This is a genomic window from Enhydrobacter sp. (assembly GCA_025808875.1).
In the GTDB taxonomy this organism is placed as follows: domain Bacteria; phylum Pseudomonadota; class Alphaproteobacteria; order Reyranellales; family Reyranellaceae; genus Reyranella.
Genome location: CP075528.1, coordinates 1011142 through 1122427, shown reverse-complemented (window position 1 = coordinate 1122427; position 111286 = coordinate 1011142). Strand labels below are relative to the sequence as shown.

Here is a 111286-nt window from a genome sequence, read left to right as displayed (position 1 = left end):
GCCGGGCTGATAGCCGCTGCCGGGGGTCAGGAAGCGGCGGCGCTGCTCGCGACCCTGCTCGGCAGCCGCCGCGCGTTCCGCTTCGGTCAGTGCCTGAGCCCGGCCGTTCGCAGCGACGACAGCCGTGAGATCGGCGAGCTGCTGGGCCTGGAGCGCGAGGAGCTGATTGCCGGCCTGCGCCGCCTGCAAGGCGCCGGTAGCGCCCTGACTCTGACCAATGAGCGCCGACATCTCGGCGCGGTTGGTGTCGATGTTGCCGACGACACCGGCCTGCACGCGCATGGCGTCCTGCAAGCCGCCGACGGTGTTCTGCCAGCGCTCGCGCGCCTGCGAGACGAGCTGCTGGTCGGAGGCAGACATCGACGCATTGCCGTAGGTGGAAGTAAAGGCCTGGTCGATCTGCTGGACGTCGTAGGCGATGCGCTGCGCCTGGCCGAGAAGCTGCTGCGTCCGCTGCACGGACTGCTGCAACCGCTGAAGCGAGGAGTAAGGCAGGCTTGCGAGATTGCGCGCCTGGTTGATCAGCATCGTCGCTTCGTTTTGAAGCGAGGTGATCTGATTGTTGATCTGCTCCAGGGCGCGGGCGGCGGAGAGAACATTCTGCACGTAGTTCGTTGGGTCGTAGACGACCCATTGCGCGGATGCCGGCTGGACCATCACGGGCGACATCGCCACGGGAATGGAAAGGATCGACGCGGCAAGAAGCGCCGCGCGTGAGCGACGGAAGATCATGGCTGTGTCTCCAGGTTGTTAAGGTTGGGGATGAGGTCGGCGGCCCAGGCGACGCCACGCAGCCGCAGCCAGGCCGGCAGAAAGCCCTCGCGTCCATGTTCGGCGATGACGCGTTCGATGGCGGCTTGATCGGTCTTCGAGGAAGCGGCGCACAGCGCCAGCGCCACCTCGGACAGACCGAGCTCGAACAGCCGGTTGCCGCGGCGGGACTGGCAGTAATAGTCGCGCTTGGGCATCGCGCGGGCGAGGATCTCGATCTGGCGGTCGTTGAGGCCGAAGCGCCGGTAGATCGCGGTGATCTGCGGTTCGATCGCGCGCTCGTTCGGCAATAGGAGCCTGGTCTGGCAGCTCTCGATGATGGCGGGCGCAATCGCCGAACTGTCGATGTCGGAAAGCGACTGGGTGGCGAAGACGACGGAGGCGTTCTTCTTGCGCAGCGTCTTCAGCCATTCGCGGAGCTGACCAGCGAAATCCTCGTCGTCGAGCGCCAGCCAGCCTTCGTCGACGATGAGCAGCGTGGGGCTGCCATCCAGGCGATCCTCGATGCGATGGAACAGGTAGGCGAGCACGGCCGGCGCCGCGCCCGTGCCGATCAGGCCCTCGGTCTCGAACGCCTGCACAGAGGCTTCGCCAAGATGCTCGTTCTCGGCGTCGAGCAGGCGACCATAGGCGCCTCCGACGCAATAGGGTCGTAGCGCCTGTTTGAGGTCGTTCGATTGAAGGAGGACTGCAAGCCCGGTGATGGTGCGTTCGCTAACAGGCGCGCTCGCGAGCGAGGTCAGCGCCGTCCAGATATATTCCTTCACCTCCGGCGCGATCGTCACGCCCTCGCGCTGCAGGATCGCGACGATCCAATCCGCCGCCCACGCGCGTTCCGGCACGTGGTGGATGCCGGCGAGCGGTTGCAGCGACACGCTGTCGGCCGCGCCCTCGGTCAGCCCGCCGCCGAGATCGTGCCAATCGCCGCCCATGGCGAGCGCCGCGGCGCGGATCGAGCCGCCGAAATCGAAGGCGAAGACCTGCGAGCCCGAATAGCGCCGGAACTGCAGCGCCATCAGCGCCAGCAGCACTGATTTGCCGGCGCCGGTCGGCCCAACGACGAGCGTGTGACCGACATCGCCGACATGAAGGGAAAACCGGAACGGGGTCGAGCCTTCGGTCCTGCCATAAAGCAAGGGGGGTTGCCCGAAATGCTCGTCCCGTTCCGGCCCCGCCCACACCGCCGACAGCGGAATCATGTGGGCGAGATTGAGCGTCGAGATCGGCGGTTGCCGGACGTTGGCGTAGACATGGCCGGGCAGCGAGCCAAGCCAGGCGTCGACGGCGTTGATCGTCTCAGCCATCGCGGTGAAGTCGCGGCCCTGAACGATCTTCTCCACCAGGCGCAGCTTCTCGGCGGCGATGCGTGGATCGGCGTCCCAGACGGCGACCGTCGCGGTGACATAGGCCTGACCGGCATAGTCCGCGCCGAGTTCCTGAAGCGCGAGATCGGCATCGGCCGCCTTGTTCGCCGCATCGGTGTCGACGAGGACCGACGCCTCGTTGGTCATCACCTCCTTCAGGATCGCCATGATGCTCTTGCGCTTGGCGAACCATTGCCGGCGGATCTTGGTGAGCAGCTTGGTGGCGTCGGTCTTGTCGAGAAGGACGGCGCGCGTCGACCAGCGATACGGGAAGGCGAGCCGGTTGAGGTCATCGAGCAGCCCGGGCGTGGTCGCGGTCGGAAAGCCGACGATGGTCAGGATGCGGAGATGCTTGTCGCCGAGGCGCGGCTCCAATCCGCCCGTGAGCGGCTGATCGGCCAGCAGCGCATCGAGATACATGGGCGTCTCGGGCACGCGCACACGATGGCGTTTGGTCGAGACGGTCGAATGAAGATAAGTCAGCGTCTCGCCGTCATCGAGCCATGCACATTCCGGCATGAAGTTCTCGACGAGCTGGAGCACGCGATCGGTGCGATCAGCGAAGCCGCGTAACGCCTCATGTGGGTCAAGACCGTTGTCGGCCTTGCCTTCATAGAGCCAGCTCTCGGCGCGGGCGGCGTCCTCGGCCGGTGGCAGGTAGACGAAGGTCAGGAAGTAGCTGGACTCAAAGTGCGAGGCGTCTTCCTCGAAATCGGCTTTGCGTTCGGCGTCGACCAGGGCGGACGCGGCCTCGGGAAAGCGGCTCGCCGGATAGGCGCCGGCGCCATGCCGCTGCGCCTCGACGAAGATCGCCCATCCCGAGCCAAGCCGGCGGAAGGCGTTGTTGAGGCGGCCGGCGACGGCGACAAGTTCGGCCGGCACCGCGGAATCGAGGTCGGGACCGCGAAAGCGAGCGGTGCGTTGGAAGCTGCCGTCCTTGTTGAGGACGATGCCCTCGCCCGCGAGCGCGGCCCAGGGCAGGAAATCCGCGAGGCGGGTTGAGGTCCGGCGATATTCGGCAAGGTTCATCATCGGGGCCTCACGCGCTCAGGTGGCCGGGGATGCGCAGGTGACGGCGCACCACGTCGACGAATTGCGGATCGCGTTTGGCCGCCCACACCGCCGCGAAATGCCCGATCGCCCAGAGCCCGAGACCGACCAGCCAGAGGCGCAGGCCGAGGCCGAGCGCCGCCGCGAGCGTGCCGTTGAGGATGGCGATCGAGCGCGGCGCGCCGCCGAGCAGGATATGCTCGGTGAGCGCCCGATGGACCGGGACGGCGTAGCCCGGCACGTCGCCGGTGCTATCGATCAAGCTCGCCATCAAACGAGCGCTCCGCCGCCGAAAGAGAAGAACGACAGGAAGAAGCTCGACGCGGCGAAGGCGATCGAGAGGCCGAACACGATCTGGATCAGCTTCCGCGCACCGCCTGATGTGTCGCCGAAGGCGAGCGTCAGACCCGTGATGATGATGATCATCACGGCGATGATCTTGGCCACAGGTCCCTCGATGGATTCGAGGATGGACTGCAGCGGCGCTTCCCACGGCATCGATGAGCCGGAAGCATAAGCCGCCGGCGCCAGCATCATGCTGACGACGGTGACGGACACGGCTGTCGCGATGTGACGGCGCGCGAGCAAGGCATGACGGATCATTCGGGGTCTCCTGAGACGGGCTGGGTTGCGGGGATGACGCGGTAGTCGCCGTCCGGCTGAAGGCCTTTGACGCGGGCGAGTGCGGCGAGGCGACGGGTCGAGCCGCGGCCGCTGAGCACGGCGACGAGATCGATGGTCTCGGCGATCAGCGCGCGCGGGACGGTGATGACGGCTTCCTGAATGAGCTGCTCGAGGCGGCGCAGCGCGCCGATCGCGGTGCCGGCGTGGATCGTGCCGATGCCGCCCGGGTGGCCCGTCCCCCATGCCTTGAGCAAATCCAACGCCTCGGCGCCGCGCACCTCTCCGATCGGAATGCGATCGGGGCGCAAGCGAAGCGAGGAGCGGACGAGATCGGAGAGCGATGCGACGCCATCCTTCGTCCGCATGGCGACCAGGTTGGGCGCGGCGCATTGCAGCTCGCGCGTGTCCTCGATCAGAACGACGCGGTCGGAGGTCTTCGACACCTCGGCGAGCAGCGCGTTGGTGAGCGTCGTCTTGCCGGTCGAGGTGCCGCCGGCGACGAGGATGTTGCGGCGGTCCGCGACGGCGTGGCGGAGCACCTCCGCCTGTTCGACCGACATGATGTCGGCGGCGACGTAGTCATCGAGCGTGAAGACAGCGACGGCGGGTTTGCGGATCGCGAACGCCGGCGCCGCCACGACAGGAGGCAAGAGGCCTTCGAACCGCTCCCCCGTTTCGGGAAGCTCCGCCGAAACGCGTGGTGAACCGGAATGAACCTCTGCGCCGACATGATGCGCGACGAGGCGGACGATGCGCTCGCCGTCCGCGGGCGACAGACGCTCTCCGGTGTCGGAGAGCCCCTCGGACAGGCGGTCGATCCAGAGCCGCCCGTCGGGATTGAGCATCACCTCGACGATCGACGGGTCTTCCAGGAATCCGGCGATGGCGGGGCCGAGGGCTGTGCGCAACATGCGCGCGCCTCGCAGGGTCGCCTCTGATTGCTGGTGAGAAACCGCCATGTCGTCCCCGTTCTGTGCGGGACCGCGAACACGCGGCCCTGGATCGGGGATCAGTAGAAGAGGCAGAAATCAGGGCATGACAACAAGCAGAACGGGGTCGTAGTGCTCTGGCGTACAAAGACAGGGACAGGGCGGAACTGCCGGACGCTTGCGACACGTTACGCGATGGTTATTCCGCGCCCGCGATGCCCGTGACGTCTTCGGAAATCTCCTCACGCACCTTCGGTCCCTTCGCGAGTCGCCGGCCGAGCGCGGCGACGAAGGCGTCGTACCGCTCGCCCGCCTGTGCGCGTGCGGCCGCCTGGGCTGGCTCCGGCAACGGCGGGTTGGTGGTGAGCCAGTGGCGGACGAACACCGCGAGCATTTCCACGGAAATGCCGAGGTCGCGTTCCATGCGTGTCATGCGCCGGTCGAGCTGGTCCAATCGCTTGGTGGTCGCGGCTTCCTGGCGCTCGGCGGTGTCGGGTGACAGGAAGGATGCGATCGCCGCTTCCGCGACCAGGGATCGCGATTGATCGCGACGCGCGGCATAAGCGGTGAGCGCCTTCATGATGTCCGGATCGAGATAGACCGAGAGGCGCTGCTTCTTCGGAATCTTCATGATCGCCACGCTCAGAGGTCCATCCCATCGTTGGGATCGAGCGAGACCTGCCGCGCGATGCCCTGCATCACCTGGTTCAGCCGGCGTGCGCGCGCGGCGTCGTCATCGGCGTCGTCGGGACCATCGAGGTCGAACTCGTTGTTGATCGGCGCCTTCTTCTCGACGGTCCCGGCCTTGTTCAGCTCGGGCTGGTGGCGGCGTTCCGAGCCGGTCGGATCCTCGTCGTCGCCCTGGCCATCCTTTGCGGCGGCGCCCTCGATCTCCGGCCGCGGCGGCAGCGGCATCTTGCTCCAGTCGTCCGACTTTGCCGCCGCTGTCTTTGCCAGCGCCGGCGGTGGCAGGATGCGTTCCTGAAACCGACGATCCTCGAAGTAGCGCGCCTTCTTCGCGCGGATCGGCGGCGTTCCGGAAACCATGACGATCTCGTCGGCGGGTGGGAGCTGCATCACCTCGCCCGGCGTCAGCAGCGGGCGCGCGGTCTCCGATCGCGACACCATCAGATGGCCGAGCCATGGGCTCAGCCTGTGCCCGGCATAGTTCCGCATCGCGCGCATCTCGGTCGCGGTGCCCAGCGCATCCGACACGCGCTTGGCCGTCCGCTCGTCATTGGTCGCGAAGCTGACGCGGACATGGCAGTTGTCGAGGATCGAGTTGTTCGGGCCATAGGCTTTCTCGATCTGGTTCAACGACTGCGCGATCAGGAAGCTCTTCAGGCCATAGCCGGCCATAAAGGCCAACGCGGACTCGAAGAAGTCGAGGCGCCCGAGCGCTGGAAACTCGTCGAGCATGAGGAGCAGACGGTGTCGGCCTCCCTTTGCCCGCAGGTCCTCGGTCAGGCGGCGTCCGATCTGGTTGAGGAGAAGCCGGATCAGCGGCTTGGTGCGCGCGATGTCGGACGGCGGCACCACGAGGTAGAGCGTCGATGGCCGCGTCCCGCCGACGATGTCGGTGATGCGCCAATCACAGCGGCGAGTCACTTCGGCCACTACCGGATCGCGGTAAAGCCCGAGGAACGACATGGCGGTGGACAGCACGCCGGACCGCTCATTGTCTGATTTGTTCAGCAGCTCACGCGCCGCCGACGCGATGACCGGGTGCGGTCCAGCTTCGCCGAGATGCGCCGTCTTCATCATGGCGGCGAGCGTCGACTCGATCGGCCGCTTGGGGTCGGACAGGAAGGCGGCGACGCCGGCGAGCGTCTTGTCGGTCTCGGCGTATAGAACGTGCAGAATGGCGCCGACCAGCAGCGCGTGGGACGTCTTCTCCCAATGATTGCGGCGTTCCAAACTCCCTTCGGGATCGACGAGAATGTCGGCGATGTTCTGGACGTCGCGAACCTCCCATTCGCCGTGGCGGACCTCGAGCAGCGGGTTGTAGGCGGACGACTTCGCGTTGGTCGGGTCGAACAGCAGCACCCGGCCGTGTCGGGCGCGGAAGCCGGCGGTGAGCTGCCAGTTCTCGCCCTTGATGTCGTGAACAATGGCGGAGCCTGGCCAGGTCAGCAGCGACGGCACAACAAGGCCGACGCCCTTGCCGGAGCGGGTCGGGGCGAAGCACAGCACATGCTCAGGTCCGTCATGACGAAGATAGGCGCCGTCGAACCTGCCGAGCACCACACCATCGGGTCCAAGCAGGCCGGCCGCCCGGACTTCATCGGCTCGCGCCCAGCGCGCCGAGCCGTAGGTCTCGACATTCTTGGCCTCGCGCGCGCGCCAGACCGACATACCGATGGCGACCGCGATGGCGATGAAGCCGCCGGATGCCGCGATATAGGCGCCCTCGACGAAAACGTGCGGTGCATAGGCATCGTAGAAGTACCACCACCAGAAGAAGGCCGGCGGATAGTAGATCGGCCAGCCGAAGAGTTCGAACCATGGCCGGCCGAGCTGCGGCTGGAAGCCGAGCTGCCATGCCGTCCACTGCGTCGCGGCCCAGGTGGTCGCGAGCACAATCAGGGAGACGACAAGGATCTGGCCCCAGAGGATTTTGGTGGCCGACATAGTGGAGTCCTTTCTTGATGAGGCGCGCTGTTCACAGGCCCAGCCTCCGCTTGCGGCCGAAGCTCCAGTCGATGCCGCCATCGCTGCGCGCGAGACCGGAGACATGCCGGCCGAGTTTCTTTTCGAGTGAGGGCGACCAGGGCACGAGCTGGAAGCCGAGGCCGTCATCGATCATCGCGAAGCGGCCGGAGGCGAGCGCGATGCGCCGCTGGTAGGCGCCAGCGACGTATTCCCCCGCCGCGGCCTTATTGAATGGGCGGCCGCTCTCTGCCGCGATCTTGGCGCCCACGGCGTCCAACTCGCGCCGGCGGAGCGTCTCGATCAGGTTGCGGCTGAAGCTGACGCCGCGGTTCTGACGTTCGGCCAGACCTCGCCCAATCAGGTGTTCGGCGCGCCGGTCCAGGGCGTCGCGCACCTCCGCGCCGAAGCCCCCGCCACCGAGCGCAACCGGCTCGCGGGCGATCGCCTGTCGATCAAGCCAAGTGGCGCCGGTCGCGGTGATCTGCTGCTCGATGGTGAGGTCTGATCGGACCGCCATCGCGACGCGACGCTGCCCCTTCGCGTCGTCGAACCTGCGCAGCTCGACGATTGAGCCGGGCGCGCTATCGCCGGCGGCGTCGAGATCGGGCAGCTTGATGTGATGGGTGCGGCCGTCCATGCCGTCGACCACGGCATAGGCTGTACCCTTCAGCTCATCGTCGAGACCGCGGGCGACCAGCCGGCCGACCACAGGATCGTCCAGACTTTCCCCGGCGAGCACATAGTTGGACGCGCCGCGTTCGATGCTGTGTTCTGAAAGGCCGCGATGGATGCGCTTGATGATGTCGCCGCGTTCGCCGAGCTCGCGCAGCGTCGTCTCGGCATTTTCGGAAACAGTCCACTGGCCGGGGCCGACCTGGTCGGCAAGCCCGAGCGATTCCAGTTTGCGAAGGCGCCCGACCTTGAGCGCATGAAATTCGTCGGGCTGGCGGTTGGGATGTGGCGCGAGGTCGATGACGCCGGTGCGATAGCCGTCGCGTGCGAGCTGCCGATCGAGGTTGGTCCAGCGCTCGGTGTCGATCTGACGTTCCAGGGTGCGACGGATCTCGTGATCCGTGCGCGGCCCCAATTCCTGCGTGATCAGATCCCGCGCCCGATCACGCATGCCTTCCTTGATATAGTCGCGGGAGATGACGAGGTTTTCGCCATCCTCGCGCACGCCACGCACAATTAAATGGACGTGCGGATGTTCGGTATTCCAGTGATCGACGGCGACCCATTCGAGCTTGGTGCCGAGGTCCTTCTCCATCTGGCCGACCAAATCGCGGGCGAAGGTCTTGAGGTCTGACATCTCCACGGCGTCGTCCGGCGAGACGATGAACCGGAAATGATGCCGGTCATCCTCGCACCGTTCCGCGAACGCCTTCGGATCAGCGTCATCGGCGCCAGGCCCGAACAGCCGGGCCTTCTCTCCGTCCCGGGTGACGCCCTCGCGGCCCAGATAGTTCAGGTGGGTCGCGAGCGGCGCGCTCCGTCCGCCGTGACGGACGACACGCGCCTTGACGACGGCGCCGCGCGAGCGGGACGTGATGAACCGATTGGCCTGCACTGATGCGCGCTGGCCCCGGCCGAACCGGGAGCGGTGGTTCGGGCCGATCGTCCCCTTGCGGGAGACCGAGCCGCCGGCGCGCTGGGCGGCGGCCAAGGCTTGGGCGATGAACGGCCTCGCGCGCTGCGCGCTGGTCGATCGGATGCGGCCTGGCCGGACGCGGAAATCGTTGTCGTCGCTCATGGCGGCAAGACCGCACATCGCGCGATAGCGCTGATTTGCTTATGAAATCGCCGGAGCCGCAGGCTGCGCCGAACAGGCGCACCTCGCGAATTCGCAGCGTAAGCCATTGAAAAAGCACAACCGAACCGAGGCGCACATCGCGCCCCTTTATCCTGCCATCGTGCGGTTGTGTTGTCCTGCTTCCCCCTCCACGCACTCCATGATGCGCTGGAGCCCGCCAGACCGCGATCCGAACGAAGCGCCGTCATCGCGGGCCTCCGCCATCCGAGCGCGCCACGAACAGGCCCGAGGATTGCGGGACGATCGCGGAAGTCTCGCGCGCCCGAGTTGCTGCCAGAGCGTCGTCCGGAGTGCTTTCCGCCTGCGCTGGATCGACGCTGGTCACGTTGTTGGCGCGCGTGATGAACAGCGGCGCGCGAGTCCAGGCGCGAGGATCAGCCGCGGCGACGGTGGTTGCACCCGGCAGGTCACCGCCGCCGAAGGAAGGGATCAATGCGGCCACATAGGCGCGGGTCTCGGCCGGCAACGGGCGGCCCGCGAGATATTCTTCGTAGCGCCCTGGCCCCGCATTGTAGGCTGCAAGAAACCCCGGCGAACCGTAGCGATCATGCATCTCGCGCAAGTAAGCTGCGCCAGCCAATATATTGTCGCGCGGATCGTATGGGTTTCGCCCGAGACCATGGCGGACGCGCAGCTCCGCCCAGGTAGCAGGCATGATCTGCATCAAGCCCATCGCCCCGGCAGAGGAGATCGCGCGCACATCGCCGGCGCTTTCCGCGCGCATGACGGCGCGAATCCACGCGGCCGGGATGCGGAAGCGCCGTGCGGCCTCTTCAATGTAGGCGGCGAACGGATGGGCCGTCGCCGTCCGCGTGCCCGGTGGGTTCTGCGCGCTCGCTGTGGCGTTAAACGGCACGGCGAGCAGCAGGCCGGAAAGGAGAAGGAGGCATGTCAGTCGGACGGCGCTTGGCCGCCCGACGACAGCTTGATGGCGCGGGCCGGACATCGTTCAGTCCCGCTCGCCGCGCTTGGGCGGGCGGTTCCAGTGCAGATTCCAGGCGGATTTGTCTTCGGCCGATTGGAACAGATTGGCGCGGATTGGCTGGGCCAAGGTGGGATCGTCGATCTGCAGGGAGACGTAGTCGCCGGCTTTCTCACCGGTGCGTTTCCATCCGGCGCCGATCTCGGGGCCGTCATCGCTGCCGTGGTGAACACGGTAGTCCGGCGCGTTCTCAGCGTCGGTGTGCTCGGCGGGGACGAGCACGATTTCGGCGTCGAGCGAGAGCGTGCGGATGTGGCCGGCGTAGCCGTTCTTCGTGCGGGTGAATTCGCCGATCTGCGGCATGGGAAGACTCCTTTGCTGTGCGGTGAGGTCGGATAGGCGCGTCGTTCACCGCGTCGCGGCGCGCCATTGGAAGCGGCCGCCGCCGTCTTCATCGGTCCACACAGGCGTTGCGCGGCCGATGATCGAGCGGGTGGAAATCGGACCGAAGTAGCGCCCGTCGAGGCTGTCCTCGACGGACCAGTTCATGAGGAAGATCTCGCCGTCGGCGATGCGCCGGCAGCCCTGCCAGACGGGCAGATGGCGGCCGAGACGGTCGCGCGTCAGCGCTTCACCCATCGCGACGCCATCGACGGTGACGTGTGCGCCGGTGCGGCAGACCTGCTGGCCGGGAAGGGCGGCGACGCGTTTCATGAGGGGGACGCCGCGCGGCACGTAGCCACGCTCGGCGAGGAACGATGCGAGCGGCTCAGGGGCGTCCACGGCGACGAGGTCAGTCACTTGAAGGCGTGGCGACCGGTCGAGCGAATAGAGTCCGATCGGCGTGCTGGCGGACGCGTTCCAGATCAGCCGGGGCGTGATGTGGATGAAGGACAGGCCACCGATCAGCATCACGGTGAAGTACGTCGTGATGACGTAGCCGAAGCGGGTCATGGCTCGACCCTTCGGCGCAAGAGGATGGCCCGGTGCTGCTGCGCGGTGTAGTTGCGCGGTTCCTGGCCGGCGACGAGCCGGTTATGAACGTGGCGCCAATGGTGCGGCGAGACCTCGGCGGGATTGATGCCGCTGGACTCGATCGCGTCGACGATCTGCAGGACGCGCTCGACGTGTCGCCAGCTCTCGGCCTTCAGCAGAATGTCGCCGCCGGGGCGCACGAAGGGCAACGTCTGATAGGGTTCGCCCGGCGAAACCGCGCGCACGATGTCGATGCGCGAGAGGACCGTTCCGAAGTCGTTGGACGCCCAGCGGACAAGCGCGAAAACGCTGTGGGGCGGGAAGCTGACGACGCGCCGGCGGCGGTCGAGAATCTGTTCGTGGACCTCCTGTCCGAACCGGATCCAATATTCGATCCTTTTCTCGATCCAGGTCAGCTCGACATGGGTCAGGCCGGCGACGTTCGGCGTCGCGGCGCGACGCAAGTCGGCTGCGCCGTTCATGGCGTTGCTCCATCGGTTGGGGGAAACTCGCGGGCGAGTAGCTCGCGCAGCATGTCGGCGACGGTGACCCCACGCTGAAACGCGGCGATCTTGATCTGGCCACGCATGTCGGGCGTGACGTCGATGGTGAGGCGCGCGGTGAAGGTGGCGGTGTCGCCGCCGCGCGGGTGCCGCGGATTGGGGGCTTTCACCCAGCTCTCTGGATCGGCTGGACGTGCAGTGAAGGCGCGTTTGTGGGGCCGCTCCGTCATGGTGCGATCCTCCCGACCTCAGTGCAGAGTGCGGTGATCTCGCGCGCAGCGGGGCTGCGTTCGTTGATCTCGGAGACCAGGCGGCCGGAGCGTGCCGCGTCGGCGAAGGTGACGCGCTGGCCGACGGTGCTGGTGAGTACCGGCGGATCGTGATCGGCGAGCGTCTCGGCCGTCTCGCGCGCGATGACGGTTCGCGCTCCGCAGCGATTCAGCACGAAGCGGGCGGCGAGCTGGGGGCGGTAGATCCGCGCCTCGCCCAGCAGCGAGAGCATCTCCGCGGACGCCCAGCCATCGAAAGGCGATGGCTGCACGGGGATCAGTACCAGGTCGGCGGCAAGCAGCGCGGACCGCATCAGGCTGGCGACGCGCGGTGGCCCGTCGATCACCACATGATCGGCGTCTCGCGCCAGCTCCGGCGCTTCGCTGTGAAGCGTATCCCGCGCCAGGCCGATGACACCGAAGAGTCGCGGCAGGCCTTCGCGTGCCCGCTGCTGGGACCAATCGAGCGCGGAGCCCTGTGGGTCCGCGTCAATGAGTAGGACGCGCCTTCCCTTGCTCGCCCATTCGCCGGCGACATGCAGCGTGAGCATCGTCTTGCCGACGCCACCCTTCTGATTGAGGAGCGCGACGATCATGACGCGCCGCCGCGTCGCACGGGCATTCCCCCGGCGGGCGTCGCCTGTCGTTTTGCAGGGTGGACAACACCGTGGCCCGGATCTGATGTCGACTGCCGTGTGCCGCGATCCGCCCAAGCCTGAAGATCGTCGAGGGCATAGACAATGCGTCCGCCGAGCTTGCGATAGACCGGTCCCGTGCCGTAGGTGCGGTGCTTCTCCAGCGTGCGACCGGATAGGCCGAGGAAGCGCGCCGCCTCGGATGTGCGGAGATAGCGTGGCGGGGGGTCGAGTCGCGCTGCTGACATTGGGGCCTCCGGTGGATCGGCTGCCCCGCCGGCGTGCAGTGGCGAAGCGGCGACCACGATGGCGAACCACCGGCGTCAGGGTGGATGACGGAGTGAGACCCCTCTGTGCGCGTACCCCCCTTGTGCCCCTCGTTCGATGGGGACCGCAGGGAGTCAGCGGCCGGCCAGCAAGCGGAGATAGCCGCCGCGCACCATCGTCTCGGCATCCTTGACCAAACGGATTGTCTGGGCGCGGATGGACGACGTTTTCCATTCGGTGGCGGACTGCCGCGGCGTGTCGAAAAGCACGCCGGCGATTTCGCGATAAGTCGCGCCTGCGGATCGGCCATCGAGCGCACGCACCATGCGCACCAGCCGCAGGCGGCGGCGCGGTGTGAGCGTGAGCGCGCGCGGTAGCGGACCGGGGGCGCGTCCAAATAGGCGGCGTTGGAATCGCAATGCCGCTTCGGCGCGGATGTGGAAGTTGTCGTCGAGCGGCAGCAGAACGGCGAGCGGTTGAGCCGGGTCGATGGCGCCGACGACCAAATGATGATCGCCGTCGGGATCGGCTAAAATGATCGCACCTTCGCCTCCGGGTTGCGCGTGCAGTGTGGCGTGAGTTAGGTCGAGCTGGTCGAGTCGCTTGGCGGCGAGAAAGACGGCCGGCGCTGGTTCAATCAGCAAGACGCTGGCGACAAGCTCTGGCCGCCAGAAGATCGCGGTCTCGCTAGCGGAGCGGTCGGGATCGAGCAGGAAAGCGCAACCCCCATTGCGGGGTGGCGCTCCTATGCGGCAATGAAGCGCTCTCGCGGCTGGCCGGGGTGCCGCGCAGGCGGTCATAGTCGCTGCGATAGTCGGGATTGCGGCGCAGAAACTCCCACGCGAACCCTTGCCGTTCCAAGCGGTTCAGCGCGCGTTCGGTTGTCTGCAATCGCCAATCCGGCGGCTCGGCCATACGCGTCTCCTCGTCCGCGCTCTGAGTGGCCCCCTGCGCGTTAAGCCTCGCCGCCGACGAGGCTCGGCGGAAGTCCCCAAAACTGCGGGGCGCGATGCCTTGCACAACCGGGAGGAGTGTCCCGCTCTAGGACACGCGGGGACGGAGGAGCTCGCGATAGCCCGTCGTGGTCATCCAGCGGGCGCGGGCGAGATGGCTTTGATGAATAACGCGAGCGCGGTCGGGGTCATCGTCGGGGTCGAATCCGAAGATGATTTGCACCGCCTCACGCCAATCGGCCCCTTCCGCGTCGGCGTCCAGCAACCGGATGTAGGCGGCGAGATGGCTTTCATCGTAAGCCGTGAGACGGTTGCTCTCGGGCGGACGATCCAGGAAGTCCATCGTGATCATCGGCGCGTCCATCTGTCTTGGTTAATTGATCGTATCGGCTCCGCCAAGGCACACCAGACCGACAAGTGAAATTTCCCGATGCTTTTCACGCATCACGGCAGCCCGCTGGCGGCATCACGCTCAGCCGACGCGGCCGTGTATTATAACACGTAGCGATATAATGCACTATTGTCTCCTATCCTGCGGATGGACATTCGCAGAATCTTTGGAGCCAACGTCAGGAGGTATCGCGTCGCTGCCGGTCTGAGCCAGGAAGCGGTCGCCGTGAAAATGGGTGTGGACCGCGCCTATGTGAGCGGCATGGAGCGGGGCCAGCAAAATGTCACGCTGTTGACGATGTGGCATTTGGCGGAAGCGTTGAACGTGAAACCCGCCGACCTCCTCGATGAGACGGTGGAAGTCACTGAAACATGACTCTACGCGAGTCGCGTTACAATTCAGCTCGCGTCCCGATCCGACCAACCGGACCTGCGGAAACGCGTAGGGTTGGCCAACCGGCGATCCGGAAAAGCGACAAGGTGCAAAGCCGGAAGGCCAGCCCGTTCGGGCCAGCCTCGAGGTGGTTTCGCGTGCGTGCCTTGGCGGGGCCTTGAAGGACTGCCCCGCCCGAGGATCGGGCGGGGCGTCGCTGGCGGTTAGTCGGCGCGGCGGCCGTTGGGACGAGACCAAATCAGGCTGTAGCCCTCGCCGTCCTCGTCGTCGAAGAGGTTGGCGTAGATCGGGGCGGTAAAGCTCGGGTCGTCGAGCTTGAGGCCCAGATAATCGCGGCCCTCGTTGGAGCGCTTGGCCCAGGCGGCGCCGATCTCGACGCGGCCCACGAAGACGCGGTGGCTGGGGGCGTTCTCGCCGGAGCGGTTGGCCTCGGGAACGATGCGGACGTTCTTCGCCTGGACACTGAGGGTGACGATTTGGCCGCTGAACTCGTTGCCGGTCTTCTTGAAGGTGCCGATGGTCGCCATGGTAGTTCTCCTTGATCTCTGTTTCGAGCCCGCACCATGCGGCCTCGATGGCGATCGGTTGGCCGGAGGCGATCGGCGCCGCACCTGCTTGCAGGCCGAAGCGCAGCGGAGGATGGCAGCCAGGCGACTTTGTTGTTTCGCGAGGAATGCCGGCGAAGCCGGCAGGGGAAGAAAGTCGATCGGCGCCATTGCGGCATAGGCGGTCGAGGCGCAGCCGGCCTTCGGCCAGATCAGCCCATCGAAGAGGCCGCTTGGAGTGCTCGATCAGACAGAGGTGTATCGAGGAGAACGTGGCTCGACCCGTCGCCTTCCCCAATGGACCGGCACGTTTAGCGCAACATTCCGTATCGGCGTCCGGCGGACGAAAGTGGGATCGTCGCCCGGCCGCGTAGACGAAAGACGTCTCAGGGATCCACCATTGTGGAGTTGAGGAGCAGCTTCGCCGATTGGCTTGTGTTCCCGGCGGGCTTCGATGTGGGCTGCTCACGTCTAGTCGAGAGGCGCTCTATGGCATCGTCTCGCCAACAAACGACTAGGACGGCGTATGCAAGCCTTGCTCGGCCGCCCCTGCCGTGCAGCCCGCTTAAGCGCGCGCCATGCCGCCTTGTCCCGTAGGCGCGGTCCCAGCCAACGTCGTCACGCGAACGAATGCGGTGACGCCGACTGCGATGGCGCCGATCACAGAGAAGATGATCGGCCACGTCTCGGACGGCATAGTGTGTTTCACGATGCCGTGGGTGGCGTGATAGCCGGCGATTGCGGCCGGCGCGACGAAGGCGATGGCGATCGCGAGCCTCAGCCAGAGCGGTTTCACGAACACGAGCAGGAGTTGGCCCACGCCGAGTGTGACCAAGCCCGCGACAAATCCAACGGCAATAGCTCCGAGCCATCCCGCGCCTGTGCCGTAAGCCCATGCGCCAACTGTGACGCCAGCGAACAAGGGCAGCGCATAGACCGCGAGATAGAACATCAAGCAGCAGAGAACGCCGATCGCGGCGATGCTGGCGATGATACCAATGAAGATCATGGCGATGGTCTCCCGTGAGAGAATGTTTGACGGTCGCGCCATCCACCACCACCGCGGCGCGAGCAGAAGTATAGCTGAAAACAGACGCCAGCGGGAGGAGAATTCCCGTTGGCGTTCTGCGGTGCAGCTTGCGTGGCACTTCGCCCCTTCATGGTTGGAAGGGGTCGAATTCGTGGATGACGGTGCCGGGATCGCCGTCATACTCGGCGGCGAGCATGACGCCGTAGTTGCCAGCGTCAGCATGAAAGACGACGACGCAGGCCATGAGGGTGGTGGCGAGGTTCCAGCCGTTTGCGAGTGCGAGGGCTTGAGACATTGATCCGGCTCCTGTGTTGAGGCGGGGCCATCCCCGCGCGACAGGCGCCCGATGTGTCCGACCGAGGGCCGCAATCACCGCGCAGGCAAAGACGGAGCGGCGGCACGCTTCAGCGTAAGCCGACCCCTTGTGGGTTGATGGCGTCAGGCCCCTCGGCCGGACCAAGGATCAGCGCTGGTAGACGCGGGGTGGCGCCCGTCGGCAGGAGCCGTTACTCAAAGGCCGTCGCCGACCATGCGTGAAACCTCGCTATCCTCACGGTGCGCTGACCGATCGGCTAAGGTGCGCTTACGAGTCGACATGATGGTTGAGGCATGCGGCATGACGGAGTTCACGGGACGCGAGTTGCATCTGGTGAAGAAGGCGCTCGCGATTGCGGTGCTGGCGATCGAGCGACAGGCGGGACCGTTTCAATCGGCGTCCGATCAGAGCGATATGAAGGCGCTGCTCGACGGCCTGATCGAGAACGACACGGAGTTGGCGCACTATGCTCGTGCGGCCCGGCTCGCGGTGACGGGTGAAGCGGACTGAAAGGCGGTTTTGCGGAAAGCCGTTGACCCGCCGTTGCGGTTTCACGTCATTGCACGGGAAGGGTAAGGCGGCGCTCACGCGCCGCCGAACTTCCAGACCGGGATGCCGAGCTTCTTCGCCTTGTCAGCGAGGTTGTCCTGGATGCCGGTGCCCGGGAAGTGCAGGACGCCGATCGGCAGGGTCTCCAGCAACGAGTCGTTGCGCTTGAACGGTGCGGCTTTGGCGTGCTTCGTCCAGTCGGGCTTGAAGGCGATCTGCGGCACCTTGCGGTTGTCGGCCCATTTGGCGGCGATTAGCTCCGCACCCCTCGGCGATCCGCCGTGCAGCAGCACCATGTCCGGGTGCTTGGTGTGAACTTGATCGAGCTTGGCCCAGACCAGCCGGTGATCGTTGAAGTCGAGCCCGCCAGTCAATGCCACCTTCGGCCCCGCTGGGAAGAGCACCTGATTCTCGGCGCGCTTCTTCGCCGCCAGGAAATCGCGGCTATCGATCATCGCCGAGGTCAGGTTGCGATGGTTGACCTTCGATCCGTTGCGCGGCCGCCAGGCCGAATGGGTGTGGTGCTCGAACTGGTCGGCGGCCTGGTCGCGCATCAGCTCGAAGGCGTTGCGGCGTTCGATCAGCGTCTGGCCTTCCGCCGTCAGTCGCTCCAGCTCGACGGATTTGACCTCGCTGCCGTCCTGCTCCCGTTGCGAGCGCTGCTGGGACAGCTCGTTGTCGTCGAGTTCACGTTCGATCCGTTCGATGGCCCGATGGAAGACGTTCACCGTCGACCAGAGCAGGTCCTCGAGGTCGGGTTCGAGGCGAGTGTCACCAAGCGCCACCACGAGGGCGTCGAAGATGTCGGAGATGCTGCCGGCGAGGATGTTCGCTTCCGGAAGCGGCCTGGCATCGGGCTCGTCATGGAAGGGACGATAGCCATAGAGCTGGAGTTCATGGAGGACTTGGTCGGTCGGGGATGAACTGTGGTGCGGTTCGAAAGCGTCGTCGTGGTCGGGGGTCATCGCAGTTTTCCTTCGCTTGATCGGCCGCGCCCATCGCGGCCTTCATGGCGACGAAGGCTCACCGGCGGGGCGGACTGGCAGCCCGAGCGCAGCGAGGGCCTTGATGGCTAAGGCCGGCTATTTTGTTTCGCGATGGAAAGCGGCCCACTGGGCCGCGCCGGAAAATAGTCGGCCGCCGCCATTGCCCGGCCGGCCCGACTGTGAGCCCGATCGCCCTCTCAGAAGGCCGTGGGCGTGGTCCTCTCCGGCGCCGAGGGAAAGATGGCCGCCGACCTTATGGCGACGACGCTGCCCGCGCCCCATCCCCGTTCCGGCTACGCCGCCAGCTCCATGAAGCGGGCGACGTCCTGCGCAGCGATCTGCACCCGGCTGGCTGCTCGAAGCGCGTCGATGCCGAGCAGGCGGAGATCCTCGTTGAAGTCGCCGAGCCGTGGCGAGATCACGATCGCCTCGATCCCGGCCTCCTGCGCCCGGTCGATCAACGTCGCCATCGCGCCGTTACCGGCCGGATCATCGTCGCGGGCGATGTAGAGTCGCCGCAGCGTGTCCGGGAACAGGATGGCGGAGAGATGCGCCGCCGAGAGGGCTGCGACCATCGGCATGGTCGGCAAGACGCATCGGAGCGAGAGCATCGTCTCGATGCCCTCGCCGGCCGCCATGACCTCGCCCGCCACGCCAAATCGAACGGCGTGACCGAGAAGGTCACCCATCGCCCGTCTCGGCGTGTCGATCGGCGCCTTGCCGAGCGTCGTCTCGCTGAAGCCGCCGGGATCGAGCCAGGTGCGATGCGCGCCGGTCAGATGGCCGGAGAGATCGGTGACGGCGGCGATCATCGCCGGCCAAGTCTCGGTCGGGCTGTGGTCGTCGGGCCGATAGTAGCAGCGTGGATGGAAGCGCAGGCTTCCGGTTCGGTGCAAAGCCGTAATGCCGCGACGACGCAAATACGACTCTACGGGGCTGCGTTCCATCGGCTGCGACATCGCGAAGAGTCGCCGCGCCGCCTCCGGCGATCCTGCCGGTGCGCTGGGCTTGCGCGAGCGGGCACGATCAAGCTCGGGCTCAGGATGCGGCAGGCTGAGGAACGAACGTGCCTCATCGGCGACATCCTTGAAGTCGATCAGGCCGCAGCTTTCGCGGATGACATCGAGCAAGTCGCCATGTTCGCCCGTGGCGGCGTCGGTCCATTTGCCGGCAGGCCCTTTCGGCGACTCCTTGAGCCGGACGAACATCGAGCGGCCCGGAGTATTGCGCACGTCGCCCACGAGCCAGTAGCCGCCTTCGCGGCGGCCGGCGGAGAGGTAATGGCGGCACACCGCTTCGGCGTCACGCGCGAGACGGTGTGCCAGTTCGGAGGCGTCTTGGCGGGCCATCACGCCGCCTCCCGCTCGCCAATACGCTCGACCGGATAGTGGTCGAGGACTTTGGCCAGCACTCCGGCGCCGGCGGGATCGGTCGGCACGAACATGCGCAGCTTCCACGAGATGATTTCGCCGAAGAGGCCGTAGGCGCGCAGGCGGTCGCGCATCGTGTCGGAGAAGCCCGACAGCTCGATGCGGTGAGCGCCCATCACGCGCACGCGGTGGAGCTGCAGGCCCTCGGCGAGGTCGAGAACGGTGCGGCCTTCCATCAGCGCTGCGAAGGCGGCATCCGGTGTCAGGGCGGTGGTTCCGGTCACGGTCGCGTTCGCCGCCCAGGCCGGCGAGACTCTGCGGCCGATGATGCGCTCGCCCGCGTCGGTCTGAAGCCGATACACGCGCGTCGACTCGTTCGGCAGGCGCTTCCAAATCGGCAGCAGCAAACCGGCGACGATATGGATCGTGCTGTCGGCGAACTCGGGGACCTCGGCCAGTTCACGAGTCCAGGCGGCCGCAAAGGCCTCCCGCTCTGCCGCCTGCCAGTGGCTCTCGTCCATCATCTTCAGCGAAGCGTGATGGTGCTCCATCGGCCGGATCAGCCGCACGCGGCGTTCGATCTCGCCATCATCGAGCATCAGGCTCGGCGCCGGGATCTGCACGGCGGCGCGGCCCGAGCGCTCGTTGACGAGCAGCATGGCGCGGGGATCGGCGAGGTGGTCCAGCGCCTCATCGAGCGTCACCGGGCGATTGCGCCGGCGTTCGGTGATGGTGAGCAGCCGGGTCTCCGCGCCCGTCGCGGGATGGGTGTAGATCGCGCGGCGATCAGTGACGACGAAGCTCTCGGCCCGCAGCGTCTCCAGGCCGAGGTCATAGACGCCGCTGGCGATGGCGCCTTCGATCTTGGCGTTCAGCAACTGCTCGAACGCGGTGAACAGCACGCCTTGCAGATCGATGGTGAGCGCCAGCAGGCGGTTGAGGAAGGTCGTGATCGGCGGCAACTCGTCCTTGATGCCGTTCGCGTCCATGAGCTTGAGGCCCGTGGCGTCCTCGAACATCTGGAGCGAGCAGTCTTCGATCTTGCCGCGGACGAGCAGCAGATAGAGCTGGCGCAGCGCGTCGCGGGCGTAGTGGGATTCGAGGTTGTCCTCGGGCCGGAACAGCCCCTGACCGCCGGTCTGGCGCTGGCCGCGCGTGATCGCGCCCAGCGTGTCGAGGCGGCGAGCGATGGTCGAGAGGAAGCGTTTCTCCGCCTTCACGTCGGTGGCGATCGGCCGGAAGAGCGGTGGCTGGGCCTGGTTGGTGCGGTTCGTCCGCCCGAGGCCTTGGATCGCGGCGTCGGCCTTCCAGCCGGGTTCGAGCAGATAGTGGACACGCAGCCGGCGGTTCCGCGCTGACAGTTCGGCGTGATAGCTGCGCCCAGTGCCACCCGCCTCCGAGAACACAAGGATGCGCTTCAGGTCGTCCATGAAGGCGGCGGTCTCGGCGAGATTGGCGGAGGCGGCGCGGTTCTCTACGACGAGGCGGTCGCTTTTGCGCACGACGCGGCGCGAGCGTCCGGTCACTTCGGCGACGAGGTCGGTGCCGAAGCGCTGGACGATCTGGTCAAGCGCACCGGGCACCGGCGGGAGCGAAGCCAAACGCTCGATCAGCTCGTTGCGGCGGGCGACGGCCTCGCGGCTTTGCACAGGCTGGCCGTCCCGAAAGACGGGCCGGGACGAGAGATTGCCCTCGCTGTCGGTGAACGGCTCGTAGAGTTGCACCGGGAAGGAGTGGGCGAGGTAATCGAGAACGTACTCGCGCGGCGTGATGTCGACGCGGACGTCGTTCCAATCCTCGGTCGGAATCTCGGCGAGCCGGCGCTCCATCAGCGCTTCGCCGGTCGAGACGATCTGGATGACGGTGGCGTGGCCGTCGGCCAGGTCTTGCTCAATCCGGCGGATCAAGGTCGGCGTCTTCATCGAGGTTAGCAGATGGCCGAAGAAGCGCTGCTTGGCGCTCTCGAAGGCCGAGCGGGCCGCCGACTTCGCCTGCCGGTTCAGCGTGCCGCTCTCGCCGGTGATGTTGGCGGCCTGCATCGCCGCGTCGAGGTGATTGTGGATGATCGAGAACGCCCCGGCATAGGAATCGTATATGCGGCGCTGTTCATCGGTGAGCTGGTGCTCGATCAGCTCATACTCGACGCCGTCATAGGAAAGCGAGCGGGCGGTGTAGAGCCCGAGCGAACGCAGGTCGCGGGCCAACACCTCCATGGCGGCGACACCGCCATCCTCGATCGCCTCGACGAATTCGGCGCGGGTGGCGAAGGGGAAGTCCTCGCCGCCCCAGAGGCCGAGCCGCTGGGCGTAGGCGAGATTGTGGACGGTCGTCGCGCCGGTGGCCGAGACATAGACCACGCGCGCCTTGGGCAGGGCGTGCTGGAGGCGCAAGCCCGCGCGGCCCTGCTGCGAGGGGGCGACGTCGCCGCGTTCGCCCTTGCCGCCACCGGCGTTCTGCATGGCGTGGCTCTCGTCGAAAATAATCACTCCGTCGAAGTCGGAGCCCAACCATTCAACGATCTGGCGGACGCGCGAAACCTTCTCGCCACGGTCGTCGGACCGCAGCGTAGCGTAGGTTAAAAATAGGACGCCTTCGGCCAGCCGGATCGGTTTGCCCTGCGCGAACCGCGAGAGCGGCGTGATGAGCAGGCGCTCCATGCCGAGGGCCGACCAGTCGCGCTGGGCATCCTCCAGGAGCTTGTCGGACTTCGATATCCAGACCGCCTTGCGCCGGCCCTTCAGCCAATTATCGAGAATGATGCCAGCCGACTGACGGCCCTTGCCGGCGCCGGTGCCGTCGCCCAGCATGAAGCCGCGGCGAAAGCGGACGGCGTTCGGCGCATCGTCGCGGGACGCGGTGACGAGATCGAAGGTCTCATCCACGGTCCAGGCGCCGGCGAGATAGTCGCCATGCGCCTCGCCGGCGTAGATCACCGTCTCGAGTTGGGCGTCGGAGAGGAGGCCGTCGCTGACGAGGTCGATCGGCAACCGCGGCCGATAGCTCGGCTTCGGCGGCGCGACCGAGGCCATGGCGGCGGACTGCACCAGCTTGGTCGGGTGCGCCTGGGCTCCGAGAATCTGGATCGATTGGAGCCGATATTCCTCATAGATCGCATCGCTGAGGAGCGCGCTTTCGGGCGACGTCCAGTTGATCGTCTCATAGGCGAGATCGATCGCCTCCGGATCGGCAACGGACGGCTTGACCGGCCCCGCCGCAGCGGCACGCGCGAGATAGCCCCGCACCGTCCGCGGTGCGGCGGCGGCCGACATGGCGATGGCGAGGCTCGGCGCGAGCGCCAGGCGCGCCGGAACGTGCTCGGCGATCCAGCTCAGCAGCGTGGCCACGTCAGGCGCGATGCCCCGCGATTCCGGCAGGGTGGCCGGGTTCTCGGCGGGCGTCTTGTCGATGACGATCAGCCGCGTGTCGATGGTCGTGCCGTGCTTGGCATAGACCGCGCCGTCGATCGCGGCGGTGAAGACGATGCGGCCGCGTTCCTGCAGATGGACGAAGGCGTCGCGCCAGGCCGGGGCGTCGGGCCCGAAGTTTGCGCCGGTGATCGCCACCAGCCGCCCGCCGTCGGCGAGGCGGGCCAGGGCCGAGGCGATGTGGCGATAGGCGGTGTCGGCCATGCGGCCGGCGACGTTGGCCATCGCCGAGAAGGGCGGATTCATCAGGACGACGCTCGGGACGACGGCGGTATCGAGGTGATCGTCGATCTGAGCTGCGTCGAAGCGTGTGACGGACACGCCCGGAAAGAGGGAGGAAAGCAGCGTCGCCCGGGCCTCGGCCAACTCGTTCAGGACAAGCGCACCGCCGGCGATCTCGGCCAGGATGGCGAGGAGGCCGGTTCCCGACGAAGGCTCCAGCACGCGGTCCGTCGGCCCGATGGCAGCCGCGATCAGGACCGCGAGGCCTAGCGGGGTCGGCGTCGAGAACTGCTGGAAGGTCTCGCTCTCGGCGGAGCGGCGCGTGTGGGTCGGAAGAAGCGCGGCGATCTTGACCAGGGCGGAAAGTCGTGCAGCCGGAGAGTCGGCTTTGCGGAACAGCGCCTTTCCGTATTTGCGCAGGAAAAGAACGGTCGCGGCCTCGCAAGCGTCATAAGCCGTCTTCCAGTCCCAGGCGCCGGAGGCGTCGGAGGCGCCGAATTCGGCTTCCATGGCCGCGCGCAGGATCGCGACGTCGACCCGCTGGCCGCGCTCAAGATGAGGGAGGAGTTGCTGGGCGGCAGCGATGATGGCGCCGGCGGCGTCGGGATGAGGGACCGGCGACAGCGGCGCGGCCTGGTCGGCCGCGATCGGAGAAAGATCGTTCATGAAGGGAGCCTCGGGAGAGCGGGAAAGGGCGAGCCGGCCGGCGCTCTCTCTCGGACCGCACGGCTCAAACCCCTTCCGGCCGCCCTCTCCCTCTCATCACGCCGCCGCTTTCACGGCGCGCCACCACGCAATCCGCTCGTCGCGGCTGGCGTTGGCCAGTCGACGCAGGAGATGGCCGTGGCAGGGGAGCGGCGCGCAGAAGCAGACAAGGTCGCGGCCGCGCAGCTCGTCGAGCGCACGCAGCAGATGGTGCTGATTCGCCAGCCAGCGTTCATGCTTCGCGATGACGGCGGCCCGATCGCCGTCAGGGCCGATCCGGAACGGATTGCCCCATTTGCTGCCGCGGCCGATATAGACGGCGCCGGCTGGGACGCCATTCACGCGCTTGTTGAGAACCTTGCACATCTGCTCCGCCTCCGATCCGTTAAGCGGTCTCGGCGAAGGACGGTGTAAAGCGGCGACGGTCACGCGCCCTGCGCGGAAACGGCTTGCCCGTTGACCGGCGCCGCGCGGCGTCCAGGCAAGACAAGCCCGAGGATCGTGGGCGGTGTCACAAGGTTCGGAGAGCGAGGTGCTGACCGTCAGCCGAAACGGCGGCCGCCGGCGGTGAAGGTGTAAGCGTTGGCGGTGATGGCCTTGTCGACGAGGTGGTCCGAGGTCAGGTAGTCGTATTTGCGTTCGAGCTGGCGATAGAGCCAACGGGCGAGATCGCGCAGCGCCTCGATGACGGTTTCCTCGGCGTCGGCGGTCATATCCTGCCAAGTCGGGCTGTCGCGCTCGACCGAGATCGCCATGCTATATTCGTGGTAGTAGCGGTCGCGATGCGTCACGGTGGCGTGGAGTTGGTAGAAGTTTCGTCGCTGGATCGCCTGCAGGACATCGGCGATCCGATGAAGCTCATCGTCCTTCGGCGCATGACCGCGGATCGTCCTCGGCGCGCCCGTCGCATGGCCGTAGCGCCCCTCGAAACAAGCGCCGTCGCCCTGACTCCAGAAGCCGGAAAACCAGATGCAGGGCTTCTGCCGTGTGCCGCCGCCGTAAAGGCGAACCGGCACGGTCTTGAGGTCGACGCCGATGATCGCGCAAATACGCTCGAAGTCGTCATAGACGAACTCGAACCAGTCATGGTCGAAGCCGGTCTGGCGATACCAGGCACGGGCCTTCTCCTTTGCCGCGTCGGAGAGTTCATCGAGGCGATAGACCGTGGTTTCGATGATCTCAGGCATCGGGATCATCTCCTTCCAAGGCGCGGCACAGCCATTCGTTGGTGCTGGTCCAGCCGACGCTCTTGCGCGCGCCGAGGTCGATCACATGCGCGCCGCCGCCGAAGGCATCTAGGCGCGGCTTCGAGCAGGTGTTGGCGTATTCGAAGCCCCAGAGGCCTTTGAGGTCGAATTCCTCCGCGCAGAGCACGACAAACTCGATCACGCGCTCAGGGTCTCCTGAACAGTCGTCGCGAATCCACAGTCCTGATCCGCCTTCCGTCTGGATTGAAAGGTTGAAGCCCTCCGAGAAGCGAAGGCCATCTTCATCCTCGGGCGTGTTGTCGTAGAGCTCGAGGGCGCGCACAGCGTTTTCGGGCGTGCCGACGTCGAGCAGGCATGAGAAGTGAGTGAAGTAGTCGGCCATGTCAGTCTCCTTAAAATGCGAAAGCCCGGCGCGTGGCCGGGCTTCGGGTGGGTTCGGGCGTGGTTGCGATCAGGCGGCGGGCGGATCGTGGATCCGGTCGTCGTCGAATTCGACGTCCTCGATGACGGGCTCACAGCCCTCCGACGTGGTGCGGTCGATGTAGGCGATGACGCCTTCTCGTCGCTCGTCACTGTCGATGTGTTCCGGGAACGCCGTCGACTCCATTGCGGCGGTGGCGGCTACTTTCGCCTTCTCGATCGCTTCCGCGTCAGACGCAGCCTCGATGGTCGCGCTGTCGAAGGCCCGCAGCCAGAAGGCAATCTTGACGACATATTCGGTCATGACACGCCTCCTTCGTCATCGGGATCGCGTGCGCCCGCGAGAATCGCCTCGGCCTTCGCGATCGCGGCGTGCGCCCGCTGGCGCCAGAACGGTTCGTCGGTCAGGCCGCCATCGGGCGGGAGCGCGAAAACTTTGAGCAGGCCAAGCAGAACTTCGAAGTGCTCGGCCCTGCGCTGAAGGGCCTCGCCGAAGTGGGCGGGGATCGGAAGCGCCGGGACGGTGTAGGGCGGAACGTCGCCCGGCCAGGCGCCGGTCACATAGGTCTCGCCGGCGGATTCGTAGTCCTCCTTCTGCCCCTCCCAGTCATCGTCTTCGATGGCGAGACGGCAGGCTTCGGCCAGCGTGTCGGCCTGGTAGCTGCGTTGGCGATAGATCGGAATGCGGTAAGTGGATTCGATGGTGAACGTGGTCATGATGGTCTCCAGACATGAAAAAGCCCGGCAGGGCCGGGCTCGGGGGAACGGTTGGAAGGTGGTTGCCGCTAGAAGCGCCGGGGCGTCTCGACGGCTGTGCCGCTCGGCGCGTTGGGCGCGTGGTCGGTGCTCGCACCCGAAAGCGCGGCGAAGGGATCAACCTGCTTGTGGATCGGCTGGGCGCGTCCCATCCACGGCTGGGGGCGAATGCAGCGCACCCAGTCGGCGAAGCTTGGGATGAAGCCGAGATCCTCGACCACATGCTGCTCGCCAAGGAGCCGGACGGGCACGACGCGGCCCGTCGAAATGGTGATGGTCGAGCCGAAGAAGCGCTCCAGCATGAAGATGCCTTCGGCGTGATGCCGCAGCGCCCGATGCCGGAAATCGGCGGTGGTCGCCTTCGACTCGTCGAACCATTGGTGCAGCGGCAGATAGTCTTCTGCGACGCCGCCCCATTTCCTGACCGAGGAGAGGGCGTGGTGATAGCAATGTCCCATGGCCGCCTCCTCAGAAGGTGTGGGTGTAGTTTTCGGAGGCGGTGTAGCGCTCGTTGCAATCGAGCGTGATCGTCTCCTCCGCGACATCGAAGACGATGTCGCCGTATGCGCCGTCGTTGTTTTCCCAGCCGCAATGAGTCTTTTCGAGAACGTCATAGGCCAGGCGCTCGACGGCTTCGGCGATGCAGACGGACGAACGCGTCGGTTCGGCGTGGTCCCAGACGGCCTCGGCGATTTCGATGGCTGCGGCAGGCATGGTGACGGGATCGTCGCCGGTCTGAGCTTCGACATTCTCGATCTGGCCGGAATCGCCGTAGCCGTCGAAGCTGACGACGACGCGGGTGACGCCAGCGAGCGTCAGTGCGTTGAGCAGCGTGGCCTTGTTGAGGGTGAAAAGCTCGGCCTCGAGCTTGGCTCGTGCAACCGCCTTCATCTCCCAATCGGAAAGCGGGGCGGCGGGCTGCGGCGTGGTGTCGGATGTGTCGGTCATGACGGTCTCCTGAAACGAAAAAGCCCAGCGCGAAGGCCGGGCTGTGGGGTCGGTTGAAAGGGAAAAGGGGCGCGGGACGGCCGAAGCCGCCCCGCGCGTGGGCTATTCGGCCGCGATCACCTGCGGCGCCTCGGCGTTCGCTTCCTCATCGTCGCCGGCGAGGAATTCGGGCAGCGCTTCGCCGTCATCCTCGGCTTCGGTGGTGTCGACGGGCACGTCGTCCGCTGCGGCGATCCGCAGCGGCTCCGGCAGCCAGCCGGTGTCGGCCAGGAGCCGTTCGGCCTCCTTGGCCATGTCGCCCTTCTTCAGATGGTCGATAAGCTGCGCCGCCCGCTCGCCGGCGCCTTCCTTCACCGCCTCGAGGATGCGGAGCTTGGGCACGCGGCCGAGATAGTTCTCGACGGTCGGACGCCAGCCGGCCTGCACCATGTCGAGATCGACCGCCTGGGCCAGGCGATCGGCCTCGGCGATGCGCTGCTCGACAGTGTGGGACGAGGCGCCCGCGCCGTAGCGGTCGCCCTTTTCGTAGAGCGCATTGACCCCGAAGGACGCGCAATGGGCGAAGAGCACCGCCTGCTCGTCGCCCGTGAGGGTGGTGAGCCAGTCCCAGAGATCGGCCTTGTCCTTGGGCAGGCGCTCCTCCCAGCCCTTGTGGCGCGCCTCGATCGCCTTCGCCGCGGGCGTGTCCTTCAGTCCCTGCGCCTGCACCGGGAAGCTGGCGCTGCGCACCGACACCTCCATCGCCGTCCCGGAGGAGAAATAGCGGGAGAAGACGTCGAGGCAGAACTTGTGCAGCACGGCCTGGAACGCGACGGCGGGCGTGGACGCCAGCTTGTCGCGCAGCGCCAGCGTCCGCTCCGCGGTCAGCTCGGTCACGAGGCGGTCCGGGAGCGGCTTCAGGTCCTCGTCGTCCTCGTCCTCCGGCCCGGCGACCTGCCTGCCGATGGTGATGACGGCGCGCTGAACCACGGGCGCGTCGGGATCGGCGCCGTGCGCCCCGGCCATCGCGGGATCGGTCTCGTCGTCCTGGTCCGGCTCGCCCTTGGGCGCTTCGTCCTGCGGTCGGACGTAGCCGCGGTCGATCGACAGGGCGCCTTCGGCACCGATGCTGACGAAGACGCCGGCGCGGGCGATGTCGGCCGGATCGTAGGAGACGGGCCGATCGTCGAAGGCGGCGAGCGCCGCCTCGATCTCGCCGAGCCGTTCGTCCACCTCGTCCGGCAGCTCGTCGGCGCCGTCATACTCCGCCTCGAGCTTGGCGTATTCGGCGTTGAGCGCGTCGATCGTCGCCTGCTCCTCGCTGGTGAGATCGATGGCGACGCCCTCCAGCGCACGCAGCCCGTGGGTGTGGCCATAGGGGAAGTCGACGGCGACCTCGATCCACTTCCAGCCCCCGGCGGCGATGGTCTCCGCCTCGGCCTTCAGCTTCTCGGCGACCAGGCCGTCTAGCAGCGTGATGTCTTCGAGCCAGCCGCCATCATCGGACTGGAACAGGTCGCGCAGCACCACGCCGCCGGCGGCCTCATAGGCGTCGAGGCCGACGAACACCGCCCGCCGGTCGGAAGCGCGCACCGTCTTCTCCGTCAGCATGCGACGGATTTGATAGGGCTCCTTCTGCCAGGAGCCGGAGATCGCCTGCCAGACCTGCTCCTGGCGGGCATGGTCGGCGGTGACGGTGAAGGCCATGAGCTGCTCGAGCGACATGCCGTCCTCGGCGTAGACGTCGAGCAAGGCCGGCGCGACCGACGCCAGGCGCAGGCGCTGCTTCACCACGTTCACACCGACGAAGAACGCCGCGGCGATGTCCTCCTCGGAGCGCCCCTTCTCGCGCAGAGCCAGGAAGGCGCGGAACTGGTCGAGCGGATGCAGCGGCGCACGCTGGATGTTCTCGGCCAGCGAATCGTCCTCACCGAGAATGTCGGTGCCCGGATCGCGGACCACGCACGGAACCGGCGCGGCCTTGGCCAAGCGCTTCTGCTTCACCAGCAGCTCGAGCGCGCGGTAGCGCCGGCCGCCGGCCGGGATCTCGAACATGCCGGTCTCGGCGCCCTCGGCGTCGAGGACCGGCCGGACGTTCAAGCTCTGGAGCAGCGTGCGCCGGGCGATGTCCTCGGCCAGTTCCTCGATCGAGACGCCGGCCTTTACGCGCCGCACGTTGGACTGGCTCAGCACCAGCTTGTTGAAGGGAATGTCGCGCGAGGACGACAGGGTGATCTTCTGAATGGCAGTAGCCATGGGGGTAGTCTCCGCGGCGGGCGGCCGAGAGCCTCTCTCTCGACCTCCAACCCGCCGCGAAAACCGGCGCAGCCCTCTTCCTCTCGGAGGACCGCGCCGCAAAGCCGACGAACCAGAAAGACACGAAGCCGGAAGTCCGCCTGCCCGCTTTTCCGGATTTCCGGACCTTCAGACCCCGCACATGCCCTCACACTCGTTGGGCCAGAGATCGAGCTGGCCGCGATCGCTGGCGTTGGAGATGTCGGCCTGGTCGAGCGGCACGGCCGAGCGATGCAGGAAGACCTCGCCGCGAATGCCACGAAATCCGGTGCGAATGGCGCGATCGACCAGAACCGCGTCGCCCCAGGCGTCCGGATCGTTGTCCCGCATCCGCCGCCAATGGGCGTCGGAGTGGAAGGGACAGCCGATGCACGCGCTCTTCGGCGGGATGGGATAATCGTGCCGCGTCAGCCAGCGCAGGCAATCCTGCCGCGAGAGGCGCTGTTCGATCAGCGGCCAGCGATTGACCTGCCAGTCCTCGAACGAGGGCTTCATCCGGATCGCCTCGTCGATCGAGATGCCGATCCACTGCTCGACGATCGGCGTGCTCGGAGAGCGCCGTCCTGTCAGGTCGACGAGTTCGCGCACCTTCCGCCGGATCGGCACGATCTTGTAGTCCTTCGTGCATTGCCGGCGGATCATCCCGACGTCGACGCGGTCGGTCGGTAGGATGCGCTCGCCGATCGCCACCAGCTCGCCGTCATCGCCCTCATCGAACACGGGCATGGCCGTCCCGGCCGGCGTGACGTTGCGGGTGAAGGCGGGGATGGACGCCCAGCGCGCACCCTGCGCTCCGGCGATCAGATCGTCGCGGATGTTGCCGGCCGAGACGATGTGGATGGGGAACGGCAGCACATTGGGCGACATGAGCCAGGCCAGGTGCTCATAGACGGCCTTCGGCTCCCAGCCGGTGTCGGAGAAGATGGCGCAGTCGGGCATGGGCCCGACCTCGCCGTCGGCGGCCATCAGCGCCAGCGTGGTCGACTGCACGCCGGCGCCGAGGCTGAGAACGCGAAGCCGGATCGATTCCGACGCAGGCGCGCCGCTGACGGCCGCAGATGTGAGGAGGCCCAGCATCATGCCGCCTCCTGCGCTGTGGTGTTGGCGCTCTCGGTGTCGGGCAGGAAGCCGAGGATCCAGTCCGCCGCCTTGCTGGCCTGTGAGGCGGCGCGCACGACGGCGCGGTTGTCCTCGCGCAGGACCTCGAGCCAGGAGCCGATATAGTCCGCGTGGCGCACGGTCGGAACGATGCCGAGCGACGCGCAGCAGAAGGCGGCGTTCATTTCTGCCACCAGCTCCTCGAACGCGTACTTCTTGCTGCCGAACACGCCGCCGAGATCGCGGCCGAGACGGGACGGATGACCGCTGGCGTGCCCCAGCTCGTGCAGGGCTGTGCGGTGCCAGTTGATTGGCTCGAAATATGCCTGCGGCGGCGGGACCATCACGAAGTCCGGACCCGGTGCGTAGAAGGCGCGGTTGCCGCCGATGCGGAAGTCGACGCCGGTCGCGCGGATCAGCGCCTCGACTCTGGGCTCGATCAGGCCCGGCGGCGGCGGTGGCGCGACGGCCGCGACCTCGGCCGGCAGGTTTTCGCATTGGGCGGCGTTGAAGACGGTGAACCGCTTCAGGAACGGGATGGCGGCGGCTTCCTCGCCGGTCTCGCGCGCGCGTCGCTTCTCGTCGTCCGGCACGAAGCGGTCGGCATAGACGACGGTGGTTCCGTGCTCGCCCTTGCGCACATTGCCGCCGAGCGAGAGCGCCTGGCGAAAGGTCAGCCAGCTCTGGGCGGGGAAGCCGTGCTCGATCACGGCGCCCCAGAGGATCAGGACGTTGATCCCCGAATACTGCCGGCCGGTGGCGGCGTTCTTTGGCATGGCGAGCGGCGCCTTCGCCGCAGCCGTCCCCCAGGGCTGGACCCAGGGCACGCGGCCGGCCTCCAGCTCGACGATGATCTTGCCGGTGATTTCGTCATAGAGGCTCGCCCGGTCGTGGCCGGGGCGAGCCGAAGCGGTCTTGGTGGACATCGCGGTTCTCCGCGACGGGCGCCGGAGGCCTCTCCTCCAGCCCTCAACCCGTCACGGCGAACCTGGTCCGCACTCTCACTCTAAAGGGGGCGTTGCGGGGTCTCCCCGCAGAAGGGGATCGGCCGAGACCCCGGCTCGGCCGAAGGGGAAGGCTTTCCCCTCCCGGCTTTCCAGATAGCGGCCTTCCGTCTCCCAATTAGCGGAACGTTGACTCCCAATCAGCCGATACCGATAATCCCGATCGGCCGAGATTCGGAGAAGGCATGTTCGAGCGGTTTGTGGAGCGACGGGCGGAAGAAGCCCTTTTGGATACCCCGGTGGTCCTGATCGTGGGGCCGCGACGGGCGGGCAAGACCACGCTCGTTCGAAAGATGGGAGAAGCCGGTCGGACTTATATCACGCTCGATGATCAGACCGTCCTCGAAGCCGCCCAATCCGATCCCGCCGGTTTCATCCGAGGCCTGGATCGGGCCATCATCGACGAGATCCAGCGCGTGCCCGACCTGCTGCTCGCGATCAAGAAGACGGTCGACGAGGATTACCGTCCGGGTCGGTTCCTACTCACCGGCTCGGCGAATGTACTGACCTTGCCGCGGATCGCCGACAGCTTGGCCGGCCGGATGGAGACCATCCGTATGCTGCCGCTGGCGAGAGCCGAGATTGCAGACCGGACCCCGACCTTTCTCGAACGCCTCTTCGAAGGGAAGCTCCAGGGACAGCGGAGTGCGATCGTCGGCGACGATCTCGTCAAACTCGTCCTGGTCGGCGGCTTCCCCGAAGCGATCAGCCGCGACAGCGAGCGGCGGCGGCAGGACTGGCTGCGATCTTATCTCACTTCGATCCTGACCCGCGACATGCGGGACATCGCCGAGGTGGAGAAGCTGACCGAGCTTCCCAAATTCGTGCGGCTGCTGGCCGAGCACTCCGGCCAGCTGGTCAACTATTCGCAGTTCGGGAGCGGCATCAACGTCAATCACAAGACGAGTCAGCGCTATGTGGGGCTGCTCGAACAGGTGTTCCTGATCGCGACCGTGCAGCCCTGGTTCACCAATGCACTGAAGCGGATCGTCAAGACGCCCAAGCTCCATTTCCTCGATTCAGGCCTGTTGGCGGGTGTGCGCGGGCTCACATTTGATCGGGTGAAGGCGGATCGTGGGACGTTCGGCGCGCTGCTGGAGAGCTTCGTGTTCTCGGAAGTGCTGAAGCTCATGACGGCTTCGGACCTGCGGTTGACGCCGCATCATTTCCGGGATCGGGACATGCGCGAGGTGGACATCGTGCTGGAGCGTGACGACGGGACGATCGCAGGTATCGAAGTGAAGGCGAGCGCCACGGTCAAGGCTGGCGACTTCGCCGGCCTGCGGGCATTGGCCGAGGCTTGCGGGGACCGTTTTGCATTCGGCGTCGTCCTCTACGACAGCACGGACTTCGTGCCGTTCGGCGACAAGCTGGCGGCGGCGCCGCTGTCGAGCCTTTGGGATGGAGAGGCGCCGGCGAACAAGGCAGGCAGGGGAGCGCCGCGTGGGGCTGTATAAGAAGTGGTGCGAAGCCACGAAAGAAAAGGACAAGCGAAAGCGCTATTGGACGTATGTCGAAAAGGACGGTGGCCGCGACGAGATTCGTGACGACCTCGCCGAGACCATGCGCTCCCATTACGATCGGCTTGAGCGTATAGCCGATGACGTCCAGCGGCTCGGCTACAAGGTTGCAGCGGAAATTCTGCGCACGCAGCTCCCCCAGACAGATAAAGGCCGCTCGGGTGATCTCGGCGAGATATTGGCGACCGAGTTGGTCGAGGAGGAAATCGGTCTACGCGTTCCCGTTCGCCGTCTGCGCTACAAGGATGGGCGCAACATGGCGATGCGAGGCGACGACTTTATCGGGGCAGGCTATGGAGGCGACGACTCCAAGCTTTGGCTGCTGAAAGGCGAAGCCAAGAGCAACAAAGTCCTCGGAAAAGCCACCGTCACGAGCGCCCGCAAGGTGCTCAATCGTGACAATGGCAGATGCACGCCGGACTCGCTGGCATTTGTCGCGAACCGCTTGCTCGAAAGCAACGACGACGGCGATGTGCAACTGGGCCGCGACCTTCGCGATGAAATCGGTCTCAAGGCCCTGCGTGCCGATCGCATCGACCACATGCTCTTTACGATATCGGGCAATGGACCTCACGCGTCGCTGAAGGGCGATCTCGAAAGTGCTGGGACGAACCGGGACCAGTATGTCGTGAACGTCCACATCGAAGACCACCAGGACTTCATCAAGGAGATGTATCAGAAGGCGGAAGACCTTGGAGACGACTGACGAACTGCAAGCATTTTTGACGCGCGCGACGCAGGACGGCGTGCAAGGGCGGCTGCTGTACCGAGGGGCGGCATGGTCGCTAATGCGAAGTGATGGCGTTCTGCCTGAAAATGCCCCGCCGCTCGGCGCGACCATCGATACCGACCTTGCAGAACATGGGTTTGCGTTGCTCCGTGCGGCAATGGCCCTTCGCACCCAGGCCGGCTCCTCCGAGTTGACGAACAAGGCGTTCGAGCGCGCCGGCAACGCGTTTGAAGCTTTGGTGCGGAATGCCGATCCCGAAGCCGCCGATCGCGGTTTCCGCAGGACGATCGCCGCCACGGCCTACCATCTGGCCGGGTTCTCGGCCGTCGCCTATTCGCTCTTCAACGAGGCAGTGGGCGACCTGAATTTGACGCCGGGCGAAATGGCGGTGATGCGGCTGGTGCTCCGCGACCTTGATGGGCTTCGAGCCTTCGTGCGCGGTTGGCTGAACGACGCGGCGCATGGTGACGACCGGATTGCTGCGGGGCTGTCCGGTGAGGATGCCGATGTCGACGAGATCCTGGCGATCGTTCTCAACACCACGATCTGTCGGGCGTTGGCCTTCTTCGATTTCGCGTTGGAGACGGGCGAAGAGGAACCGCTCGACGCGGCGCGCTCGCTTCTCACAACGGCCGTCAGCCTGGCCGACAATGCGGAGAACGTACCGCTGTGGTGGATCACCAATCTGTGCCGGCATCTGATCGACGACCTATGGCAACATTCGTTGCACCAGAACCTGCCGACGGAGCCACCTGAGGGCGCCGCCGAGAAGTATCCCGATCTGCGACGATTGTTTATTGGGTCTCTCTACGCTCGGAAGAATTCCGAGGTCGAGTTGTGGCCCTCGCAGCGTGAGGCGGCGCGCCGCTCGACGGATGTCAAGGATGACTTGGTCGTCGCCCTACCCACCAGCGCCGGGAAAACGCGCGTCGCTGAGATCGCCGCGCTCATGACGCTGTCTTCGGCGCGGCGAGTTCTCATCGTGACGCCGCTGCGAGCGCTCTCGGCTCAGACAGAACGATCGTTTCGTAAGACCTTCGCGCCGCTCGGATTCAGCGTGTCGTCGCTCTACGGCGCCAGCGGCCTCTCGGCTGGTGACGAGGACGCGCTCCGATCGCGGGAGATCATCATAGCGACGCCGGAGAAACTCGACTTCGCGCTGAGAAGCGATCCGAGCCTGATCGACGACGTCGGGCTGATCGTGCTCGATGAAGGCCACATGATCGGGCCGAGCGAGCGTGAGATCCGCTACGAGACGCTGGTGCAGCGCTTGTTGCGCCGCGCAGATTCGGCCGACCGCCGTATTGTCTGCCTCTCGGCGATTCTCCCGAGTGGAGATGAGCTCGACGATCTGACTGCGTGGATACGGGCGGACGAGCCAGGCGATGCCGTGCGGTCTGACTGGCGGCCAACACGCCAGCGTTTCGGAATGCTGGCGTGGCGTGCGCGTGATGCGCGCCTGACCCTGGATCTGACCAACAACGGCCCGTTCCTGGATCATTTCGTGGTTCAAAAGCCGCCCCGCGGCCGTGAGAAGAAGCCCTATCCCCGAAAAACGTCACATCTGGCCCTGTTCGCGGCCTGGGAGTTTGCGGCGCAGGGCAAGCGGACACTCATCTTCTCGACGCAAGCGAACTGGGTTGAGGGGTACGGAAAGCAAATCGTCGACCTCTGCAAACGCGGCTATCTGGACTCGCTTCTGGATGACGAAGTATCGATCGCTCGCGCACTCGAGGTCGGCAAAGAATGGCTCGGCGAAGATCATCCGGCGGTGGCAAGCCTTAAGGCGGGCGTCGCCATTCACCACGGCCGCCTGCCGAGCCCGTTTCTCCGCGAGTTGGAAGTCCTGCTGTCGGAGGGCGTCCTCAAGGTCATCGTTGCATCGCCGACGCTGTCGCAGGGGCTCAATCTCAACGCCGCAGTCTTGCTCGTCCCCGCGCTGTACCGAGCAGGCAAACCGATCACCGGCGAGGAGTTCGCCAATGTCGCCGGCCGCGCCGGCCGCGCTTTCGTCGATGTGGAAGGGCTCATCGTCCACGTCATGTTCGATCGAGTCGATTGGCGGAGCGGAGAATGGCGGGGATTGGTGGCCTCTTCCAAGGCCCGGACGCTGAAGAGCGGACTGATTCAGATCGTCGCGGAGATTCTTGATCGCCTGGCTCGAGAGGACGTGCTGGGACGCGCCGACGCGTGGGAATATCTCGCCAACGCCCGCGAGGCCTGGAAGTCGCCGGCAGAAGAAGCGGCGATCGCCGCTCAGCTTGCGGTGCCTCCAGACGGAACTAATCCGGATGACGAGGACGAGGATGACGAGGCGGGAGGAGATGAAGAGGAAAGCATCGACGAGGAGCCGCTCTCGGAACTCGTCGAGCGCCTTGATGCAACGGTCTTTGGCTTGGTGGAGGCGCTCGATGCTGACCGCGCCGACCTGCCCAAGCTTCTCGACGAAGCGCTCAAGGGATCGCTCTGGGCGCGTCAAATAGCGCGCGAGGGTGAAGGCATGGAGGCGCAACACCGCAAGGTGTTCGAGGCGCGTGCCAATCTCATCTGGTCGGTGACGACGCCCCAGGCCCGTCGCGGGCATTTCGCAATGGGCGTCGGCTTGGAAGCCGGGCTGACAATCGACGCGATGGCGGAAGAGTTGGGCGCCCTCATCGATCGAGCCGACGCCGCGTCCCTGCCAGGAGACGTCGACGAACTGGCCGATGCCTTGGCGGGCCTCGGGGAGCGACTGCTGGCGATGCGGCCGTTCATTCCCGACAAGAAGAATGCGCTGCCTGGCAATTGGAAAGCGATCCTGAAGCAATGGGTGTCGGGCGCGGAGGTCTCGCAGATCGGACCCCACAACATGCGCATGGTGGAAGAGGCCTTCACCTATCGGCTGGTTTGGGCATTGGAAGCTATCAGAACCCGGCGTCTGACTTTGGGCTGGTCGCCGGACATCATTCCGGGTGGCGCAGCCGCATCTCTGGAAACAGGGGTTCCGCAGTTCATGATGTCGATGTTGATACGGGCGGGCCTTCCGTCCAGGCGGGCGGCTATCGCGGCGATCCAGACCACCAACCCCGTCTTCGTAACGCCGGCCGAGATGCGTGCATGGCTGGAATCCGATGAAATCACGGCGTTTACCGACGCCGGCGACTGGCCAACGCCTGATACCGCCGCGCTCTGGGCGCGTTTCAGGACCGAGGCCCTCAGCGGCGGAATCCAGAAGTGGTCGATCGAACGCTACAAGAGGTTGCTCGACATTCCTGCGCACTCGGCGCCGCCGGCTGGGCTTTATCGGGTCATCACGGACGAGGGCGATGGGCGCACATGGCTGGCGACACCGGACTATCGACGGGTGGTCCCCTTCAAAAAGCCGGCGGTAGATCCGAAGCCCAGCCTGTTCTCGGGAAGGTTGCCCGGGGCGACGGCGGTCGTGGATGCGCTGAGGGTAGGACGGGGCAAGTTGCGATGGCCTCGCGCGGACGCTTGAGAGCGCGAGAGCTTTCGCCGCGGCTGAGGGCGCTGTCTGAAACTTACGCCGCCAACTGCTCCAAAGCTTCTCCTGGCTGCATCGCTTGCGCGAACAGGCGGTTCATCGCTGCTTGGCGCGACTCGCGATCGAGTGCGTAGGAGCTGCGCTTGAATTGCACGCCATCGAGCAGGCCTTGGATATAACCAGCGACCGCATCTGCGGCCATGATCAAAGCCGTATCAACCGTGTGAATGTAGCGGCTGGTGACGGTGCCTTGCGCGTGCCCAAGCAACGCCGCGACTGTCGATTCGGTGAAGCCGAGATCGTTCGCCATGCTGGCGTAGCTGTGGCGCAGGACGTGCGGGGTAATCCCGGCAAGCGGTGTGTTCTCCAGTATCTTGTGCCAGTGCTTCGGAAACCCGACCAGCGGCTTGCCTTCGATGGTGCCGCCAAAGACTGGGCCGGCTGCATGCTCCGGCCGGCGCGCATTGAGAAGGTCGACCACCGGGAGTCCGATCGGTCGAACTGAAGCACCTTCCTTGCTGTCGGTGAGCCGCAGGCAGCTATTATCGCTGTCCACTTCGGGCCAGATGAGATTGATGATCTCGCCACGCCGGCACCCCGTGAGCGCGATGGCCTTCCCCATCTCCGCAGCGGTTGCGAGCTGATCGTCTTGAGACGCCTTCTTGAGGAGCTTTCCTAGCAAGCGATACTCGTCCTCCGAGAGACGCCGGGTGCGCTTCTGGTCGGCAGCCTTACGGATGCCGTGAGCCGGATTAGCGTCGATGATCCCACTCTCGCGGGCGTAGGTCAGGATGGCGCCGAGCAGGCCGACCGTGCGCGTGCCCGTGCCGATGCCGCCACGCACGATCGAGCGGCCGCGCTTCTTGGTCTTCTGATCGGCTTTGGTCTTCCCGGATGCGACGTCGCGCATGAAGCGCGTCACGTCTGCGGCGGTGATGTCTTTCACGCGCCGCGTGCCGAGCAGCGGAATAATGTGACGCCGGATGCGTCCCTCATCGGTGTAGATGGTGGACGCCTTTTTCGGGCGGCGCTTCTTGCCGAGGATCAATCCGTTCTTCGCGTCCTCGAGATAGCGCTCGCACAGCTCCTTGATGGTGACGGCCTTATGGTCGAGCTCGCGCTCTTCGGCCGGATTGTCGCCTTGCGCGATGCGGCCGAGCAAGATGCGCGCCTGCACGCGCGCAGTGTCCGGCGTCCAGACTCCGTGCATGCCGATGGTGAAGCGTCGTGTGCGACCCTTGGCACGATACTGCACCAGGTAGCTGCGCTTCCCCGATTTGAAGACGCGCAGCCCGAAGCCGGGCAGCTCGTCGTCCCAGATGAAATAGTCTTTCTCGCCGGCTTCGGCCTGATCGACACTACGTTTGCTTAGCTTCGCCATGTGACATACTCCGGCGGCTGCGCCGCTTCCGTTGGACCGCTTCCGCGGAAGCACCGCGGAAGCACGCAGGCGGAAATTCGGGGTCATCACAGGATACTGGCTTCGGATTGGATCGCCAGAAAAGATAAATGCCTACAGTGGGTTAGCGTGGTCTAGCGTACGAATAGAAACTGTGGCGTATATCGTCTTTTCGGGCTCCAGAGGCAGTGGTGGCCCTGCGCGAGGCACAGCGTCTTGCTCAGGATGTTTCCCTTGCGGGCGAACGGGCGTTCGCATTCCAGATCGGTGCGCTTCAGAATTTTGGCAGGGAAGCGCTTAGAATAGCGCTTGCGGGCATGAATGTTGGCTGGAGGCAGCTCACGCGAGCGGGACGTCTCGCGTCAGGCATAGCCGTGGCCACTTGGGAAAATTCAGCTAAGCTCGCGCTTCAGGAAGCTAGTAAATCATTCGGAACAGAGGCAGGAAAGCGCGCCGCGCAAGCCGTCGCCTTGTCTGCAGTAGTTGAATGGATAGCAAACAACTCCGCTTGGCTGCAGTCGCTTTTCTCGAATCCGACCATGATCTCTGTAGTCCGATACTTATCGAGCTTGATCTAGACGCTAACGCATCCCCGTGATCGAGGCGCTGACCGCGCGCGGGTCGCGCCTGGGCCAACGGCCAGCGTCGACCTGGGTGACGAAGTCGCCGACGATGCGGTTGAACTGGTCGGGGTCCTCGAGATTGATGGTGTGGCCGCAGTTGGGCATCACCGCCAGCGCCGCCGACGGGATCTCGCGCTTCATCAGGAGCGCCGGCGCGAGGCAGGGCCAGTCCTCGTCGCCGGTGAGCACGAGGGTCGGCACGGTCAGCGCACGCATCGGCTCGACCAGGTCGTAGAGCGACGGCCGCTGGCCCTGCACGCCGAGCTGGGTGTTGGCCGATCCGAGCGCCGAATGCTCGCCGAGCTCCCTCTTGAACTGGGCGAAACCGCGCGGATCCTTGTTCTCGAACTGCACGCGGGTCGGCCCGTAGGCGTATTTTTCGGCGAACGCCGCCATGCCCTCGCTCAGCAGCGATTTCGCCACGGCCTCGACCTCGCCGCGGAATTTGCCCTGCTGGTCCTTCTCCGCACCGTAGCCCACGCCCGCCGCCACCAGCGACAGCGCCCGAGCGGGATGGCGGAAGCCGAAGTGAAGGCTGGCGAAGCCGCCCATCGACAGGCCGACGACGTGGGCCCTGGCGATCCCGAGATGGTCCATCACCGCCAGGATGTCGTCGGTCGCCCGGTTCTGCGAGTAGCGCGCGGCCTCGGCCGGCACGTCCGACGGCGGATAGCCGCGCGCGCCGTAGGTGACGCAGCGGTGGCGCTGGCCGAAATGGCGCATCTGCGCCTCCCACGACCGGTGATCGGCCGCGAACTCGTGGACGAAGACGATCGGGCTGCCCGATCCGGTCTCCTCGAAATAGAGCTTCACGCCGTCGTCGGCGGTGGCGAAAGGCATCGTTTTTCTCCGGTTCGCCTCGACATTAGCTCATATGGCGGCGCGGTGCGCGGGGTTGTAGCCTTTCCGACATGAGCGAGATCGGCACCGGCGTGCAGAACGCCACGGGTATCCGCAACGCCGTCGCCCGCGCGGGCTACGCCTTCGTCGAGGCATCGGAGATGCGCGCCGCGCTCGGCCGCTTCGGCACCCTGGCCGACTGGGCCGCCTTTGCCGGGAGCTGGAACGATCTCGAGATCGACACCTACATGGGCGACGGCGGCCGCTATCGCCGGCGGCGCTTCGGCGTGTGGGGCGCGGGCCGACAGGGCGCGATCGCGCGCGGGCCGCACCAGCCGCATTTCCAGACGCTGGACTACAACACCCTGAACGGCGGCATCGAGCGCTGGTTCAGGCCGATCGCCGAGGAGATCGGCGGCGGCGCGTCGATGCGCACGATCCTCGAATATTGCCGCGCGCTGTTCGGCCGTCTCGCCCCCGAAACCGTGCGCTGGCACGTCGAGGCGCACCAGTTCCGCATCGAGGCGCGGCCGGGCGAGCAGGGCAAGCCGACGCCCGAAGGCATGCATCGCGACGGCGTCGACTACGTGCTGGTGCTGCTGATCGCCCGCCGCAACATCCAGAGCGGCACCACCACCATCCACGATCTCGACAGGCGTACGCTCGGCAGCTTCACCCTGACCGACCCGCTCGACGCGGCGCTGGTCGACGATGCGCGCTGCTATCACGGCGTGACACCGGTCGAACCGGAGAACCCGGCGCAGCCCGCCTATCGCGACGTGCTGGTGGTGACGTTCCGCAAGACGGAGTGAGGCGCGCCCTCCTTCTCCGCCGCCTGCACCCTCCTCCTATTCTTGCCGCGCCGAAGGGCTATGCTCGGGTCCGGGACTCACCGAACCGGACGGGGCATGGCCATGAGCAGGAACACCGCGCGCAAGCCGGTTGCCGTCATCATCGGCGCAACCTCGAAGTGGCAGGCCGACGGGCGCAACACGAAATTGGCGCACGGCAAGGTGCTCGACGCCTCTTCCATGCCGGCAGGCTCCAGGTTCGGCGTCGGCGGCGCGCTTGCCCAGAAATTCGCCGGCGAGGGTTTCTTCACCGTGCTGACGACGCGCACCGCGTCCAACGCGGCGGCCCTGTCGGAGGCCATCGGACAGCAGGGCGGCGCCTACATGACGGTGGAGCTCGACCTGTCGTCCGACACGTCGATCTCGGCCGCCTTCGCCACGATCCGCGCCGAGGCCGGCGAGCCGGACGTCGTGATCTACAACGCCGGCTACCTCGAGGGGCGCGACCTGCCCCCCGGCCAGGATCTGCTCGAATACATCCCGACGGAGATGTTCGACGTCGCCCACCATATCGCCGGCCGCGGGCCCTTCCTCGTCGCCAAGGAAGTCCTGCCCGCCATGCGCCGGCGCGGCTCGGGGTCGTTCTTCTTCTCGAACAACGCCAAGTCGCTGCGCGGCACCAAGCGCAACACCGGCGAATCGCTCTACTACCCGCGCGTGATGATGCGAACGCTCGCCCAGGTGCTGACCGAGGAATATTCCGAGCACGGCATCCACGTCGCCAACGTCGTGATCGACGGCCTGATCGATTCGCCCGGCACGCGGGCGCTGCCGCGCGCGCAGCAGAACGCCGACATCATCATGAGCCCGATGAAGATCGCCGAGGCGTTCTTCTATCTCCACACGCAGGACCGCTCCTGCTGGACGCACGAGCTGCAGCTCACGCCGTTCCCCACCAAGCCGAGCCACTGAGCACCGACGATGACCGACAGCATCTTCACCGGCCTGAAAGTCATCGACTGCGCGAGCTGGATCGCCGGACCCGCCGCCGCCACCATCCTCTCGGACTTCGGCGCCGACGTGATCAAGATCGAGCCCCCGGGAGCGGGCGATCCGTGGCGGGCCTCGCCGCCCGTCCCCGGCAAGGTGACCGACTACTGGTGGCAGCTCACCGGCCGCAACAAGAAGAGCCTCGCCATCGACCTCAAGCATCGCGAGGGCCTGGCGGTGTTGCACAAGCTCGTGCGCGCAAGCGACGTCTTCATCACCAATTTCCCGCTGCCGGTGCGCGAGCGGTTGAAGATCGCCGCCGATGATCTGCTGAAGGTCAACCCGCGGCTGATCTACGGCTCGATCAGCGCCTACGGCGAGGCCGGCGCCGAGGCGGCGCGGACCGGCTTCGACGCCACCGCCTACTGGGCGCGCACCGGCCTGATGGACATGGTGCGCGACGGCACGGAGACCGAGCCCGTCCGCTCGATGCCGGGCATGGGCGACCATCCCACCGCGACCGCGCTCTATGCGGCGATCGTGACGGCGCTCTATCGCCGCGAGCGCACGGGCAAGGGCGGGGTGGCGCAGACCTCCTTGTTGCAGAATGGCCTGTGGGCCAACGGCTGCTATGTGCAGAACCGGTTGTTCGGCGAGCATGTGCGGCATCGGCCGCCGCGACTCGAGACGCCGAGCGCGCTGGCCAACCACTATCGCTGCCGCGACGATCGCTGGTTCCTGATGGCGCTGCACAATCCGCGGCAGGCCGGGGTGTTCTTCGAGGCGATCGGCGTCGGCCATCTCCTGCAGGATCCGCGCTTCGCCACGGTCGATTCCCGCAGGGAGAACGCCGTCGCCCTGACCCGAATCCTCGACGGGATTTTCGCTCAGCGCAGCCTCGCCGAATGGCGGCCGATCCTCGAGAAGGCGGGCGTGACCTTCGGCCCGGTGTGCACGGTCGACGAGGCCGGCGACGATCCGCAGGCGCGCGAAATCGGCGCCCTGGTTCCCTTCGCCGACGGCCAGGGCCTGACCGTGTCGAGTCCCTTCACCCTCGACAATGCGACCAAGGCCGCACCCTCGCGCGCGCCGGCCGTCGGCCAGCATTCCGAACGGGTGCTGCGCGACGCCGGCTACTCGGCCGACGAGATCGCGAAACTCAGGAAGCTCGGCGTTCTGGGCCCATCGGCTCTTTGAGCCGGATCGTCCCCGTGCCGGGAGCCACTGCCCGTCCAGCCCGTCAGCCGCCGATTGTCGCCCCGCCATCGGCCACCAGGGTCTGGCCGGTGATGAAGGCGCCCGCCTTGCCAGCCAGCAGAACCGCGAGCCCGCCGATGTCGTCGGGCGCCCCGAGGCGGCGCAGCGGCGTCGCCGCCTCGCGCGCCGCGCGCCGCTGCGGATCCTCGTACAGGGCTCGGGCGAAGTCGGTGGTCACCAGGCCGGGCGCAATGGTGTTGACGCGAATGTTGTCGGGCCCGTATTCGGCGGCGAGGTTGCGCGCCATCTGCATGTCGGCCGCCTTGGAGATGCAGTAGGCGCCGATCACCGTGCTGGCCCGCAGGCCGCCGATCGACGACACGATCATGATCGACCCGTCCTTCCTGGCCCGCATGTCGGGCAGGCACAGGTTGATCAGCCACATGTTGCTGAGAATGTTGTTCTGCATGATCTTCATGAAGACGTCGTCGGGCATCTTCTCGTTCGGCCCGTAGTACGGGTTGGACGCCGCGTTGCACACCAGCACGTCGACCGGGCCGAGCTGGCGTCGGGTTTCGGCGATCAGGTTCTCGCACTGCGCCTTGTCGGAGATGTTGCAGGGGACGACGATCGCCTCGCCGCCGGCGTCGCGGATCTCCTTGGCCGCCGCCTCGCAGACCGGCGCCTTGCGGCTCGACACGACGACCTTCGCGCCCTGCAGCGCGAGGTGCATGGCGATCGACTTGCCGATGCCCTTGCTCGAGCCGGTGACGACGGCGACCTTTCCGGTCAGGTCGAAGAGCGGCGATGCCATGAAATCCTCCGGGGTCCAGCGTTGCCCGGAAGATGTGGCACGCGCGGGCCGGTCGGATCAATCCTCGTCGCGATTGGTGAAGCGCGCGTTGCCGAGCCCCGTTCCGATCGTCAGAACACCCCAGCGCCCGACATCCTTCATGTTGGGCACTTCGCTCAAGCCCTGGACGACGGCGTCGTTGTGCATCACCACGGCGGGCCGGTGGCCATCGATCCGCGGCAGCCTGTCGGCGAGGAGGCGCGGCAGGTTGAAGTCCTCGCCCTCCCAATTGCCCGGCAGGTTCTGGCCGCCGGTGGTGATGGCGCCGTGCTCGTCGATCAATCCCGGGCAGCCGACCCCGACGAAGGGCGCGAGCTTGAGCTTCTCCTTGCGCGCGCCGTCCATCAGCTTCTCGAGCATCGACGCCAGCCGTTCCACGGCCTCCTCGCGCGTCGGCTCCTCGTCGGCGTGGCGCCAGCGGTCACGTTTCCAGACCTCGGCCTTCGCGACATCGGCCCTCTTCTTCATGTTGAGCCTGACCACGCCCACCCGCATGTTCGTGCCGCCGATGTCGGCCGCCAGCACCGCGTCGTGCCCAGCCAGCGCCCAGCCCGGCGCCAGATGGACCGCGCCGATCAGGCCGGCTTCGTCGGGATGATTGCTGATCGGCTGCATGCCGACCTTGAGTCCATGGTCGACGATCAGCACGGCGGCGCGGCCGATCGCGAGCTCGCCGATGTGGCTCGAGCTCAGCCCGCCGCCGACCACGATGCGCTCGGTGTCCGCCCAGGCCTCGAGTTCGAGAAAGCGCCGCGACACGAGCGCCAGCTCCTGGGCGAACTCCTCGACGGCGGTATGCACGAGACCGGCGGCCATCGGGTCGCCCTCGGCCAGGAACTTGTCGAGTTTCGACTTCGATATGTCGTGGGTCGGCGTGTCGCCGAATGGATCCTCGCCCATCTCGGCCAGCCGATTGCGCCAATCCTCGAGAATGCGCCGGAAGGCGCGGCCGCTGGCGCGGTCGCCGACGAAGCCCTCGGCCTCGCGCAGTTCCTCGTTGTAGGTGTCGACGGTGACGGCGGGGAGAACCCTGCACCCCTGTCCGATCACGCTGTCGGGACCGGAAACAGCGGCAGTCGAGTCCGGCACGCATGCCCTCCCACGTCACTTCGCCCTACAACGTGGGAAAGCGCCGCCGGGTTGCCGGTCAGACGGCGCCGCCCTCCACGCCGCGGCCCTCGCCGCGCCAGCGCAGCATGCCGCCGGGCAGGTTGGCGACCCTGTCGAAGCCGGCCTTCTGCAGGATCGCGGTGGCATGGGCCGAGCGGCTGCCGGCGCGGCAGACCGCCACGATCGGCTTGTCGGCCGGCAATTCCCTGGCGCGTGCCGCCAGTTCGCCGAGCGGCAGCAGGGTGGCCCCTCTGATATGGCCGAGCGGACCGCTGAATTCAGCGGGCTCGCGCACGTCGACGATCCGCACGGCGCCGAGATTTTCTTCCAGCCAGTGCGGCTCGACCTCCCAGACGCCCGAGAAGGTGAAGCGCAACGGCGCCCAGTCGGGATCGGGCGGCACCGCCGAATCGTTGCCCGGCCGCCCGCAACGCAGGTTGGCGGGCACCGCCACGTCGATCTGCTTGGGATGCGGCAGGTCGAGGTTCTTCATGTAGCCGGCATAGTCGCTTTCGCCGATCTCGCCGCCGAGACGCGGGTTGAACTTCTTCTCCTCGACCACGCTGGTCACGGTGAGGCCGCGATAGTCGTGGGCGGGATAGAGAAGGCAGGAATCCGGCAGGGAGAAGATCCGCGCCCGCACCGAGCGATAGAGCGCCCGCGCGTCGCCCTGCTGGAAGTCGGTGCGGCCCGAGCCGCGGATCAGCACGCAATCGCCGGTGAAGGCCATGCTCTCGTCGTCGAGCACATAGGTCACGCAGCCGTTGGTGTGGCCGGGCGTCGAGCGCACCTCGAGCGAGCGCCGGCCGAAGGCGATCCGATCGCCGTCCTGCAGCAGGCGGTCGGCGCCCGACGCGCCGCTCGCCGCGGCCAGCGCCATGCCGCTGCCGAGCTTGTTCTTGAGCAGCCAGGCGCCGGTGACGTGATCGGCGTGGACGTGCGTTTCGAGCGTCCACAGGAGCTTCAGTCCGAGCTCGGCGATCAGCGCGGCGTCGCGCCGGACCTGCTCGAACACGGGATCGATCAGGATGGCCTCGCCGTTCGCCCCGTCGGCAAGCAGGTACGTGTAGGTCGACGACGTCGGATCGAAAAGCTGGCGAAAGATGAGCATGGCTTCAGATTAACATGTCCGGTTGCGGGGAAACGTGGACAAAGCCGCCCGGCACCTTGCCGCAGACCCCATTCCGGGCGCATTTTGTCGAGATCACCACTAGTTCGGCCTCCATGACTCCCCTGTTCCGCCTGTTCGTTGTCCTTATCCTCGCAATGCCGATGTTCGCGGTCATGCCTGCGGGAGCATCGGCCCAGACCGAGCCGGCTGCGGCGGAAACGCCCTCGGAATTTTTCGCCGGGCGTCTCAAGCGGATGGGCGACCATGTCGACGGCCTGATGCATGCCACGCCTCGGCTGCCGTCCTATGCCCGCCGTCTGGGAGAGGCTTTCGACCAGGCTGCGGGTCAGCAAGGCGGCACGCGGATCCTGCTTGGTCTGCTGATTTGCGTGGTCGCCGGCGCGGCTCTGGAATGGGCATACCGCCGGGCGCTCGGGGGGATCGCGGCACGATGGCACGCCACCCCGATCGCGCGGCCCGCGCACCGGCTGCTCGTCGTCGGCATCGACGCCGGCCTGGCGGCCGGTGCCGCGATCGCCTTCGTCCTCGGCGCCCTCGTCGTGCTCCTGAGCGAACGCTGGCCGCATCCCCTGAACGAGGCCGGTGCGGCCTTCCTGGTGGCCCTGGTCGGCGTTCGTCTGGTCGCCGCCCTGTCGACGGTGCTGCTGCGTCCGGCCGACGGACCGGTGCGCCACCTGGCCGCCTTCGATCTCGACGTCGCTTCGGCGCGCTTCTGGCATCGGCTCCTCGTCGCCTTCGTCGCCTGGTTCGCCTTCGGCTGGGCCCTCATCGTGGCGACGCGCCTGCTCGGCTTGCCGCGCGACGGCCAGCAATTGCTGGCCTACACGCTCGGTATCGGCCTCGTCGTCCTGGCGCTGGTCATGATCTGGCGACGGCACGCCGAGACGGAACCGGCCGCCGCCGTACAGAACGGCGGCAAGTGGCTCGCCACCGTCGCGACAGTCGCGATCTGGCTCTCTTGGGTGGCGGGTGCGCTCGGGCTGTTCTGGTTCCTCGTCGTCGCCATCGGCCTGCCGCTGTCGATCGGCGTCGTGCGGCGCGCGGTCCGGCACCTGATGCGTCCCGTCGAAGACGACGCGACCGATGCGACGACACCGTCGGTCGCCGAGGTATTGGTCGAGCAGGGATTGCGGGCCGCGCTGATCGTCGGCGCCCTCTCGCTGCTGCTGTGGGGCTGGGGCCTCGATGTCGGCGCGCTGGCGGCCCAGGAGAACACCTTCACCCGCCTGCTGCGCGGTTCACTGCACGCCCTCATCATCGTGCTGGTGGCCGATCTCGCCTGGGACCTCGTCAAGGCGCTGGCCGACAACGCGCTCGCCCGCGCCCAGCAGACCGCCGGCCTCGAGGCCGAGGAAGCACGCAAGCGCGCGCGCATCCGCACCCTGCTGCCGATCGGCCGCAACGTCGCCCTGATCGTTCTCGTGGTGATGGCCGGGTTGATGGCGCTGTCCGCGCTCGGCGTCGAGATCGCGCCGCTGATCGCCAGCGCCGGCGTGGTCGGCGTCGCCGTCGGCTTCGGCGCGCAGACCGTGGTGCGCGACATCATCAGCGGCATGTTCTACATGCTCGACGACGCCTTCCGCATCGGCGAGTACATCCAGAGCGGCAACTACAAGGGCACCGTCGAATCCTTCAGCCTGCGCTCGATCAAGCTGCGCCATCAGCGGGGGCCGCTCTACACCATCCCCTTCGGCTCGCTGGGCGCGGTGCAGAACATGAGCCGCGACTGGGTGATCGTGAAGGACGTGATCGGCATCACCTACGATTCCGACATCGACAAGGCCAAGAAACTGATCAAGCAGGTCGGCCTGGAACTGGCCAAGGATCCCGACCTCTCGCCCAACATCCTGCAGCCGCTCAAGATGCAGGGCGTCGAGGAGTTCGGCGATTTCGCCATCAAGATCCGCACCAAGATGATGACCAAGCCGGGCGAGCAGTTCGTCATCCGCCGGCGCGCCAACGCGATGATCAAGAAGGCGTTCGACGCCAACGGCATCCGCTTCGCGTTCCCGACCGTCCAGGTCGCGGGCGGCGGCGGCGGCGCGGCCCACGACGAGGCCGTGAGCGCCGCCGCGCAGCAGATCCTCAAGCCCGCCGCCAACGCGCCGGGCTGAGCGGCCGCGTCGCCGGTCGGGCGATGCCGCGGCGCACTTCTCCCCGGGTTGACGGTGCGACTCGCCGCGCGTCATTCTTCGATCGTTCGCGCCGGTCGCCCGGATCGGATCCGGGGGCGGCGGCGTCGACCTCCATCCTCGACACGCATCGACGAAGGTCCCCGAAGAATGGCCCATACGTTCAATTGCTGCCGCAATCTCCTGCTGGCTCTCCTCCTTCTGGTCTCCCCACCGGCTCTTGCGCAACAGATGGTCAGCGTGCCGGGCAAGGAATTGAACATGCGCTCCGGACCGGGAACGCAGCACCCAGTCGAATGGGTCCTCAGCCGGGGCTATCCACTGCAGGTCGTCGGCAGGCAGGGACGCTGGCTGAAAGTGGTCGATTTCGAGAAGGACACGGGTTGGGTCTACGAGCCGCTCACCGACCGCACGCCCTACCACATCGTCACCGTGAAGACCGCGAACCTGCGCAGCGAGGCCTCGACCGCCAGCAAGATCCTGGCGAGGCTGATCTACGGCGACGTCCTGCGGACCCTGACCCGCGACAAGGATTGGGTCCGGGTCCAGCACAACAACGGCACAAAGGGCTGGGTGGCCCGACGGCTGCTCTGGGGCTGGTAAGCCGTCGCCGGCCATCCTGCTTTCGAGCGGAAGGGCTCTAGGCGGCGGCCGGTGCACTCGCCTTGTCGATGGCGGCCACGTCGGCTGCATCGAGCTTCACGCCGGGTGCGGCGATCAGGTCCTCGAGCTGCTGCAGGCTGGTGGCGCTGACGATCGGCGCGGTCACCGACTTGCGCTGCAACAGCCAGGCGAGCGCCACCTGCGTGTCGTCGACATTGTGCTTCCTGGCCACCCCGTCGAGCGCCTCCAGCACGGCCATGCCCTTGGCGTTGATGTACTTCTTCACGCCGGCGCCGCGCTTGGCGTTGCCGACATCGGCCTCCGACCGGTACTTGCCGCTCAGGAAGCCGCTCGCCAGGGAATAATACGGAATGACGCCGATGCCTTCCTTGAGGCACTCGTCCTCGAGCTCGCCCTCGAACAGGCCGCGCTCCATCAGGTTGTAGTGCGGCTGCAGGCTCTCGTAGCGCGGCAAGCCCTTGGCCTTCGCGATCGCCTGCGCCGAGGCGAGCCGCCCAGCGTCGAAGTTGGAGGCGCCGATGACGCGGATCTTGCCGGCCTTCACCAGATCGCCATAGGTCTCCATCGTCTCTTCCTGCGGCGTGTCCTTGTCGTCGCGGTGCGACTGGAAGAGATCGACATGGTCGGTGTTCAGGCGCTTGAGCGAGGCGTCGACCGATTCGGTGATGTGCCGGCGCGACAGCCCGCCGGACGTCAGCGCCATGCCGCACTTGGTCGCGATCTGGACCTTGGCGCGCTTGGCCGGATTCTTCTTCAACCAGTTGCCGATCACCGTCTCGGACTCGCCGCCCTTGTTGCCGGGCGCCCAGCGCGAATAGACGTCGGCCGTGTCGATGAAGGAGAAGCCGGCGTCGACGAAGGCGTCGAGGAGCTTGTGCGAGGTCGCTTCGTCGGCGGTCCAGCCGAAGACGTTACCGCCGAACGCGATCGGTGCGAACTCGATGCCGGACTTGCCCAACCTGCGCTTTTCCATGCCGTCACTCCCTCGCTTGACCGGACTGGCGGTTTGCCGCCAAAGAGGCGGCAACCCTAGGCCAAAAGACGACGAGGAGAAACGCCCCAATGCTGGGCCTGATGCAGGATCGCCCGCTGCTGATTCAGCACGTCATAGAGCACGCCGCCGTCAACCATGGCGACACCGAGATCGTGTCCCGCGCGCTGGAAGGTGGCATCCATCGCTACACCTACGCCGACGCCCGGCGGCGCGCCCGCAAGATGGCCGAGGCGCTGACGGGGCTGGGCATCGGGCGAGGCGACCGCATCGGCACGCTGGCCTGGAACGGCTACCGCCACTTCGAGCTCTACTACGGCATCTCGGGCATGGGCGCGGTGTGCCACACGATCAATCCGCGGCTTTTCCCCGAGCAGATCGTCTACATCGTCAACCACGCCGAGGACCGGCTGCTCTTCGTCGACGTCAACCTGCTGCCGCTGGTCGAAGGGCTGCTGCCGCAGCTCGAGACGGTGCGCCACGTCGTGGCGATGACCGACCGCGCCCATCTGCCGAAGGACTGCGCCATCCCGAACCTGCTGGTCTACGAGGAGCTGCTGGCCGGCCACCCCGGCGCCTTCGATTGGCCCGAGTTCGACGAGCGCACCGCGTCGTCGCTCTGCTACACCTCCGGTACGACGGGCAATCCCAAGGGCGTGCTCTATCACCATCGCTCGACCCTGCTGCACGCCTACGGCAGCGCCCTGCCCGACACGCTCGGCCTCTCTGCGCGTTCGGTCGTGCTGCCGGTCGTGCCGATGTTCCACGTCAATGCCTGGGGCCTGCCCTACAGCGCGGCGCTGGTCGGCGCCAAGCTGGTATTTCCCGGCCCGGCGCTCGACGGCGCGAGTCTCTACGAGCTGTTCGAGAAGGAAGGCGTCACCTTCACCGCCGGCGTGCCGACGGTGTGGCTCGCCCTGCTGCAGCACATGCAGGCCAACGGGCTCAAGCTCTCGACGCTGAAGCATGCCGTGATCGGCGGCTCGGCCGCGCCGCCCGCCATGATCGAAACCTTCGCCAGGGACTACGGCGTCGAGGTGCTGCACGCCTGGGGCATGACGGAGATGAGTCCGCTCGGCTCGGTCAACCATCCCAAGGCCAAGCACGCGCGACTTCCGGCCGGGGAGAGGCGCGCCGTCAGCCTGAAGCAGGGCCGGTCGCCGTTCGGCGTCGAGATGAAGATCGTCGACGACGCCAACAAGGAACTGCCGCGCGACGGCCAGGCGTTCGGCGACCTGCTGGTGCGCGGGCCCTGGGTGACGCGCGGCTATTTCAAGGGCGAAGGCGGCGACGTGCTGCGCGAGGGAGGCTGGTTCCCGACCGGCGACGTCGCCACCCTCGATTCCGACGGCTACATGCAGATCACCGACCGCTCCAAGGACGTGATCAAGTCGGGCGGCGAATGGATCTCGTCCATCGATCTCGAGAACGCCGCCATGGCCCATCCGGCCGTGGCCGAGGCCGCCGTCATCGGCATCGCGCATCCCAAATGGGACGAGCGGCCGTTGCTGATCGTGCAGAGAAAGCCCGATGCGACGATCGAGAAGAAGGAGCTCGTCGATTTCCTCGCAGGCAAGGTCGCCAAGTGGTGGCTGCCCGACGACGTGCAGTTCGTCGATTCCATTCCCCACACCGCGACCGGCAAGATTCTCAAGACCAAGCTGCGCGAGACCTTCAAGGACTACAGGCTGCCGACCGCGTGAGGCACGCTTGCGACTCCGACTGCCGCTTGAACCGGCACCGAAGCGCAACAAAGAACGAATGTCATGCACCCCAGGACGATCTCTTGATCATCCTACGAGCGCCGCAGTCTGCTCGCGTCGGGGGGGGGCCAACCTACCGGCATGCCCGCAACAACGCGGCGACGAATCCTATCCCATCGAGGTCTTCGAGCGCTCGCTCGAGGCCAAGCGAGCCGGCTTGTCGCCCCTCTATGTCTCGCAGCTCGAGACCAAACGCCGTTCCGGCTCGACACGAACGCTGCGCAGGATCGCGGATGCGCTCGCCGTGGACATCGATTTGCTGGTGCCGCGCTCGTCCGATTGACTCCCGGCGATCAAAGCCCGGCCGAGCGCCAGTTCTCGGCCGGCTCGTCGGGATGGGACGCGAGGCCCGCGGCGCGGACGCCCATGATGGCGGCGTACTCGTCGCGGTCGGAAGCATCGCCGCTGATCCCGATCGCGCCGACGACGCGCCGGGCGTCGTCGAGGGCCAGCACGCCGCCCGGCACCGGCACGAATCGTCCGTGCGAGGCCGCTGCGAGCGCGCCCTGGAAGGCCGGCCGGTTGCCCAGCCGGTCGCGGATGGTGCGGCTGGAGATGCCCATGCCGAGCGCGCCCCAAGCCTTGCCGAGCGCGATATCGAAGCGCAGAACGCCGCAGCCATCCTCGCGTTTGAAGGCGACGAGATGGCCGCCCGAATCGAGCACGGCGACGGTGAGCGGCAGCAGCTCCGCCGCACGGGCCGCGGCAAGCGCGCCCTCGATCATTCGGTCCGCCCGGGCCAGCGTCAGGCTCGACTGGACATGCAGGACGTAGTGTTCGCTCATCGGACCCTTGCGCTCCCTGCACTGGACCCCAGCCCTCGGGCGGCAGTATCGTCCAACTCGGCGGCGGCAGGGAAGGCCGCTCGCGGAGGATTGCGCCATGACGACGGAGACCATTCCTGTCATCGACCTTGGCCCCTGCCTCGCCGACGAGCCGGGCGCGCTCGATCGCACCGCGAAGGAGCTTCGCTTCGCGCTGACGGAGATCGGCTTCTACTTCATCGTCAATCACGGCGTGCCGCGCGAACTGATCGCGTCGATGTTCGAGCAGGCCCGGCGCTTCCACGCCCAGCCTCTCGAGAAGAAGCTGGCGTTGAAGCTCGACCAGAACAACACGGGCTACCTGCCGATGCGCGGCAACACGCTGCGCACCTCGACGGTCCAGGCCGGCACCAAGCCCAACCTGAACGAGGCGTTTTTCGTCAAGCGGGAGCTGCCGCCCGACCATCCCGACATACTGTCCGGCCGACGCTATCGCGGCCCCAACCGCTGGCCCGACCTGCCCGGCTTCAGGGACATCGTGCTCACCTACACCGGCGCCATGGAGACGCTGGTACAGAAGCTCGTGCGGGTCTATGCGCGCGCGCTCGACCTGCCGGCGGCCTACTTCGACGGTCCGTTCTCCGAGCCGATGTTTTCCATGCGCATGACGCACTATCCGCCGCAGGACGGCCCGGTGCAGGACGAATTCGGCCTGGCGCCGCACACCGACACCAGCTTCCTGACCCTGCTGGCGCCCAACGACGTGCCCGGCCTGTCGATCCGCACCCAGAGCGGCAAGTGGATCGACGCGCCGGCGATCGACAATGCCTACGTGGTCAATGGCGGGCAGATGCTGCAGCGCTGGACCAACGACCTCTTCCTCGCCACGCCGCACCGCGCCATCAACCGCTCGGGCGGCGAGCGCTACGCCTTGCCCTTCTTCTGCGACAGCGGCATCGACTGGCCGGTCGCCGCCGTGCCAACGACCGTCGGCCCCGACAAGCCGCCCAAGTACCCGACGACCTGGTACTCCGACTACATGACCTGGTACCTCAAGCGGAACTACGACGTCCTGAACGACGCCCAGGCGGCGGACTGACCGGGGTGGCGGCGGCCGAGACGATCCCCGTCATCGACCTCGGCGCTCCGCTCGAGGAGGCGAGCCGTCGGCTGCGCATCGCCCTGACCGAAATCGGCTTCTACTACGTCGCCAATCACGGCATCCCGGCAACGCTGATCGGCGATGCCTTCGCCGAGGCCGCGCGCTTCCACGGCCAGCCGCTCGACAGGAAGATGGCCGTGCGCATCGACAAGCACAATGTCGGCTACCTGCCGATGCGCGGCGACACACTGCGCACGTCGGTCGTGCAGACCGTCACCAAGCCCAACCTCAACGAGGCATTTTTCGTCGCCCGCGACCTGGCGGCCGATCATCCCGATGTGGTGGCCGACCGCCGCTTCCGCAGCGCCAACCGCTGGCCCGCCGACCTGCCGGGGTTTCGCGAGAAGGTCATGGCCTATTGCGATGCCATGGAAGGGCTGGTGCACGGGCTGATGCCGCTCTACGCCCGCGCCCTCGACCTGCCCGCGCCGTATTTCGACGAACCGTTCCGCGAGACCCAGTACAAGCTGCGCATGACCCACTACCCGCCGCAGGAGACGACGGCAGCCGACGAGTTCGGCATCGCGCCGCACACCGACACCAGCTTTCTCACCATCCTGGCGCCCAACGAGGTTCCCGGCCTCGCCATCCGCACCCGGACGGGGGCGTGGATCGACGCGCCGGCCATTCCTGGCGCCTTCGTCGTCAATGGCGGGCAATTGCTGCGCCGCTGGACCAACGATGAGTTCCTTGCCACGCCGCACCGCGCCGTCAATCGTTCCGGCGGCGAGCGCTACGCGCTGGCGTTCTTCTGCGACGCCGGCATCGACTGGCCGATCGCCGCCGTGCCGACCACGGTCGGCCCCGACAGGCTGCCGAAGTACCCGACCACGTACTACACCGACTACATGGTCGAGTATCAGAAGCGCACCTACGACCTGTTGGCCGACGCCGCTCGAGATGCCGCCGAATGACGGCAACGCTCGCGCGGGTCGAGGCGCACGTCTGTCGCACCGCCTTCGAGCAGCCGGTCCGCGCGTCGTTCGGCATTATGGCCGAGCGCGTCGCTGCGTTCGTGCGCGTTGAGGATTCCGGCGGCACCGGGCATGGCGCGCTGCTGTTCGCCCACACCATGGCCTTGCGGCAACGCGACAGGGAGCGTCGCACATGATCAGTTGCCCGTGCTGCCCGCCCGAGCCGACGCGGCGCGGCGTACTCTGGGGCGCATCGGCTCTGGCGGGAACGTTCGTCTTTGGTGCCCACGCCGCCGCGCAGCAGCGGCGCGTGTTGCCGCCGGTGGCGGTCGGCAGCAACGTCCAGAACGCCGACCTGCCGCTGATCGACTTCCACACGCATCTGCAGAAGCGCGTCGAGGCCGACGACCTGGTCGACTACATGAAGGACACCAACGTGGCGCGGCTCGTCCTGATGCCGCTCTACTACGGCGACGGCGGTGGATCGGTGAACGACGGCCAGGGCAGCGACGAACAGGCGCGCGACTGCGCCCGGCGTTTTCCCGACCGCTTCGTGCCCTATGTTGGCATGCAGCGCAGCGAGCTGAACGACCGCGAGGTGATCCGGACCTCGACCATCGCGGGCAGGAGGCTGCTGCGCGAAACCGAGGAGAAGCTCGCCTCGGGCGAGTTCTTCGGCATGGGCGAGTTCATGCTCCGCTTCTATCCCTACACCAACAAGTTCGGCATCGCGGCCACACTGGATCGGGACTATCCGGTGGATGGCTGGTTCATGCGCCAGTGCGCCGATCTTTCGGCCCGCTATCGCGCCCCGATGTGCTTCCACGCCGAGGCCGAACCCAAGGTCGCCGAGGCGGCGCGGCGACTGTTCGAGGCGCATCCGCAGGCAACTTTCGTATGGGCCCACAACTGCGGCCGCTCGAGCGCCGCCGACATCGCCGCCATGTTCGAACGCTATCCCAACCTCTACGCCGATCTCGGCGGCATGGGCTATTCCGGCGTCGGTGTGGAACACTACGGCGTCTACTGGCCGAAGCGCACCCCGTGGATGCACCTGATCGTCGACGAGTACGGCACGCTGCTGCCCGACATGAAGGCCGTGTTCGAGCGCTTCTCGGACCGCTTCACGCTCGGCACCGACATCGCCCACGCCCGGGTGTACCGGAACTACCGCGGCCACATCCCGCGTTGGCGACGCATTCTCACCCAGCTCGGCCCGGCCGCGGCCCGCAACATCGCCTTTGGCACCGCAGACAGGCTGTTTCGCCTCACCACGGCTGGCCGCCAGCGCTTTGCGCCGTTGCCCGCTGTTCCGGTATAGAGGGCGCGGAAAACAACTCTCTCAACGGAAACGCCATGCTCGGCCTGATGCAAGACCGCCCGCTGCTGATCTCGCAGATCATCGATTTCGCCGCCTCTTCCTATCCCGACGTCGAGATCGTCTCGCGCACCATCGAAGGGCCGATCCACCGCTATGGCTACAGGGACGCCGCCACGCGCGCCAAGAAGGTCGCCGAGGCGCTGCAGGGCCTGGGGGTCAAGCTCGGCGACCGTGTCGGCACCATCGCCTGGAACAGCTATCGCCACTTCGAGCTCTATTTCGGCATTTCCGGCATCGGTGCGGTGCTGCACACCATCAATCCACGCCTGGCGCCCGAGCACGTGGCCTACATCGCCAACCACGCCGAGGACCAGGTCATCTTCGTCGACTTCAACCTGCTGCCGATCGTCGAGGGCGTGTGGGACAGGCTCAAGACCGTGAAGCACGTCGTGGTCATGACCGACCGCGCCCACATGCCGGCGTCCTCCAGGATTCCCAAACTGCTCTGCTACGAGGAGCTGATCGCCGACAAGCCGGGCACGCTCGTGTGGCCCCAGTTCGACGAGAAGACCGCATCGTCGCTCTGCTACACCTCGGGCACGACCGGCAATCCCAAGGGCGTGCTCTATTCGCACCGCTCGACCATGATCCATACGATGATGTCGTCGAACGGCGCGGTGATCCCGATGGATCCCGACACGACGGTACTGCCGGTGGTGCCGATGTTCCATGCCAATGCCTGGGGCCTCGTCTATGCCGCGCCGATCTGCGGCGCCAAGCTGGTGTTTCCCGGCTTCAAGCTCGACGGCGCGAGCGTCTACGAGCTGCTCGACAAGGAGCAGGTCACCCTGAGCGCCGGCGTGCCGACCGTGTGGCTGGCGCTGCTCGAGTACTGCGCCCAGAACAAGCTCAAGATGTCGTCGGTCAGGCGCACGCTGATCGGCGGCTCGGCCGTGCCGCTGGCGATGATCGAGCGCTTCTGGAAGGAGCACGGTGTCGAAGTCGTCCAGGGCTGGGGCATGACGGAGATGAGCCCGCTCGGCACGACGACGCGCTTCAACCGCGGCGAACGGAAGCTGCCCGACGCGGAGCGCTTCGCCATCACCGCCAAGGCCGGCCGGCCGGTGTTCGGCTGCGAGATGAAGATCATCGACGACGCCGGCAACGACCTGCCGAACGACGGCCAGGTCTCGGGCAACCTCGTCGTGCGCGGACCGTGGATCGTGAAGGGCTACATGAAGGGCGACGGCACCAGCCAGTTCCTGAAGGACGACTGGTTCCAGACCGGCGACGTCTGCAAGATCGAGCCGGACGGCTCGGTCGTCATCACCGATCGCTCCAAGGACGTCATCAAGTCGGGCGGCGAGTGGATCTCCTCGATCGACCTCGAGAACGCCGCCATGGGCTGTCCCGGCGTGGCCGAGGCCGCCGTGATCGGCGTGGCGCATCCCAAGTGGGACGAGCGGCCGCTGCTGATCGTCGTCAAGCGGCCGGAGGCGAGCGTCACCAAGGACGACGTGCTGAAGTTCCTCGACGGCAAGGTCGCCAAGTGGTGGATGCCCGACGACGTGCAATTCATCGAGCAGATCCCGCACGGCGCCACCGGCAAGATCCTCAAGACCGCGCTGCGCAAGCAGTTCGAGGGCTACAAGCTGCCGACGGCATAGCGGGCCGCAGCGCCCCGCGTCACGTCGCACGCCTCACGCGATCGGCCGAAGCGCGTAGCCGGAACCTTCGGCGACCACCCGGCCGATGCCCGGCTGCGCCATGTGGGCGCCGGCCAGCCAGGCACGCGTGCGCGCCGCCTCGCTCAGCAGGCCGAGCCGCGTCGCGCGGGCCACCGCCTGGTCGTCGTCGTTGCCCCATGTCAGCTCGGGCCGGACGAACTGGGCGGCGGGAACATGGAACACATCGCCGCAAAACAGGATCCGGTCCTCGCCTGTGTCGAGGGCGTAGCCCATGTGGCCCACAGCATGCCCCGGCATGGCGAACGCCATCAGCCGATCGTCCAGCCGGTCTCCGTCCCCGATCGGGGCGAGCAGCCGCTGAAACCGCGCCAGATGCGACTTGGCGACGAAACTCGCGACGGCATCGCGGGCGATCACGATCCGGCGAAGATTGGGAAATGCCACCCGGCCGTCGCGCGTCACGAGCCCGTTCAGATGATCGATATGGGTGTGGGTGAGCGCCACGACGCCGATCGAGGAGGGATCGATGCCGGCCTCTTCCATCGCCTTGTCGAGATGGCCCAATGACGGCTCCCACATGCCGCCCGCGCCGCAGTCGATCAACGTCACGTCGCCACCCGATCCCTCCACCAGGAAGCAATTGACCGACAGTCTCACGAGCGATGGCTCCTGCCGTGCGGGGCTCGGGAGTGTGTACTTGCCGAGACCGGGGCCCTGGCGCAGCAGGTCGGCGGCCATGTCGACATGGCCGTCGCTCAGCGACCAGACCTTCGACGCACCCGAGACGCAGCCCAGCGTGTTCGCGCTTCGTGACGTGACGATCATGTCGCTGCCTTCTCCCGCCGTCGCCCCTCTATGGCCGGGATGCCGCCGCGACATGGCGCAGCTCGCCGTTGGCCTGACGGATCACCTGGCCCGCGCTCCACAGCGCGAGGCCCGACATGATGCCGGCAACGAGGTAGTCCGGCCAGCCGGAACCGGAGCCGAACACGCCGGCGGCGGCGGCCAGCACGGCCAGGTTGCCGATCGCGTCGTTGCGCGTGCACAGCCAGACCGACCGCATGTTGCTGTCGCCCTCGCGCCAGCGATAGAGCAGCAGCGCAACGCCGAGATTGGCGGCGAAGGCGAGCGCGCCGATCAGGCCCATGACGTGCGCCTGCGGGACGGTGCCGACGAGGGCGTGATGGATCGTGGTGCCGGCGATCCAGATGCCGAACGCTCCCATGGTCGCGGCCTTGAGCAGCGAGGCGCGCGCCCGCCATTTCAGCGCCATGCCGACGACCAGCAGGCTGATGCCGTAGTTGGCGCCGTCGCCGAGGAAGTCGAGCGAATCGGCCAGCAGCGACACCGACTGGGCGGCGATGCCGGCGCCGATCTCGACGGCGAACATCGCGAGGTTCACCACCAGCGCGATCCACAGGATCCGCCGGTAGGCGGGCGAGGTCGAAGCCGCCTCGCCGTGATCGTGGTTGTGACAGCCGGCGCTCATCTCGTTTCTCCCCGACTCATTTCTCCCCGACTCATTTCTCTCCGACTCACTTCTCTCCGACATGGGTGACCATGTCCTCGATCATGCGCCGGACGTGCTGGTCGTCGGCGCCGTAGAACACCTGCTTGCCCCGCCGCTCGGCCCGCACCAGGCGCGCGCCCTTCAGCAGGCGCAGATGGTGGCTGACCAGCGACACCGAAAGGCCGAGCCGGTCTGCGATATCGGACACCGCCAGGGGCCGGCGCAGGCAGGCGACGACGATGCGCAGCCGACTGGGATCGCCCAGCAGGCGGAACAGGTCGGCCAGGGCGACCGCGTGGTCGTCGGACAGGTGAGGTTTCGGAACTTTTGACATTTGAATAACTGTTCAAGTGTTATGCCTCACCCCGGCCCTGTCAAGGGTACTTTTTCCCTCCTCCCGGCCGCGCTAGGCTGGGTCATGCCGATCGTCATCAAGCCCATCGACCCGGCCCATCGGCCGTTCTTCGCCGGCGAGGTGTCCGGCGCCGACTGGCGCAAGCCGCCCTCGCCCGACGACGCCGAGGCCATCCATCGCGGCATGGACGAATTCGGCGTGCTGGTGTTCCGCGACCAGAGGATCGACGACGACCAGCAGGTCGCCTTCAGCCGCGCCCTCGGCCCGCTCGAGACAGCGACCGGCGACATCGCCGCCGCCCACGAGCGCCGGCTCAGCATGGACGTCAACGACATCTCCAACCTCGACAAGGACAACAAGGTGGTGGCGCGCGACGACCGCCGCCGCCTGTTCGGCCTCGGCAACCAGCTTTGGCATTCCGACAGTTCGTTCAAGGCGGTGCCGGCCAAGTATTCGATCCTGTCGGCGCGGGTCATTCCGGGCGAAGGCGGCAACACCGAGTTCGCCGACATGCGCGCCGCCTACGACGCGCTCGACGAGGCGACCAGGCGCGAGGTGCACGACCTGATCTGCCGGCACAGCCAGATCTTCTCGCGCGGCATTCTCGGCTTCACCGACTTCACCGAAGAGGAGCGGATCAAGTGGGCGCCGGTGCGCCAGCGCCTGGTGCGGCGCCATCCGCGCACCGGACGCTTGTCGCTCTATCTCGCCAGCCACGCCGGGGAGATCGAGGGCTGGCCAGTGCCCGAGGCGCGCGCCTTCCTGCGCGACCTCAACGAGCACGCCACCCAGCGCCGGTTCGTCTATGCCCATGTCTGGCGGCAGCACGACATCGTGATGTGGGACAATCGCGTCACCATGCATCGCGCCCGGCGCTACGACCATACGCAGGTGCGCGACCTGCACCGCACGACGCTGACCAACGAGGTGTCGTCACTGGAGCAGGCGCCGCCGCCGCTTGGTTGACGATGCGTCTGCAGTTCCTCGGCTCGGGCGACGCCTTCGGCAGCGGCGGCCGCTTCAACACCTGCTTCCATCTCGAGCGCGCCGAGTGCGGCAACGTGCTGATCGACTGCGGCGCCTCCTCGATGGTGGCGATCCGCAAGTGGGGCGTCGATCCCAACGCGGTCTCGACGGTGCTGGTCACCCACCTGCATGGCGACCATTTCGCCGGCCTGCCCTTCTTCCTGCTCGATGCCCAGCTCGTCAGCCGTCGCGCCGCGCCGCTCACCTTGGCCGGCCCGCCCGGCTTCCGCGAGCGGCTGGAGATCGTGATGGAGGCGATGTTCGCCGGCTCCACCAAGGTCGAGCGCAGATTCGCCCTCGACATACGCGAACTCGCGCTGCACGAGCGCGTCGAGCTGAACGGCCTCGCCGTGACGCCCTACCTGATGAGGCACTACAGCGGCGCGCCGTCCTATGCCCTGCGCATCGAGACCGAGGGCAAGGTGCTGGCCTATTCCGGCGACACCGAGTGGGTCGAGGAGCTGATCCCGGCCGGCCGCGAGGCCGACCTCTTCATCTGCGAGGCCTATTTCTTCGACAAGGCGATGAAATATCACATCGACTACACGACGCTCACCAGGCACCTCGCCGAGATCGCGCCCCGGCGCACCGTCGTCACCCACATGAGCGCCGAACTTCTGGAACGGCAGAACGAGATCGCGCTCGAAGCCGCATACGACGGCCTGGTGGTCGAGTTCTGACCTCAGCCCTTGTCGCCGTGGCTCTCGAGCAGCCGCAGGATCTGCACCGACTTGGGCAGCTCGATCAGGAACTCGGGATCGCGGTCGAGATGGTGGATGGCGGTGGGATCGCGGCCGGTGAAGCGCGCCATTGCCTCGACGCTCTCCCAATAGGAGATAGTCCAGAACTCGCTCTCGTGCTCGCGGTCCTCGCGGAAGGTCTGCACGCCCAGCGCCTTCTCGATCAGCGGCCGGATGCCGACCTCGTAGTTGTACTTCTCGTACTCGTCGGCGCGCTCGCGGCGCACCCGTCCGCGCCAGATGCGGGCGATGGCCGGACGCTTCGTGCCGCCATCGCTCATGCCGGCCCCCATTCTTCCACTCTCGTGTTGGTCGCCTCGTCGAGCATCCGGGTGCCGCGCAGCACCAGCCTGTGCTTCGCCAACACCTCGCCGGCGTCGTGGTCCGGATCGACGCCGGGGAAGACCGGACGGCCCCTCGGCACGCTGGCCTCGGTTCGCGAGAGATAGAAGGCATCGTAGCCGATGTTGAGGAACAGCGCGAAGACGTCGGTGCCGCCGACGACCGCCAGGGTGCCCTGTTCGATGCCGAGCCGGCTCCACGCCTCCTCGAACGACGCCGTCGCGGGATTCCAGAGGACCGCCCTGGGATTGCGCGGGTCGGGAGCCACGCCGTGGATGCGGCGCGTCAGCACGATGCGCCGCCGCTCCTTCTCCTTCGGGCCGCCCTCGGCCGAATGCCGACCGTTGCACACCGCCGCCGCGCGGTCGACCGCCTGCTGATAGAAGGCATGGTCCGCCGGAATCTTGATCTCGTCGGGAAAGGCGCCGTCGTCGGTCGCGATCATGCCCTCACGCGAGATCACCGCGTAACCCTCGATGCGCGCACCCTTGATCATGTCCGCTTCAAACCCCCATGGCGCCGATGATGGCACCCTGGATAACGAGCACGCCCAGCCAATGGATGCTATCGATCGCGGACAAGGCGAACTTGCGGCCGGGATAGGCGTTGTTGACGAACACCGTCGTGGCGACGAAGCCCAGCCACAAGAAGAAGGCGGTGATCACGCCGTTCTTCAGCGTCACCTGGCCGGGACCGAGATGGCCGACCGTGCCGGCCAGCACCCAGGCCATGACGGCAAGGGCGACGAAGCTGATGATGAAGGGAACCGGCGAGCCGCCGAGCTCTTCCTTCTTCTTGCCGACGGCGGCGAGCCACTGCCTGGAGAGCGTCATGTAGTAGGCCGCGCCGAAGGCGAAGCCGGCGATGGTGGCGATCAGGATCGCGAGATAGTTGAGCCCGGCGAATGCCATGGAGTCCTCCCGGAAACGCGCCAGCCTAGCGCGGTCCCGAGAGGAACCGAAGCGGTCAGACCGGCTCGAGGCCGAGCGCCTTGATGCGCGGGATGAGGATGGACTTCAGCACTTCGTAGTCCTTGGTCACCTCCTCGTGAGTGAGCGGCTTCTCGGTCAGGCCGAAACTCTCCATCATCTTGCGGCCCGGCGCCGAATCCGCGGCAGCGACCCAGAGGTCGGACATCTTTCGGACGATCTCCTTGGGCACTGCCGCAGGGGCGGCGAGCACCAGCCAGCCGCGCACCGTCAGCGAGGGATCGTCGAAGCCCTGCTCGGCCGAGGTCGCCACGTCCGGCAGCTTGACGTAGCGCACGCGCGAGGGCGCCACGATCGGCCGGATCTCGCCCTTCACCAGCAGGGCATTCATTGCCTGCGGACTTCCCATGGCGGCCTGCAACGAGCCGGCGCCCATGTCCTGCCACATCGGCGTCTCGCCCTTGTAGGTCACGACCTCGATCTCGAGGCCGTACTTCTCGTTCAGGGTCTGGGCGAAGATGTGGGCCGAGGAGCCGAGCGCCCACGAACCGAAGTTGATCTTCTTGCCCTTGGCATAGGCGATGAACGACTTCAGATCCTTGACCTCGGGCGGCACCGACTTGTGCACCACCACGGGCAGCACGCCCGACGACGTGCCCGAAACGAGCGTGAAGTCCTTGTCCGGATCGAAGCCCAGCGTCTTGAACATGACGCGGTTCTGGATGAGCGTGCTCGACACGCTGTGCAGGAAGACGCTGCCGTCGGCCGGGGCACGCGCCACCAGCGCGGCGCCGATGTTGCCCGAGGCGCCCGGCTTGTTGTCGATGATGACCTGCTGGCCGGTCGCCTGCTGGACGTGCTGGCCGAACGCACGCGCGATGCCGTCGGTCAGGCCGCCGGCCGGAAAGTTCACGACGATGGTGATCGGCTTGCTCGGCCAGCCCGCTTGCGCGCGCGCGACCGCCGGTGCGGCCAGCAGCGCGGGAGCGGCAGCCAGCAGCAGCCGGCGCGTCGTTTTCGTACTCGTAGCCATACTCCGATTGTCCTCTTGGTTGTTTTGGCGCCGCGATGGATAGCCGCCCCGGGGAGGCCGTGCTAGGGTCTGCGGCGACCGCATGGCGGAAGCATTCGCCTGTCGAGGTTCCACTGCAGTTGATCCTTTTGCTCCTCGTCGCAGCGGCCTGCCTGATGCCCGGCGGGGCGATCGCCGCCGACAACGCGCCAGGCGTGACGGTCCTGCGCGGGGGCAGCGCACCCGCCCCAACGGCGCCCACGGGCGAGGGCAAGACGGAAACGCCATCGACGACCGGCAGTCGCGACACGGTGGTCGTTCCCCGACCTCCCCCGCCGCACCGGCCGCCGCCGCCGCTCGTCCCGCGGTAGGTCTCCGCAATGCGAAACACGAGCTCGCTGGGCGGCGGCCCCGGGGATTGCTAAGACGGCCCGTCACCAACGACCGACCAATCCAGGGAAGAACGCCATGTCCGACGCGGTTCTGCGCTCCACCGAGGGGCGCATCGGCATCCTCACCGTCAACAATCCGCCCGTGAACGCGCTCGCCGCCGCGGTGCGCGACGGCATCAAGGACGGCGTCGAGGCCTTCGGCAAGGATCCCGGCATCGACGCCATCGTCCTGATTGGCGGCGGCCGCACCTTCATCGCCGGCGCCGACATCCGCGAGTTCGGCAAGCCGCCCAAGGGCGCCAACCTGAACGACGTGATCGCCACGATGGAGAACAGCCCCAAGCTGATCGTGGCGGCGCTGCACGGCACGCCCCTCGGCGGCGGCCTCGAGACGGCGCTCGGCGCGCACTATCGCGTCGCCCTGCCGTCGACCCGCGTCGGCCTGCCCGAGGTCCATCTCGGCATCCTGCCGGGCGCCGGCGGCACGCAGCGCCTGCCGCGCCTCACGGGCGCCAAGTACGCGCTCGATGCCATCATCTCGGGGCGCCACATCCCCGCACCCGAGGCCAAGAGCAAGGGCATCGTCGACGCCCTGGTCGAGGGCGACGATCTCCTGAAGGGCGCCATCGCCCATACACAGATGCTGCTGGCGCAGAAGGCGCCGCTGCGCCGCGTGCGCGACCTCAAGGCGACCCTCGAATCGCCCGACCTGTTCAAGGAAACCGAAAAGGCGATCGCCCGCCGCGCCCGCGGCTTCAAGGCGCCGTGGAGCATCATCAAGACGGTGCAGGCCGCCGTCGAGCTGCCGTTCGACGAGGGCATGAAGCGCGAGCGCGAGCTGTTCCTGGAATTGCTGACCTCGTCGGAATCGGCGGCCCAGCGCTACTACTTCTTCGCCGAGCGCGAGGCCGCCAAGGTACTCGACGTGCCGGCCGACACGCCGCAGCGGCCGATCAAGAGCGCCGGCATCGTCGGCGCCGGCACGATGGGCGGCGGCATCGCCATGAACTTCGCCAACGCCGGCATCCCGGTGACCTTGCTCGAAGTGAAGCAGGAGGCCCTCGATCGCGGACTCAAGACCATCCGCACCAACTACGAGAACACCGCAAAGCGCGGCGGCATGAAGGCGGAGGACGTCGACAAGCGCATGGCGCTGATCAGGCCGACGCTCAGCTACGACGACCTCAAGGACGCCGACGTCGTCATCGAGGCGGTGTTCGAGACGATGGAAGTGAAGGAAGGCGTCTTCAAGAAGCTCGACGAAATCGCCAAGCCGGGCGCCATCCTCGCCACCAACACCTCGGGCCTCGACGTCAACCGGATCGCCGACTACACAGGGCGGCCAGGCGACGTGATCGGCATGCACTTCTTCTCGCCGGCCAACGTCATGAAGCTGCTCGAGAACGTGCGCGGCAAGGCGACGTCGAAGGACGTCATCGCCACCGTCATGTCGCTCTCCAAGAAGATCGGCAAGATCCCCGTGCTGGTCGGCGTCTGCGAGGGCTTCGTCGGCAACCGCATGCTGCGCCAGAGGGGCGTGCAGTCGGCCTACATGCTGGAGGAAGGCGCGCTGCCGCAGCAGATCGACAAGGTGATCTACGACTTCGGCTTCCCGATGGGTCCCTTCGCCATGAGCGACCTCGCCGGCAACGACGTCGGCTGGCGCATCCGTCAGGGCAAGAAGGAGAAGGAACAGCGCAACGTGCGCTACACCGGCTACATCGCCGACGCGATCTGCGAGCTTGGCCGCTTCGGCCAGAAGACCGGCGCGGGCTACTACAGGTACGACCTGCCCGACCGCACGCCGATTCCCGATCCCGAAGTCGAGAAGATCATCGAGGAGACCTCGAAGAAGCTCGGCATCACGCGCCGCGCCGTTTCCGACCAGGAGATCCTCGAACGCACGCTCTATCCGATGGTCAACGAGGGCGCCAAGATCCTCGAGGAGGGCATGGCGCAGCGCGCGCTCGACATCGACGTCATCTGGGTCAACGGCTACGGCTGGCCGGTCTATCGCGGCGGCCCGATGTGGTGGGCCGACAACGTGGTCGGCCTCAAGACCATCCACGACACCCTGCTCAAGTACCGCGACCTTTCGGGCGAGGCGTTCTGGGAGCCCGCACCCCTGCTCAAGAAGCTGGTGCAGGAAGGCAAGAAGTTCTCTACGGTTTGATCAACGAAGGTGTCATCCCGGCGCAGCTTCGCCCTCGGGATGACAAGTATCGAGGAGGAGTTTTCATCATGGCCGACGCCGTCATCGTCTCGACCGCCCGCACACCGATCGGAAAGGCGTTCCGCGGCGCCTTCAACGACACCCACGCCGCCGACATGGGTGCGCACGTCATCAAGCACGCCGCCGAGCGCGCCAAGCTCGAGCTCGGCGAGGTCGAGGACGTGATCCTGGGCTGCGCGGCACCCGAGGGCACGCAGGGCTCCAACCTCGCCCGCGTCGCGGCGATGCGCGCCGGCGCGCCCGTTTCGGTGTCCGGCGTCACGGTGAACCGCTTCTGCTCGTCGGGCCTGCAGACCATCGCCATGGCCGCCCAGCGCGTGCTGGTCGACAAGGTGCCGGTGATGCTGGCCGGCGGCCTCGAATCGGTGTCGCTGATCCAGTCGCCGCCGGGCGGCAACAAGAACCGTCTGGTCAATCCGTGGGTGCAGGAGCACGTGCCCGGCATCTACCACAGCATGATCCAGACCGCCGACACCGTGGCCGAGCGCTACAAGATCAGCCGCCAGCACCAGGACGAGTACTCGCTGCAGAGCCAGCTGCGCACCGCGGCGGCCCAGCAGGCCGGCAAGTTCGACGACGAGATCGTGCCGATGGAGACCGAGATGGTCGTCACCGACAAGGCGACCGGCGAGACCTCGCGCAAGAAGGTCAAGCTCGCCAAGGACGAGGGCAACCGGCCCGACACCAATCTGCCAGGACTGTCCAAGCTCGAGCCGGTGCGTGGTCCCGACAAGTGGATCACCGCGGGCAACGCCAGCCAGCTCTCCGACGGCGCCTCCGCCGCGGTGGTCATGAGCGACGCCGAGGCCGCCCGGCGCGGGCTGAAGCCGCTCGGCATCTACAAGGGCTTGGTCGTCGCCGGCTGCGAGCCCGACGAGATGGGCATCGGCCCGGTCTATGCCGTGCCGAAGCTGCTCCAGCGCTTCGGGCTCAAGATGGACGACATCGACCTGTGGGAGCTGAACGAGGCGTTCGCCGTGCAGGTGCTCTACTGCCGCGACAAGCTCGGCATCCCCAACGAGAAGCTGAACGTCAACGGCGGCTCGATCTCGATCGGCCATCCGTTCGGCATGACCGGCGCGCGCTGCACCGGCCACGCCCTGATCGAGGGCCGCCGCCGCAAAGCCAAGAACGTCGTCGTCACCATGTGCATCGGCGGCGGCATGGGCGCCGCCGGCCTGTTCGAGGTCGTGAACTGAGCAACCCGGTCGCGGACGAAGCGGGGCCATTGCCGCTTTCCCGCTTCGTCCCGCGCCGTCTTGCACGCCGATTTCCACCGGCCGAATTTCGTTGCCTCACGACTCCTTTTGCGCCTAACGTCGCAGGCAAGATCCCATCGTGGATCACCGTCCCGCGCCAAGCGGGCGGATGCCAAAGGGAGGCAACGATGATCGCGCGAAGGATCGATCGTTTGCCCTGAATGACATCGGCCGTGAATCGGCCGGGAGTTGGCTGGCTTCCCGTGCTGCCCTTTGTCGGGCAGCGCGCGCGTTGTAGCGCCGCGTTCAAGTAGTTCCACACTGCTGCGTAGGCACGTCAATGGGAGGCGACAATGCGGACCAAGACCGCGATCCGACGCGATTCGGGCGACAACGCACGAACTGACGACAGGAAGACTGCAACCATCACCCGGCGCGCCGCGATGGCGATGTCTGCGCTCGGCATCGTCGCCCTGGGGCGCGGCACGGCCCTGGCGGCGAGCCCCGACGGGCAACTGACCTGGGCGGTGCACGTGTCGCTGGCGCCGACATGGTTCGATCCGGCCGAGACGCCCGGCATCATCACGCCGTTCATGATCATGTACGCCATGCACGACGCCATGGTGAAGCCGATGCCCGGCAACGCCGCCGAGCCGTGCCTGGCCGAGGGCTGGAAGGCGGCGCCGGACGGGCTGAGCTACGAGTTCAAGGTGCGCGCCGGCGCCAAGTTCCACAACGGCGACCCGGTCACAGCCGAGGACGTCAAGTTCTCCTTCGAGCGCTATCGCGGAACCTCCTCGACGATGATCAAGGGGCGCGTGAAGGCCGTCGAGACTCCGGACGCCAAGACGGTACGATTCGTGCTGAAAGAGCCGTGGCCCGACTTCCTCACCTTCTACAGCTCGGCGACCGGCGCCGGCTGGATCGTGCCCAAGAAGTACGTCGAGAAGGTGGGCGACGAGGAGTTCAAGAAGGCGCCGGTGGGCGCCGGCCCCTATCGCTTCGTGTCCTTCACGCCGGGCGTCGAGCTGGTGATGGAGGCGTTCGACGGATACTGGCGCAAGAAGCCGACGGTGAAGCGCCTGGTGTTCCGCGTGGTACCCGAGGAGGGCACCCGGCTCGCCGCCCTGAAGCGCGACGAGGTCGACATCGCCTACTCGATCCGCGGCGAGCTGGCCGAGGAACTGCGCAAGACGCCGGGGCTGACGCTCAAGTCGGTGGTCATCCAGGCGCCGTTCTGGCTCTACTTCGCCGACCAGTGGGATCCGAAGTCGCCGTGGCACGACCAGCGCGTGCGCGAGGCCGCCCGGATGGCGATCGACTACAAGGCGGTCTCCGAGGCGCTGACTCTCGGCTACTCGCCGGTGACCAACAGCATCATTCCGGACAATTTCGAGTTCTACTGGCAGCCGCCGGCGGCGGTCTACAATCCGGCGAAGGCCAAGGAGCTGCTCGCCGCGGCCGGTCACGGCCGCGGCTTCGATGCCGGCGACTACTACTGCGATACCTCGTACGCCAACATCGCCGAGGCGGTGATCAACTACCTCCAGGAGGCCGGGATCCGCATCAGGATGCGCCCGCTCGAGCGCGCCGCCTTCTTCAGCTCCTATTCCCAGAAGAAGCTCAAGAACGTCATCCAGGGCGCATCGGGCGCCTTCGGCAATGCCGCCACCCGGCTCGAGGCCTTCGCCGTCAAGGGTGGGGCCTATGCCTACGGCAACTACCCCGACATCGACGAGTTGTTCGCCAAGCAGGGCACGGAGCTCGACGTCAAGAAGCGCACCGAACTGCTGTATCGCATCCAGCAGATCATCCACGAGCGCAGCGTCTACGCGCCGATCTGGCAGCTCGCCTTCCTCAACGGCGTGGGCAAGCGGGTCGGCGAATCGGGCCTCGGCCTGATCAAGGGGCACGCCTATTCGGCGCCCTACGAGGACGTGACCCTGAAGAAGTGAGCTGACGACAGCAGGGGCCGCCTGTCATGAAGCAGTACATCATCCGGCGAACCGGCTACTCGCTGCTCTCGCTGTTCCTGCTGTCGCTCACCATCTTCCTGTTCGTCCGGGTGACGGGCGACCCGACCGCGCTGCTGCTCGAGCCGGGCGCCAGCGCCGACGACATGGCCAACCTGCGCCGCCAGTTCGGTCTCGATCAACCGATATGGCTGCAGTACTGGCTTTTCGTGAAGAGCTTCCTCACCGGCGACCTGGGCCTGTCCTTCTACTACCGCACGCCGGTGTTCGACCTCTACCTCGAGCGCCTGCCCAACTCGCTGCTGCTGGCGGCGGTGGCCATGATCCTGTCGCTGGTGATCGGCATTCCGAGCGGCGTCCTCGCCGCCGTCCGCGTCGGCGGCTTCTGGGACAGCGCCGGCAAGCTCTTCACCCTGCTCGGCCTGTCGCTGCCCTCCTTCTTCGTCGGTCTCGTCCTGATCCTGGTCTTCACCGTCTATCTCGGATGGCTGCCGTCGTCCGGAGCGGGCACGCCCTGGCACGTGGTGATGCCTGCCTTCACGCTCGGCTGGTACTTCGCGGCCGCCCACATGCGCCTGACGCGATCGTCGATGCTGGAGGTGCTGGGTTCGGAGTACGTCAAGCTGGCGCGGCTCAAGGGGCTGCCGGAGGCGATGGTCATCGGCAAGCACGCCTTCAAGAACGCGCTGATCCCGGTGATCACGCTGGCCGGCATCAACCTCGTCGTGATGATCAACGTCGCCGTCGTCGTCGAGACGGTGTTCGCCTGGCCCGGCATCGGGCGGCTGCTCTACGAGGGCATCACCTTCCGCGACTTCCCCATCGTCCAGGCGGTCGTGGTGCTCGGCGGCAGCATGATCATCGTGGTCAACCTGCTGGTCGACATCCTCTACGCGGTGATCGATCCGCGCATTCGTCTGGAGAGTTGAGCGCCATGGCCGTCACGACGCCCTCCCTCGCCCTAGGTGCGCCGCCGAGCCGGTTTTCGCTGCGGAAGTTCCGCGACGTCCCGGTCGTCCCGATCGCGATCCTTCTGATCATCGCCCTGGTCGCGCTCTTCGCCGACTTCCTGGCGCCCTACGATCCGCAGGTCGGCAGCCTGTCGCTGCGCTACCGCCCGCCGGCCTGGCAGGACGGCGGCAGTATGGCGCACCTCCTCGGCACCGACCATGTCGGGCGGGACGTGCTGTCGCGGCTGATCTTCGGCGCCCGGGTTTCGATGATCGTCGGCGTCACCGCGGTGCTGGTGGCGGGAACCATCGGCACCCTGCTGGGGATATTGTCGGGCTATCTCGGCGGCTGGGTCGACCAGGTCATCATGCGCGTGGCCGACGCCTGGCTCGCCCTGCCGGCGCTCACCTTCGCCATCTTCCTCGCCGCGATCGTCGGCCCCAGCGAGTTCAACATCGTCATCATCCTCGGCGGCGTCTACTGGACGCGCTACGCGCGCGTCATCCGCGGCGAGGTGCTGTCGCTCAAGCAGCGCGAGTTCGTGCGCCTCGCCATCGTCGCCGGCTGCCCCAAGCACCTCATCATGTGGCGCCACATCCTGCCCAACGTCATCAATTCGGCAGTGGTGATCGGCACGCTGATGCTGGGCATCGTCATCGTCACTGAGGCGGCGCTGTCGTTCCTCGGCGTCGGCGTGCCGCCGCCGAAGCCCGCCTGGGGCCTGATGATGGCCGACGGCAAGCAGGGCCTGATGGTCGGCCGCTGGTGGCTCACCGTGCTGCCCGGTACCTGCATCATGCTGATGGTGCTGTCGGCCAACCTCCTCGGCGACTGGCTGCGCGTCAAGCTCGACCCGCAACTGCGGCAGCTCTGATGGCGGCCGCGTCGCGCCAGCCCCTGCTCTCGCTCGAGCACCTGTCGGCCCACTACGTCTCCCAGCAGGGCAGCCGCGTGGTGCGCGCGGTCGACGACGTGACGCTGCGCCTCGGTGCCGGCGAGACCCTCGGCATCGTCGGCGAGTCGGGCTCGGGCAAGAGCACGCTGGCGCTCACGATCATGCGCCAGCTGCCGCCGGCGGCGCGCATCGTCAGCGGCCGCATGATGCTCGAGGGCGAGAACCTGCTCGACAAGACCGACGCCGAGATGCGGCACGTGCGCGGCAAGCGGGTGGCCATGATCCTGCAGGACCCGATGGCCTCCCTCAATCCGCTGTTCTCCATCGGCAACCAGGTCGGCGAGCCGATCCGCGTGCACGAGGGCGCCCGTTTCAAGGAAGCGTGGAGGCGCGCCATCGAGCTGCTCAAGTCCGTCCGCATCGCCTCGCCGGAAACGCGCGTGAGCCAGTTCCCGCACGAAATGTCGGGGGGCATGCGGCAGCGCATCGTCGGCGCCATCGGCATCTCCTGCGAACCGCGCCTGCTGATCGCCGACGAGCCAACGACCAGCCTCGACCTGACCATCCAGGCGCAGTACCTCAACCTGCTCGCCGACCTGCAGCGCCAGCACGGGCTGGCGCTGATCTTCATCACCCACAATCTCGGCATCGTCGCCAAGATGTGCGACCACCTGGCGGTGATGTATGCCGGGCGCATCGTCGAGCAGGGGCCGGTGTCGCGTGTCTTCTCGGCGCCCGTTCACCCCTACACCCAGGCGCTGCTCGGCTCGATCCCGCGCATGACCGACAATCGCCAGCGACTGACCGCCATCGAGGGACAGCCGCCGGATCTCGCTTCCTTGCCGCCGGGTTGCTCCTTCGCGCCGCGTTGTCCGGCCGCGGTCGCCCGTTGCCGCCGCGAGGCGCCGCCGGAGATCGCCGTCAACGACGACCACACGGCGCGGTGCTGGCTGGCCGAGCCCGACGACGGGGCCGCGACGGCGCGCACGAGGAGCAACGGAGCATGACCGCCGTCCTGCACGCCGAGGCTGTCACCAAGCACTTTCCGGCCCGCCGCGGCGTTTTCGGACGCTCGCGCGGCGTGGTGCGGGCGGTCGACGGAATCTCATTCTCGATCGATTCGGGCAAGACGCTGGGCGTGGTCGGCGAATCCGGTTGCGGCAAGACCACGACGGCCAAGCTGGTGCTGGGTCTCGAGGAGCCGACCGAGGGCACCATCCTGTTCGATGGCCACGACCTCGCCACGCTCGATGCCGCGGGCCGCCGCCACTATCGGCGGTCGGTCCAGGCGGTGTTCCAGGATCCCTATGCCTCGCTCAACCCGCGCATGCGGATCAGCACCATCATCGGCGAGCCACTGCTGATGAACGAAAAGGTTTCCGCGGCCGAGCTTCGCCGGCGCACGCTCGAACTGCTCGACCTGGTCGGCCTGCCCGAGCGCTCGGCCGACCTCTTCCCGCACGAATTCTCGGGCGGACAGCGCCAGCGCATCGCCATCGCCCGCGCGCTCGTCCTGTCGCCCAAGCTGGTGGTGCTCGACGAGCCCGTGTCGGCGCTCGACGTCTCCATCCGCGCCCAGATCCTGAACCTGCTGCGCGACCTGCAGGACAGGCTGCGCCTGTCCTACCTCTTCATCGCCCACGACCTCGCCGCGGTCGCCCACATGAGCCACGAGATCGTGGTCATGTATCTCGGCAAGATCGTGGAGAGCGGCGAGGCGCAGACGCTGGCCGCCAACGGCCTGCACCCCTACACCAAGGCGCTGTTCGCCGCCGCCCTGCCCAGCCATCCCGACGAGCGGCGCGAGGACACGGTGCTGCCGGGCGAGGTTCCGAGTCCGCTCAATCCGCCGTCCGGCTGCCACTTCCACCCGCGCTGCCCGCACGCCACGCCGCGCTGCGCCGCCGAAGCGCCGCGGCTCACGCAGGTGCAACGCCGCATGGTCGCCTGCCACCTCTACGATTGACGGCCGGCCCGGTCGCCTTCACCCGAGCATCACGTCGAGGAACATCATCACCACCAGGCCGACCATCAGGCCGGCCGTGCCGTGGTGCTCGAAGCCGCGGCGGTGCGTCTCGGGGATGATCTCGTCGCTGATGACGAAGATCATGGCGCCGGCGGCGAAGGCCAGCCCCCAGGGCAGCAGCGACGTCGCCACGGTGACCGCAGCGACGCCAACGAAGCCGCCGATCGGCTCGACCAGGCCGGTGAGCAACGCCACTCCGAAGGCCTGCGCCTTGCTGTAGTGCAGGCCGATCAGCGCCACGGCGACCGCGAGCCCCTCGGGAATGTTCTGCAGCCCGATTCCCGTGGCGACCGCCATGCCGCGCCCGGCCTCGTCGCCAAAACTCACCCCGACCGCGAGCCCTTCGGGGAAGTTGTGCAGGGTGATCGCCAGCACGAACAGCCAGATGCGGCGGACACGCTCGGTGCAGGGCCCCTCGCGGCCAAGCACGAAATGTTCGTGCGGCACGAGGCGATGCACGCTCCACAATGTCGCCGCGCCCAGCAGCAGGCCCGCGATCACCAGGTTGACCGCGCCCAGCTTGCCGAAGCCCTGCTGCTGGGCGACGTCGAGACCCGGGATGATGAGAGAGAAGAACGACGCCGCGAGCATGACGCCGGCCGCGAAGCCGAGCAGCAGATCCTGGATGCGTTCGGACAGGCGCCGCACGACGAGGACCGGCAGCGCCCCGACCGCACTGCAGAGGCCGGCGAGGAGACTCGCCAGCGTGCCGAGGGCGATGGTCGACGTGATCACCGCCGGTTGCGGCGCAGATCCTCCTCGTCCTTCCACATCATGAAGTGCGGCCCGAGGTCGGCGATCCGGGCGGCGCCGATCTGGGCCATGCTGAGGTCGATCTCGCGGCGGAAGATCTGCAGCGCCTTGGTCGCGCCGGCGAGGCCGCCCGCGGTGACGCCGTAGAGCGTCGGCCGGCCGACGAAGCAGAACCTGGCGCCCATGCAGAGCGCGATCAGCGCGTCGAGGCCGCGGCGGATGCCGCCGTCGAACATCACGGTCATCTTGTCGCCGACCGCGTCGCGGATCGCCGGCAGCACCTCGAGCGGCGACGGCGCGTTGTCGAGCTGCCGCGCGCCATGGTTAGAGACCATGATGCCGTCGACGCCCAGCGCGTGGGCGCGCAGCGCGTCGTCGGGATGCATGATGCCCTTGAGCACGAAGTTGCCCTTGAACAGCTCGCGATAGCGCTCGACATGCTTCCACGTCATCGGCGCGCGGTTCTGGGCGGCGACGAAGTCGGCCACCGTGTTGGCGTCCTTGGCCGGCGCATACTTCGCCCAGTTGTCGAAATAGGGCGTGCCGTGGCGCAGCCATTCCAGCATCCACGCCGGGTGCTCCAGCGCTTCGAGCTTGGTCGCCAGGCTGAGCTTGAGCGGCCGGCCCCAGCCGTTGCGCACGTTGCGCTCCCGGTTCGAGCCTTCCGGCACGTCGACGGTGAAGACCAGGGTCTTCAGGCCGGCGTCGCTCACGCGCTTGATCATGTCCTCCGACACCATCGGGTCCTTGGCCGAGTAGAGCTGGTACCAGCCGTGGTCGGGCGCGACCTTGGCCAGATCCTCGATCGAGGCGGTGCTCGAGCCCGACATGATGAAGGGCACGTTGGCGTCGCGCGCGGCCTCGGCCAGCATGAGATCGGCGCCGCGCCGGAACAGCGCGGCGAGTCCCGTCGGGGCGATGCCGATGACGCTCGAATAGGTGCGGCCGAACAGGGTGGTCGACTGATCGCGCACCGTCACGTCCACCAGATAGCGCGGCACGATCCGCGCCCGGCGGAAGGCCTGCTCGTTGGTGGCGAGGCCGACCTCGTCGTCGGTACCGCCCTCGATGAAGTCGTAGGCGATCTTGGGCAGCCGCTTCTTGGCCAGCTTGCGCAGGTCTTCGATATTGATGACGCCGTCCATCGCTTCCTTTCCCCGATTTGCCGCGATCTTGGCGGGCTTTGCCGCCGCTTGCCAGCGATGTTAGACGAACCGCCATGCAAATCAGACACGCGCAACGCGGCGACGAAGCCCAGCTCGCTTTCCTGCTGGAGGACTACGAGCACCACTACGGCAACGAGATCCCAGAGGGCGCCGGCACCGCGGGTGCCGCATTCCTCACGGCGGCCTCGCCTGGCGGCACGCTGTGCCTGGTCGCGGAACGAAACGACGGGCGGCTGGTGGGCTTCGCCATCCTCAACCCCTACTTCCCCGCGGAAAAGTTGACCCACGGCCTCTTTCTCAAGGAACTCTACGTCGCGGCCGAGGCGCGCTCGCAGGGTGTCGGCGAGAAACTGATCGAGGCCATCCAGGCGCTGGCGAAGGAACGTGGCGACACCAACGTCGTGTGGACCACTGGCCAGGACAATGCCGGCTCGCAGCGATTCTACGACCGGCTCGGCATGCGCCGCGAGGAGAAGGTCTACTACGTGATGGACGGCTGGTGAGCGGCCGATGGGCGAGCTGATCCTCCATCACTACGACTTCTCCAACTTCGCCGAGAAGGCGCGGCTGATGCTGGGCTACAAGGGCCTGGCCTGGCGCAGCGTCGAGCAGCCGCCCATCCTGCCCAAGCCGAGGCTCGCGCCGCTCACCGGCGCCTACCGTCGCATCCCCGTCCTGCAGGAGGGCGCCGATCTGTGGTGCGACACCCGGCTGATCGCGCGCGAGCTCGAGCGCCGCGTGCCGCTGCCGACGCTGTTTCCCGCCGAATCGCGCGGCGCCGCGGAGGCCATCGCCTGGTGGGCCGAGCACCAGTTCATGCGCCCCGTCGCATTGTTCGTCTCGGGCATCAACGCCGAGCACATGCCGCCGGGCCTGCACGAGGATCGCGCCAGGCTGCACGGCCTGCCGCCGCCGTCGCTCGACGCGGTGAAGGCCGCGGCCGAGCGCAACCGCCATCTCGTGCGGCCGCAGCTCGGGTGGCTGGCCGACATGCTCGCGGACGGACGGCCCTACCTGCTGGGCCGGGGACCCTGCATCGCCGACTTCGCGGCCTATCACGTCGTCTGGTTCTTCCGCGGCCGCCGGATCGACTGCCGCGCCGAACTGTCGTCCTACCCCGCGCTTCTGGCATGGCGCGATCGCATGGCGGCCATCGGCCACGGCGCGCGCACGGACATGGCCGCCGACGAGGCGCTGGCCGTCGCGCGTGCCGCCGCGCCGGCGACGCCGCGCGCCTCCCGGCCGCAGGATGGCGATCCCCTGCCCGGCCGGCACGCCCGCGTGCGGCCGTCCGACAATGCGCGCGACTGGACCGAAGGCGAGGTGCTGTTCGTCGACGCCGACGAGATCGCCCTGCTGCGCGCCGATCCGGAGGTCGGCGAGGTCGCCGTGCATTTCCCGCGCCTGGGCTACGACTGGCGGGCCGCGCGCTGAAAGCGCCGGATGCCGAGCGCTTCGAGCGGGATGTTGGTTGCGCCCGTGACGATCAGCTCGGCCATCGCGGCGCCTGTTGCGGGTCCGAGCTGGAAGCCGTGGCCGGAAAAGCCGAACTGGTGGTAGACGCCTTCCGACGTCGCGCTCGGCCCGACGACGGGAAGATCGTCGGGCATGCGCGCCTCGATGCCGGCCCAGGCGCGCACGATGGTCGCCGCGCGCATGACCGGGAACAGCTCCCACACCGTCCGCGCCGAGGTCGCGAGCGCCCGCCAGTCGATCACGGTGCGGTTCTCGTCGCGATGCGGCGTCGCGCGATGGCCGCCGCCGATCACCACGGTGCCGTTGTCGCGCTGCTTGAACGAGAGCTTGCGGCTGCGCAGGATCACCACCGGATCGATGAACGCGGGCAGCGGGCTGGTGACCATCAGCATCGGCGCGAAGACCTCGAGCGGCACCGGCTCGCCCAGCGCCGCGGCGATGCGGTCGGCCCAGGCGCCGGCGGCGTTGACCACCTTGGGCGCCTCGATCACGCCCGCGCTCGTCGTGACGCGCCAGACGGCGCCATGACGCGCGAGGCCGGTCACCGTCGTTCCCTCGATCACCTCGGCGCCCTTCTCGACGGCGCGGCGGCGAAACGCCTGGGTGGTGCGGAACGGATCGGCCGCGCCGTCGCGTCGCGAGACCACGCCGCCGGGGCAATGGTCGGCCACCGCCGGCACCAGCCGCCTGAGCTCGGCGCGGTCGATCGGCTCCTCATGCGTGTAGCCCTGCAGGCGAAGATCGTCGACGCGGGCGCGGAAGCCGGCGAGTTCCGCCTCGCTCTCGGCGACCAGCACCGTGCCATGGCTCGAAAAGCCGCAATCGTCGCCGACCAGATCCTCGATGCGCTCCCACAGCTCCATCGACGCGATCGAGAGCGGGATCTCGGCGGGATGGCGCGCGAGCTGGCGCACGCCGCCGGCATTCACGCCCGAGGCGTGCCGCCCGGCATGGTCCTTCTCGACGACGACGACCCTCAGCCCGCGCAGCACCAGATGCAGTGCCGTCGAGCAGCCGTGCAGGCCGCCGCCGATGACGACGACGTCGGCCGTCTGCGGCATCATGGCGGCGCCACTACCGCTCCACCGCCCGGCGTTCGGCTTCGCCGATCGGCAGCGAGGCGAGTTCGCCGAGCGTGATCGGCTTCACCGGCGGGCGCAGGCGGAAGTAGCCGACCTGCTCCGGCACGATGCCGCGCTCGGCGCCGATCAACTCGGTGACGGTCAGGCCGCACATCCTGCCCTGGCACGGCCCCATGCCGGTGCGCAGGAACGCCTTCATCTGGTTCGGGCCCTCGCATCCCAGTCGCGCCGCCTCGCGCACCTGGCGGGCCGTCACCTCCTCGCAGCGGCAGACCAGCGTGTCCCCCATCGGCTGCCGGTAGCGCACCGCGGGACGATAGAGCTCGTCGAGGAAGGCACGGCCGCGCTCCTCGTGCCGCAGCCGCCGGCGCGCTTCGTGCGGATCGGGCAGGTTGGCGTCGGGCCGCAGCGCGCGCACCGCCGCGATCGCCGCGATGCGCCCGCGCTCGGCCGCCGCCGTGCCGCCGGCGATGCCCGCGCCGTCGCCCGCCACGGCGATGCCCGGCACCGAGCTGGCGAAATCCCCGTCGAGCACCGGCTCGAAGCAGAGTTGCCGCTCGTTCCAGCGATGGGCGACGCCGGCGGCCATGGCGAGGTTGACGTTCGGCACCACGCCCTGATGCAGCAGCAGGACATCGAGCGGCAGGCTCGTGCCGTCGAAGGCGATCTCGCGCAACCTGCCGTCGCCGCGAGCTTCCAGCCGGTCGACACGGATCACCGGCGTCCGGGCCTTCACCTCGCGCACGAGGGCGAGCCCCTTGCGCCAGTAGGGCGACAGCAGGAAGTCGACGAGATGGGGCGCGGCGCGCAGTCGGTTGGCGCGCGGCGTGACGTCGAGGACGGCCTGCAGCTTGCGCCCGGTGCGCGCGATCTGCGCCGCCAGCAGCCACAGCAGCGGCCCGCTGCCGGCCAGCATGACGCTGCCTTCCGGCACCAGCCCGTGCGCCTTGAGCGCCGTCTGCGCCGCGCCCACGGTCATCACGCCCGGCAGGGTCCAGCCGGGAATGGGAAACGGCCTTTCGAGCGCGCCCGTCGCCACGATCACCCGGCGGGCGCGGATCATCCGCGCCTTGCCGGCCACCGAGACGCCGAGCTCGAGACTGGCGTCGAGGCTCCACACCGTGGCGCCGGTGACGATCTCCGCGCCGCTCGCCTCGGCTTCGGCGGCGAGCGCGACACCCGCCCAGTAGTCCTCGCCGAGGATGGCGCGGTTCGCGACCGGAGTAGCGGTGACGGCGCGATAGATCTGGCCGCCGATCCGGGGATTCTCGTCGAGCAGCACGGTCGACAGGCCGGCGCGCGCACAGACGCTCGCCGCCGCCAGCCCCGCCGGCCCCGCGCCGACGATGGCGATGTCGTAGGCGTCCTTCATCGTCCGGCCTCGCGCCGGCCCTTCTGGGTCTCGACCTTCATGCCCTCGCGCACCGCCACCAGGCAGCCCTGCCGGCTGCCCACGCCATCGATCGTCACCAGGCAGTCGAAGCACACGCCCATCAGGCAGTAGGGCGCGCGGGCGGCGCCGCCCACCGGTGTGGTCCGGCTGGCGACGATGCCCGCCGCCAGCAGGGCCGCCGCCACGGTGTCGCCCTCGCGCGCCGCGATCTTCCTGCCGTCGACCGTGATCGTGAGCGAGGCACCCGCCTCAACCACCCGCGTGAACATGAAACCTCCGCGCGCTGAAGGGGGCGACCAGCGCCTCGTCGAGGGCGCCTCTCGCGATCATCGGCGCCACGGTGAGGGCGTGGTTGGCCGCGAGCGTGACGCCGGAATGGCAGCACAGCACGAAGGCGCCGGGATGCGTGGCCGATTCGTCGTAGATCGGGAAGCCGTCCCGCGTCATGACACGGATCGCCGCCCAGGTGCGCACGACGTTAGCGCGGGCCAGCAAGGGGAACATGCGCACCGCGCGCTCGGCCTCGGTGGCGCTGACGCCGAGCGTGATGTGCGACGGATCGGTGCCCTCCTCCTTGGAATCGCCGATCATGACCGTGCCCTCGTCGGTCTGGCGCAGGGTCACCACGGGGTGGCGCAGGAACGGCCGCAGCCGCTCGGTGACGACGATCTGTCCGCGCTCCGGCACCATCGGCGCCTCGAGCCCGACCATGGGCGCGAGCCGCATGTTGGCATTGCCGGCGGCGAGCGCGATCCGGCCGGCGTGCACCTCGCCCTGCGTCGTGGCGAGTCGGAACATGCCGTCGTCCCGCCCGATGGCGTCGACGCGATGGCTCGGCAGATAGGCGACGCCGCGCGCGGCGATCGCCGTGTGCAGGGTGCGCAACAGGCGCAGCGAATTGACGTGGCCGTCGAGCGGGCAATAGCTGCCGCCCACCACCTCCGGCCCGATGTCGGGCAGCATCTTCGCCACCTCGCCGCGGTCCAGGATCTCGGCCCGGTACTGCACCATGTTGGGCTGGTTGTGCAGGCGCTTCAGCGTGTTGGCGCGCGCCTCCAGTTCGCGCTCCGACAGCGCGAGATGGAAGCCGCCCGGCCGCTCGAAGCAGACATCGAGGCCGGTCTCGTCCTTCAGCGCGGCGGCGAAGCCGGCCCACGCCTCCGAGGAGCGCACCGTCCAGGCGGCGTACTCGGCCATGCCGAGTCCCTTGGACTGTACCCAGACCAGCGCGAAGTTGCCGCGGCTCGCGCGCACCGCGCGATCGCCCTCGTCGAGCAGCGCCACGCGGCAACCCGCACGCGCCAGCCCCCAGGCGGTGGCAGCGCCAACCAGCCCGCCACCGACCACCGCGACGTCGTACTCTTTCCCGGCCATCCACCTCGCACTCTACGGACCGGCCGAAGCTCGCGCCACATCGTGCGTCGATGGCCGGCTTATTCGGGGATTTCGGCCTCGACCAGCAGGGCGAGCAGGGCAAGCGAATCCCGCCAGCCGAGGTGGCAGGCCTCGGCCGGGATCACGGCGGGCACGCCTTCCTGCACGATGTTCATCTCGGTGCCGACGGACACCTTCTTCAGAGTCACCGTCACGGTGATCGTGCCGGGCAGGTTGGGATCGTCGAAGCGGTCGGTGTAGCGCAGGCGCTCGCTCGGGATCAGCTCGAGGTACTCGCCGGCAAAGGAATGGCTCTTGCCGGTGGTGAAGTTGGTGAACGACATCCGGAAGCCGCCGCCCACCCTGGCATCCATGTGATGGACCTTGCAGGTGAAGCCGTTCGGCGGCAGCCACTTGGCCTGGGCGTCGGCGTCCAGAAAGGCGCGGTAGACGCGCTCCGGCGGCGCGCGCAGGACGCGATGGAGCCGGATGGTGTGGGTATCGGCAGTCTGAGACATGGATGGGTCCTCCTGCCTTGAAGACGGACGGGTAAGCCGCGATCCGACATCGCTCGCCGGAATTTCTGGAAACAGGCGCAGTCATGAGGCAAGTTTCCGGCACGTGAAGTACGACGCCTTCATATCCTACAGTCATTCGGCCGACGGACGTCTTGCTCCACGCCTCCAACGCGCTCTCCACCGGTTCGCCAAGCCCTGGTGGAAGCGCCGCGCTCTCGCTGTCTTTCGCGACGAGACCGATCTGGCGGCGTCGTCGAGCCTCAACGCCATCATTCTCCAGGCCCTCGACCAGGCCCGCTATTTCGTCTTTCTGGCGTCTCCCCGCGCGGCAGCCTCCAAGTGGTGCCGTGGCGAGGTCGAGCACTGGTTGAAGCGTCGCTCCACCGACGGACTCCTGATCGTCCTGACCGACGGACGGATGCGGTGGGACGACGCCGCCGGCGACTTCGACTGGACCGCCACCGACGCCCTGCCGCCGGAGATGGTCGGCAAGTTCGCCGGCGAACCGTTTTGGCTCGACCTCTCGTGGGTGCGCGGCGCCGATCAGCTTTCGGAGCGCGAGCCGCGCTTCCAGCAGGTGGTCGCCAAGCTGGCCGCAACCCTGCACGGCAAGAGCCTGGCCGACATTTCGGGGGAAGACGTGCGACAGCACCGGCGGACGCGCCGGATCGCCGGCGCGGCGGCCGTCGGCCTGTTCGTCCTGGCGATCGCGGCCACCGCCGGCGGACTGTTCGCCTGGCAGCAAATGCGGCTGGCCGAGGACCGTCTCGCCGAGGCGCTCGCGAGCGGCTCCCGGGTCATGGCCCAGACGGCACAGGCGATGATCGCGCGCGGCGACCATGGCGCGGCGCTCGCACTCGCGCTCGAGGCCTTGCCGCGCCATGTCGCCTCGCCCGACCGGCCCTATGTGGCCGAGGCCGAGGCGGCTCTGCGCCAGGCACTGCGCGGCCTGCACGAAGAGCGCATCCTCGGACGCGCTGATGCGCCGCTGCTTGCCAGCGCCGTGTCGCCCGACGGCACGTGGCTCGCAGTCTCCTCGGGCAGAGACGTCCATCTCTGGTCCATCTCGGGGAAGGCCGAATCGCTCGTGCTGCGGGGTCACGCCGACGACGTGCTCGCGATCGCTTTCGCGGCCGACGGACGGACGATCGTCACCGCCGGCGGCAAGCAGGCGCTTCTCTGGCAGGCGCGCGACGGCCGCCTTCTCGGTGCCCTCGGCGGCCATCGCCAGAACATCCGCGACGTCGCCGTGTCACCCGACGGCCGGCGGGTCCTCACGGGATCGTTCGACGGCACGGCCCGGCTGTGGGACGTCGAGACCCGCCGCCTTGTCCTGACCCTCGACGGACACGGCGGGCTGCCGGTGAACATCGTGCGCTTCGCGGTCGACGGACGAAGCGCCTTCACGGCCGGCTTCGACGGCACGCTCCGGCGCTGGACCCTGGCCGACGGCGCCGAGCGCGCGCTCATGAAAGGGCACGAACAGGGCGATGGACCCCACTTCGTCCTGATCACGTCGCTCGCCCTGTCGCCGGACGGCAAGCACGTGTTGACGACGGGCTTCGACCGTACCGCGCGAGTATGGGAGGCCGAAACGGGCCGGCAGCTCCGGGTTCTGGAAGGCCACGAGTCGGCCGTGTTCTCGGCCGCCTTCTCTCCGGACGGACGACACGTCGTCGCCGCCTCGCAGGACGGCACGGCACGGCTCTGGGATCTGGAGGGCGATGAAACGACCGTACTCGAAGGTCACGACGGCAGCGTGCAGAGCGTCGCCTTCTCGCCCGACGGCACGATGATCGGCACGGCGTCGGCCGATCGTACCGCGCGCCTGTGGGATCGTCGGGGAACGTCGCTCGCCACGCTGGGCGGCCATGAACTCGACGTATCCTGGATCGCGTTCGTCCCCGAGGCACGGCGCGTGATCACGTCGTCTCGGGACGGCACGGCCCGCATCTGGCGCCAGACTCCGGCCGAACGCGCGACTGCGTTCGGCGACGAGGCGACGCCCATCCGCACCGTCGCCTACGCGCCGGACGGAACACGGGCCGCGGCGGTCTCGCCGGAGCAGAAGGTGTCGATCGCAAGCCTCCCCGATTGGATCGTCGAGGGGGAGCTGGGCATCGGCCACGATGAGTACTGGCCGCCGGTGTTCTCGCCCGACGGCCGGCTCCTGCTCACCCGGGCGGGCTTCGGTCGGGGCAGGTTGTGGAACGTGGCCGACCGCCGCCCTGCCGGAGTGCTGGCCGGGTACAACGGCCAGGGCGTTTTTTCGCCCGATGGCCGCACCATCGCCGGCGCCGCGAAGGGAGAACCGGCTGTGGAGGCGGTCGGACTGTGGGACGCCGAAACCGGCAAGACTCGGCTAATCGTGGAGGGGCATCGGGAAGGCATCACCGGGCTCGCGTTTTCGCCCGATGGATCGAAGCTGGCGAGCCGCTCCTCCGACGGGCTGATCATCCTGCGGGACTCATCGAGCGGGCGCGTACTGGCCAGTATCCGGGGCCATGACAAGGCACCCAACGACAGCGACGAGAACGACGGCGAGATGCGAGTCGAAATCTCGAGCCTGTCGTTCTCGCCCGACGGCAAGCGTCTGTTGACGTCGGCCGACGACCGCACGGCGCGCCTGTGGGATGCCGCGACGGGAGCGCCGCTTGCGGTCCTGAAGCATTCGGCGCCTGTGACGGGCGCATCGTTTTCGCCGGACGGCGGGATCGTCGTGACCGTTCAGCACCACTACGGCTACGACGAGCCGGTGCAACTGTGGCACGCCGACTCGGCCCGGCTGCTACGGGGACTGCGCCACGAAAAGTGGGTGGCGCGGGCTGTGTTCATGCCCGACGGGCGCCGACTCGTCACCTCGGCGACCGACGCCAGACTGCGCGTCTGGGACATCGAGAGCGGCAGCCTGATCGATGTCTTGCCGGGCTTCGCACAGGACTACGCCGGGCTGGCGATCGGACCGCGAGGCCAATTCATAGCGACATGGGATGGCGAGACGAGCGGCATGCTGTGGCCCTACGTCGTGTCGACGCAGGCCCTTGTCGACAAGGCGTGCGCCGCGCTGCCCGCTCTCTTGCCGCCGACCAAGCGCGCGGCCCTCTTCTTGCCGCCCCGGCCGATCACGCCGCTTTGTCCGGAACGAAACTTGACGTCCCGCTGACGCGCGGTGCGGGCCTAGTCGCCGAAATAGATGTGCCGTTCCAGGGCCAGCACGGCGAGCAGCCCGTAATACTGCGTGCGATCCTTCGGCACTTCCTTGGTGAGCTCGAGCGCGCCGACCAGGTGCTCCTCGAACGCCTCCGGCCGAACGAGCAGGGGGCCGATCGGTCGGGGATCGAGCGCGTAGCGCAACGGCATGCCGACATAGGCCCGCGTCACCTGGTCCTGATGGTGGTGCATCGTCAGTGGCCCGAGCAGTTTCTGCGAATTCTCGATATCGGCCTGCCGCACCCGCTCGAAGTTGCCGGCGACCGCCGCTTCGACGGCCTTGGCATTGGTCTCGCGCCTGGCCTCCATGGCGGCGACGATGCGACCCTGTTCGGCCTGCGCCTGCACCCGGGGCGCCAGCCGCCACAGGCAGAAGCCCGCCTCGCCGACGACGTCGGCCTCCATCCGCTCGTAGCGCGACACCAGTCCGGCGAATGCCGATCGCGCCGCCGCCTCGTCGCCGCCGTCCAGCGCCACGTGCGCGGTATTGCAGTCCAGGGCCAGTTGCAGGCTCGCCTGCTCCAGCGAGCCGCCGTCCAGGGAACGTCGCACGGCGGCGAAGGCGGCGAGCAGGGCGCGCTTGCCCGCGAGATCGTTCGAGCGGGCGATGCCGGCGTTGAGCGCGCGCGCGACGCCGTCCCGCACCAACGGCTCGGACGGCATGAGGCGGGCGAAGGCGAAAAGGTCGTCGAGCTGACCCATGACGTACAGTCCGCCCACCACGGCGCTGATCGCCTCGGCGCGGCGTTGATCGTAGTCCTGCTGCGTCTGCCCTCTCGAGTTCCAGACGTCGAGCAGGGCGAGCGCCCGCCGCGCCTCCGCCGGCCGTCCGACGATGGCGAACAGCAGTGGCAGATCGCGCAGCACGCGAACACAGTTGAAGTCGAACGCCTGCTTGCAGGCCTTGGCGCTGGAAGCGAACGCCTCGACGCGGCCGAAATCGGCGAGGAACCATTGCGCGGTCGAGGCGGCGTCCGCCCGGTCGCCGAGCGTGTAGCGATAGAGCGAGTGCTCCAGGCGTGCCAGCATCTTGGAATCGCAGTTCCAGAAGACAGAGTCGTCGTCGTCGCGGTCGAGCTTGCGGCAGATCTCGGACAGCGGCTGTCGGTAGAGTTCCTGGTGCGGGGGATAGTCCAGATCGGGCTGCCAGGCGGTGTCGGGCAACACGGGATTGGCGATCCAGTCCCAGCGATGCTCGAAGGAATTGGTCCGCTCCTGCTCGACATTCCAAAGCCGCAACAGCCGGCCGGCGAATTCGGCGGTCCAGGTGCCTCGGGCCGGACGCAGCGCGACGTCGTTGGGCAGGCGACCCGCGGGCGGCGCGGCCGCCGCGAGCGACACCGAGCCCGCCGCCGGCGGGGCGGCTTCCGGCTGGCAGGCCGCCAGCAGCAGAACCGTCAGCAGCGGAGCCGTCGACATCGAAACCGATCGGAGAAGGCGCATCTTGGACCTCAGCGTAAGGCGCGTACCAGGCGATCGATCTGGGCAAGGCCGCTGTCGAGCGCCGCCTCGCGTTCCGGGGGCGACATCGTGGTGCTCAGCATCATGATCGTGCCGAGGACCTGCTCGGCGTAGAGCGCCTGGCGATACGCACCCTGCACGTGTCCCTCCTGATCGAGTCGCAGGGCATTGTCGACCGTCGTGCCGAGCACCTTGAGATCCTCGGCGACATAGGGCTGCGGCGTCCACGCCGGGCGGTCGGAGCCCGGATAGCGGCAGTAGCCGTTGACGATGTCGCCCTCCCAGTTGCCACGGGCGCGGCCGCAGTTGAACGGTGTGTCGGGCCTCCAGCCCCGGATTTTGGAGGCGCGCGCCTTCCAGGCGAGATCGCAGATGGTGGCCGATGCCGCGTCGTCGAGGCAGCGTGAATCGACTTTCGTGTCATAGCGGTGCAGCACGTTGCCCTGGGCGTCGCGCCACTGGATTTCGACCTCGACGTCCCGTCCCAGCGGCTCGCGGCGAAGCGCGTCGCGGCGCTCCTTGGGGTTGGCGTACAGCGAGCCGCGCACCTCCTCACGTGTGCGACGGATCTGCCGGGCGCTCTTCACGTCGTCCGCCCAGGGGAAGTACTCATCCAGGCGCTTCTTGAAGCGCGCGTACTCGCCGGGCGAGCGCGCGCACTGGCGCGAGAACACGTCCATGTTGTCGGGCGCCGGATCGAAGCCGACCGTGCATCGCGCTGCCGCCGCACCGTGCAGGTTGGCGCTCTTGCAGGCCTCGTCGCGACACGCCCCGGCCCGCCCCTCGAGCGCCGTCGCGGCGGCGAGGTGACATTGCGTGACGCCCTCGCGCGTCGCCGGATAGCCGTTGCAGCGCGTGCCGCTCAGCGCATTGCGCTGACCGCGCCGCCGCACGAAATCCTGCACGTCGGAGGTCGCCGTGTCGCGCTGGGCGTTGCGTTCCTTCGCCTTGGTCAACTCGTCGATGAACTGCGGCGAATCGAGATAGGACTTCGCCGGAAACGTCAGCGGCTGGGCGAGGCCGCGCGTGTTCGGAGATCCGGAGATGCCGCTCGGCGGGCCGCTCTCCCTGCCCCATTGGTCGGCGATGTTGACGAGCAGCTCGAGCAGCATGATGCCCGCCGCCACGCCGAGCGCGATCGCCGCGGCGTCGTTGCCACCGCCTCCCGCGTAGCCCGGGGAATAAGAGCCACCACCACCACCGCCGCCACCCATTCGCGGCGGCACGTAGCACTCGCCGATGTCGCTGCCGACCGGCCCGGTATAGACGTTGATCCGTCCGCCCATGCGGGCGCAGTCGCCCGCCCGCATGCCGGTGAAATACTGCTGCGCCTCGGCGACCGGCGCCGCCGCGAGGCTCGCGGCGAGGATCGCCGCCAGAGTCGTGCGCTGGAATCTCACGGCGCCGCCCCGGCCGACTACAGGTTCTCCGGATTGCCGGCGACGAGCTTGTAGGTCGGCATCCGCTTATGATGAATGATAGGGACGATCTCGTCGGCAAAGCCCGCCGCGGCGGCGTGGCCCGTTGCGATCGTTCGTGCCCATCCCGTCGTCACGACGAGAACCGCGATCGCCAACAGCACATCTCCTGCCATGTCAGCCCCCAAAATCCCGGCATCGCTTCAGTTTAGATGGCCAAGATCGCGACAGCGACACCCAAATCGGCGAGGAGGGAACTCTTCCTTACGTGTCGCCCATTGCAAGGTCGCGGACGAGTTTTTTGAGGTAGCGAAGGTGCCTGTGGACCGCGACTGACTCGCGTTCGCGAATCACACAGTCCCAGCTCGTCAGCCTGCTCGGGATTCCGTCGTTCCTGCACGGACGAAAGTAAGCTCGTGCTTGTTGTGGTGCAGGTGCATGACGCGCCCACCTGCGATCGCGGCGAAGGCGGCGGCGGTGTCGTGGTCGGTCTCGCCCTGGAACTTGAGGGTGCAGACGAAGTTCCCGACCAGCCCGGACTGGCGCCAACGCTCGACCAGGCGCAGCAGCCGCGCCGGATAGCAGACGATGTCGGAGAACAGCCAGTCGACCGGACCGACGCTCTCCGGCGCCAGCGCGAAGGCGCTCTCGCCGCGCCAGCTCACCCCCGCCATCGTGGCGACCTCGGGCACGAGCGGCGCCTTGTCGACGGCGATCACCTCCGCACCGAGCGTCGCCAGCCCCCAGGTCCAGCCGCCGGGCGAGGCGCCGAGATCGAGGCAGCGCTCGCCCGGCCGCGGCCAGCGCCCCAGCCGCACCAGCACCTCCCACAGTTTGAGATAGGCGCGGTTGGGCGGGCCCGCCTTGTCCTCGACGAAGGCGACCACGCCGTTGGCGAAGGGAGAACTGCAGCGCGCCGCGGCCAGCATCCGGTCGGGGGCCAGCAGGGTCCACGACCCGAGCGGCGCGGCGGGCGCGGCGGCGGGAAAGACGATCGGCCGGGCCGAGACGTGCGGCAGGCGATCCTGGATCAGCGCGGCGCGGCGATGGTGCAGCGGCGCGTACATCGCCCAATTGCGCTGGATCGCGCGCAGCGCCGTGGCCGCCGCGCCGATCGACGGCACTGCCAGTTCGACACAATCGTGCCAGACGTTGGCGGCCCAGGCGGCGGCGACCGGCGGTCCGTCGGCGATCAGCAGGCGGCCGTGGCGCGCGCGGGACTCGACGCCGGCGCGCCGCAGTTCCTCGGCGAGCTGCGCCTCGAAGCCCTCAGCCGCGAGATAGGCGGTCGTAGGCATCGAGCTCGGAAAGGTGGCGCCGCTTCGTCGCATCGTCGCAGAACGCCGCCTCGAAGCCGTTGCGCGCCAGGGTGACGATGTCGCCGCGCGCGAGGCCGAGCGCCTCGCCGGCCGCCAGGTAGTTCTCGTTCACGTAGCCGCCGAAATAGGCCGGGTCGTCGGAGTTCACCGTCGCCTTCAATCCCAATTGCAGCATGTGCCGGAGCGGATGGTCCTTCATGTCGGGCACGCCGCACAGCCGGAGGTTCGACAGCGGGCAGACCGTGAGCGCCATCCCCTTGCGCACCAGCCGCGCCACCAGCGCCGGATCCTCCAGCGCATGGTTGCCGTGGTCGATGCGATCGACCTTCAGGAGGTCGAGCGCCTGGCGGACATACTCCGCCGGCCCCTCCTCGCCGGCATGGGCCACCGCCTTGAAGCCCAGCGCCTTCGCCCGGGCGAAGACGCGCTCGAATTTGGACGGCGGATTGCCTTTCTCCGACGAATCGAGACCGACGCCGATGAAGCGCTCGCGCCACGGCAGCGCCGCATCGAGCGTGCGCTCGGCGTCCGCCTCGTCGAGATGGCGCAGGAAGCAGAGGATCAGCGCCGCGCCGACGCCGAGCTCGCGCTCGCCGTCCTTCAGCGCGTGCCACAGCCCGTCCATCACCGTCTGCAACGCGACGCCACGCCCGGTGTGGCCCTGCGGATCGAAGAAGATCTCGCAATGGCGCACGTTCTGCGCGGCGGCGCGGCGCAGATAGGCCATGGCGAGGTCGTAGTAGTCCTGCTCGACCCTGAGCACGCCCATGCCCTGGTAATAGAGGTCGAGGAAGTCCTGCAGGTTGCCGAAGCGATAGGCGGCGCGCACCGCCTCGACGTCGGCATAGGGCAGCGGAACGCCGTTGCGCGCCGCCAGCGCGACCATCATCTCGGGCTCGAGGCTGCCTTCGATGTGGATGTGCAGCTCGGCCTTGGGCATGCCGGCGACGAAGCGGGCGAGGTCGGTCATCGACCACCTATGGCGCGAGGCCGCCTCCGCCCGCAACCCCCCTCTCTTCCCCCGTCGTCGGGGGAAGTGTCGGCGTCACACGCCGACGAAGGGGGGCGTGCTAGGCCGCGGCGCTCATCGTGCGGGCGCGGTCGAAGCAGAGCTGGGCGTGGCGGCTGTTGGGCTTGACCATGCGGCGCTCGGCGGTGATCGCACGCGCGAGGCCCGGGTCGGGCAGGCGCAGCGCCGCCTCGAGCATCGTCAGGTCGAGCAGGTCGCGCTGGGCGTGGCTGCCGCCGAAGCGCGCCGCCATCGGGATCACCGGCTGCAGGCGCCGGATCGTCGAGGCGTAGTCGCCCTGGGCGAAGTCGAGCAGCGCCAGCGTCACCGGGCGGCCGACGTCGCGGGTGAACATCGCGTTGTCGCCGGCCTGCTTCATCGCCTGCTGCTGGGCGTCGAGCACCGCCTCGATCTGGCCGGGACGGCCGGCGCCGATGAAGGCCATGACGGCGTGCGCGTCGTTGAAGGCATAGTGCCCGCTCGAGGCGTGCGGCACCCAGTTGTCGGCGACGCCGTGCCAGCGGTCGCCGACCGGCAGGCCGCGCAGGTGCAGGCGCCACAGCATGGCCGAGGCGTCGATCAGGTCCATCACCACCGCCGAGCGCGCGCCGTAGATCGGCCCGTCGAACAGCTTCATGACCTCGTCGATCTCCTCGCGGTCGAGGTGATAGAGCGCGAGGTGCCACCAATTGTGGACGGCGAAGAAGCTGTCGCGGCTCCAGCCGTCGGGGTTGGCGCGCATCCAGGCGATGCCGTCGCCGGTGCGGCCCTGCATCTCCAGGACGTGCGCCACGGCGTGCTGCGCCCACGAATCGCGCGGCTCCATCTCGACCGCCCTCTTGCCGACGGCTTCGGCGCGGGCGTAGTCGGCCATTTCCTCGAGACCGAAGGCATGCATGGCGAGCAGCGCATGGTAGCCCGGCATCTGGGTGTGCCATTCCGGCAGGGCGCGCGCGACGCGATCGCGCAGCAGCCGCGAATTGCCGGTGAAGAAGTCGAGCTGATGGCCGGCCTGCAAGGCCAGCAGGTCGTGCGGATGGTCGGCGCTGACCCGCAGCAGCGCGCGCGCAGCCTCGTGCCAGCGTCCCTCGACCAGGTGCCCGAGGGCGGCGAGATGGCCCTTCTCGCGCGCCGTGCGCGCCAGCGGCGCCGCCGTCGCGACGCAGTCGCGCGCGGCGTCCATGCCGCCAGCCTCCGAGCTCAGCGCGTTCAGCCAGGCCTTGAGCAGGTGCGCCATGGCGAAGCCGGGGCTGGCGGCGATGGCCATGTCGGCCGCCGCCACCGGGTCGCCGCTGTAGAGCCGGAACAGGCCCAGCGCGCGTTCGTAGTGGTCGCGCGCGGCGGCGGAGGCGCCGCTCAGTGGATGGCCGTGGGAATCCTTGGGGGTCATGGCGGGTCCTTGCTTCGGGTTCGGGGAGGAACGGCATAGGCCCCGCCGGTTTCCCGGCCATTTCCCGGGGGAAAAACAATGTGTCGTGTGTTTCGCGGGGTTTGCTAACCTCGCCCCAAACGGAGGTATTCATGGCGAAGTTCGGCATCGGTCAGTCGCATATCCGCGTCGAGGATTCCCGCCTGCTGACGGGCGGCGGCCGCTACACCGACGACACGAAGCTGAGCGCGCCGGCCGCGCGCCTCCATGTGCTGCGCTCGCCGCACGCCCATGCCGACATCAAGTCGATCGACACCGCGGCGGCGAGGAAGGCGCCCGGCGTGCTGCTGGTGCTGACCGGCGAGGACGTGAAGAAGGCGGGCTTCGGCGACCTGCCCTGCCTGGTGCCGATCGAGAATCGCGACGGCACGCAGCGTGCCGACACGCCGCGCCCGATGCTGGCGCACGGCCGGGTGCGCCATGTCGGCGATCCGGTGGCGCTGGTCGTCGCCGAAACGCTGGAGCAGGCCAAGGACGCCGCCGAGCTGATCGAGGTCGACTACGCGGCGCGGCCGCACACCGTCGGCACCTTCGAATCGGCCCAGCCCGGCGCGCCGCTGGTGCACGACCACATCAAGGACAACATCGTCTTCGACTGGCAGATGGGCGACAAGGCGGGCGCGGACGCCGCCTTCGCCAGGGCGGCGCGCACCGTCGAGCTGCGGATCGTCAACCAGCGGCTGGTGGTGAACTCGATGGAGCCGCGCGGCGCCATCGCCGAGTACGATGCCGGGAACGACCGTTCGACCCTGTGGGTGAGCTGCCAGGGCGTGCATGTGATCCGCCCGGTCATCGCCGACATGATCCTCAAGATCGGCTCGGACAAGCTGCGCGTGCGCACCGGCGACGTCGGCGGCGGCTTCGGCATGAAGATCTTCGTCCATCCCGAATATCCCATGGCGGTGTGGGCGAGCCGCACGCTCAAGCGCACGGTGAAGTGGATCCCCGACCGCCAGGAGGCCTTCCAGTCCGACATCCAGGGCCGCGACCACGTCTCGATCGCCGAGATGGCGCTCGACAAGGACAACCGCTTCCTCGGCTGCCGCATCACGACCTACGCCGCGCTCGGCGCCTATCTCAGCCACTTCAGCGCCTTCATCCCGACGATGGCCGGCAGCTCGATGCTGGTCGGCCTCTACCAGACGCCCGCGGTCTACGTGAACGTCAAGGGCGTGATGACCAACACCGTGCCGACCGACGCCTATCGCGGCGCCGGCCGTCCCGAGGCGGCCTATCTGGTGGAGCGCTTCGTCGATCACATCGCCCGCGAGACCGGCCAGTCGCCCGACGCGATCCGCGCCCGCAACTTCGTCAAGAAGAGCCAGATGCCGTGGAAGACCTCGCTCGGCGACACTTATGACTCCGGCGACTTCGAGGGCGTGATGCGCGCCGGCATGGCCAAGGCGGACTGGGCGGGCTTCCCGGCCCGCCGCGCGCAGTCGCTGCAGCGCGGCAGGTGGCGCGGCATCGGGCTCGCGACCTATGTCGAGAAGTGCGGCGGCGGCTCGCCCGAGGGCGCGATCGTGAAGTTCAACGACGACGACACGCTCACCCTCTTCGTCGGCAACCAGACCAACGGCCAGGGCCACGAGACGGCGCTGCGCCAGGTCGCCTCGGCGCGGCTCGACATCGACGCCGACAGGATCCACGTCGTGCAGGGCGATTCCGACGTCGTGCCGCAGGGCATGACCGGCGGCAGCCGCATGGTTTCGGTGACCGGTGCGGCCACCCTGGGCGTCGCCGACAAGATCATCGCCAAGGGCAAGCTGGTCGCCGCCAGCGTGCTCGAGGCCAGCGCCGGCGACATCGACTACAAGGACGGCACATTCCGCATCGTCGGCACCGACCGCACCGTCAGCCTGTTCGAGGTGGCGAAGGCGGCGAAGGATCCGAAGCACGTGCCGGCCGGCGAGACGCCCGGCCTCGACGAGGAATTCACCCGCACGCCGACCGCCGACACCTTTCCCAACGGCTGCCATGTCTGCGAGCTCGAGGTCGATCCCGACACCGGCACCATCGACATCCTGAACTACACGGTGATGGACGATTTCGGCACCGCCCTCAATCCGCTGCTGCTGCAGGGCCAGGTCCATGGCGGCGTCGGCCAGGGCGTCGGCCAGGCGCTGACCGAGCGCACGGTCTACGACGACGACTCCGGACAGCTGCTCAGCGGCAGCTTCATGGACTACGCCTTCCCGCGCGCCGACGTGGTGCCGCCCGTCAAGTTCGACATGCACAACAGCCTGTGCACCACCAACCCGCTCGGCGTGAAGGGCGCCGGCGAAGCGGGCGCCATCGGCGCGCCGCCCGCCGTGGTCAACGCCATCGTCGACGCGATCCACGCGCACACCGGCGTCAGGCACGTCGACATGCCGGTGACCGCCGCCAGCCTGTGGGCGGTCATCCAGGCCAACCGCAAGAAGCAAGCCGCATAAGGGCGAATCGATTCCTCCCCAACGAAGTTGGGGAGGGGAGGCGCCGCTAGTAGTAGTAGCGCCGCGGCGTCGTCGCCGCGCCCACGGCCGCGCCGCCCAGGCCGCCGACCACGGCGCCCGGCAGGGCGCCGGCGCCCGTCGCCGAGCCGACCACGGCGCCGGTGCCGGCGCCGATCGCGCCGCCCGTCAGGGCACGCTCGCCCGGCGTCTCGCCGCACGCGGCGACACCCAGGGCCAGGGGAATCGAAAGAACGGCGAACCAGCGCATCATCGCAACCTCCTGTCGTTGGGATGGGGACCTGCCGCCCCAAGCTCCTCCGGGAGAAACGCGACACGAGGCCTCCGGTTTCGCGGCGTCAGGCGGCCACGCCCATCAGCAGGAGATTGTGCAATCGACGCTGCTCGGCCAGCACCGCGCACACCGCGTCGCCCGGCGAGCGGATGGGGCCGATGTCCAGCGCGGTGAACGACCGGCCGTCGTGCATCCAGGCGTAGGCCGTGTCCGTCTTGTGACACTGCGACAGCGCGAACACATGGACGTCGACATCGCACGGCGCGCCGTCGCTCCCCGCCACCCGCACCGGCACGGTCTGGATCAGCGCCGCCCTGGCCGCGGCCCGGGCTTCGACTTCGTGCTTGAGGTGTTGCAACTGAGCAAGAGGCATCCGGCTTCTCCCACCGTCGACGGGGCGGAGGATAGGGAGGCACACGACGCCGCTCTGTGCCGAAAGTCACACTGATGCGACGCTCCCCAACACCAGGCCGAGGCACCGGAAGAGCGGCGCTCGCTCGCCAACCGCACGCTGCCGCGCGACGACACGATCGGGCGTGCCGATCTTCCTCACTGTGCTCTCGACGATGAACGTGCCCGGCGCCAGCCTCAACATCTATACCCAGGTCGGGGCTGGTGACCCTGTTGGGCCTGATCAGCAAGCACGGCATCCTGATCGTCGAGGTCGCCAACGAGCTGCAGCGCCACGGCCGCCCGCGCCGCGCGGCGGTCGAGCAGGGCGCCGGCGCGCTCAGCCGCTTCAGCATGGGCCTGGTGATCTCCACCGGCATCGCCATCGGCACGCTGTTCACGCTGTTCGTCGTGCCGGCGGTGTATCTGATGCTGACGGCACGGCACGAGGCGGCGCTGGCGGCGGACGCAGGTGCGCCGGTCGCGAGAGGATAGTTTCTCTGGGCGACCTCGTAAGGTTCTTCAGGGGGTAGCGCACTAGCGCTAACTGCGGGAACTCCCCGAGGTCGATATCCACTGTCTCCTTTTCGCTCGTTCTCTTGATTCCCCTGCCAGGGCGATGGCAGGCATGCCCCTGCAGTTGTGGCACACGTTGTTCATACAACATCGTACGGCCCTTGTCCAGTCCTTCTACGCCGCGCCGGCTCCCATCGAAGCGAGGTTGCGCAGGCGGACCTGTTCGGCCCGCACAGCGCAGACCGCGTCGGTCGGCGAGCGGATCGGGCCGATATCGAGAGCGGTGAACTCCCGGCCGCCGGCCGTCCAGGCGTAGGCCGTGCCCGTCAGGCGGCAGTGCGACAGCGCGAAGACATGGACGTCGACGTCGCACGGCTCGCCGCCCTGGCCGCCGACGCGCACCGGCACGGTCTGGATCAGCGACGCCTCGGCCGCGACCCGGCTCTCGACCATCCGCTTGAGGTGCCACGCCCGACCGGAAACCATCCCGCCTCTCCCGCACTCTTTGCGGCGACGGTAAGGGCGCGGGCGGCGGGCGTCTGTGCTGGAAGTCACAATGGGGAGAGCAGCTGCCTCAAGGTCCATATCTGAGTCGGCGGATGGTCATGAGCTAGCGCAAAAGCCGGTATCGAGAACGCTTGAGAGTTAATGAACTCGACAGCTCCCATTGACTGTCGCCGTCCTCCGCAGTCATCATGCGAACTGAGGGGCGTGTTCGGCGAACTTTGGCCGCTAGGGTGACATCCCTGTGACGTCTGCATCCCCCACAGATAGCGACCCAACCGCAAATGATAGCCATTACTGGGGATAACCCGTATCTCTCCTCGGATAGGGGAAGTTTTCTCCTAAGTACATGATTTGAAAGGGTTTTCGCAAAGAATGGCGTGGAGTTCACCATTGGTTGGGGGCTCTACTGATGGTTGCTTGAACCTCCTAGCTTGCAAACAGCAACTGTTTACGATACACGAGCGTTTATCAGGTGATGCGCCTCGCGCAATCGCCTTCGCTCGTTGCTGGGGAGCCACGGATGTCTGAACTGAAGCCTGACGTAAGAGAAGCACGCTCTCGAGGCGAGTCGCTTTACCGTGCGTTTCAGACACACATGGATCGGCTCGCAACTGAAGGTCTTGTCGACTGCAAGATGAAGATTTCTGTCGATGAAGATACTACTGCAGCCGGCGTTGTACGAACGCTCACCAACGTCTTTCGGCTACGTGCTGAAAGCAAAGGTCGTCCGCTGCGCTTTGAGTAGCTAGGCAGCACGCCTCCTTCTTCCTAAGTCCTGCCAGTCAGTCCCCGGGGGGAGGGCGTCTTGGCGATCTCTGTTCGCGCCATTATGGCGTTCTTCGTTGAGTTCGAACGAGCCATCACTCAGATGGCGACGCCGGGAGTGATGGAGTGTCGTCAGCGGGATCCGATGGCGCTGCTTAAACTGTTCCGAACATATTCCAACTGCGAGTTCGAGACTCAGCAGTTGGATTTCACTCAAGGCATAGACGTAGACGCTCAAGACGCCGCGAACCCTTCGGCGCAGGTAGATAAACCTGCCGAAATTTGGAGTTTGGTTCTCAACTTCGGTACGAGAGCTGAAATCTGGGTAAACGACCGCGTCAAATTAGATGGCAAGAAGCTCGTAAATCGGTGCCATCGCCGCTTCCTTGTAATGAAGGAAGCATTTCACGTCATTTTGCGAGACGAGCTGATTCGCAATGGATCGGGGCACCCCGATACTGGAAGGCCCGAGAAGCTTGTGACGTTGACCGAAGAGCTGATCTATCTGCCCTTCTCCATAATCGATTTCGATAGCCCAGAGTACAGCGATAGCGTCAAAGTCGAACACGCGGCCGAGTTGCTAGCGTTCCTAATGTTGTATCCGTTTGACTCGTTATCCGTCGATCGCGCCAGTTTCCTGAATGGAGATTCCACAGGCGTGGGACGCTTCGACAAGCCAGAGGTGATAATCGCCAGTACACTAGACTTCGCAACGGAGTACCTAGTCCCTCGGCGCTACGTCGACCTACTATTCCGCTGGCATCGATTCAATCAACTCTACGTAGTCTATCGCCAGTTGCGCGATCGCTACACGGCCTAGTTAGCTACCGAGCTCGACCACAGAATGGTCCAGCAAGGGACAGTCACTAGCAGTCTCTCAAGAGCTGAGATCGCCAATGCGCTAAGCGGAGGTCTGTGGGCCTACAGATCGAGCGCGGCATTCAACCGACTAAGGCAGTCGCTTGGCCCAGACGACCGCCTCCTTTCCCTCACGGGCGAAGAAGTGTCCGGCCGAGACCTCAGCCTGCATGATCTATCGGATATACACTTCACGGATTTTCATTTTGAGGATGCTCAGTTTGGAAAACTGCGGAATGTAGAGTTTGCAGGCTGCACCTTCGCAAACTGCGAATTTGTAGGCAGTAGCGTCGCGCACCCAACTTACAGAGGGGGAGGCGAACTCGAAAATGTAGTCTTCTATCAATGTGAGTTGCGCAATACGCATTTTGAACGTTGCCGACTGAGCGATGTCCAAATCGCGAAGTGTAGGTTCGATGCCCCGGTGCGTTTCACCGAGTCAAAGGTGCAGCGCACGTTGAAGATTCTCGAATCAGGTGATGCCAATACTCTGCAGAACTTGCCTGATCTAGAAATGAGGGCGGCCTGGAATGACACGCTAGTAACTGATGTCACTGTAAGGCCAGCATTCGGCCTGGATTGGGCAGCGATTCGTACTCTTGCCCAGTTACCTTTCTTGCAGATCTCTCTAGTGGGATTGACCCTTCTCGTTGCTCAAATTTTTGTGGTCGACTTATTGTTTAGCTTGGCTCGTTGGCCTGAGCAATCCTGTCGAGAAATTCAAACAATTCTAGCCCAGTACGCGCCTCCCGAACTGCATAGCAAGTTGGGACTAGTATGCAACCGCCTTGACCGTGTTGCTCTGCTGCAATCCGTCGGGTCAAGCCTGATTGAAGCCGTCGCACTATTCGCGTTACTGTTTGCCGCTGCACTGATACACAAGATTGCATCGCCGAGTGAGATACTTGAGTATTCATACAATCAATGGCGAATCGACAACCAAAGGCTCGGCTTGTCATACCGGATGCTTGCGCAGAGACGGCGGCGCTGGCTTTGCATCACACTAGTCCTCTACACGTTAGCAACTTGCATCTTCCTGCATCTTCTTGGATCGAAGCTGGTTGCGATAATAGATGTCCTAAGCAAGGCTCTCTGATACCGAGCTCACGCTAGAGAACTCGTTGATGCACGTTGGTGGTTAAAATTATCCCACACTCCCCAACACCACCTCCCTGAGCACCCGCAGCGGCGGCATGCCCTGGTCGGGCGTGTCGTAGTTGCCGGCGGTGATCGCGATCACGAGATCGATCCCCGGCAGCAGCCACAGCCGCTGCCCGCCGTTGCCGTAGGCGCCCCAGAAGCGTTCGAGCCTGGCGCGATGCCACGGCGGGCTCTGCGGCACCTGGAAGCCGAAATAGCCTGAGTACCATTGATAACCATAGCGCCGCGTCTCGTCACACACCGCGATCTCGGCCGTCGCGCGCCGGATCCAGTCGTTGGGCACGACGGCCGCGCCGCCCACGCCCTCGCCCTTCTCCAGCATCATCTGGCCGATCCTCGCGAGGTCGCGCGGCGTGAGCCTCAGCCCTGACGCGGCGAACTCGCGGCCCGTGCCGTCCTTCAACCACTCGCTGCGCTCGATGCCGAGCGGGCCGAACAGCGCTTCCTGCGCGAACGCATGCAGGCTCTGTTTGGTGCCGTCGGCGATCAGCTTGCCGAGGATCGCGGTGCAGCCGCCGTTGTAGACCCAGCGGCTGCCGGGATGGAACACCAGCGGCCGGTCGAGCACGTAGCGGAAGCGGTCGGCGGCGCGGTCCATCGCGATCTCGCTGTTGTTGGGATCGGTGTAGGGGATCGAAAGCTCGTCCCACTCCGTGCCGAGCGTCATGGTGAGCACGTGATGCACCGTCCAGCGCGCGCGCTGGCTGTCCTGCCACAGTTCGCCGTACTGCGGGAACAGCTCGGCGAGCTTCGTCTCGGGCGGCGGCACCTTGCCCCTGGCGAGCGCCGCGCCATAGAGCAGGCCGACGATGCTCTTCGATACCGAGCGCAGATCGTGCAGCGTGTCGGGCCCGAACCTGACCTGGCCGAGCGGGCGGCCGCGGCTGTTGTCGTTGCCGGTGAAGTAGCGCTCGAGCACCAGCTGGCCGTTGCGCACCACCACCACGCCGTGGAGGTTCGTCGCCCGCCTGTCGGCGATCAGCCTGTCGAGGCGCTTCTCCATGTCCGGCGCGAAGCCCGCCTCCTCGGGCGTGATCCTGGTCCAGTCCTGCGCCTTCGCACCCGTTGCCATCAGCGACGCTCCCGCTCCCGCCAGCAAACCCCGCCGCCCGATCATCGTTCCTCCGGCTGGCGCCACAACCGGGTCAGCGGCCCGTCCCGTCCATACACCGGATCCTGCTCGGGCAGCGGCACGCGCGCGACCGAGGCGATCGCCGCCGCGCGATCAGCCGCGCGGTCCGCCACCCGATCAGCCGCCGGAGAGGGTGTGGCGTGTGCGGCGTCGCCGCCGTTCGCCGGATAGGCGCCGACCACCAGCAGGTCGGCGCTGGCGGCGATGCGGCGATGGCCGACGCCGGCCGGCAGCACGGCGACGTCGCCCGGCCCCAGCTCGACCGTCGCGCCGCGCGCGCCGCCAAAGGCGACCCGCGCCGTGCCGCGGGCGATGCCCAGCACCTCGTGCGCGCGCAAGTGGAAATGCTCGAAGGCGAAGATGCCGTTGCGCCAGCCGTGGCCCCAGCCGTGGCGCGCGAACGCCGCCTCGAACGCGGCCGCCGGATCGCGCAGGCCGTCGGTCGGCACCGCGCCGCGATAGAGCAGCAGCGGCAGGCGCGGGTTGTTCGGCGTCGCGCCGTCGTCGGCGAACAGAAGGGCCTGCGGCTCGATGGACATGGCCCGCACTTTCGTCCCCTTGCCGGATTCCGGCAAGGGGAGGACAAGAAGCGCCGCATGTACCAGCCCGTCCCGCCCGACTATTTCGCCCGCCGCGGCTTGCGGCGCTACGCCGGGGCCGCCTCGCTGTGGGCGCTCGGCGTCGGCGCGGTGATCTCGGGCCACTATTCGGGCTGGAACCTCGGCCTGCTGGCGGGCGGCTGGGGCGGCTTCGCGCTCGCGGCCCTGCTGGTCGCGATCATGTATGTCGGCCTGGTCTTCAGCATCGCCGAGATGGGCGCCGCGCTGCCCCACACCGGCGGCGCCTATTCCTTCGCCCGCGCCTCCCTGGGTCCGTGGGGCGGCTTCGTCACCGGGCTGTGCGAGAACGTCGAGTACGTGCTGACGCCGGCCGTCGTCGTCTCCTTCCTCGCCACCTATCTCGCCGCCGTGCTGGGCACGCCGCCCGCCTGGCTGCCGGCCTACTGGGTGGCGGGCTATGCCGTGTTCGTGGCGCTGAACGTGCTGGGAGTCGAGCTCTCCTTCAGGGTCACCGTCGCCGTCACGCTCGCGGCGCTCGCCTGCCTCGCGGTGTTCTGGATCTCGGCGCTGCCGGTCGCCGACTTCCGTCGCTTCGCCCTCGACATCGGCGCCGGCCCGGACGGCAAGCCGGTCGCGCTGGCCGGCGGCGACGGGCCGCTGCTGCCGTTCGGCCTGACCGGCGCGCTCGCCGCCATGCCCTTCGCGGTTTGGCTGTTCCTCGCCATCGAGCAGCTGCCGCTCGCCGCCGAGGAATCGCTCGAGCCGAGCCGCGACATGCCGAAGGGCATCGTCGCCGGCTTCCTCACCCTGGTCGTCTCGGCCGGGCTGATCCTGTGGCTCAATCCGTCGGTGGCGCCCGGCGCCTTCGCGCTCGGCGGCTCGGGCGAGCCGCTGCTCGACGGCTTTCGCGCCACCTTCGGCGAGCCTCTCGCCAGGGCGCTGGCGCTGGTCGCCTGCGTCGGGCTGATCGCCTCGTTCCACACCATCCTGTTCGCCCAGGGCCGGCAGATCTACTCGCTGTCGCGCGCCGGCTATTTCCCGCGCTTCCTGTCGATCACCCATCCGCGCCACAGGACGCCGCACGTCGCGCTGCTGGCCGGCGCGGCCGTCGCGCTGGCGCTGATGTTCGCGCTGTGGTTCGCCCTGGGCGCCGAACGGGGCGGCGCCGTCATCCAGGGCATGCTGCTCAACATGGCGGTGGCCGGCGCCATGCTCTCCTACCTGCTGCAGGCGGTGAGCTTCATCGTGCTGCGCCGGCGCCTGCCGCAGCTGCAGCGGCCCTACCGCTCGCCGTTCGGCATCGCCGGCGCCCTCGTCACCATCGCGCTGGCCGCGCTCACCCTCGTCTTCCAGCTCCTCGACCCGGTGTTCGTGGCGGGCGTGCTGGGCGTCTGCGCCTGGTTCGCGCTGGGCATCGCCTGGTTCGCCCTCGTCGGCCGCCATCGCCTCGTGCTGTCTCCCGAGGAGGCGTTTGCCCGGGATGCCGCCGGCGCGACGCCGGCCGATCGGACGAGGTCGTGATGCCTCTTCGCTGGACCATCGATTCGAAGGAACGGCTGGTGACGGCGGTCGCCGACGGCGCCGTCGAGCGCCGCGAGATGGAAAAGTTCCTCGACGACCTCGCCGGCGCCGGGGCCGATGGCTACCGCAAGCTGTTCGACGGCGGCCACGGCGAGGCGGCGATGGGTCTCGACGACATCCTGGCGCTCGGGATTCGCATGCGCGGCATGCATGCGGTCCACGAACCGGGGCCGCTCGCCGTCGTCGTTCCCTCCGAGACCGCCCGGTACGCCCGCGTGCTCGGCATGCTGGCCGCCGCCCGCCGCCCCATGCGCCTCTTCACCGACGCGCGATCGGCGCGGGCCTGGCTCGACGAGCCGGCGGTTCGGGAGTGGCACGCGGGACACCAAGGGGTAAAATCTACCTCCATCTGGAGGTTATGGATTGCTTTTCTCCATACTTTTAGTCATATGGGCACCTTGGGAGAGGGATCTTGTATGGACAGCAAGTCCGGGATCGCCAAGCTAATGGCGGCCGGCTGGTACGAAGTTGGCCAGAAAGGGAGTCACATCCACTTCAAGCATCCGACCATCGCCGGAAAGGCGACGGTCCCGCATCCCAAGAAGGATCTGCCACTTGGTACGCTCAGGAGCATCGAGCGACAGACCAGGATCAAGTTGCGCTGAGAGCTTTGCCCTCGCGATCGCAAGACAGGAGAACACGATGTCGGCCTACTACGTCGCCATTCTCGAGCAGAACAGCGGGGGCGAATTCTTCGCCCACGTTCCCGATTTGCCGGGCGTCAATGCGGCCGGCGCGACGCGCGCCGAGGCCTTGAGCTTCGCCATCGAGTTCGCCAACGACTACGTGCGGGACCTGGTCGAGGACGGTCATCCCGTCCCTGAGGCGCGGGAGTTCGACCAGATCGAGACGGACCCCGAGGTCGAGGAAGTCGGTCGCGCCCTCATCCCGGTGGAAGTGCCGGGCAAGAGCATCAAGATTTCCCTCTCCATCGACGAGGCTCTGCTGAAGCGCGTCGATCGCGCCGCCAACGAGCAGGGTCTCACTCGCTCGGCTTACTTCGCCTCGGCGCTGAATACCCGGCTGCGCCCCTTCTCGACGGAACCAATGGCCGCTGAAATGGGCCCCGTCGGTACCCGGGGCTCCTCCCCTCGGTTGCACGGCTTCGGAGAGGCTGCCGCGGCGCGCTATTCCTCTCGGCCGACAGCCGACGCGACGCTCAGCCGATGCATCGCAGACTCTCTCGCCAACGCCGGCGTGCACATCCATATCGGCGAGCGGCCTGCCTCCTCGGAAAGGTGGCATGAAACGCCCGGGAAGCCGAAGGGCCGAGGTCGGCGCTCATGAAGACCATCAGCGGCCGATGGAACGACGCGCCCGGCGCGGTCACGCTGATCGACGCGCACCACCATCTGTGGGACCTGAAGGCCAATCGCTATCCCTTCCTCACCGACGCGCCCGAGCCGCATTTCTTCCTGGGTGCCTACGATGCGCTCAAGCGCGACTACCTGCCGGACGACTATCTGCGGGATGCGAGCGCCCACAACGTGCTCGCGACGGTGCATTGCGAAGCCGAGATGGACCGCGCCAAACAGGTCGCCGAGACCGAATGGCTGACCGGCGTGAACGCGCGCCGCGGCTTTCCCGGCGCCATCGTCGCCCATGCCTGGTTCCACACCGACGATGCCGGGGAGATCATCGCCGCCCAGGCGCGCTTTCCGCTGGTGCGCGGCATCCGCTCCAAGCCGGTGACCTCGCTTCGCCCCGATGCCATGACCCCCGGCGCGCCGGGCACCATGCAGGACGAGAAGTGGCTGCAGGGCTTCACCCTGCTCGAGAAGCACGGCCTGTCGTGGGATCTGCGCGTGCCCTCGTGGCATCTCGCGGAGGCGGCCGAGGTGGCGCGCCAGTTCCCGCGCACCGCGATCGTGCTCAACCATACCGGCTTTCCGTGGGATCGCAGCGAGGCGGGCCTCGCCGCCTGGCGCCGCGGCATGGAAGCCGTCGCGCGCCAGCCCAACGTCCACGTCAAGGTCTCGGAGTTCGGCCTCAAGGACAGCGCCTGGGACTACGAGTCGAACCGGCGGATCGTGCGCGAGGCGATCGCGATCTTCGGCATCGAGCGCTGCATGTTCGCCAGCAACTTTCCCGTCGCCGGCCTCAGGATCGACTACGACACGCTGGTCCGTTCCCTCGACCGCATGCTGGCCGACCGCTCGCCGGCCGACCGCGAGCGCTTCTTCTGGAGGAACGCCGCTTCGTTCTACCGGCTGTCGGTGCCGGGCTGAATCACTGCTCCGTCCGCAGGCGGCTGGCCTGCACTATCAGGATCGCCGCCAGCGGGACCGCAACGCCGAGGAGGGCGACCGTTATCAGGAGCCAGCCGAGCTCGCCGTAGTCGGCGGCGGTCGCGATGGCGCCGGTCGCGGGATCGCGGACTTCCCGCGTCACGACGAAGATCTCGTTGAGGTACCGGGTGAGCAGCGCGCTGGCCGAGAGGGCGAGATTGGTGAACGACGCCATCACCGCGAAGAAGGTCGCCTTGAGGTTGACCGGCGCGTTGCGCGCGATCCAGGCCAGCAGCGGGATCATCGCCACCTGGCCGAGCGGCGATTCCAGCGCCGTGTCGATGATGGCGATGAAGCGCGCATCGACGACGCCGCCGGTCCACGCCGCCGTCCAGTGCTGCACGCCGTAGTACAGGCCGATGTTGGGCAACGACAGCACGCCGAAGGCGATGGTCAGCAGCGCGACGATATGGGCGATCGAGCGGCTCGCCATCAGCGGCCGCAGCACGACCAGGCCGGCGAGCGTCAGCACCGAGGTGATCAGCGACAGCACCGAGAGGAACTGCTGGTCGAAGCCGAGGGCGTCGATCTGGAACCAGGTGGCGCCGGGCCCCGGCTGCGGCATCGCGCGGAACACGAAGATGACGATGGCGGTGCCGATCAGCGGGCCGCGCAGGTCGGGCGCGAGCTCGAACAGGAGGCGCCGGATCAGGAACACGACGATCGCGAGCGAGCCGGCGAAGATGATCTCCTGCGCATGAGGGACCTCGGCGACGCCGGTCGCCACGCTGAAGACGACGAAGGCGGCGCTGCCGCCGAGGATCAGCCAGTTGGGCCTGACCTTTTCCGACGGGGCGAGGACGGCCGCCTCGATCTCCGCCTCCGCGACGCCGCTTGCGCGCAGCCGTCTGGCGCGCCGGCGCAGCGTCAGCGATCCCAAGGTCACGCCGGCGACGGAGACGGCGGGGATGAACAGCGCCAGCAGGTAGATGTCGGCATAGATGGCGGCCTTCTCGGCCTCCCCGAGCGCCTCGACGCCCTCGAACATCACGACGTTGACCGCCGACACGGCGACCGTCCCGCCGATGATGGCGAAGCGGCCGAGCGTCTGCATGGTGGTGTGCATGGCCTTGATCTCGGGTTCGGCGAACGGCCTTCCGTCCGCGTCGAACCGGGGCACCGCCTCGACCGTCATGGCGTCCGCCACCACGTCCTGGACGACGTAGCCGACGGGCGCCAGCAGGACGGCGAGCACGTACCAGGCCCCCGCCGGCAAGATCGCGGTCATCGTTCCGGTGTGGGCGATCAGGGCGTACATGATGACGACGCTGGCGGCGATCAGCCCGGCGCCGAGCCAGACCAGCAGCGCCTTCCAGCGCCACATCAGGTCGACCAGATGACCGAGCGGCATCTTGAGCGCCCACGGGATGCCGGCCCAGAAGGCGAGCCCGGCCAGGAAGGCGGCCGACAGGCCGAGATAATCCTTCACGAAGAAGGTGCCGACGATCGCCGTCAGGCTGGAGATGCCGGCCGCCAGGTAGACCATCAGCGGCGGCAGGTAGGACCAGCGGAGCTGCCGGCCGAGATCGACGAAGGTGATACGGAACCACACGCCGACGCCGGCGGCGACGGCCGCGAGGACGCCGGCAACGGTGGCGCCCGTGCGGCGAAGGATCTGCCAGACCGGAGACGAGAGCAATGCGGCCGCCTTGCGAGAGATGCGGTTCGGGTTCCCGAAGCAGAATGGCCGAGGTCGGTCGGCCGGGCGACTCTTCGCTTTGGCAGGTCTCCCGCGTCGACCGATCGACCTTGATCGAGGTATGGAACTGCGTCTCCTTCCATCCCCTCACGGCGAGGAAGGCGTCGAATTTTCGCGACAGGACCGAGCGGTTGCCGCCGCCGATCACGACTCCTCCGTCCTGAAGCGGAAGGCCCGCAGGCAACCAATGACGTCGTCCACTTCGCCGGCTTGGCGGTCTTGAGGACGCCGAGCGTAGCGGGTGAATTCGCGCCAGTCGACAAATTATGACTGTACAAAACATTGACACTTCATTCGTTTCATCCTACATCGGCCTTCCCAACCATCACAGGGAGGGCCTCATGCCCCTCGCCGAACAGCACGCCAAGCTCCTGGGCATCGCGCCCTTCGCCCCGCTCGACCGCCGCCTGCTCGAGGGCGGCCGGCCGACGCCGGCGCCCTTCCCGCTCGATTTCCTGCCGCCCGCGTGGCGCGCCTGGGCCAGGGCGGTGGCGCGCGCCTGGGTGCCGTTGGACTTCGCCGCCCATGCCGCCCTCGCCGCCGCCTCGGCGATGGTCGGACGGAACCTCCAGGTCGACATCACCACGCAGTGGGCCGAGCCGCTGCTGCTCTGGCAGGCGCTGGTCGGCGGCCCGTCGAGCGGCAAGTCGGCCGCCATGACGGCGGCGCTGCGGCTGGTCGACACCGTGCGGCCGAAGGCCGACGAGGCGGCGAAGGCGAAGGAAGAGGACGGCGACCCGGTCCTGTTCGTGCTGGGCGATCTCGACATGCGGCGCGCCGCCGCCCTCAACGCGGCGAGTCCGCGCGGCCTGACGCTGTGGCGCGACGACCTCGTGGAGTGGCTCGGCTCGGCCGCCGGCGACGCCGCGCTGCGCGACGCCTGGCGGGCCGCCTGGAGCGGCCACGACGCGACCCTGCGGCATTTTCCCGGGCCGCTGCCGATGGAGATCGCGGGCTTCGGCCTCGGCATCCTGGGCGGCCTGCGGCCCGAGCGGCTGCCGGCGCTGCTCGACGAGGACGGCGGCGAGGACCTCGCCGCGTGCTTCCTCTATGCCTGGCCCGAGCCGGCGATCGGCGGCGGCCTCGATGCGGTGCCGGACGAGGACACCATCTCCCGCGCGCTGCGCCGCCTGCTCCATTTGCCGCCCGGCCTGCTCGCCTTCTCGCCGGAGGCGCGCGCGCTCTTCGAATCGCTGCTGCCCGACTTCCGCCTGTCCATGCGCGCGGCCGACGGTGTCGAGGCGGCGTGGATCGGCAAGGGCGCCAACACGCTCGCCCGCCTCGCCGGCCTGCGCAGCGTCATGGAATGGGCGGAAGGCGGCTCGACCGCGCCGCCGACCGTCATCGACACGCCCCATCTCGAGGCGGCGTGGGCCTTGTGGATGGACCACCTGCTGCCGAACGCGCGCGCCGCGTTCGACGGCATCGCCAGCGAGCGCGACCGGCTGGCGCGCCGCGCGGCGCTCTGGTTGAAGCGCCAGGCGTCCGACGACGTGTCGCGCGAGGCCATCAGGCGCGAAGCGCTGAGCGAAAGAGTCAACGCCGAGCGGACGGACGACATCATCGTCCGCCTCGAGAAGGCGGGCGTGCTGCGCCGGGTGCCGATGCCCGAGCGCGACGGCAATAAAGGACGGCCGCCTTTGCGGTGGCAGGTCAATCCGGAGTTATCGCGGTAGATTTCCGCGATTTCCGCGATTTCCGCGACTGCACTCCGCACCACGTCACCTCGGCTTCCCCTCGCGCGCCGCTTCCGCGAGGTCGGCCTCGACCGCCTTCTCGAAGCGCGCGAGGTCGGCGCCGGAGAGGCGGGTGCGCCCGAGCCCGCCGTGCTTCATCGGATCGACCGGCCGGCCGTCGACCACCAGCTCGAAATGCAGGTGCGCGCCGGTCGAGCGGCCGGTGTTGCCGACATAGCCGATGACCTGGCCGCGCTCGACCGCGGCACCCGCCACCGTGCCGGGCGCGTAGGCCGAGAGGTGGCCGTAGACCGTCGCCAGCCCCGCGCCGTGCACGATCTCGATCCAGTTGCCGTAGGCGCCCTTGTAGTGCGCGCCCAGCACCACGCCGTCGGCCGCGGCATGGACCGGCGTGCCGGGATCGGCGACGAAGTCGACGCCGGCATGCAGGCTGAGCGCGCCGCGCCGCAGCACCGAGCGTGTCGTCGGGCGCGTCGTGGCGCCGCCCGGCGACAGGCCGAGCGAGATGCCGAGCGGCGTCGCCATGTTGACGTTGCCTGGCGCCGGCGAGGCGGCGGGCCGTGGCGCCGGCCCCATGGCGAGCGCGCTGCCCGATGGCTGGTCGAAGGGATCGGCGCGCATGCCGAAGCCCGACGAGACGCTGATCGTGTCGAGCGGCAGGCGGATGGCGGTCGCCTCGGTGCCCTCGCCCGAGGCCAGCCAGAACGCCTCGCGCGCCGCGCCCGAGGCGCGGAAGCGATGGATCGCCACCCGGCCCTTGCGCGCGCTCGCCACCTCGAGCCAGAGCACGCGGCCGATGCCGGTCGGCTGTCCGTCGAGCGTGAAGGCGCGCTCGTGGCGCACCCAGAAGCGGTCGCCGTCCGCGGTGTCGCGCGCGACGTCGAGCGTCGCGGTGAGCGCGCGCAGCGGCTCGACCAGGGCGGCGCGCGGCACGCCCGCCGCGGCCATCGACTCGGCGAGCGAGCCGGCGATCCGGCCCGAGGCGTTGGAGCGGCGCGTGAAGGGCAGGTGCTCGCGCGCCGTCGCGGGATCGGCGCCGAGCACGCGCTCGAGCGCGGCCTCGGCGCGGAGCGGCGTGACGGCCGCGGCGGGCGACGCGGCGATGCAGAGCGCGGCCGCCACGACGGCCCACGGCGCCATGTTCATCCGACGATGTCTAGGACCCCGCGCGCGCCGCGCGGTGTGACAAGGAGGTGACTACTTCTCCGGCTTCGGCCGCCACTCGCGGATCAGGCGCTCGGCCTCGGCGAGCTGGGCCGCGCTCATGCGGGCGCGCAGCGCGGCGCGGTCGCGGATCGCCTGGTCGAGACGGTCGGCGTTCTTCGAGGTGTAACGCGCGATGGCGAGGCTCAGCCACTTGTAGGCCTGCACGTCGTCGCGCGGCGGGATGCCCTCGCCGAAGCCCAGCATGAAGCCGATGTTGTTCTGCGCCCGTGCATAGCCCTGCTCGGCGGCGCTCAGGTACAATCTCGCAGCCTCGGTGTGGTTTCTCGGCACGCCCTCGCCGCTCCAGTACATCGCGCCCAGCAGGGTCTGCGCCTCGGCGTTGCCGGCGGCGGCCCAGCGCCGCCAGATCTCGACCGCGGTGTCGAAATCCTTGCGCTCGTAGGCCCCGGCGGCGCGCCGCATGTCGGCCTCGAGGGTTTGTGCGTAAGCCGTGCACACGATCGTCGCGCAATTCATCACGACTGCCGCTATGATCGCGCCAATGACCCGTCTCGGTTTCACGCGGCTGCTCGCTGTCTTCCTGGTGGCATTCTCGCCCGGCGCCACAATGGCCCAGGCGCCGGACAAGGTCGAGATACTGCTCGACTGGAAACCGCTGCCGACCTTCGCCGGCTTCTTCCTCGCGCGCCAGCTCGGCGCCTTCGAGCGGCGCGGCCTCGACGTCACCTTCAAGGAGGTGCAGGGCGCGCTGATGTCGGCCGAGGCGATCGGCAAGGGCGATCCGTTCTGGATCGGCTCGTCGAGCGGCATGGCGACGGCGATGGGGCGCGCCCGGGGCCTGCCGATCAAGAGCCTCGCCGTCTACTACCGCGAGACGCCGAGCGCGATCTTCAGCCGCGCCGAGGATCGCATCGCCCATCCGCGCGACCTCTACGGCAAGACGCTGGGCGTGGTGCCGGGCAGCATCACCAACGACGAGGTGCGCGCCATGTTCGCCATCAACCGGCTCGACCTCGGCCAGGTCAAGCGGGTCGAGGTGAAGTGGGATCCGTTCGATCTTCTCGAAAAGAAGGTCGACGCGCTGGTCGACTACGAGGAGATGACTCCGGCCGAGCTGCTGTCGGAAGGTCGCCGCCTGCTGGTGCTGCGCCTCTCCGACTTCGGCGTGCGCACCTACAGCCTGAACCTGATCGTCAACGAGGAGGCGTTCAAGGATCCCAGGAAGCGCGAGATCGCGCTCAAGATCGTCGACGCGGTGCAGGAGGGCTACTCGATCGTCAAGGACCGCCCGTCCGACGCCTCGCTGCACTTCTCCCGCATGTTCCCGCGGCTCGCCCCCAATTACGTCGTGCGCGGCATGGTGACGGTGGCCCAGCAACTCGGCCATCCGCCGATCGGCGTGCAGACCCGCGACGGCTGGGACAAGACGCTCAAGCTGCTGGGCTCGCTCGACCTGCTGGCCAAGCCCATCACCGTCGAGGAAATCGCCAACTTCGAGTAGGCGCCGTCCGGCGAAGGCGCCGCAAACGGCGCCCCGAGCCCGACCGTGGCCACGCCTTCCTCCCGCCGGCACCTTATTCAAACGGCGGGCGGCAGGCTATATTCGCCGCCCGTCAGAGGAGCGGCAATATGCAGGAACAGAAGATCTTCGGCCGGCGCGAGGGCGCGGTCGGCCACGTCGTGTTCAACAACCCGGCCAAGCTCAACGCGGTGTCGCTCGACATGTGGGACGGCTTCGTCGGCATCCTCGAGGATTTCGCCAGGGATGCCGGCATCAGGTGCGTCGTGGTCAGCGGTGCCGGCGGCAAGGCCTTCGTCTCGGGCGCCGACATCTCGAAGTTCGAGAGCGAGCGCGCCAACGCCGAGGCGCAGGAGCGCTACGACGAGATTTCCAGGCGCGGCTACGAAGCGCTCTACGATTTCCCCAAGCCGACCATCGCGCGGATCACCGGCTACTGCATCGGCGGCGGCATGAACCTCGCGGCCTGCTGCGACATGCGCTTCTGCAACGAGGGCGCGCGCTTCGGCGTGCCGGCCGCCAGGCTCGGGCTGGGCTACGGCTTCCTGCGCATCGAGCGGCTGTCGCGCATCGTCGGCCTGCCGCGGGCCATGGAGTTCCTGTTCACCGCCCGGCAGTACTCCTCGAAGGAGGCCTACGAGATGGGGCTGGTGAACGGCGTGGCGGCTGACGGCGAGCTCGACGCGCTGGTCGTCCAGACGACCGACGCCATCGCCCAGAACGCGCCGCTCACCATCGCGCTCGCCAAGGCCGCGGCGCGCGAGATCGCCAAGCCCGAATCGCGGCAGGACCACGCCAGGCTCGAGGCCATGGTCAAGGCCTGCTTCGACAGCGACGACTACAAGGAAGGACGCCGCGCCTTCATGGAGAAGCGCAAGCCGGCGTTCAAGGGACGGTGACCGCCATGGCCAAGCTGCCGCTTTCGCACATCAAGGTGCTCGATCTCACGGCACACCGCGCCGGTCCGACGGCGGTGCGCCAGCTCGCCGACTGGGGGGCGCAGGTCATCAAGATCGAGCCGCCGCCGGCGCCCGCGGATTCCGGCGCCAAGGCGGACTCGATGGGCGGCGCGCGCCATGGCTTCGACTTCCAGAACCTGCACCGCAACAAGCAGGCGATGACGCTCAACCTCAAGAGCAAGGAAGGCCACGCGATCTTCATGAAGCTCGCGAAGAAGGCCGACGTCATCGTGGAGAACTACCGCTCGGACGTGAAGTACCGCCTCAAGGTCGACTACAAGTCGGTCAGGAAGGTGAACCCCCGGATCGTCTACGGCTCGATCGCGGGCTTCGGCCAGAGCGGGCCCGACGCGGCGCGCCCCGGCGTCGACCAGATCGCCCAGGGCATGGGTGGACTGATGTCGATCACCGGCGAGCCCGGCCGCGGGCCGATGCGGGTCGGCATCCCGATCGCCGACCTCACCTCGGGCCTGCTGCTCGCCCAGGCGATCATCCTGGCGCTCTATCATCGGGAGCGCACCGGCAAGGGCCAGTGGGTGCATACCTCGCTGATCGAGGCGCAGATCTTCATGCTCGACTTCCAGGCCTCGCGCTGGCTGATGAAGGGCGAGGTCGCGGGGCAGGCCGGCAACGACCATCCGACCTCGATCCCGACCGGCGTGTTCCCGACCGGCGACGGCTACATCAACATCGCCGCCGCCGGCGACAAGATGTGGAAGCGCGCGGCGCTGGCGCTGGGCGCGCAGGCGCTGATCGACCATCCCGAGCATGCGACGCCCGCGCTGCGCTCGCAGAACCGCAAGGCGCTGAACGAGCGCATCGGCGAGGTCACGAAGACGAACTCGTCGGCGCACTGGATCGCGGCGCTCAACAAGGCGGGCGTGCCGTGCGGCCCGATCAACACCATCGACAAGACCTTCGCCGAGCCGCAGGTCCGCCATCTCGGCATCGCCCGCCCGATCGAGCATCCCAGGCTCGGCGCCATCAAGGTGGTTGGCCAGCCGATCAACCTGTCGGCCGCGCCGCAGCCCAGGAAGCTCAAGCCGACGCCCGAACTCGGCCAGCACACCGACAAGGTGCTGAAGGGGCTCGGCCTGTCGGCGAAGAAGATCAGGGCGTTGCGCCAGTCGGGCGTCGTATGAGGCGCGGCGTCGCCTGACTATTCGAGCTGGACGTT

General features: G+C 67.6%; 113 protein-coding genes (2 of these 113 running past the window's edge). 44 read left to right on the top strand and 69 right to left on the bottom strand.

The features are described 5' to 3' along the window. The 17 genes from trbJ to KIT25_05550 form a co-directional block, all read right to left on the bottom strand. Nucleotides 1-732, bottom strand: the 5' portion of a protein-coding gene (gene trbJ, locus KIT25_05630; protein ID UYN96421.1) for a P-type conjugative transfer protein TrbJ. Its footprint begins 30 nt before the window's first position; the window shows 732 of its 762 coding nt (coding positions 1-732); it begins with the start codon at nt 730-732; its stop codon lies off the left edge, out of view. Next, complete coding sequence (locus tag KIT25_05625) at nt 729-3167, bottom strand: conjugal transfer protein TrbE (protein ID UYN96420.1); 2439 nt, start codon at nt 3165-3167, stop codon at nt 729-731. The genes trbJ and KIT25_05625 overlap by 4 nt, the downstream gene beginning before the upstream one ends. A gap of 7 nt (nt 3168-3174) precedes the next feature. Next, complete coding sequence (locus tag KIT25_05620) at nt 3175-3456, bottom strand: VirB3 family type IV secretion system protein (protein UYN96419.1); 282 nt, start codon at nt 3454-3456, stop codon at nt 3175-3177. Then, nucleotides 3456-3788, bottom strand: coding sequence for a TrbC/VIRB2 family protein (locus KIT25_05615; GenBank protein UYN96418.1), 333 nt, complete (start codon nt 3786-3788; stop codon nt 3456-3458). Before KIT25_05615 ends, KIT25_05620 begins: the two co-directional genes overlap by 1 nt. Beyond that, nucleotides 3785-4768, bottom strand: coding sequence for a P-type conjugative transfer ATPase TrbB (gene trbB / locus KIT25_05610; GenBank protein ID UYN96417.1), 984 nt, complete (start codon nt 4766-4768; stop codon nt 3785-3787). The genes KIT25_05615 and trbB overlap by 4 nt, the downstream gene beginning before the upstream one ends. A gap of 169 nt (nt 4769-4937) precedes the next feature. Then, the gene (locus tag KIT25_05605) at nt 4938-5372 is read right to left on the bottom strand and encodes a ribbon-helix-helix protein, CopG family (GenBank protein ID UYN97833.1); all 435 of its coding nucleotides are present in this window, start codon (nt 5370-5372) and stop codon (nt 4938-4940) included. An 8-nt stretch (nt 5373-5380) separates the two neighbouring features. Beyond that, nucleotides 5381-7369, bottom strand: coding sequence for a conjugal transfer protein TraG (locus tag KIT25_05600; protein ID UYN96416.1), 1989 nt, complete (start codon nt 7367-7369; stop codon nt 5381-5383). A 31-nt stretch (nt 7370-7400) separates the two neighbouring features. Next, the gene (locus KIT25_05595) at nt 7401-9140 is read right to left on the bottom strand and encodes a DUF3363 domain-containing protein (protein ID UYN96415.1); all 1740 of its coding nucleotides are present in this window, start codon (nt 9138-9140) and stop codon (nt 7401-7403) included. 244 nt (nt 9141-9384) lie between these two features. Further along, nucleotides 9385-10146: a lytic transglycosylase domain-containing protein gene (locus KIT25_05590; GenBank protein ID UYN96414.1), complete on the bottom strand. Its 762-nt coding sequence runs from the start codon at nt 10144-10146 to the stop codon at nt 9385-9387. Nucleotides 10147-10149: 3 nt separating this feature from the next. Continuing rightward, nucleotides 10150-10485 (bottom strand): DUF736 domain-containing protein, encoded by a 336-nt coding sequence (locus tag KIT25_05585; protein UYN96413.1) that lies wholly within the window; start codon nt 10483-10485, stop codon nt 10150-10152. Between the two features lie 45 nt (nt 10486-10530). Further along, the gene (locus tag KIT25_05580; GenBank protein UYN96412.1) at nt 10531-11076 is read right to left on the bottom strand and encodes a S26 family signal peptidase; all 546 of its coding nucleotides are present in this window, start codon (nt 11074-11076) and stop codon (nt 10531-10533) included. Next, nucleotides 11073-11579, bottom strand: a complete 507-nt coding sequence (locus KIT25_05575; protein UYN96411.1) for a DUF2840 domain-containing protein — start codon at nt 11577-11579, stop codon at nt 11073-11075. The genes KIT25_05580 and KIT25_05575 overlap by 4 nt, the downstream gene beginning before the upstream one ends. Continuing rightward, complete coding sequence (locus tag KIT25_05570; GenBank protein ID UYN96410.1) at nt 11576-11830, bottom strand: hypothetical protein; 255 nt, start codon at nt 11828-11830, stop codon at nt 11576-11578. Before KIT25_05570 ends, KIT25_05575 begins: the two co-directional genes overlap by 4 nt. Further along, entirely contained in the window at nt 11827-12465 is a 639-nt protein-coding gene (locus tag KIT25_05565) for an AAA family ATPase (GenBank protein UYN96409.1), read from the bottom strand. Before KIT25_05565 ends, KIT25_05570 begins: the two co-directional genes overlap by 4 nt. Continuing rightward, nucleotides 12462-12752, bottom strand: coding sequence for a helix-turn-helix domain-containing protein (locus tag KIT25_05560; protein UYN96408.1), 291 nt, complete (start codon nt 12750-12752; stop codon nt 12462-12464). Before KIT25_05560 ends, KIT25_05565 begins: the two co-directional genes overlap by 4 nt. A 153-nt stretch (nt 12753-12905) precedes the next feature. Further along, on the bottom strand, nt 12906-13571 hold the full coding sequence (locus KIT25_05555; GenBank protein ID UYN96407.1) for a DUF2285 domain-containing protein: 666 nt from the start codon (nt 13569-13571) through the stop codon (nt 12906-12908). Between the two features lie 241 nt (nt 13572-13812). Then, entirely contained in the window at nt 13813-14088 is a 276-nt protein-coding gene (locus KIT25_05550) for a DUF2285 domain-containing protein (GenBank protein UYN96406.1), read from the bottom strand. A 174-nt stretch (nt 14089-14262) separates the two neighbouring features. On the opposite strand from KIT25_05550, the gene KIT25_05545 reads away from it, so the two are divergent. Further along, complete coding sequence (locus tag KIT25_05545) at nt 14263-14490, top strand: helix-turn-helix transcriptional regulator (GenBank protein UYN96405.1); 228 nt, start codon at nt 14263-14265, stop codon at nt 14488-14490. A 221-nt stretch (nt 14491-14711) separates the two neighbouring features. On the opposite strand, the gene KIT25_05540 is transcribed toward KIT25_05545, so the two are convergent. The 3 genes from KIT25_05540 to KIT25_05530 all read right to left on the bottom strand — a co-directional run bounded on the left by KIT25_05540 (nt 14712) and on the right by KIT25_05530 (nt 16378). Next, nucleotides 14712-15035 (bottom strand): DUF736 domain-containing protein, encoded by a 324-nt coding sequence (locus KIT25_05540; protein ID UYN96404.1) that lies wholly within the window; start codon nt 15033-15035, stop codon nt 14712-14714. 583 nt (nt 15036-15618) lie between these two features. Further along, nucleotides 15619-16062: a hypothetical protein gene (locus KIT25_05535; protein UYN96403.1), complete on the bottom strand. Its 444-nt coding sequence runs from the start codon at nt 16060-16062 to the stop codon at nt 15619-15621. Between the two features lie 148 nt (nt 16063-16210). Further along, nucleotides 16211-16378 (bottom strand): hypothetical protein, encoded by a 168-nt coding sequence (locus tag KIT25_05530; GenBank protein UYN96402.1) that lies wholly within the window; start codon nt 16376-16378, stop codon nt 16211-16213. 321 nt (nt 16379-16699) lie between these two features. Here KIT25_05530 and KIT25_05525 point away from each other — a divergent pair, with 321 nt between their 5' ends. After that, a complete protein-coding gene (locus tag KIT25_05525) occupies nt 16700-16909 on the top strand; it encodes a hypothetical protein (GenBank protein UYN96401.1) in 210 nt (69 codons plus the stop codon). Nucleotides 16910-16983: 74 nt separating this feature from the next. Here the strand turns inward: KIT25_05525 and KIT25_05520 are convergent, their stop codons facing one another. The 13 genes from KIT25_05520 to KIT25_05460 all read right to left on the bottom strand — a co-directional run bounded on the left by KIT25_05520 (nt 16984) and on the right by KIT25_05460 (nt 31286). Continuing rightward, the gene (locus tag KIT25_05520; GenBank protein UYN96400.1) at nt 16984-17913 is read right to left on the bottom strand and encodes a DUF2493 domain-containing protein; all 930 of its coding nucleotides are present in this window, start codon (nt 17911-17913) and stop codon (nt 16984-16986) included. Nucleotides 17914-18227: 314 nt separating this feature from the next. Next, on the bottom strand, nt 18228-19283 hold the full coding sequence (locus KIT25_05515) for a toprim domain-containing protein (GenBank protein ID UYN96399.1): 1056 nt from the start codon (nt 19281-19283) through the stop codon (nt 18228-18230). Then, nucleotides 19283-23617, bottom strand: coding sequence for a strawberry notch family protein (locus KIT25_05510; protein UYN96398.1), 4335 nt, complete (start codon nt 23615-23617; stop codon nt 19283-19285). Before KIT25_05510 ends, KIT25_05515 begins: the two co-directional genes overlap by 1 nt. Nucleotides 23618-23713: 96 nt before the next feature. Continuing rightward, nucleotides 23714-24022: a DUF4326 domain-containing protein gene (locus KIT25_05505; protein UYN96397.1), complete on the bottom strand. Its 309-nt coding sequence runs from the start codon at nt 24020-24022 to the stop codon at nt 23714-23716. A 176-nt stretch (nt 24023-24198) separates the two neighbouring features. Next, the gene (locus KIT25_05500; protein ID UYN96396.1) at nt 24199-24843 is read right to left on the bottom strand and encodes an antitoxin of toxin-antitoxin stability system; all 645 of its coding nucleotides are present in this window, start codon (nt 24841-24843) and stop codon (nt 24199-24201) included. Continuing rightward, nucleotides 24836-25246, bottom strand: coding sequence for a hypothetical protein (locus KIT25_05495; protein UYN96395.1), 411 nt, complete (start codon nt 25244-25246; stop codon nt 24836-24838). Before KIT25_05495 ends, KIT25_05500 begins: the two co-directional genes overlap by 8 nt. 69 nt (nt 25247-25315) lie before the next feature. After that, a complete protein-coding gene (locus tag KIT25_05490) occupies nt 25316-25588 on the bottom strand; it encodes a hypothetical protein (protein ID UYN96394.1) in 273 nt (90 codons plus the stop codon). Next, nucleotides 25585-26001 (bottom strand): hypothetical protein, encoded by a 417-nt coding sequence (locus KIT25_05485; GenBank protein UYN96393.1) that lies wholly within the window; start codon nt 25999-26001, stop codon nt 25585-25587. The genes KIT25_05490 and KIT25_05485 overlap by 4 nt, the downstream gene beginning before the upstream one ends. A 68-nt stretch (nt 26002-26069) precedes the next feature. Continuing rightward, complete coding sequence (locus KIT25_05480; GenBank protein ID UYN96392.1) at nt 26070-26498, bottom strand: hypothetical protein; 429 nt, start codon at nt 26496-26498, stop codon at nt 26070-26072. A 10-nt stretch (nt 26499-26508) separates the two neighbouring features. Further along, nucleotides 26509-26871: a hypothetical protein gene (locus KIT25_05475; protein UYN97832.1), complete on the bottom strand. Its 363-nt coding sequence runs from the start codon at nt 26869-26871 to the stop codon at nt 26509-26511. Nucleotides 26872-27090: 219 nt separating this feature from the next. After that, nucleotides 27091-29223: a ParB N-terminal domain-containing protein gene (locus tag KIT25_05470; GenBank protein UYN96391.1), complete on the bottom strand. Its 2133-nt coding sequence runs from the start codon at nt 29221-29223 to the stop codon at nt 27091-27093. A gap of 168 nt (nt 29224-29391) precedes the next feature. Beyond that, nucleotides 29392-30339 carry a hypothetical protein gene (locus tag KIT25_05465; protein ID UYN97831.1) on the bottom strand — a complete coding sequence of 316 codons (948 nt, stop codon included), beginning with the start codon at nt 30337-30339 and terminating at the stop codon, nt 29392-29394. Further along, nucleotides 30339-31286 carry a DUF1738 domain-containing protein gene (locus KIT25_05460; GenBank protein ID UYN96390.1) on the bottom strand — a complete coding sequence of 316 codons (948 nt, stop codon included), beginning with the start codon at nt 31284-31286 and terminating at the stop codon, nt 30339-30341. Before KIT25_05460 ends, KIT25_05465 begins: the two co-directional genes overlap by 1 nt. Nucleotides 31287-31549: 263 nt before the next feature. On the opposite strand from KIT25_05460, the gene KIT25_05455 reads away from it, so the two are divergent. From KIT25_05455 to KIT25_05445, 3 genes are read left to right on the top strand one after another with little or no spacing between them, the layout of a single operon-like run. Then, nucleotides 31550-32821 carry an ATP-binding protein gene (locus tag KIT25_05455; protein ID UYN96389.1) on the top strand — a complete coding sequence of 424 codons (1272 nt, stop codon included), beginning with the start codon at nt 31550-31552 and terminating at the stop codon, nt 32819-32821. After that, a complete protein-coding gene (locus KIT25_05450; GenBank protein UYN96388.1) occupies nt 32808-33590 on the top strand; it encodes a DUF1837 domain-containing protein in 783 nt (260 codons plus the stop codon). Before KIT25_05455 ends, KIT25_05450 begins: the two co-directional genes overlap by 14 nt. Continuing rightward, complete coding sequence (locus tag KIT25_05445; protein ID UYN96387.1) at nt 33577-37092, top strand: DEAD/DEAH box helicase; 3516 nt, start codon at nt 33577-33579, stop codon at nt 37090-37092. Before KIT25_05450 ends, KIT25_05445 begins: the two co-directional genes overlap by 14 nt. A gap of 43 nt (nt 37093-37135) precedes the next feature. Here the strand turns inward: KIT25_05445 and KIT25_05440 are convergent, their stop codons facing one another. Further along, nucleotides 37136-38479 (bottom strand): integrase arm-type DNA-binding domain-containing protein, encoded by a 1344-nt coding sequence (locus KIT25_05440; protein UYN96386.1) that lies wholly within the window; start codon nt 38477-38479, stop codon nt 37136-37138. A 209-nt stretch (nt 38480-38688) separates the two neighbouring features. Here KIT25_05440 and KIT25_05435 point away from each other — a divergent pair, with 209 nt between their 5' ends. Beyond that, entirely contained in the window at nt 38689-39075 is a 387-nt protein-coding gene (locus KIT25_05435) for a hypothetical protein (GenBank protein ID UYN96385.1), read from the top strand. A gap of 3 nt (nt 39076-39078) precedes the next feature. Here KIT25_05435 and KIT25_05430 read toward each other — a convergent pair whose 3' ends face one another. Further along, a complete protein-coding gene (locus tag KIT25_05430) occupies nt 39079-39960 on the bottom strand; it encodes an alpha/beta hydrolase (GenBank protein ID UYN96384.1) in 882 nt (293 codons plus the stop codon). A 71-nt stretch (nt 39961-40031) separates the two neighbouring features. On the opposite strand from KIT25_05430, the gene KIT25_05425 reads away from it, so the two are divergent. The 3 genes from KIT25_05425 to KIT25_05415 all read left to right on the top strand — a co-directional run bounded on the left by KIT25_05425 (nt 40032) and on the right by KIT25_05415 (nt 42938). After that, nucleotides 40032-40772, top strand: a complete 741-nt coding sequence (locus KIT25_05425) for a 2OG-Fe dioxygenase family protein (GenBank protein UYN96383.1) — start codon at nt 40032-40034, stop codon at nt 40770-40772. A 102-nt stretch (nt 40773-40874) separates the two neighbouring features. Continuing rightward, nucleotides 40875-41723, top strand: a complete 849-nt coding sequence (locus KIT25_05420) for an SDR family oxidoreductase (GenBank protein ID UYN96382.1) — start codon at nt 40875-40877, stop codon at nt 41721-41723. A 9-nt stretch (nt 41724-41732) separates the two neighbouring features. Then, on the top strand, nt 41733-42938 hold the full coding sequence (locus tag KIT25_05415) for a CoA transferase (protein ID UYN96381.1): 1206 nt from the start codon (nt 41733-41735) through the stop codon (nt 42936-42938). Nucleotides 42939-42981: 43 nt separating this feature from the next. Here the strand turns inward: KIT25_05415 and KIT25_05410 are convergent, their stop codons facing one another. Genes KIT25_05410 through KIT25_05400 form a run of 3 tightly spaced genes read right to left on the bottom strand, consistent with a single transcriptional unit; the run spans nt 42982 to nt 46012 of the window. Then, the gene (locus KIT25_05410; protein ID UYN96380.1) at nt 42982-43752 is read right to left on the bottom strand and encodes an SDR family oxidoreductase; all 771 of its coding nucleotides are present in this window, start codon (nt 43750-43752) and stop codon (nt 42982-42984) included. 57 nt (nt 43753-43809) lie between these two features. Beyond that, nucleotides 43810-44880, bottom strand: coding sequence for an ROK family protein (locus tag KIT25_05405; GenBank protein ID UYN96379.1), 1071 nt, complete (start codon nt 44878-44880; stop codon nt 43810-43812). 58 nt (nt 44881-44938) lie between these two features. Next, nucleotides 44939-46012: an MBL fold metallo-hydrolase gene (locus KIT25_05400; GenBank protein ID UYN96378.1), complete on the bottom strand. Its 1074-nt coding sequence runs from the start codon at nt 46010-46012 to the stop codon at nt 44939-44941. Between the two features lie 14 nt (nt 46013-46026). Here KIT25_05400 and KIT25_05395 point away from each other — a divergent pair, with 14 nt between their 5' ends. Both KIT25_05395 and KIT25_05390 read left to right on the top strand, forming a co-directional pair. Continuing rightward, nucleotides 46027-48147 (top strand): mechanosensitive ion channel family protein, encoded by a 2121-nt coding sequence (locus KIT25_05395; GenBank protein UYN96377.1) that lies wholly within the window; start codon nt 46027-46029, stop codon nt 48145-48147. Nucleotides 48148-48315: 168 nt separating this feature from the next. Next, nucleotides 48316-48768 (top strand): SH3 domain-containing protein, encoded by a 453-nt coding sequence (locus tag KIT25_05390; GenBank protein UYN96376.1) that lies wholly within the window; start codon nt 48316-48318, stop codon nt 48766-48768. A gap of 37 nt (nt 48769-48805) precedes the next feature. On the opposite strand, the gene KIT25_05385 is transcribed toward KIT25_05390, so the two are convergent. Further along, the gene (locus KIT25_05385; GenBank protein UYN96375.1) at nt 48806-49762 is read right to left on the bottom strand and encodes an aldo/keto reductase; all 957 of its coding nucleotides are present in this window, start codon (nt 49760-49762) and stop codon (nt 48806-48808) included. 89 nt (nt 49763-49851) lie between these two features. Between KIT25_05385 and KIT25_05380 the strand changes: the two genes are divergently transcribed. Together KIT25_05380 and KIT25_05375 are read left to right on the top strand one after the other, a co-directional pair. Beyond that, nucleotides 49852-51483 carry a long-chain-fatty-acid--CoA ligase gene (locus KIT25_05380; protein ID UYN96374.1) on the top strand — a complete coding sequence of 544 codons (1632 nt, stop codon included), beginning with the start codon at nt 49852-49854 and terminating at the stop codon, nt 51481-51483. A gap of 217 nt (nt 51484-51700) precedes the next feature. Further along, the gene (locus KIT25_05375) at nt 51701-51826 is read left to right on the top strand and encodes a helix-turn-helix transcriptional regulator (protein ID UYN96373.1); all 126 of its coding nucleotides are present in this window, start codon (nt 51701-51703) and stop codon (nt 51824-51826) included. A gap of 10 nt (nt 51827-51836) precedes the next feature. Here KIT25_05375 and KIT25_05370 read toward each other — a convergent pair whose 3' ends face one another. Beyond that, a complete protein-coding gene (locus tag KIT25_05370) occupies nt 51837-52328 on the bottom strand; it encodes a heme-binding protein (protein ID UYN96372.1) in 492 nt (163 codons plus the stop codon). A 97-nt stretch (nt 52329-52425) separates the two neighbouring features. On the opposite strand from KIT25_05370, the gene KIT25_05365 reads away from it, so the two are divergent. From KIT25_05365 to KIT25_05345, 5 genes are read left to right on the top strand one after another with little or no spacing between them, the layout of a single operon-like run. Beyond that, nucleotides 52426-53406 carry an isopenicillin N synthase family oxygenase gene (locus KIT25_05365; GenBank protein ID UYN96371.1) on the top strand — a complete coding sequence of 327 codons (981 nt, stop codon included), beginning with the start codon at nt 52426-52428 and terminating at the stop codon, nt 53404-53406. Between the two features lie 5 nt (nt 53407-53411). Next, nucleotides 53412-54383 (top strand): isopenicillin N synthase family oxygenase, encoded by a 972-nt coding sequence (locus KIT25_05360; protein UYN96370.1) that lies wholly within the window; start codon nt 53412-53414, stop codon nt 54381-54383. Continuing rightward, complete coding sequence (locus tag KIT25_05355) at nt 54380-54580, top strand: hypothetical protein (protein ID UYN96369.1); 201 nt, start codon at nt 54380-54382, stop codon at nt 54578-54580. Before KIT25_05360 ends, KIT25_05355 begins: the two co-directional genes overlap by 4 nt. Further along, nucleotides 54577-55704 (top strand): amidohydrolase family protein, encoded by a 1128-nt coding sequence (locus KIT25_05350; protein ID UYN96368.1) that lies wholly within the window; start codon nt 54577-54579, stop codon nt 55702-55704. Before KIT25_05355 ends, KIT25_05350 begins: the two co-directional genes overlap by 4 nt. A 35-nt stretch (nt 55705-55739) precedes the next feature. Further along, complete coding sequence (locus KIT25_05345) at nt 55740-57371, top strand: long-chain-fatty-acid--CoA ligase (GenBank protein ID UYN96367.1); 1632 nt, start codon at nt 55740-55742, stop codon at nt 57369-57371. Nucleotides 57372-57404: 33 nt separating this feature from the next. Here the strand turns inward: KIT25_05345 and KIT25_05340 are convergent, their stop codons facing one another. Genes KIT25_05340 through KIT25_05330 form a run of 3 tightly spaced genes read right to left on the bottom strand, consistent with a single transcriptional unit; the run spans nt 57405 to nt 59236 of the window. After that, a complete protein-coding gene (locus tag KIT25_05340) occupies nt 57405-58217 on the bottom strand; it encodes an MBL fold metallo-hydrolase (GenBank protein ID UYN96366.1) in 813 nt (270 codons plus the stop codon). Nucleotides 58218-58245: 28 nt separating this feature from the next. Continuing rightward, entirely contained in the window at nt 58246-58881 is a 636-nt protein-coding gene (locus tag KIT25_05335) for a cation transporter (protein UYN96365.1), read from the bottom strand. Nucleotides 58882-58927: 46 nt separating this feature from the next. Beyond that, on the bottom strand, nt 58928-59236 hold the full coding sequence (locus KIT25_05330) for a winged helix-turn-helix transcriptional regulator (GenBank protein UYN96364.1): 309 nt from the start codon (nt 59234-59236) through the stop codon (nt 58928-58930). Between the two features lie 84 nt (nt 59237-59320). Here KIT25_05330 and KIT25_05325 point away from each other — a divergent pair, with 84 nt between their 5' ends. Both KIT25_05325 and KIT25_05320 read left to right on the top strand, forming a co-directional pair. Then, nucleotides 59321-60223, top strand: a complete 903-nt coding sequence (locus tag KIT25_05325) for a TauD/TfdA family dioxygenase (GenBank protein ID UYN96363.1) — start codon at nt 59321-59323, stop codon at nt 60221-60223. A gap of 2 nt (nt 60224-60225) precedes the next feature. After that, nucleotides 60226-60963 (top strand): MBL fold metallo-hydrolase, encoded by a 738-nt coding sequence (locus KIT25_05320; protein UYN96362.1) that lies wholly within the window; start codon nt 60226-60228, stop codon nt 60961-60963. A gap of 2 nt (nt 60964-60965) precedes the next feature. On the opposite strand, the gene KIT25_05315 is transcribed toward KIT25_05320, so the two are convergent. The 4 genes from KIT25_05315 to KIT25_05300 are packed head-to-tail and all read right to left on the bottom strand — an operon-like array spanning nt 60966 to nt 63327. Then, nucleotides 60966-61304, bottom strand: coding sequence for a hypothetical protein (locus KIT25_05315; GenBank protein ID UYN96361.1), 339 nt, complete (start codon nt 61302-61304; stop codon nt 60966-60968). Continuing rightward, nucleotides 61301-61861, bottom strand: coding sequence for a hypothetical protein (locus tag KIT25_05310; GenBank protein UYN96360.1), 561 nt, complete (start codon nt 61859-61861; stop codon nt 61301-61303). The genes KIT25_05315 and KIT25_05310 overlap by 4 nt, the downstream gene beginning before the upstream one ends. Nucleotides 61862-61868: 7 nt before the next feature. Further along, nucleotides 61869-62276, bottom strand: a complete 408-nt coding sequence (locus tag KIT25_05305) for a DUF1761 domain-containing protein (protein ID UYN96359.1) — start codon at nt 62274-62276, stop codon at nt 61869-61871. 55 nt (nt 62277-62331) lie between these two features. Then, complete coding sequence (locus KIT25_05300) at nt 62332-63327, bottom strand: tripartite tricarboxylate transporter substrate binding protein (protein UYN96358.1); 996 nt, start codon at nt 63325-63327, stop codon at nt 62332-62334. Between the two features lie 119 nt (nt 63328-63446). Here KIT25_05300 and KIT25_05295 point away from each other — a divergent pair, with 119 nt between their 5' ends. The 8 genes from KIT25_05295 (at nt 63447) to KIT25_05260 (ending at nt 72915) form a co-directional block, all read left to right on the top strand. Continuing rightward, nucleotides 63447-63677, top strand: a complete 231-nt coding sequence (locus KIT25_05295) for a hypothetical protein (GenBank protein ID UYN96357.1) — start codon at nt 63447-63449, stop codon at nt 63675-63677. A 97-nt stretch (nt 63678-63774) separates the two neighbouring features. Next, entirely contained in the window at nt 63775-65871 is a 2097-nt protein-coding gene (locus tag KIT25_05290) for an enoyl-CoA hydratase/isomerase family protein (GenBank protein UYN96356.1), read from the top strand. Between the two features lie 68 nt (nt 65872-65939). Then, entirely contained in the window at nt 65940-67130 is a 1191-nt protein-coding gene (locus tag KIT25_05285) for an acetyl-CoA C-acyltransferase (protein ID UYN96355.1), read from the top strand. A 353-nt stretch (nt 67131-67483) separates the two neighbouring features. After that, complete coding sequence (locus tag KIT25_05280) at nt 67484-69085, top strand: ABC transporter substrate-binding protein (protein UYN96354.1); 1602 nt, start codon at nt 67484-67486, stop codon at nt 69083-69085. 26 nt (nt 69086-69111) lie between these two features. Beyond that, entirely contained in the window at nt 69112-70032 is a 921-nt protein-coding gene (locus tag KIT25_05275; protein ID UYN96353.1) for an ABC transporter permease, read from the top strand. 5 nt (nt 70033-70037) lie between these two features. Further along, a complete protein-coding gene (locus KIT25_05270) occupies nt 70038-70928 on the top strand; it encodes an ABC transporter permease (protein ID UYN96352.1) in 891 nt (296 codons plus the stop codon). After that, the gene (locus KIT25_05265) at nt 70928-71956 is read left to right on the top strand and encodes an ABC transporter ATP-binding protein (GenBank protein ID UYN96351.1); all 1029 of its coding nucleotides are present in this window, start codon (nt 70928-70930) and stop codon (nt 71954-71956) included. The genes KIT25_05270 and KIT25_05265 overlap by 1 nt, the downstream gene beginning before the upstream one ends. Continuing rightward, nucleotides 71953-72915, top strand: a complete 963-nt coding sequence (locus KIT25_05260; GenBank protein UYN96350.1) for a dipeptide ABC transporter ATP-binding protein — start codon at nt 71953-71955, stop codon at nt 72913-72915. Before KIT25_05265 ends, KIT25_05260 begins: the two co-directional genes overlap by 4 nt. An 18-nt stretch (nt 72916-72933) precedes the next feature. On the opposite strand, the gene KIT25_05255 is transcribed toward KIT25_05260, so the two are convergent. Beyond that, complete coding sequence (locus KIT25_05255) at nt 72934-73638, bottom strand: ZIP family metal transporter (GenBank protein ID UYN97830.1); 705 nt, start codon at nt 73636-73638, stop codon at nt 72934-72936. A 68-nt stretch (nt 73639-73706) separates the two neighbouring features. Continuing rightward, on the bottom strand, nt 73707-74873 hold the full coding sequence (locus tag KIT25_05250) for an alpha-hydroxy-acid oxidizing protein (GenBank protein UYN96349.1): 1167 nt from the start codon (nt 74871-74873) through the stop codon (nt 73707-73709). Nucleotides 74874-74947: 74 nt separating this feature from the next. Between KIT25_05250 and KIT25_05245 the strand changes: the two genes are divergently transcribed. Both KIT25_05245 and KIT25_05240 read left to right on the top strand, forming a co-directional pair. Continuing rightward, complete coding sequence (locus tag KIT25_05245) at nt 74948-75397, top strand: GNAT family N-acetyltransferase (protein ID UYN96348.1); 450 nt, start codon at nt 74948-74950, stop codon at nt 75395-75397. A 7-nt stretch (nt 75398-75404) separates the two neighbouring features. Continuing rightward, a complete protein-coding gene (locus KIT25_05240) occupies nt 75405-76328 on the top strand; it encodes a glutathione S-transferase family protein (protein UYN96347.1) in 924 nt (307 codons plus the stop codon). Here KIT25_05240 and KIT25_05235 read toward each other — a convergent pair. From KIT25_05235 to KIT25_05215, 5 genes are read right to left on the bottom strand one after another with little or no spacing between them, the layout of a single operon-like run. Then, entirely contained in the window at nt 76304-77431 is a 1128-nt protein-coding gene (locus KIT25_05235) for an FAD-binding oxidoreductase (GenBank protein UYN97829.1), read from the bottom strand. The genes KIT25_05240 and KIT25_05235 overlap by 25 nt on opposite strands. A 13-nt stretch (nt 77432-77444) precedes the next feature. After that, nucleotides 77445-78824, bottom strand: coding sequence for an FAD-dependent oxidoreductase (locus KIT25_05230; protein UYN96346.1), 1380 nt, complete (start codon nt 78822-78824; stop codon nt 77445-77447). Then, complete coding sequence (locus KIT25_05225; GenBank protein ID UYN96345.1) at nt 78821-79114, bottom strand: (2Fe-2S)-binding protein; 294 nt, start codon at nt 79112-79114, stop codon at nt 78821-78823. The genes KIT25_05230 and KIT25_05225 overlap by 4 nt, the downstream gene beginning before the upstream one ends. Next, nucleotides 79095-80219, bottom strand: coding sequence for an FAD-binding oxidoreductase (locus KIT25_05220; GenBank protein ID UYN96344.1), 1125 nt, complete (start codon nt 80217-80219; stop codon nt 79095-79097). Before KIT25_05220 ends, KIT25_05225 begins: the two co-directional genes overlap by 20 nt. A 59-nt stretch (nt 80220-80278) precedes the next feature. Further along, on the bottom strand, nt 80279-80737 hold the full coding sequence (locus tag KIT25_05215) for an SRPBCC family protein (protein UYN96343.1): 459 nt from the start codon (nt 80735-80737) through the stop codon (nt 80279-80281). 103 nt (nt 80738-80840) lie between these two features. On the opposite strand from KIT25_05215, the gene KIT25_05210 reads away from it, so the two are divergent. Further along, a complete protein-coding gene (locus KIT25_05210) occupies nt 80841-83900 on the top strand; it encodes a PD40 domain-containing protein (protein ID UYN96342.1) in 3060 nt (1019 codons plus the stop codon). A gap of 14 nt (nt 83901-83914) precedes the next feature. On the opposite strand, the gene KIT25_05205 is transcribed toward KIT25_05210, so the two are convergent. The 6 genes from KIT25_05205 to KIT25_05180 all read right to left on the bottom strand — a co-directional run bounded on the left by KIT25_05205 (nt 83915) and on the right by KIT25_05180 (nt 90544). Continuing rightward, on the bottom strand, nt 83915-85366 hold the full coding sequence (locus KIT25_05205) for a hypothetical protein (protein ID UYN96341.1): 1452 nt from the start codon (nt 85364-85366) through the stop codon (nt 83915-83917). 32 nt (nt 85367-85398) lie between these two features. After that, complete coding sequence (locus tag KIT25_05200) at nt 85399-86808, bottom strand: hypothetical protein (protein ID UYN96340.1); 1410 nt, start codon at nt 86806-86808, stop codon at nt 85399-85401. Between the two features lie 17 nt (nt 86809-86825). Continuing rightward, on the bottom strand, nt 86826-86984 hold the full coding sequence (locus KIT25_05195) for a hypothetical protein (GenBank protein UYN96339.1): 159 nt from the start codon (nt 86982-86984) through the stop codon (nt 86826-86828). 210 nt (nt 86985-87194) lie between these two features. Then, nucleotides 87195-88124 carry a hypothetical protein gene (locus tag KIT25_05190; protein ID UYN96338.1) on the bottom strand — a complete coding sequence of 310 codons (930 nt, stop codon included), beginning with the start codon at nt 88122-88124 and terminating at the stop codon, nt 87195-87197. Further along, a complete protein-coding gene (locus tag KIT25_05185) occupies nt 88096-89115 on the bottom strand; it encodes an adenosine deaminase (protein ID UYN96337.1) in 1020 nt (339 codons plus the stop codon). Before KIT25_05185 ends, KIT25_05190 begins: the two co-directional genes overlap by 29 nt. A gap of 100 nt (nt 89116-89215) precedes the next feature. Beyond that, nucleotides 89216-90544: a tetratricopeptide repeat protein gene (locus KIT25_05180; protein ID UYN96336.1), complete on the bottom strand. Its 1329-nt coding sequence runs from the start codon at nt 90542-90544 to the stop codon at nt 89216-89218. A gap of 131 nt (nt 90545-90675) precedes the next feature. Here KIT25_05180 and KIT25_05175 point away from each other — a divergent pair, with 131 nt between their 5' ends. Continuing rightward, nucleotides 90676-93018: a xanthine dehydrogenase family protein molybdopterin-binding subunit gene (locus tag KIT25_05175; GenBank protein ID UYN96335.1), complete on the top strand. Its 2343-nt coding sequence runs from the start codon at nt 90676-90678 to the stop codon at nt 93016-93018. 46 nt (nt 93019-93064) lie between these two features. Here the strand turns inward: KIT25_05175 and KIT25_05170 are convergent, their stop codons facing one another. Together KIT25_05170 and KIT25_05165 are read right to left on the bottom strand one after the other, a co-directional pair. Further along, nucleotides 93065-93286, bottom strand: coding sequence for a hypothetical protein (locus KIT25_05170; protein UYN97828.1), 222 nt, complete (start codon nt 93284-93286; stop codon nt 93065-93067). Nucleotides 93287-93374: 88 nt separating this feature from the next. After that, a complete protein-coding gene (locus tag KIT25_05165; GenBank protein ID UYN96334.1) occupies nt 93375-93683 on the bottom strand; it encodes a hypothetical protein in 309 nt (102 codons plus the stop codon). A gap of 242 nt (nt 93684-93925) precedes the next feature. Here KIT25_05165 and KIT25_05160 point away from each other — a divergent pair, with 242 nt between their 5' ends. Continuing rightward, nucleotides 93926-94195, top strand: coding sequence for a hypothetical protein (locus KIT25_05160; GenBank protein ID UYN96333.1), 270 nt, complete (start codon nt 93926-93928; stop codon nt 94193-94195). Between the two features lie 195 nt (nt 94196-94390). Here KIT25_05160 and KIT25_05155 read toward each other — a convergent pair whose 3' ends face one another. After that, the gene (locus tag KIT25_05155; GenBank protein ID UYN96332.1) at nt 94391-94702 is read right to left on the bottom strand and encodes a hypothetical protein; all 312 of its coding nucleotides are present in this window, start codon (nt 94700-94702) and stop codon (nt 94391-94393) included. Nucleotides 94703-95243: 541 nt separating this feature from the next. Here KIT25_05155 and KIT25_05150 point away from each other — a divergent pair. From KIT25_05150 to KIT25_05140, 3 genes are all read left to right on the top strand, one after another. Then, entirely contained in the window at nt 95244-95468 is a 225-nt protein-coding gene (locus tag KIT25_05150; protein UYN96331.1) for a hypothetical protein, read from the top strand. 60 nt (nt 95469-95528) lie between these two features. Next, a complete protein-coding gene (locus tag KIT25_05145; GenBank protein ID UYN96330.1) occupies nt 95529-96308 on the top strand; it encodes a hypothetical protein in 780 nt (259 codons plus the stop codon). 183 nt (nt 96309-96491) lie between these two features. Further along, entirely contained in the window at nt 96492-97442 is a 951-nt protein-coding gene (locus tag KIT25_05140; protein UYN96329.1) for a pentapeptide repeat-containing protein, read from the top strand. A 48-nt stretch (nt 97443-97490) separates the two neighbouring features. Here KIT25_05140 and KIT25_05135 read toward each other — a convergent pair whose 3' ends face one another. Together KIT25_05135 and KIT25_05130 are read right to left on the bottom strand one after the other, a co-directional pair. Continuing rightward, nucleotides 97491-98579, bottom strand: a complete 1089-nt coding sequence (locus tag KIT25_05135; protein UYN96328.1) for a serine hydrolase — start codon at nt 98577-98579, stop codon at nt 97491-97493. A 41-nt stretch (nt 98580-98620) separates the two neighbouring features. Beyond that, entirely contained in the window at nt 98621-99178 is a 558-nt protein-coding gene (locus tag KIT25_05130) for a cupin (protein ID UYN96327.1), read from the bottom strand. 57 nt (nt 99179-99235) lie between these two features. Here KIT25_05130 and KIT25_05125 point away from each other — a divergent pair, with 57 nt between their 5' ends. The 4 genes from KIT25_05125 (at nt 99236) to KIT25_05110 (ending at nt 103008) form a co-directional block, all read left to right on the top strand. Then, nucleotides 99236-100720: an amino acid permease gene (locus KIT25_05125; GenBank protein ID UYN96326.1), complete on the top strand. Its 1485-nt coding sequence runs from the start codon at nt 99236-99238 to the stop codon at nt 100718-100720. A 476-nt stretch (nt 100721-101196) separates the two neighbouring features. After that, on the top strand, nt 101197-101385 hold the full coding sequence (locus tag KIT25_05120; GenBank protein ID UYN97827.1) for a type II toxin-antitoxin system HicA family toxin: 189 nt from the start codon (nt 101197-101199) through the stop codon (nt 101383-101385). A 37-nt stretch (nt 101386-101422) separates the two neighbouring features. Beyond that, nucleotides 101423-102067: a type II toxin-antitoxin system HicB family antitoxin gene (locus tag KIT25_05115; protein UYN96325.1), complete on the top strand. Its 645-nt coding sequence runs from the start codon at nt 101423-101425 to the stop codon at nt 102065-102067. Then, entirely contained in the window at nt 102064-103008 is a 945-nt protein-coding gene (locus KIT25_05110) for an amidohydrolase family protein (protein ID UYN96324.1), read from the top strand. The genes KIT25_05115 and KIT25_05110 overlap by 4 nt, the downstream gene beginning before the upstream one ends. Before the next feature lies 1 nt (nt 103009). On the opposite strand, the gene KIT25_05105 is transcribed toward KIT25_05110, so the two are convergent. After that, entirely contained in the window at nt 103010-104707 is a 1698-nt protein-coding gene (locus KIT25_05105) for a hypothetical protein (GenBank protein UYN96323.1), read from the bottom strand. Between the two features lie 401 nt (nt 104708-105108). On the opposite strand from KIT25_05105, the gene KIT25_05100 reads away from it, so the two are divergent. After that, nucleotides 105109-106443, top strand: a complete 1335-nt coding sequence (locus tag KIT25_05100) for a DUF3987 domain-containing protein (GenBank protein ID UYN96322.1) — start codon at nt 105109-105111, stop codon at nt 106441-106443. Nucleotides 106444-106488: 45 nt separating this feature from the next. Here KIT25_05100 and KIT25_05095 read toward each other — a convergent pair whose 3' ends face one another. Beyond that, entirely contained in the window at nt 106489-107610 is a 1122-nt protein-coding gene (locus tag KIT25_05095; protein ID UYN96321.1) for a M23 family metallopeptidase, read from the bottom strand. A 51-nt stretch (nt 107611-107661) separates the two neighbouring features. Next, the gene (locus tag KIT25_05090) at nt 107662-108150 is read right to left on the bottom strand and encodes a sel1 repeat family protein (protein UYN96320.1); all 489 of its coding nucleotides are present in this window, start codon (nt 108148-108150) and stop codon (nt 107662-107664) included. 22 nt (nt 108151-108172) lie between these two features. Between KIT25_05090 and KIT25_05085 the strand changes: the two genes are divergently transcribed. The 3 genes from KIT25_05085 (at nt 108173) to KIT25_05075 (ending at nt 111251) form a co-directional block, all read left to right on the top strand. Continuing rightward, nucleotides 108173-109132 carry an ABC transporter substrate-binding protein gene (locus KIT25_05085; protein ID UYN96319.1) on the top strand — a complete coding sequence of 320 codons (960 nt, stop codon included), beginning with the start codon at nt 108173-108175 and terminating at the stop codon, nt 109130-109132. Nucleotides 109133-109260: 128 nt separating this feature from the next. Beyond that, complete coding sequence (locus KIT25_05080; protein UYN96318.1) at nt 109261-110049, top strand: enoyl-CoA hydratase/isomerase family protein; 789 nt, start codon at nt 109261-109263, stop codon at nt 110047-110049. A 5-nt stretch (nt 110050-110054) separates the two neighbouring features. Beyond that, nucleotides 110055-111251, top strand: coding sequence for a CoA transferase (locus KIT25_05075; protein UYN96317.1), 1197 nt, complete (start codon nt 110055-110057; stop codon nt 111249-111251). Between the two features lie 17 nt (nt 111252-111268). Here the strand turns inward: KIT25_05075 and KIT25_05070 are convergent, their stop codons facing one another. Further along, nucleotides 111269-111286: the final stretch of a twin-arginine translocation pathway signal protein gene (locus tag KIT25_05070; GenBank protein ID UYN96316.1), read on the bottom strand. Its footprint extends 957 nt past the window's final position; only the last 18 of its 975 coding nucleotides appear in the window; its start codon lies off the right edge, out of view; it ends in the stop codon at nt 111269-111271.

Bases quoted from the DNA above. Each gene is read 5' to 3' on its own strand.
- KIT25_05615 (UYN96418.1), bottom strand. From the start codon at position 3,788: ATGATCCGTCATGCCTTGCTCGCGCGCCGTCACATCGCGACAGCCGTG.
- KIT25_05250 (UYN96349.1), bottom strand. From the start codon at position 74,873: ATGGACGGCGTCATCAATATCGAAGACCTGCGCAAGCTGGCCAAGAAG.
- KIT25_05580 (UYN96412.1), bottom strand. From the start codon at position 11,076: ATGACCCGCTTCGGCTACGTCATCACGACGTACTTCACCGTGATGCTG.
- KIT25_05555 (UYN96407.1), bottom strand. From the start codon at position 13,571: ATGACCGCCTGCGCGGCACCCCGGCCAGCCGCGAGAGCGCTTCATTGC.
- KIT25_05165 (UYN96334.1), bottom strand. From the start codon at position 93,683: ATGCCTCTTGCTCAGTTGCAACACCTCAAGCACGAAGTCGAAGCCCGG.
- KIT25_05305 (UYN96359.1), bottom strand. From the start codon at position 62,276: ATGGCATTCGCCGGGCTCAACTATCTCGCGATCCTGATCGCCACCATC.
- KIT25_05260 (UYN96350.1), top strand. From the start codon at position 71,953: ATGACCGCCGTCCTGCACGCCGAGGCTGTCACCAAGCACTTTCCGGCC.
- KIT25_05380 (UYN96374.1), top strand. From the start codon at position 49,852: ATGCTGGGCCTGATGCAGGATCGCCCGCTGCTGATTCAGCACGTCATA.
- KIT25_05425 (UYN96383.1), top strand. From the start codon at position 40,032: ATGAGCGAGATCGGCACCGGCGTGCAGAACGCCACGGGTATCCGCAAC.
- KIT25_05575 (UYN96411.1), bottom strand. From the start codon at position 11,579: ATGAACGGCGCAGCCGACTTGCGTCGCGCCGCGACGCCGAACGTCGCC.
- KIT25_05550 (UYN96406.1), bottom strand. From the start codon at position 14,088: ATGGACGCGCCGATGATCACGATGGACTTCCTGGATCGTCCGCCCGAG.
- KIT25_05135 (UYN96328.1), bottom strand. From the start codon at position 98,579: ATGGCAACGGGTGCGAAGGCGCAGGACTGGACCAGGATCACGCCCGAG.
- KIT25_05190 (UYN96338.1), bottom strand. From the start codon at position 88,124: ATGCCTACGACCGCCTATCTCGCGGCTGAGGGCTTCGAGGCGCAGCTC.
- KIT25_05340 (UYN96366.1), bottom strand. From the start codon at position 58,217: ATGATCGTCACGTCACGAAGCGCGAACACGCTGGGCTGCGTCTCGGGT.
- KIT25_05570 (UYN96410.1), bottom strand. From the start codon at position 11,830: ATGACGGAGCGGCCCCACAAACGCGCCTTCACTGCACGTCCAGCCGAT.
- KIT25_05415 (UYN96381.1), top strand. From the start codon at position 41,733: ATGACCGACAGCATCTTCACCGGCCTGAAAGTCATCGACTGCGCGAGC.
- KIT25_05345 (UYN96367.1), top strand. From the start codon at position 55,740: ATGCTCGGCCTGATGCAAGACCGCCCGCTGCTGATCTCGCAGATCATC.
- KIT25_05310 (UYN96360.1), bottom strand. From the start codon at position 61,861: ATGATCAAGGGTGCGCGCATCGAGGGTTACGCGGTGATCTCGCGTGAG.
- KIT25_05490 (UYN96394.1), bottom strand. From the start codon at position 25,588: ATGACCGAATATGTCGTCAAGATTGCCTTCTGGCTGCGGGCCTTCGAC.
- KIT25_05470 (UYN96391.1), bottom strand. From the start codon at position 29,223: ATGGCTACTGCCATTCAGAAGATCACCCTGTCGTCCTCGCGCGACATT.
- KIT25_05185 (UYN96337.1), bottom strand. From the start codon at position 89,115: ATGACCGACCTCGCCCGCTTCGTCGCCGGCATGCCCAAGGCCGAGCTG.
- KIT25_05320 (UYN96362.1), top strand. From the start codon at position 60,226: ATGCGTCTGCAGTTCCTCGGCTCGGGCGACGCCTTCGGCAGCGGCGGC.
- KIT25_05270 (UYN96352.1), top strand. From the start codon at position 70,038: ATGGCCGTCACGACGCCCTCCCTCGCCCTAGGTGCGCCGCCGAGCCGG.
- KIT25_05205 (UYN96341.1), bottom strand. From the start codon at position 85,366: ATGTCGACGGCTCCGCTGCTGACGGTTCTGCTGCTGGCGGCCTGCCAG.
- KIT25_05280 (UYN96354.1), top strand. From the start codon at position 67,484: ATGCGGACCAAGACCGCGATCCGACGCGATTCGGGCGACAACGCACGA.
- KIT25_05625 (UYN96420.1), bottom strand. From the start codon at position 3,167: ATGATGAACCTTGCCGAATATCGCCGGACCTCAACCCGCCTCGCGGAT.
- KIT25_05300 (UYN96358.1), bottom strand. From the start codon at position 63,327: ATGGCTACGAGTACGAAAACGACGCGCCGGCTGCTGCTGGCTGCCGCT.
- KIT25_05245 (UYN96348.1), top strand. From the start codon at position 74,948: ATGCAAATCAGACACGCGCAACGCGGCGACGAAGCCCAGCTCGCTTTC.
- trbB (UYN96417.1), bottom strand. From the start codon at position 4,768: ATGGCGGTTTCTCACCAGCAATCAGAGGCGACCCTGCGAGGCGCGCGC.
- KIT25_05600 (UYN96416.1), bottom strand. From the start codon at position 7,369: ATGTCGGCCACCAAAATCCTCTGGGGCCAGATCCTTGTCGTCTCCCTG.
- KIT25_05455 (UYN96389.1), top strand. From the start codon at position 31,550: ATGTTCGAGCGGTTTGTGGAGCGACGGGCGGAAGAAGCCCTTTTGGAT.
- KIT25_05565 (UYN96409.1), bottom strand. From the start codon at position 12,465: ATGATCGTCGCGCTCCTCAATCAGAAGGGTGGCGTCGGCAAGACGATG.
- KIT25_05220 (UYN96344.1), bottom strand. From the start codon at position 80,219: ATGGCCGGGAAAGAGTACGACGTCGCGGTGGTCGGTGGCGGGCTGGTT.
- KIT25_05230 (UYN96346.1), bottom strand. From the start codon at position 78,824: ATGAAGGACGCCTACGACATCGCCATCGTCGGCGCGGGGCCGGCGGGG.
- KIT25_05585 (UYN96413.1), bottom strand. From the start codon at position 10,485: ATGCCGCAGATCGGCGAATTCACCCGCACGAAGAACGGCTACGCCGGC.
- KIT25_05355 (UYN96369.1), top strand. From the start codon at position 54,380: ATGACGGCAACGCTCGCGCGGGTCGAGGCGCACGTCTGTCGCACCGCC.
- KIT25_05150 (UYN96331.1), top strand. From the start codon at position 95,244: ATGTCTGAACTGAAGCCTGACGTAAGAGAAGCACGCTCTCGAGGCGAG.
- KIT25_05495 (UYN96395.1), bottom strand. From the start codon at position 25,246: ATGGCCGACTACTTCACTCACTTCTCATGCCTGCTCGACGTCGGCACG.
- KIT25_05395 (UYN96377.1), top strand. From the start codon at position 46,027: ATGTCCGGTTGCGGGGAAACGTGGACAAAGCCGCCCGGCACCTTGCCG.
- KIT25_05390 (UYN96376.1), top strand. From the start codon at position 48,316: ATGGCCCATACGTTCAATTGCTGCCGCAATCTCCTGCTGGCTCTCCTC.
- KIT25_05125 (UYN96326.1), top strand. From the start codon at position 99,236: ATGTACCAGCCCGTCCCGCCCGACTATTTCGCCCGCCGCGGCTTGCGG.
- KIT25_05515 (UYN96399.1), bottom strand. From the start codon at position 19,283: ATGGCCCGCCAAGACGCCTCCGAACTGGCACACCGTCTCGCGCGTGAC.
- KIT25_05500 (UYN96396.1), bottom strand. From the start codon at position 24,843: ATGCCTGAGATCATCGAAACCACGGTCTATCGCCTCGATGAACTCTCC.
- KIT25_05325 (UYN96363.1), top strand. From the start codon at position 59,321: ATGCCGATCGTCATCAAGCCCATCGACCCGGCCCATCGGCCGTTCTTC.
- KIT25_05120 (UYN97827.1), top strand. From the start codon at position 101,197: ATGGACAGCAAGTCCGGGATCGCCAAGCTAATGGCGGCCGGCTGGTAC.
- KIT25_05370 (UYN96372.1), bottom strand. From the start codon at position 52,328: ATGAGCGAACACTACGTCCTGCATGTCCAGTCGAGCCTGACGCTGGCC.
- KIT25_05265 (UYN96351.1), top strand. From the start codon at position 70,928: ATGGCGGCCGCGTCGCGCCAGCCCCTGCTCTCGCTCGAGCACCTGTCG.
- KIT25_05510 (UYN96398.1), bottom strand. From the start codon at position 23,617: ATGAACGATCTTTCTCCGATCGCGGCCGACCAGGCCGCGCCGCTGTCG.
- KIT25_05330 (UYN96364.1), bottom strand. From the start codon at position 59,236: ATGTCAAAAGTTCCGAAACCTCACCTGTCCGACGACCACGCGGTCGCC.
- KIT25_05095 (UYN96321.1), bottom strand. From the start codon at position 107,610: ATGAACATGGCGCCGTGGGCCGTCGTGGCGGCCGCGCTCTGCATCGCC.
- KIT25_05235 (UYN97829.1), bottom strand. From the start codon at position 77,431: ATGCCGCAGACGGCCGACGTCGTCGTCATCGGCGGCGGCCTGCACGGC.
- KIT25_05485 (UYN96393.1), bottom strand. From the start codon at position 26,001: ATGACCACGTTCACCATCGAATCCACTTACCGCATTCCGATCTATCGC.
- KIT25_05275 (UYN96353.1), top strand. From the start codon at position 69,112: ATGAAGCAGTACATCATCCGGCGAACCGGCTACTCGCTGCTCTCGCTG.
- KIT25_05480 (UYN96392.1), bottom strand. From the start codon at position 26,498: ATGGGACATTGCTATCACCACGCCCTCTCCTCGGTCAGGAAATGGGGC.
- KIT25_05080 (UYN96318.1), top strand. From the start codon at position 109,261: ATGCAGGAACAGAAGATCTTCGGCCGGCGCGAGGGCGCGGTCGGCCAC.
- KIT25_05545 (UYN96405.1), top strand. From the start codon at position 14,263: ATGGACATTCGCAGAATCTTTGGAGCCAACGTCAGGAGGTATCGCGTC.
- KIT25_05505 (UYN96397.1), bottom strand. From the start codon at position 24,022: ATGTGCAAGGTTCTCAACAAGCGCGTGAATGGCGTCCCAGCCGGCGCC.
- KIT25_05315 (UYN96361.1), bottom strand. From the start codon at position 61,304: ATGAGCGATGGCGGCACGAAGCGTCCGGCCATCGCCCGCATCTGGCGC.
- KIT25_05535 (UYN96403.1), bottom strand. From the start codon at position 16,062: ATGATCTTCATTGGTATCATCGCCAGCATCGCCGCGATCGGCGTTCTC.
- KIT25_05465 (UYN97831.1), bottom strand. From the start codon at position 30,339: ATGCTGGGCCTCCTCACATCTGCGGCCGTCAGCGGCGCGCCTGCGTCG.
- KIT25_05115 (UYN96325.1), top strand. From the start codon at position 101,423: ATGTCGGCCTACTACGTCGCCATTCTCGAGCAGAACAGCGGGGGCGAA.
- KIT25_05285 (UYN96355.1), top strand. From the start codon at position 65,940: ATGGCCGACGCCGTCATCGTCTCGACCGCCCGCACACCGATCGGAAAG.
- KIT25_05175 (UYN96335.1), top strand. From the start codon at position 90,676: ATGGCGAAGTTCGGCATCGGTCAGTCGCATATCCGCGTCGAGGATTCC.
- KIT25_05085 (UYN96319.1), top strand. From the start codon at position 108,173: ATGACCCGTCTCGGTTTCACGCGGCTGCTCGCTGTCTTCCTGGTGGCA.
- KIT25_05155 (UYN96332.1), bottom strand. From the start codon at position 94,702: ATGGTTTCCGGTCGGGCGTGGCACCTCAAGCGGATGGTCGAGAGCCGG.
- KIT25_05365 (UYN96371.1), top strand. From the start codon at position 52,426: ATGACGACGGAGACCATTCCTGTCATCGACCTTGGCCCCTGCCTCGCC.
- KIT25_05520 (UYN96400.1), bottom strand. From the start codon at position 17,913: ATGACCCCCGACCACGACGACGCTTTCGAACCGCACCACAGTTCATCC.
- KIT25_05560 (UYN96408.1), bottom strand. From the start codon at position 12,752: ATGTCAGCAGCGCGACTCGACCCCCCGCCACGCTATCTCCGCACATCC.
- KIT25_05215 (UYN96343.1), bottom strand. From the start codon at position 80,737: ATGTCTCAGACTGCCGATACCCACACCATCCGGCTCCATCGCGTCCTG.
- KIT25_05440 (UYN96386.1), bottom strand. From the start codon at position 38,479: ATGGCGAAGCTAAGCAAACGTAGTGTCGATCAGGCCGAAGCCGGCGAG.
- KIT25_05170 (UYN97828.1), bottom strand. From the start codon at position 93,286: ATGCGCTGGTTCGCCGTTCTTTCGATTCCCCTGGCCCTGGGTGTCGCC.
- KIT25_05595 (UYN96415.1), bottom strand. From the start codon at position 9,140: ATGAGCGACGACAACGATTTCCGCGTCCGGCCAGGCCGCATCCGATCG.
- KIT25_05130 (UYN96327.1), bottom strand. From the start codon at position 99,178: ATGTCCATCGAGCCGCAGGCCCTTCTGTTCGCCGACGACGGCGCGACG.
- KIT25_05350 (UYN96368.1), top strand. From the start codon at position 54,577: ATGATCAGTTGCCCGTGCTGCCCGCCCGAGCCGACGCGGCGCGGCGTA.
- KIT25_05290 (UYN96356.1), top strand. From the start codon at position 63,775: ATGTCCGACGCGGTTCTGCGCTCCACCGAGGGGCGCATCGGCATCCTC.
- KIT25_05620 (UYN96419.1), bottom strand. From the start codon at position 3,456: ATGGCGAGCTTGATCGATAGCACCGGCGACGTGCCGGGCTACGCCGTC.
- KIT25_05420 (UYN96382.1), top strand. From the start codon at position 40,875: ATGAGCAGGAACACCGCGCGCAAGCCGGTTGCCGTCATCATCGGCGCA.
- KIT25_05460 (UYN96390.1), bottom strand. From the start codon at position 31,286: ATGTCCACCAAGACCGCTTCGGCTCGCCCCGGCCACGACCGGGCGAGC.
- KIT25_05590 (UYN96414.1), bottom strand. From the start codon at position 10,146: ATGTCCGGCCCGCGCCATCAAGCTGTCGTCGGGCGGCCAAGCGCCGTC.
- KIT25_05335 (UYN96365.1), bottom strand. From the start codon at position 58,881: ATGAGCGCCGGCTGTCACAACCACGATCACGGCGAGGCGGCTTCGACC.
- KIT25_05100 (UYN96322.1), top strand. From the start codon at position 105,109: ATGCCCCTCGCCGAACAGCACGCCAAGCTCCTGGGCATCGCGCCCTTC.
- KIT25_05410 (UYN96380.1), bottom strand. From the start codon at position 43,752: ATGGCATCGCCGCTCTTCGACCTGACCGGAAAGGTCGCCGTCGTCACC.
- KIT25_05180 (UYN96336.1), bottom strand. From the start codon at position 90,544: ATGACCCCCAAGGATTCCCACGGCCATCCACTGAGCGGCGCCTCCGCC.
- KIT25_05540 (UYN96404.1), bottom strand. From the start codon at position 15,035: ATGGCGACCATCGGCACCTTCAAGAAGACCGGCAACGAGTTCAGCGGC.
- KIT25_05240 (UYN96347.1), top strand. From the start codon at position 75,405: ATGGGCGAGCTGATCCTCCATCACTACGACTTCTCCAACTTCGCCGAG.
- KIT25_05075 (UYN96317.1), top strand. From the start codon at position 110,055: ATGGCCAAGCTGCCGCTTTCGCACATCAAGGTGCTCGATCTCACGGCA.
- KIT25_05430 (UYN96384.1), bottom strand. From the start codon at position 39,960: ATGCCTTTCGCCACCGCCGACGACGGCGTGAAGCTCTATTTCGAGGAG.
- KIT25_05525 (UYN96401.1), top strand. From the start codon at position 16,700: ATGACGGAGTTCACGGGACGCGAGTTGCATCTGGTGAAGAAGGCGCTC.
- KIT25_05225 (UYN96345.1), bottom strand. From the start codon at position 79,114: ATGTTCACGCGGGTGGTTGAGGCGGGTGCCTCGCTCACGATCACGGTC.
- KIT25_05110 (UYN96324.1), top strand. From the start codon at position 102,064: ATGAAGACCATCAGCGGCCGATGGAACGACGCGCCCGGCGCGGTCACG.
- KIT25_05530 (UYN96402.1), bottom strand. From the start codon at position 16,378: ATGTCTCAAGCCCTCGCACTCGCAAACGGCTGGAACCTCGCCACCACC.
- KIT25_05385 (UYN96375.1), bottom strand. From the start codon at position 49,762: ATGGAAAAGCGCAGGTTGGGCAAGTCCGGCATCGAGTTCGCACCGATC.
- KIT25_05400 (UYN96378.1), bottom strand. From the start codon at position 46,012: ATGCTCATCTTTCGCCAGCTTTTCGATCCGACGTCGTCGACCTACACG.